Genomic DNA, 115343 nt, shown 5'->3' with positions numbered 1-115343 from the left:
AAGTATTCCTCACCTGTATCATCAGATTCAAAGAAGTCATCTATTTCTGTTGTTAACATTTCTAACTGTGCATAACACTGTCTTAACCATGACTTCTCGCGCCATGTAATTAACATTGCTGTAGCAATAGCCAATGCAGATGCCATAAAGGCTTCACTCACACCACCTAACAGTAATCCAAGACTATCTTGCACTTTTTCAGGATTACCTGCTGGATCAAAAGCTAATAATCCGCACAGTAAGCCTGCAAATGTAGCAATAATGCCGACACCCGTGATAATGCCTGGAAGATGTTTATAGAATTCAACTCTTAAAGGAGTATCAACAATAACCGATTGCGAGAAAAAAATATCACTCGATACAGTCGCACGAGATGCTCTTAAAACATCTGCACCATCGACAACTTCATAGCTATCATGGAATGAATGTTTATAATTCAACCATGCATGTTTTAATGGAATACTATTATCAAAAACATGATCTAAAGCATGTGTATTAACATTAGGTTGCTGTTCGACTTGCTTTAAAGCTTTTATGGCATCGCCCAATTGAGTATCAAGCTGTTTTGCTGGTTTAATATATTTTATGTAGAACCTATAGCTAATCACAGCGACAAATATACCCATAAGAACTGGGATAATAAAATAACTTTGCAAAAATGCTGCAATAGCTAAAAAATTCACAACCGCTCCCCTTCAACTATTATAAAGTTGATTTTTATTAAATAATTATGTGCAATATATCACAAAAGAAATTAAGGCTAAGGTTAGCATTTGAACTAACATGTTCCTAAATCACTTCAGCTCGTAGTTAGGCTACGAGCTAAAATGGTAATTTTATCAATTATTTAACTAAAATATAATCTTAATTTTTTCAAAATGTCTACCTTTGCCTTATCCAATAATTCAGGATTTGTTTTTACACTTAAGGTATTTCGATGCTTATTTCCTAAAAAATATGCAATTCGTTCTGCATTTGCACCTGATGGATGAGGTAAACCAAACAACACCTGATCATCTTGTAGTAAGCCATCTTTGATAAGTTGTTCAAAAACATTTCCTACTTTAGGACCGAGCGGAATATAAATCGCATTGGGAAGCTGTTTAACCTCCTCTTTCAAATATGCATCAATCATCTCAAGCATAAGAGGATGTTTAAGCATATTTGGAGCAGACCCACTATAATCTTTACCGCTAATAAAGACTGGATGTCTCAACACGGATGTTGTGTGTACAAGATGTGCATTTTTATTGAATAAAGTAGATGTACTATCAATTCCAAGTTTGTCATTTAAACCAATATGATCTAAAAGTTTAACTAAGTTGTTTCTCAACGTTCCACTGAAAGCCCCTTCATCTTTAGCTTTTTTAAGAACATCATCTTGATTCAAATTATGAGATAAAGAGTTTTGAACAGACAATAATGCATTAAATAATTGAGTTTTACCTGGCGTAATCCCGACCAATACCACTTTAGCTTGAGGTGAAATATAATCAAATGGTATGTAATAGCTTTCTACATTGCCTTGTTCAGAAATTTTCAAACTATCTAAGACTGAAAGATCTTTAGACCCATTAAGTTTTAAGCTTTTTAAAGTCGAAGCCATCTCTGAGTAAGATTTAGTACCCATATTTTCCTCTTTAAACCAGTAATTCACATACAACTTTCTTTTTTAATCTTAATGGAGATAGACGTTGATCATAATTATTCTGATTTAAACTTTTGTTTATTATCATTAGTAATATACTCTTTTTCGGTATTTGAAATATCCAATAAAAAACAACACCAATGTCCCCAATATCAAATAGCGATTCACTATTTTCCCACGAATTTTATCGTAAAGATTTAAAATGAATTGATCAAAAAATGGTGTAAGGTGTGACACACTTCGAGTCTCATAGTAATGACTTAAATTGTGATTGAGCCATGCTAAAAGACCAATACAAAATAGAAAAAAGATACAAGTTACATCCATACTTTCCGAGGACGCTCCAGCACCATTAGCAATGTATAGAACTCCCCCTCGTATCCAATTCAACATCTTAAATTTCCCTTATCTCATAACACCTTGTTGTAAGCTATATTTCCATGACATTCTAAAAGCCGTATCCTTTGAATAATGCTTATACATATCCATATCAATTTTCCTCTGACGAAGCATGATTTCATTCATAATCTTCTCAAAGGCTAAATCCTTGGTATGCGGATCAGGATTATTTAAATACTTACTTTCAAAATCAGCATGTTCCTTAATCTGTTTTAAAATATTCACAAACTTAACTTTTTGCTCTTCAGGTGTTGCAGCCCAACCACCGAACCAGCGTTCATTAAATGTTTTAATGATTTCATCTAATGGATCTTCTTCCGTTTCACCACCATGAGCACCACGTGGATTAGAGTTTGTCGGATCTAGAACTGTTTCTTCAGCATCTAATACAATCTGTTCATTTAGTTTTTTACGCTGCAATCCATATGAGTTTAAATCAACTGAATTTAGTAATTCATCTAATGCATCTGCTTCAGGATCTTCAATTTTGAGTTTCGGAATCAAGAATTTTAAGAACCAATACAGCTTTTCCCAAGCCGGAACTTCATAAGGTAAGATTGCAGCCATCTGACCATAAATCTTAACAAATTGCTTTGCTTTGATTTTAAAATCCGCTTTATCCTCAGCACTCAGTTCTAACTCTGCATCAAAACGTGCAACTGCTGTATCGATAATCGGACTGAGTTGTTCAGCATCTACTGAATCAAAGTACTTTGTGGCAAATTCCTCAACTTCCAATGATTCATATACCCCAACACCATCTAACTCATCTTTCAACTCATTGAGCACATTAATATCTGTAGCTTTCGATAATGTGGTAGATGTATAGAAACTATCAAAAGATTGTTTGATATCTTCTATTTCATTAAAGAAATCTAAAACAAATAAATCTTCGGTTCGCTTCCCTAGTTTAGGTGCAGAACGGTTTAAACGGGAAAGTGCTTGGACACACAGGACATCAGCCAGTTTCTTATCGACATACATCGTGCAAAGCTTAGGTTGATCAAAACCTGTTAAATATTTATTCGCAACAATCAATAATCGATACTGATTTTCATTCACACCCGCAGGTTTTTTGTCGCCGACATAGCCCCGATCAAACATATCTTTGGTGTCATTTTCGGAAAAACCATTGATAATTGCTTCCGTGTATTCAATACCATCAACTTTCTTCTCACCAGAGAATGCAATAATTGCTTTAAATGGATAACCAGCTTGTTCTAGTAGTCGATCAATTGCCTTGTAATAACGGATCGCAGACTCAATATTTTGAGTCACAATCATCCCTTTGGCTTTGCCTTTTAATTTCTTGGTATTTACAACATGCTGGATAAAATGATCAAGCATCACCTCTGCTTTGATATCAATCGTCTGCTGTGTTTTCTCTACATAACTTCTTAGCGTTTTTTGCGCTTTTTTGGTATCGAATAATGGGTTCTCTAGAATTGATTTCTCAATTTCATAAAAACTCTTATAGGTCGTATAGTTCGACAATACATCTAAGATAAACCCTTCCTCAATCGCTTGTTTCATCGAATAAAGATCAAAAGGTTTAAAAGAACCATCCGTTTGTTTTTCACCAAACTTTTCTAAAGTCGTGTTCTTTGGCGTTGCAGTAAAAGCAAAATATGAGGCATTTCCCTTCATCTTACGAGCTAACATAGCACTCAAGATTTTATCTTGAGCATCTATACCATCACTGTCCTCATTTCCTTTCCCCATGACCTCATTCATTTTGTCATGAGCAACGCCTGATTGAGAGCTATGTGCTTCATCAATGATCACAGCAAAACGTTTATCACTTAAATCTGCTATACCATCAATAATGAACGGGAATTTTTGGATCGTGGTAATGATGATTTTTTTGCCATTCTCTAAAGCAGATTTCAGCTCTGAAGACTTATGGGCATGCGCCATAATATTCTTGACCTCAGAGAACTCCTTAATATTTTCTTTTAGCTGTTTATCCAGAATACGACGATCTGTCACCACAATAACTGAATCAAATAATGGATGTTCAAGCCCTCGGCTTCCTATAACGTCCTTATTTGCTGGGTAGGCTTCTATCAATTGAAATGCCGCCCAAGTAATTGAATTAGACTTACCTGAACCTGCGGAGTGTTGAATGAGATAAGTCTGCCCTATACCATTCGTTGAAACATGATTAATAAGACGGCGCACCACACTGAGTTGTTGATAGCGTGGGAAATAGAGATTCCTTTTATCCAATAAAATTTTTTCATCACCATCAAGACGTACAAAGTGCTGAATAATATTCGCCAGACTATCTTTTGAAAGCAGTTCTTTCCATAGATATGCAGTTTTATGACCTTCTGCATTTGGTGGATTTCCTGCACCCGCATTATGCCCTTTGTTAAAGGGTAAGAAGAACGTATTCGCACCTGCAAGTTTAGTCGTCATATAAACTTCGTCGGTATCCACAGCCATATGCACGATACAACGTGCAAAGTTGAGTAGTGGCTGAGTGATATCTCGATCTTGTTTATATTGCTTCTGCCCATGATGGCGAGCATTCTGCCCTGTCCAATCATTTTTAAGCTCAAAGGTAATGATTGGAATACCATTTACAAATACCACCATATCAATTTCTTGCAGTGGATTTCCTTTTGAATAGCGTAATTGGCGAGTCACACTAAAAATGTTCTGCTTAAATCGATCTTTGATCTTTTGAGAACTGCTAGCCAACGGCGCTGGGTACATCAACTGAAAATGTGTTTGATCTACGGCGAGACCTTTTTTAAGTAGGTGAACAACCCCATGCTTACGGATCATTCGATCAAAACGTTCGTAGATTTTTCTTTGCCAATCGTGTGGATTAAATTTCTGAATTTTTGCTAGTTCATCTGCTTGAGTTTGTTCTAAAAAGTGCCAGAAATATTGAGTATCTAGTGCATAAAGCATGTCAAAATTTGAAGGTGAGCCTGATACAAAACCATGATGAGGTAGAGTAATGTCTGTTAAGCCTGCTTTGACATTCTCAAGACATGTCCCTGTCAATGCTTTTTCAATGGCCATTTCTAAAGCACGTTCATTGGTTAAACTGACCATTAGGCAACCTCTTCTCTTTCTGGATGTTTAATTTCATCTAATACTTGCTGTTGTGCTTTGATGATATTTTTAAACTCGTACATCTCTTCACTGGTTATTAGTCTAAAAAACTCACCATCTTCTAAATTTTTTTCAATGATTTCGTTGATAAATTCACCATTCTTAAACGTGATTCGAAGCTTATTTTTAACCCTTAAACTTGGCATTGTCTCTCTGTTAGAAACAGATAAATAATCAAGATCTGTTTTTTCTAAACCGTATTCTGGTGTCAGCAAGGTGAAATATAAAACATAGCTTCTTAATTCAGCGTGTTTCCCTCTAAGCACTGATGTTTTTAAAAGATAAATAAGATCATTACTTTCCTTTCTAATCAGAGCATATGAGCAATAGCTAAATATTCTGTCATCAAGAATAAAATATCTTCTCCAATCATAGATTTGAGCCAACTTTTGATTTCTAATCATTTCAAGTTTCGCAAAACTTACATCATCATCTAACAAATCAAATAATATTTTAAGTTGTGGTTCTTTATTTTCTTCAGACACTCTATTTTTATCAAATACAGCCCGCCAATTTTCAGCCCTATCACGATAAGAACTGTACGAATCTGAACAAAAGCTTAAATTTCTCCCGTATTTTACAAAATAGTTTCCTAGACTCAAAAAACACCGATGTAATCGATATTCCTTGTCTTTTATAAATTCTTCTGTAAATAAATGGGCCGCAATTTCAGCATAATAAGTAAACTTAGCCATACAAATGATGTCATCATCTGTCTTTGCATAATCAAGTAAAAAATCAACGCGACCATAGAAATAGTCATGCCCTTCATATTTACTTAATAGCTCTTTCCACGCTTGATCTTGAAGTATGAGTTTGGCTTTTTCAATTTCATGTTCAATATGTGATTTCTCAAAAGCAGTTTTACTACAAAGTTCTATGATGTTTTGATGTTGGTGCAAAGTACTTATTTTATCGAGAACATTTTCATGACCAATATACATTGCTAATTGTTCTAGCGCCTCGAGTACTGAGAGCATCAATTTTTCAGAGTTATAGTAACCCTTAGCATTTTTTACTAACCACCCACTGATTCTGTTCCAATCCTCAAATTGATCAATATTTTGAATATACTTAGTAAAATAATAAGTAGTTGCGAAGTTTGCTTGCTCTTCATAGGAAGGCTTATCTTTACTTAAGATTTCAAGAATATTGTTTTGGCTTTGTTGCTTTACAACAGCAAAATCTAAAAGCGCTGTTATTTGATCAATCGTATTACTCACTTCATTTGAGAATAAATCCATATATTCAGTTTGCGAAATAAATAAATTCAGCCTCAAACGACTCACTAAACTTTCGATGTCAGCTTCGTTAGTGCTATCAACACTTTTATTCTTCGATAAGTATTTTTGATGCTCGCATAGCAAACAAATTTTAAAGAAATGAATAAAACTCGCATCAAAAGATTTATTCCAGTTTTTACTAGCAGTCCAAATTAAATCGGTCCATTCCGTGTCAATACTTTGAAAAAAAGCATTTGCTTTGCTTGTATCAATTTTATTTTCAAGAAAACCTTGAAGCCATGCTTTAAAGTTTTCAAACTCAGTGAGTTGAACGCCTCTGGCATTCATTTTGATATACAGCTCATCTGTTAATGAAAATTCATTCATCGGCAACAAATAAAAATTCAATACCGAGAGACCAATCAACCTCTCCCATAATTGATTAATTTCATCCGTATGTTTAGACCCAAACAATGTCTCTAATTCATCTAACATCGTTAATATTGAAATAATGGTCGGATCTTTACACCATACTGCTAAAAACCACGCTTCGTTTTCAATCACTACGGATGGTTTACCACTCCATTCCATTTCGACTAACTTCTCAACCAATTGAGAAATGAACAGCTTAGAACTTGTACGCGTTTGATAACTGAATTTCTGTAATTGTTTTTTAATTAAATCAATTTCATTGATATTTGCCTTATTTTTATTCACAAGATAACAATGTAAAAGGAACAAAGTCGTTAGACGCTGTTGCCCATCTAACAATTCAAGAATTTTTTTACTTAAAGAGCCATAGACAAAATCAAGTTCAAGCTCTTGATTTTCAGTCAAACTTTGTACTAAGGCTTGCAAAAATGTTTTACGGATTTGTGCAATCTTTGGATCATTCTTTCGACCTTGTGCGTAATCACGCTGAATTGTAGGAATGACAATATGATAGTGTTCCAATGCTTTCCACAATGTCAATTTAGCCATTTTTAATTACCCCTCATTTTCATCGTGAAATTCAATACCATACTGTTTGAAGCAGTCTAATAATGCTTTTTTATAATTTTTCCTGTCCGCTGTATCCCACTTCAGCATATGGTTTACGTCGTCACTAAAATATTTAGAGAAGACCTGTTGTGATGCCAAAGGAATAAAGTTTGCAGAGTTGGTTTTACCTAATTCATACAGCTCTTTTTCTGCTTGTAAAACCTTCTTTCTCTTAATAAAAAATGGATCATTCCCTATAGAGCGATTATCACTTTCTGGTAAAAGGCATAAATTATCAAGCGTCTGAATATTTTCTGAGAAACTACCGATCAATGTCTCTAAAATTTCATTATATTGATTATACAAATGCTCTCTTTGCGTATGACCTGAAACTGTCTCATATTGAGTTAATATTTCTCTCAGCTTTTCTTTAGCAATACTGTCTGTGATTTCCCCTAACAATGCCTTTTGCTCAGATACCCAAACCTTGATTTGATCATGCTTGCTAGACAACTCCTCACTTTGCTGGGCATGGATATGTTCAATATCCCACTTTACTTGGTTATAACCTTTAAAAGAAAAACGTGTGTTGTGTCGCTCATATCTAAAAATATTAAACAATACGAGTATCGATTTAATTTTTGGTCGACATGAAGTGTCATCTACATCATAGAAGACATGATCAAAATTTAATTCTTTGGCATTCTTGTCTTTCTTAAAAAGATGACTTAATTCAAGTTGGATAAAGTTGATTAACTTAGCCTCAAATTCATTTCGTTTACAGTCCTGTGCAACTAACCAAATCTCTTGGATTGTTTTATATTTCTGACCGATCAAGTAGCCGATGAGATGGTATAAGCGATCATTTTCATACCACTCATTTAAATACTGAAATCCAGTGAGAACCTTTAGCCACTCTGTTTCAATTAAATCTTTCACATCTTGGGCTGATTTAAACTTATTGGCGTAATAGATAAAAGTTTGATGATCTACTTTCAGTTTTAAAGCTTTGTTATCAGTCGGTTTATCTGCAATAAGATCAAAAATAAGTTCGATCCGTGTGTGTTTATTGGTCTGTTGTGTTGGACTCAAGAATGCCCAAAACTCATCATTTTGTAAGGCCTGTTCAATCGCATCCCATTGATTCGACATTTCAGTTTGCTTCTGAACTGCAAGATTTTCATTCCCATAAGCTTGCGCAATTTTTTGTAAGAATAATGCCTTGATCAACTCTGCATCGGTGAGTGGAATCTTGCCCTGGTTTAATCGACTAAAGATTTCAATGGATTGCTTTTTAGAATCTTGATTTCGATCCACACGTACAGCGTACCAAATAACTTTTGTATGATTCAAAAGCTTATTTTTCCAATGCTGTTGGTTAAATCCAGTTCCCTTTTCCTCAAACCATTTTTTTACAGCTTGATAAGCCGTATAGAAGTAATGAGCATCAATCGTTGGTAGGTTATTTTCAGCAAGTCTAGTTAAGTTATTTAAATGCTCTGTACTAGATTCTCTAGTCTCATAACGAAGAGAGAAATATGGTTCATTGGTTAAATAAGTCAGAATAATAAAAATTGTGGTCATCCGTTGTTGACCGTCAATGAGTTCCCAATAGTATTGAGTGCCTTCTGTCTTTCTTTTGACAACTACAGGCTGCAAACAATAGAAATCGGTTTTCTGATTTGGTTGAAACTCATTAATATCATCTAGCAGTTCCCAAACTTGTTGTTCTTTCCATTTATAGCCTCGTTGGTAACTATCAACGAAAAAATTAGCATTCTGTAATTCACTGATGGATTTCAATTCCAATGAATTTTCTTTTTGCTCTAAATAAGAAATAAGTTTCTCTAATCGATCATCTGCAATTTCAGATAAATCCGGCTTATCCTCTAAAAGCTGGCTAATCTGTGCCAATAAGTTTGCTGTATTCACCCTATACCCCCAACTTTTTAGATCTATGCTTTCTTACTTAATTAATTGATACGCATCTTTCATATACGGCTTAAACACCTGCTCAAACTTTTGCACGTGTTCAAAATGCCATTGGATGTACTCAGGCCAGAGTGCTTTGTTATAACCCTCTAAGGCGTTAACAATAACAATCTTTGATAATTTTTGATCATCTGATCTACGCCAATCCAACTGTAGACCACAACTTTGCTCAATTTCTGCTTTACGTGCATAGAAGAAATCAAAGAGCTTTTTATTATGTTCAGTACTACTCGTTGCAAACTCAAGTTCTACACGGAGTTCTTTTTGGGCGAAAATCAAATTGTAGTTACACTGTGCAATTGTTGCACCTGCACTACGCCATCCTGCACCAACTGGATTGACGTTGCGGAACAGATCAAAGTTCCGATTTTGAAAATTATCTAGTAGCTGTGTCCAATAGGCTATTCTCAATTGTCCAAGTGAACTTTCTCTTTCTTTGAGGGCTTTTACTTCAGCATCCTTACGGCTTAAACGCACCATATATTCCGATGCTTCAGGCACAGGGATAATTTGCTGTATATCTACCAATAACTGACCATTCAATATATACGGCGACACCTTCACGCATTTAACGTCAATCTCGCGCTCAATCAACCAAAGCGCAGTATTGGTTACTTCTTTCCTAAATTCACCTGCAACGAGAATGATGCGTTGAGTTGCTTTAGGATTCAGCTTACTCATCCAATCAGTATCTGAACTTCCACCCAAAAATTTTTCAATTAAAGAGCTTGCTGTACTGTGTATATGTTCGGGCTCATAAGCATCGGTATCCAGATCAGGATCAATTGGTCGATACTTACTCAGGTAATTTGCATAAACACTAATAATATCTTTTGCGGTAAACGGCGCTACATAAGACGCATACTTGAGTGCCTGCCACACGGCGTCACGTCCACTGTCATCACGTTTGTTTTCAATCAGTACAAGTTGTCCTTTGGTATCTAGTGCCAAAAGGTCTAAGCGTTCACCTGTTCCATCAAAACCATCAAATTCTTTTTGGATAATTAACAGCTCTTCGCCTAATGCTTCAGGGTGACTCACCAACCATTCTTGTAAGTCATAACGCTCTGTCAGGTTGTGTTGTTTCAGTTGTGTGATGTCTAGTGGTTTCAATTTTTTATTGGCTGTGTCTACTGTATATAAGCTCATATTCCCCCCGAAATATTAAAAAACCTAGCCAACCAAAGTTCGCTAGGTTTAATTTTTTATGCCACTTTAATTTTGCCTGTCACAGCATCATTAATGAGTGTGGTTTTATATTCTTTTAACTTTTCAATTTGTTGATTCTTAATTTGAATCGCAAAATTTGTTTGTTGCTCAATTGCTTTAATTTGCTCAACAATTTTGAGTTGCTCATCTAAAGGAGGAACAACGGTCACTAATTGTTTAAAGCCATCCCAATATAAGCGTTTACGGAAATCTGTAATGCCTTTGGAGTAACGATCCATTTGTTGAATAAACTCAGGACAACGATACTGATATTCAAAAAATTCTGCATTTATCAGCTGATTTGGCTTTGCAACGATATATGCAGGGCTAACCATTCCATCTACTGAAACCGCACCAATACCACCTTGCCAAGCACGCATCATGTTAAAAGCGATATCACCTTTTTTCACGAGGATATATTTAGATTTATCCTCAATTTTTACACGACCACGTACATTGTCTTCTTCGGAAATTTCTTCATTCGAAACACCTGAATGAATTGAAACAGATAAAAGTGGCAAGCCCTCTTTACCCTGCTCATTGCGTTCTTTGAACATGGTTCTATTTGCTCTAATTTCCCAATGCTCAGGAATTTGACCAATCCATTCCACACCCGAATCTTTCATCGGTACATTTAGATCTAAACCTTGAGTCACAGCTTTTTGAATCACAATTTGCTTACGTTCATTGAGTAACGCAATTTGCTGTTCTTTAATAACAATCGCTTGGTCAATTTCTGAGCTTTTTTGATTCAGAAAACTTACTATAGCTTCTTGTTCAGGCAAACTAGGCAATGCAAACTTTTCATTTAAATAAGAATTTGTATCTAAATTCTGTATACCTGTTGTCTGTTTAATAGATTGGTAATTAACATTATTTGCATACAAGCTTGCAAAGATATAATTTAAAAAACAACTATTTACATTACTTTTTGGTGTCATTTTGGCAACAAAATTAGATGTAAGTGCCTTGTAGTCCTCATTAAAAAGAACCACGCAACCAACTAATGTTTTGTCACCACCGCCTGATTTTTCAATTAACAAATCACCTTTTTTCAAAAGTCGATTACCAATTTCTGATTTTTTGATATTACGAAATGTTAGTTTTGAATTATCAATGACTAATTTATTTCTATTAAAATCAGCAACCCGTAGAACAACAATATCATCATGATTTGATTTTGGATCACTACCCCAAAGACCATTGAAACAACCCTCAATTGATCTTTTTAATGAAATCATCTCCCAATCACTAGGTATCCTACCCAACCACTCCACACCCGAATCTTTATAAGCATCATATTTTTTAAACATCATGCTTCCCCTTAAAGACCCAAAATCTGTGCAATCAAACCATCCGCTTGCTTTTCAAAACTTAGAATATCCTGAGCCACATCTTCTAAAGAACGTAACGGCTTATGCTGGTAGAAATACTTATTAAAGCTAATCTCATAACCAATCTTCACAGAATCTAGATTAATCCACGCTTCAGCCACATGCGGTTTCACTTCATCTAAGAAATACTGATGAATCTGCTGTTTTAACGGTACAGATTCACTATCACGTAAATCGGTATTGCTTTCATAAGTGGTGAACTCGCCTTTTTTCGCTGTTGCATAGTAGCCAAAGTCAGCCAAATCCGCTTCTGTACATCCCAAATGTGTAACTAAGTCAGCAAGCTCAGCGTCATTGAACTTCACGACTTTTTTCACCACTTTTTCTGCGTTTTCGTCATACCAACTCACCGCATTTAAAATGTTGTTCTTTTCAGAATTCGACAGCTTAATTTTTATGGCTTTAATGGCTTCATCGACTTTCTTTTTAAACAAGTTAAAGTCTGAAAACTCATCTGTACCCACCTGTTGCATAATGCTTAAGGCATTGTCCAACGCTGTTTTTAAAGTGCTCCAATGCTTCACATCAAAGAGCTTAGCTTGGGCTTTGTTGTTGAGGCTAATCTCTTGATCTTCACACCATGCCAAGACTTCTTTTTTCACAGCATCAAGCTTTGCTTCGCTATAAATATCATCGCCATAAGTGCGATACATATATTCCATCGGCTCAGACAAAGACTTATCAAAACGCAAACCTTGCAAACGCTCTGCACTAAACTGCGCTCTACGGCGGTCTGGACGCTCAATATTGACTTTGTAATAACCAAAATCTTGGTTATCAAAGACCTTGCTTGCAATACCAATAGGATCATTTTGAGCATCAAGCTGACGTTCAACGTCTTGACCTGCAAGATAAGTCTGCATAATTTCCGCAATGTGCTCAGGGGCAAATTCACAGTTTTTATTCCCTAAGTTTTTACGCAACTTGCGGAACATCAAACTTGCATCAATCAGTTGTACTTTGCCTTTACGCTGTTGTGGCTTGTTATTCGACAACAACCAAATATAAGTAGTAATACCAGTGTTATAGAACAAGTTGTTTGGCAACTGCACAATCGCATTCAGTAAGTCATTTTCAATGATATAGCGACGAATATTACTTTCACCGCCACCTGCATCACCTGTAAATAAGCTTGAACCATTATGAACTGAGGCAATACGACCACCAATACCGTTATGCTCAGGCGATTTCATCTTATTGACCATTTCCATCAGGAACAGTAGCTGACCATCACTTGAGCGTGGTGTTGCATCGCAACTTTCTTCATTGCCCCAATAGTCTTTTAACTTCACGATAAAGCGTGGATCAACCACATCTGAGCCATCTTTAATGTACTTTTGCTCAGACGCCCAGCTCTTACCATATGGAGGGTTTGACAGCATAAAGTCGAACTTCGTGCCGACAAATTCATCTGTGGTCAGTGTTGAACCGACACGAATATTTTCAGGGTTATTGCCCTTGATCATCATGTCTGACTTACAGATTGCATAAGTCTCGTCATTGATCTCTTTACCGTATAGAATCACGTCCCGGTTGCCCTGTTCAACACTGTAACGCTCTTCAATAAAGTTTTGTGCTTCGGTCAGCATCCCACCCGAACCGCATGCTGGATCGTATACCGTGATGGTTAAAGGCAATTTTTCTTGGATTGGATCAAAGACAAAATGCGTCATTAACTCAATCACCTCACGTGGGGTAAAGTGCTCACCTGCCTCTTCGTTATTTTCTTCGTTAAATTTACGAATTAATTCTTCAAAGACATAACCCATGCCTAAGTTGGTCAATGCAGGCAAACGATAGCCGTCTGGGTCTACGGCATCTTCAGGGGTTAAGTTGATGTATTGTGATAAGAACTTCTCAACCACATCTAACAGCACATTTTTATGTGACATGTGACGAATTTGAGTATAAAGGTTAAAGCATTGAATAATTTCTTTAACGTTGTCGCTAAAGCCTTCTAAATACTCTTCAAAGTTCGCCAATAAAATTTCAGGGTTATTCGAGGCTGCGGTATACAGCGAACGTAATGTCCATTTAGAGGTGTTATAGAACACATAGCCTGATGCTTCTTTCAGTGGCTCATCATCAAACTCGGTGAGCTCCATTTCGACTTGTTGGTAGCGCACTTCTTCGAGTACGGCATCTTTGCTCAGCTCTAATAAAGTGTCCAAACGGCGTAATACCACCATCGGCAAAATCACATCACGATATTTACCACGTACATAGACATCTCGAAGACAGTCATCAGCAATCGACCAGATAAATGAAACCAATTTGTTATGTACTGAATGATCCATAAGAACCCAAATAAAGCATTAAATTTTAATGTCCGTATTTAACACTATTTTAAAGTCTTGTGGCAGTGTATATATGGGTAACTTAAGGATAATACGCTAAAGCTTGTCGCTTCACTTACTTCTTAATGTAAAGGTATTTCATGGATTTAACACAATTTAATGTATCAGTGCTTAAAAAATTTGATCGAACACTTGAGAACAATATTGAACAACTGGTTAATAAAGCACATCAAATAGAAGAAGACATTTCAACTGTTGAATTAAAAGGTATGCTCTGTGAAGCATTAGGGTTGAATGTATTAGATACTTACACCAATCAAATTGCAGATCAGGGTGAAGATATCCAAATCACATTCGCTTATATTTTGAAATGCCTATCGCTCTACCCTTTGCAAAATGAGATTTATCAAAATTGGAATAAACATGTTGCGCTATTCGACCAAGCTGAATTGATGGGTTTTTCAGAGCAAAGTATCGCTGAGTTGCATCGCTTTATTCAAAGCATTGTGGTCACAGGACATAAACATATCTATCTATCATTTGAAAAGATGAAACAACCTACTCATCTCATTATGTTGCTCTTAGTCCATCTTGATACGATCATTACTTTAGACAGCAAAATGGAACCACTATGCTTTAATCAGTTATTTAAATTTCAATTTAAAAACAATAAAAAGCGTTATAGCCCATCGAATATTTTTTCAGAATTTCTCGTCTATTTAGTGACTTCAATTTCAGTAAAAAAGCCTTTAGACGAAGTACCATCAATAAGCTCATTAGATAGTTATCCCATCAATAGACTGTTTGAAGAGCAATATGAAATAGATGAAAATGAAGACCATCCAAATATAAAAAAAATACGTCAACTGATTAAAAAAATGAGAGCTGAAGATCGATTTTGCTATTTAACAGATATCGACCTATTTTTTAAGTTACCTTGTGATGTTAGTGAACTCTTTAGCGATGAAAACTATGAAAAAGTTGCAGAATCGAATGCTCGCTTTTTACTTTCACGAACCATCAACGATGATGATTTCGTTGTCTTCAATGATATGAATGCACTGTGGCTCATTTACTACTTCCAATTCCTTGTCTACGAAGCTCAGAAAATAAATCCTCCTGAAGTTTTACAAGAACTCAGCTCTACCCGTGAGTTTATGGATTTATGGAAGATGTTCTATGTACCAAATGGGCTAAAGGCCACCTTTCAGTGGCCTGCCAAGTTTAATGAGGTTGCTAAAGCAACTTAGATATTATTGTAACGACCTGAACCGGAGGGGTTGCCTGTTTTGCTTGGCCATCCTGCTTCACCGATTTCTTCCAAGAAAAAATGAAAGATATTTATATAGTCTTCATCTGACAAAAAGGAAAAACATTTTTCTGGCTTAGCAGCTGAAAAATGTTTTTTCTTATACAAATTATATAGAACTCTGATCGGACTCTCATGCAAATTAATGATGAAACACACTGGATCCGCAACCCTCTCCTCAACATCTACGTGCATATCTAATTGTTGAACCGTTCTGAATACATTGATGAGTCCACCTAAACCAAGTTCAGGACGTGGATGCTTTAATAGAACAACTTTTTTCCCTAGTATAGCTTCCAATTCCGCAATACTGCTTACATGACGGTTTCGTGGATGATTAATAACGGTAGAATGATTCACATATATTCTGATTTCCATTTCTACTTCTACCCTTGTGGCAACTTGTTATATCGACCGCTACCTGAAGGATTCCCTGTGGTACTCGGCCAACCACCTCCGAAGCGAATCTCCTCAAAGAAATCTACTACATCTTCATAATCAATCTTCGACCACAAAGGATAGTCCACATGAGACTTTCTAATCTGTCGCCAAGCATTATCTTCAAAGGCACGACCAGAACTTGGGTTGAATTTATGCTCAGGACGAATGATAAAACTCCAATCATCCGTTTCTGTACCAATCTCAAGTCCGATATTTAAAACTTGAGCAGTTCTAAATACATTGATCACGCAACCAAGTCCCAGTGAATAAATTGGCTCTTTTAAAAGAACAACTAATGCTCCTAAGATATGTTCAACTTCAGCAACAGTTTTAGGCTCATACAAATATTTGCCATTTACTTCAGAGACCAATAATTTAATTTTCATATCGATCTCTCACTTCTTCGGTGGATTATTATCACGACCACCGCCTGAAGGATTCCCTGTGGTACTTGGCCAGCCTGCTTTACTCATTATGCTCTCCTTCATTAATGTAGATTCAGCTCCGTATCGAGCTGATACTTCAATTATGGAGAAGTTGTTTTTTCGATTTTGCCGGAAGTTAAGCAAATTGGATTAAAAATTAAACACATGTCATTATTCCATCATTTTTTAATCCGTTTCAAGCAAGACGATACCAATCACATTCTGCAGCCTGATTTGAATTACACGCTTTCTTTTTGGCTTTGCAATAAATAGGAAGCCCTTCGGTATAGTTGTAATTGTCACCGCTGTACTTACACAAAAAACAGCTTTTTACTGGAACTTTTTTCTCAACAGCCAGTTTTAGCTGAGAGATAAACATCTCTCCATGTGCATACCCCATAAGCACATTTGAATTTTCAAACTCCATATCAGTTTCAATAATATTGCTATATTCAATTTTCTCCTGATACCTCGCTAACTTAGCTTTGATATCTGACAGATATTCCAACCCTAACCAAGCCTTGCCAGAATCCCAAACAAGAAATAAGAAATAACGTTTGTGCATACATTTGCAGTCAGCATCCACAATAGGGGCACTTTCCTGATTGAACCCGATAAAGAGAGCATCGCTTTGTTGTAAATCTGCCTTATAGATTTTTTCGACATCCTCTTCGCAATCCAATGGTATTTCAATAATCCGTTTACCTGAACTTTCCTTTTTTTCACTCAGAAAATGAGTCACCGCAATTTCAATATAGATGCAGTCTTCAGCATTCGTTTGGCGAGTCAACAATAGATCTGGAATAAACTGGTCATGCCTCTTTTCGACGTGTATTTGTGAAAAATAGCTCGTTAGATCAAATCGTTTCTCGGTATAACCAAGATCACAGTGCTTGCGAATGGTTCTTTTAAATTTTTGGCACCTCTTAGGCACATGGAAAGTAATGTAAAACGGTTCATTTTCAGCTAAACATTTTTGATAAGTTTCAAAAAAAGTACGTTTACCCAAACGGTGTAAGTAAGTTTCACCATTACACTCTAGTACGGTTTTATGGGCAAAATGCGGTTTCTTGATCTTGCCATTCACCTTAGCAATTAAAGGATTGTCGCAGCCAAGGCAAATGTACTCAGATTTTTCTTCTTGTCCGACTAAATCAACTGCTTTGACGATTTCCCCATGCTCATTTTTTGCGTATTGATAACGTGCCATTCCCCCTCCAATTAACCTAACCCATCCACATTAAATAGTTATTTTCTTTCCCTTGCCTATAAGCCCACTCTGCTACCTTATGCGAGCGCTCTTTATCAGTCAAAAAACCAAGTACTGATATCCGATCTACGATAATTAAATCCTGTTCTTCGTTACGCTCCTGCCATTTATGCAAAAACTCTTCTGCCGCCAAAAAATTACTCTTCTTAGAATTGCATTTCGAATCAGCTAGTACAAAGTTATGTCCCGTATCAGATGGGTACATTGACCAAGGAATAAAATGATCGACTGCATAATTGCCTTTCCGCATCGGCTTATCGCAATAGAAGCATTTGCATTCTTGTAGTTCTACCAATACATTTGCCACTGCATTCAATTGATTCCGACTTGGCTCGAACATAAAGTGTTCAAGGTTTGGCAATTGATTCAAAATCGGGACATTACTGCTATTCCTACGAATATAGTCAATCCAACGTTTCTGACATAGTTCTTCAATGATCTCACTAAATTGTCGTAAGCAATACATCACTTGAGGTAAAAGGCTGAGTTGCTTTCCACACTGATCAAACTGATATAAAAACTCGAAGTTTTGACCATTCATATTTTGCAGGTAACGTACTGGCATATCTTTTACAGTACGTGCAACATCTTTGAGCAACTTCAACCAGACAAAAGAGTCTCGTCTCAATAACCCCAGAGATGAATAACTCTGTCTAAGTTCAATAATTCGATTAACAATAGCTGCTTGCTTACCATTATTTTGATTTAAGATGAGTTGCCCTTCATAATTGAAGACATATGGCACAGCCTGCTTCCAATACAGTTCAATAAACTTTTCAGCGATATCTGTATATTCAAGTGGTAGATTCTCACCTGTGTCAGCACCCTTCTCGATAGCTAATCGGCTCAGACTAATCAGTAATGCAAATTTATAGGTACTACTAAAACTACCTGACTGTAAAATCAGCTGAATATTTTTCAGAAATTTGAGTTGTTCTTGTGCTGTAGGAATAAATTCAGGCATGTTTTTTCCAAAGCAGATTAAGCCATTTTTCTTGTCGATCAGGTCGCTTATCTACAGTAATCCAGTGTTTTAATACCGTAACCGCATGCAACTGATCTAATAATGCCTTGGCTTGTTGTTCATCTAAATCAGTAAATACCCTTCCATTTTTTTCTCGATCTGTTACACCGTATTTAAAAGACATATAGCAGATACCGCCACGGCGTAATGCAGCTTTAATACGCTTTAAAACATCAGGGAGTCGGTTTCGATCACAATGCAATAAAGATGCACATGCCCATACTCCATCATAAATATCTTGTATATCGATATCATAAAAACTTTGCTTCTGAACAGCGATACCAGTTAGTTGAGTCGCCTTTTCGACCAATACTTCAGAATAGTCGATGGCATCAACTTGATAGCCTTTATTTTTAAAAGCCAAAGTGTCACGCCCTGAGCCACAGCCTAAATCCAAGATCCGTGCAGATTCTGGTAACTCAGCTACAAATGGCTGATACAGTGTTTCCATATCCACATGTAACGTGGCTTGTGCAAACTCATCCGCAAATTGATTGTAATAATCTATTGTTTTCATTCGTAATACTTAGGCTTAAACTAAGCTTAGTCTACTAAAAAACAAAAAAATAAGGGAGCAAATGCTCCCTAGATTTTTAGTCAAATAAATCAGCCCTTACTTCATCCAAATCACGATCTGACTTGAAACGATTACATATAGGATGAATAATTGCTCCATTTTCTAGAATGCCGTAGCCACCTTCTGCTTTCGATTCTCGATGATCTACTTCAGTCGATTCAAGGTATAGAGCGCTATCACATACTTCGCAATAGCTCCATGTTTTCTTTTCCTCACGTTGATACACATTTCTTTTGGTAGCGAGTGAAAAATTTATAGGTTTTTTCTTCTTTGATGGTCTTACTGATTTCACAAAGCTCACAACATCATCAACAATGCTCTCATCATAATCGCCACCAAAACGTTCAAGGTAAAAATCGTTAAAATTAATATAATCAAATGATTGACTCATCGAAAGAATGACGGTGTTCAAACAAACTTCATCTTCAAAATCTAAATCCATATTTAGTCCAATACAGATAAAGGCTTGATACACGTTCTTCAATCGCTCATGTGATCTGATCCCGCTACCAAACTTACCTACAGTTTCTTTGATCGCCACAGGAATTTTTTCAATTAAACTTTCAACACCACGGCGTGCTCGGGTAAAACCAATAAAATCTAACTTCTTATTCTGTATTTCAAAACAATCTTCTTCAATTTCAAAGACTATAGAGAACCAAGCCAAAAAGGATGTAACTTGAAAACGATTATCTTTATAAAAATATAGTTTTGGGTGTAAGCCCAAACTTGGAATCCGAATACTAATTGCTGGTTTAGCGATACGACACAGCACAACTCTAAGTTTTAGCATTAAATTTTCTACACGTTGACCTTGGTCTATACTCACAGTATTCTGACAAGTATCACCAAACATGATATTCAGGAGCTCATTGACCAAGCCTATTTTTTTACCGTGTGCTAAATCCGGCTCTAAAAGTATTATCTTAAAGAGATGATCGTGAATTTGCTCACCCAAAGTGATCACTTCATTTATCCGCTCGTAATTCAGTTCAGCCAAGTTGGATTTATTATCGTTTATATAACAACACGCATAAATCACATAAAAAGCATCACTCCCCCTATTCTGTAAATGAGACTCCTCATCTGGATCTAATCGTTTCGTATCCGAATTGATTGAACAAAAGGCTTTTCGAGCTTCCTCAGGTGTCCCAATTACTTGAATAAAATTAATTTTGGTTGATTTTAATTTTTGCTGAAACTCAGAATCACTCGATAATTTTTGAAAATCAGCTAATCCACCTAATCGATTACGAATCTGACGAATATCTCGTTTTTGTGATGCCGTAAATTTCGGAGCTCCTACTACCTGCTCATCAATAAAGAATCTTTTGATCCAAGCATAAATAATTGAAATCCTGTGCCCACCATCGATGATATAAATATTGCCAGCGGCATCCTTCCAATAGCGAATGCATAAATTAACATTACGATCATTCAAACAATCTAGAATAAACTCCTCAATTTCATCAGGGCTCCAACATTCTGTGGAACGTTGATTGTCTGCCTTATATAATTTTTCTAGGATCTCATGCTGTGCGAAATCATAAAGCGATATTTCAAAGTTATGGTGCAAATTTGAGTGTGACATTTCTTCAAGCAACATCATTTTTCTTTGAATAATATTGGTTAATAGCTTAGTACGGGCCATTTTATTTTCTCTAGGCAATACTTCTCTAGATCTCGTAAGATTACGAAATTTATAAAAGTAAAATTATTTAGATATGACTAAAATTTATTTCAAAAATTTTATTCTTTAAGAACAGAAGAAATGGCTTGGAGAAAATAAGGGATATTATAGAAAGTGTTCATGTTTAGTTCCTGTAGTAATTTATTACAAACAAGCTTCCAACTTTTCCACGAGATGGAGGCAAGCCAAACAGGGGTGGAAATACCGTACTACAGAAGACGGCCAGTCAAAGACTGCCCTGCTTGGCCTACCATTACGATAGACTAAACATAGTAAACGCAAAAAACCGCTAAAGCGGTTAACTGCTTCTGTAGTAAATTCAGGTTTCCACGCCTGGTTACAGATTTTGCTGTAACGTGTATTTATATTATGTGCATAAAATCAATTGGTCAAATTTTATGATCAATAAACAATCAATTGATTTTAAATAAACGATTTAATTCTGATAAAACTGTTGCTCCAATCAGATATGGGCTTTATTTATAAAATTAAATCTAATTACCTAACCAAGTTGTAAGGCTCATTATTCACATGTATTTGAATAGACTGACATCCTGCAGTTTCAATATTTCTTAATGCATTTTGAATTGCAAAATCAAGACTTTCCGCTTTTCTTACAAACTCTAAATATAAGTCATTATTGATTGAACATAATAAAGCATCATCACAACCTGCTTCAAATAACCGATCCTCAACACAATGATGTGACGCTTTTAAATCCTTGATATAAATTGTAAATTCAAAATTCTTTATTGTACTATTCATCATTTATTCCTCTTTTAGAACAAAAGTCATTTATGACTATTGCAATAGGCTCAAGCAAGCATTTTATTTAGATCTTTACCTATTTAAAACAAAATCAGCTCATGTTATCTTTCTGATAAGGTTTAGGAGGCCATTTGAAACTACAAATCTTGTCTGACACACATAATTCAGAATATCAATTATCAAAAGAGGTAGATCTTATCATTCATGCCGGGGATTTTTCGAATCGCCTAAGTGGTGCTATTGAATTTGCAGAAAAATGTAAAAACCTGAATAAGAACTTTATTTTTGTTTTAGGTAATCATGATTATTACTGCTCAAACTACGATTTAGTCGTGGATTTCTTAAAAGAAAACTATCCTCAAAATGCCTTGCTTGATGACAACTATATCAAGATACAGGATAAAATATTTGTTGGCGGTACATTGTTTACGAACTTTCGTTCCAACTCTCCCCTTACATCTCCTAACGTACTTTTACAATCCAAAAAAGATGCTGAACAATCTATTTATGATTTTAATCAAATCATGATTGGCAATGATAATCGAACTATAACTGCTGATGACTACATAGCATTATTTAAACGATATCATCAAAATATTATGCAATTTAAGGGGCAAGATAACGTGATTGTCATAACTCATTTCCCTCCTCATTTAGCCTGTCTTGATCCGTATTGGGGTAATCATCCCATTGCATCAGCTCTCAACCCCTATTTTATCAATGACCTAGATGTTAAAGGCTTTAAACTATGGATTTCAGGACATACACATACATCAGTGGATACTATAGTCGATGGATGTAGATTAGTGATCAATCCTTTAGGGTACCCACAAGAGCAAGGAAAAAATGGGTTTAGAGAAAATTTGATCATCGATATTTGAATAGACATATTTTTCTTAAACCTTTTAAAGCATCAGATCAATCAATTTTCGAATTTTCTGCAATACTCATAATTAAGCATCAGCTCTATCAAAACCCGAAAAAATTGATGTCCTATAGTGTCTGTGATACCTAATAGTACAGTTAGGACTTTTAAACACCAATTAAGGTATTTAAGGCATTTCTGACAGGTTGCTTTAAATTTTAAGAAAAAAATCATCAATGATGCATAAAAGTTCTCTACGATGGAATATCAGAACGAGAACCTTATATTTTATGTGGCAACAGGTGGCCATGCAGACATACTACAAAGCTTTTCTAAACTTTAGTTCGTAGGCTCTAGTTAGTATAAAATTGCATAACACCAGTAAAATTTTATGGAAAAAAATGAGAAGACTAATAGATTTTCAAAATGCAGAACAAAGATCACGCCCAATTATTGAGGTTATACCTATGGTATTTGACAACAACCAAGCGATGCAACGTATTGTATCACATCATTTAAAACGTATAATTCATCAACATAGAGATGAACTACAAAAGCTTGCATATAAGTAAAGCTCATTATCCACCTTTAAATATTCATACCTACATTTAGCCACTTTTCTCCACCACATCAATTTATTTCAAATTTTCTGTGATACTGATAATGAAACTTCTACCACATCTAAACCAGGAGAAAATGATGTCCATTCATTTAGACTTAGATAATGAAAGAAGGAATCAACTTGCAAATGAAATGCTTAGTGATCTAATCGAGATTGCCAAACTTAAAGGTATGGCTATTAAAAAAATGAAAGCAGATCAAAATGGTGTTTTTTATGTAGAACAGGAAATATCAATTGACGACTTACTCAAGCAATTTTGAACTCTGCTCATTGAAACAACATAAAGTGCTTGAATTTTATATTTAAAAGCTTAACCAAATTGTATCACCTGTAGATGCGTACATAGCTTCAGCAGTTTCTTTTAACACATCACTATCATCCGTTTCCATTGATAGTTCATCACATGCAGGATACCTACTGTCGCTTGTGGAAAATAAGCTAGATTGAACAGTAGCACCATGCTGCATAAGTCTAGTTCTATCTTGCCTTAAAAGCTGTACACCACGGTAGCTAGCACGCATTTGATTTAGAGCTTGAAGACGCCTTTCATTTGTAGTCATTATTATTTTTCTCGACACCATTCATCTCCTTAATTTTTATCTATAATTAAGACTAACAAATTCCAACATAAATAGAAATTGGTAATAATCTAATTACCCCGAAGAATCACAGGGATCAAATAAAATTCACGCAATGTTTTAAAAAAATCAATCCTCTAAAAACTCCATCATATCTTGATCAGTTCTGACGATTTTCATAGGAAGTTGATTAGTTGCATTTAGTATCAACCTGAGATAATTATCTTTTATTATTTCATCTTGCTGCTTTTTTACTGCGGATTCAGCGGTTATGTTTGCACTCTCTTTAGAAACAATCCGATCTACCATAATATTTACCTTACTTTACAGATTGCTCAATCTTCAACACTCTGATACGAAGACGAACTATTCATAAAAACATGCCCTCTTCTGAATGCTAATTCTTGAGTAATTTCTTGATCAGCCATACTGGTCTCGCCGTGATTTTTTATGTACTCAAATCTTTTCTGCATAAATGCTCGCTCTCGCTCTTGAACGTTGGAATTCACCTCCGTATTTTCCACTTGACGAGTAGCTATATAATTATAAGTAATGACTCCGCAAAATACGATGAGAAAAAAACTGAGTTGCCTCTTTACACCTCTACTCACAAATAATCCTTTCATATCCAGTTAATACTGAAGTTATCATCTACTCGTGCTGATGAATTTAAAAACTATAACGGATGACACACTATAAAAGTTCATTACTCATCCCTAGGGTTAAAATCTTTAAATTCATCAGCATTGCTAGCAAATTCAGCAAAAAAGTTATGCCATGCAAATAATGACTCTAATTCCTGTTTATTTTGAATCGGTTTAGGCAACTCATATCCAATGATCCAGTATGGTGCTTTACAGCAAACATGCTCAGGTATAAGGACTTGCTGTAAGGCTGTTTCAGCACTTAAAAAATATAAATTATCGTTTAAGTGGACAATATTCCCTTGTAAAGCTTCTTGAATACAATGATCTACATCTATATACGTAAGCTTCATTTAGTCCACCTCTATTTTTAGTAATTGAATTTCCGAACCTGTTAAATTATTTAACGCTGTCATCATTATTTCAATTGCATTACACCATTTGACAACTCTTATATACTACCTAAAAAAATTCAAACAATTGATTGATTCAAAATTTCAAAACACAAACTATGTGAAGGTGAGTGGAAACGTAAGAAACATCAACCTGAATATCGACGTCAATGGCGCAAGCTCCACATTGGAATAGATGCTAAAACTCTGCAAATACGGACTGTACAGCTCACAACGAATAATATCAGTGACTCACAAGCCCTTGGTGGTTTGCTAAATCAAATTCCATCTGATGAGCAAATTGAATCCATCTATACCGATAGATACTATGATACGAAATACTGCAGACAGGTGATTGTAGATCGTCAGGCACATGCTTTTATTCCGCCAAGAAAAAATGTAAAACCATGGAAAGACAAGAAATTGAGATCTTTAGAGAGGAATGAATTATTAAAAACAGTCAAACCTCTAGGAAGAACGTTTTGGAAAAAGTGGTCAGGTTATCATCGAAAAATTTTGATAAAAACTAAGATGGGTTGCATCAAATTATTGGATGAGTTGTATCTCGAATTTATATTTTTAGAATAATTCCATCTTTCTAATCTTTATGCAACCACACCACTTAGGTTTTTAATAATATCCTATTGAATGAATTAAAAACCAGAATTATCATTTTTAAAAAATCAAATAAAAGCATTAATAAATTAAAATTAACTCTTTAATCAGCTTTCTACAACCATTAAAAACTTCTTTATTAAAGATTAATATTCAATTTAATTAATCATTTTTATACCAATAAAACATATTATTCAAATAAATAATAATTCTAGATAATTTTAACGTAGATTTAATATGACAGCACTTATCAAGAAGATTTCTATTTCTACCTAAAATCACTCAAAAAAAGCTAAAAATGGGGGTGGGATTTTCACCCTTAATTACCCCATTTTTGAGCGATAAAAACTCAGTTTTCTGCAAATACAGGCTAGGAAAAACAAAGTTGTAAAATCAAAAAAAATATCCATCTGTTTTCAATGTATTTTTTTTGATAAATTTCCGTTCATATGCTCAACATCTGATAGAGCCCTTGAGCAATCTTTTTTTATACTCTCGGCACTCTTTCATCTTGTAAAAGATACTTTGCAACAGCATCTTTTGAATAAAATGATTATCTTTGGGTATTTTCTTATTACGGATTACATATTTTTTTATTTTCACTTCTCCGATTTTAATAGTATCAAATTCATTCCAATCAGGTTGATCCCACTCTAAATTGGATGAATATTCTGGATAAACTTTCTTAATAAATTCTATGAATTTTTGATAATCAATCAAGTCATTTTTAGATGATGCCTTAAAGTTTAAAATAGGACGATCTTTTTCAAGTGAAATTTTATTTTCTAAACAATCAAAGAAATTTTTAAGGTCTTTCCGGATTATATTTTTATTTAATTTAAAAGGTTGATCAATCTGATAAAGAGTAGACCATGTCACCATTTTCTTCCAAGTAAGACCGATAAGATTCTCATGATTAGCATCATTTTTTACCTGACTTGTATAGAGAGAAAATGGCTCACTGATCGATTGAATGAACTTCAATATTTCAGGATCAATCGTTGCTTGTTCTTTTTTTTCCGACCACTTCTGGTATTCATCTAAAAACGTTTCACGGTATAAAAACACTTCCTGCTGTTGAAGCAGCTTCTGCTTTTTCTTATTCTTTAATAAATCAGTTTGAGGATTATTTTCTTTGAGCTGATAAAATTTCTTCATCGCTTTTAAAATGTCTCTTTCATTCGACTGAAATTCAATTTTGAAGCCGCGACGCATCAGCTGACTATCGGATAATAATGCCTTAATCAATTGAGGTGAATATTCACGGTTTGCTTGATAAAACATGTCAGCAATCAAGATATTCAGATGATGCAGATAATGTCTTGCAGTTATCCGAATGTCTTCATGCCCCATCAGATGCGCGAGTCGAGACCAGGCCTGAGCACTACACAATGAAGCATCCTTAATATTGGGTAAAATGTGCTTTTTAAGCTCACGCCCAAACTCAGAATCATAGTCAGTAAAACAACGTACCAGTGCTATGCTGCCTTTTAAAAGAATAGCCAAATGTGAAGCGGCACTATGCCTGAAAGCATGAAAGGTATATTGATGATCGTTTGTCCCCAATACGGCATTAAATAGCTGCTGGGTAATTTTTGATAAATTTGTACTAGATAAAGGTTGTTCACCCAGCATAAAGAGTTGTTTGGTTTTTCTTTTGCAGACTGCTGCAGCCGCTTTAGAGCTAGGTAACAGGTTTTGATAAAAACGACAGAATCCTGTGAACTCGTCCGATGCTAAAAAATAAGCCAAATCAAACTGACGGGTGGCATTGTCACTTTTCAGACCACGCTCAGAATTCAGACGAATCCTGAGGGTTAGATCATCGATATCACCTGTTGTTTTTGTCATTTTCTGGTCAGATCGATCGTCTTTATGCTGATCTAAAGCGGCTTCAAATACATAATAAAGCTGCAGATTGTCAGGATGTTTTCTTAGCTTTGGAGATACAAAATCATCGATACAAATTCCGACAGCCTCATCAATACGCAAGCCCAGTCTAAATGCTAGTATATAGACCCATTTTAGACATGTTGCATCCTGCTCAGTCAAACCCAAAGCTTCTGGGTATTCTCTAAGAATCCGTATCATCAATTGAAACATCTGCGGACTAATGAGCCTGGTTTTTAAAAACAAACCGTCACTTTGACGTTCATATAAATATTGCACGATCGGTGCACGATGTTTCTTGACTAAGTATTGGTGGAAAGCTTTCAGCCGATCAAAGGCATAACCCGAGGTATTGTGTTTTTTATGGTTGTTGGTTTTAGCAGTCGTTTTATGTTTTTTCTGATCATTCAGTAGTTTTTCTTCAACAATCGTGCAGTACATTTCCTCAAACTGTTCTTCAGTAGTTGTATCTAAATTGATCTGTTGTTCTAGAACATAACAAAGTAAGTCAAGCACGAAACTACTATAGTAACGCTTGATCGTGGAGACTTTAATAGCTGCTTTCCCCTGATAAGCAAATTCGTTTTTTAACCACTGACACACACGTAAATGTGCAATAGCCACTACATAATCTAGGTACTCGCCATTTCCAGCCTCATACGCAGATTTATAGTCCTCAGATTTTTGGATGCTTTCTTGGAGTTGATCCGCAAGCTGTTTGGGTTTGATATCCTGATGAAAAGATAAAAGCCAGGATTTCAGCTCATGACGTTGACCGGTTCGTCGATCATGAAATGTTTTGACTGTAACTGTAGGCATCTCCAATTCTAAAAATTGGTTATTCTTGCCAAGATTTCTAATTCTGGTCTGAATGGTTTTCCAGTTATCGGGTTGATCATAGAGCTGTGTATGTTGTCCATAGATTAAAGGGGAAGTGATGATTTGATTAGTCAGCACACTAGTACTTAACACATCCAGATCAGGAATCTCTTGCCATAAAACATAATCCATATGTTTAAAAACAGTAAAACCAGTTTTTTCCAGACCTTTTAAAAATAGTTGAACATGATGATCAAATTGTACTTCCTCAGGCAATTTTTTAGAGGCTTTCTCCTCCCCCGTATCCTTCTTCTTCAGATTCAGTACACTGTCGAAATGCGTCTTGAGTTTTTCTAACAATAGGTCTTCGCGCTGAATCGGAACTTCAGTTTCACTGCATTCCCAGCACTGTAATGGTGACGTGTTTTGTAATATATACGCTTGTGGTCCATTGAGTAGTTGCTGGATCCGTCTATAGCATAGCATCACAAAGGCATTGAAATAGATATGCTGAGTTTGCCATAACTCCGTCTCTTCTTCGCCATGCTGACGATAGATGTTGCCATACTTTGTCGAGGGCAAAGTGTAAGAAAAAACATAAGCATTCTGGTAATTTGAATAGATAGGGAGCAAGCCACTATCGAGGTTCATTTTAAAAATCGCATCATGAATGGCCAACAGCCGTTCAGATTGAATGCATCCTTGATCAAAAATTAATGAAATACACATACATTCAAACAAGGTATTCACTAATTTTTGTTGCTCTTTAACTGTAGATTCTAAAAGGATGCCTTGGATTTGTTGTGTGAGATAATCCGCCCAATTCACATAAAATTTTTCTTTTACCTTGGCGAGCATAGTGCCCTGTTGTAATTTGTAACCAGAAAAAATATTGTCCAGACGTTTAGGTGTGTAGACTATCCAATCGGGCGACTTAATCTGATAGCTCTCGGCATAGCAAGGGTAATCCTCTTGCCACTGCTGGTTTTTCTCCTTACAAATTTGTTTCACTTGTTTAAAACAGAATTGAAGGTATTCTACAGCCTTGTCCTTAAATTTGGGTGTTTGGCAGAGTTGCTCTAAAACTGCTCTATAGATATTAAACTTGTCCAGAATTTGTTGATCGAGCAGCTCAAAATCAATTTGAGCAAGGTCAGAATTTACATCTATATATGTAGCAGTAATCAACTGAGAAATTTCCTTAAAAATGTCGGTGATCCCACTTTTAATGGCATTTTCTAATTGAACTTCGATTTGTTTATCAAGCACGGTATGATCCTTTAAATTACTTCAAGCTTTGCGATTTCTAGTTCGTTGAGCAAGCTTTCAACTTGTTGCTGAATGTCGTGTTTGTAGAGATAAGGGCTTAATCCAGAAATGTGACTGAATCCCATTGTCTGTTTGTCATGGGCATACAGCGTATTGTGAATGTCACCACTGAGATCAAGATGATTTTTAGTGAAATGCCTTGGCCAGTTTTTATAAATCTGCACAGTCTCTTTGAGGTAATGCGTGACAAAATCAGCAGACATCGGCTGTAGCTCCAAATGCTCCACGACTTCCGCAAGATTCACTGGACCTTTCTTAGACTTGATACGAGGATATGAGATGACATAGAGTATAAAACCATCGCTTTCTAGTTGCGCTTGCAAACTTTTTATCCCAAGTGATTCGATGGTTTGCGTCAGATATTTTCGATACGCATTGAAATGATCCTGCCAGTAGCCTGTAACAGGAACAGGACGTCCTACTTTTCGTGAATCAGTTTTTTTATCATGCACGTAAAGTAGTTGTGCCTTAGGATCGTAATGTTTCAGTAACCCCGGCATGCCGACTATTGGACGCACCGTCAGGCAAATTAAGGAAAGATGCCACATCCAAATGCTGTAAGCATTCAGCTTCTCGATCCGATTCGCTTGAGCATTCGCTAATGTGTTTTTGACAAAACGATAAAGCTTATTAAAAAATTCACTCGCGGCTTCTATAGTCCAGCAGCGCTGACTGCCGATACGTTCTTTTCCACGATGAAAAATATGACCAGGGTGTTCATTCTCAACCCATGGATCACCTTTTCTACGATCTAATAGAACATTGATATAGCCTTGAAAATTCTGGTCGATTTGATCGATCTGACGCCCTTCATAGTTCCATTGCACGATATGACGGGTATCCCGATTGGCCAGCAAATGTGCGATCAGGTTATCACCAGTCTCCATATCCAGATGGAAATAGATTTGCCGCTCTAACATCCCGCAAGTGATTTCACCAATCTGATGCTCTTTAAAGACTTCCCGCAAAAAATTATTGTATTTAATCGCACAAAATTCACGTCGCTCTAAGTTCTCTAGAGTCTTTAAACTAGTAATCCAAGGTTCTGGTATACGCCATTCCAAGGTTAAGGCCTGGTTGTAACGCTGGGTTTTCTCCCGCATGGCACCTGAATGATTGGCATTGAGCTTGGGATCGATCACCCAGTAATAATGGATGACTTTGTTAATTGATTTTTCTTTGATTCTGCCACTCTCAATCAAATCCTCAATCTTTTGAAAGACCGTTGGATTCAGACCCGTCAAAAGACACATCAGACCACACACAGCTAAAGATGATTGATATGGATCAATGCTGATCTTTTCTTGATAACATTCCTGCAATAGCTGATAGGCCTGATGCAGTAAGCTGGGTTTCAGATAAAGTGGATTCGTTTTATAGGGTAAGTCACGTCGCTGAATGCGCTTTTCCTGTTTTTCAAGCTGTTCCTGATTTTTCTGCTGGTCATCAGAGAAAATCCCCTTCTCCCGTTTAGCTATCTCATCCTGTTCAGGATCAACAACATTGGCCTCTGTATCCTGTCCATTATCATCATTCTCCAAATCAAACGATGATGTGCCTGAATCAGATTTATAGGTCATGCCCTTTTTAATATCGTTAATTAAAGCCTGAACATTGATTGCTGTTGAATTTAATTTACTATTGATGAGCTCATTACACACAATAATGAATTGTTGAATATAGCGGCCGAGATTAAGCTGTTCAAAATCATTTTTTATTGTTTTGCGCTCTAAAAGAGTTTTTAAATCATTGGCATTAAATTCATCCGTAGCTTGGAGTTTTCGTGTGACTTTTTTATACAGCAGTTTATTTTTATTTTTCTCAGTGTTCGAAAATTGCTTTTGCAAAAGAAGTTTTAAATTATAAGATACTGTATTGATTTTATTTTTGTTTTTACACTTATGTAAAATAACCCGTCTTTCATCCTTTTCAGTCTGAGACTCTAACCAGATTATTTCCTTCAGTATTTCACACAAGACTGCAGTACAAAGATAGGAATAGATGAATACTTCTTTTTGTTGGTCGCTTAGTTCTCCTATAGATGCACTTATAGACCATTGAGTTAAGCCTGCCAATAATTTCTGTTGTGTCACCATCCGATTATTTTTAATCACCACACGGATATCGTGAGCAGCACAATACAACTGCTGGGCCTGCTGATCTTGTACCAAGAGATGATTCAAAATTTGTTTTTTTTCGCTCAGAGACTGATTGACCCAGAATTCTAATAGTTGAATCTGTTTGTCTAGATCTGAAAATTCATTCGTTTCATTCATAAAATCACCATAATTTTTCAGGGTAAAAATTGAAATTTAGGTTTTGCTCTAACTTGAGGTTCAAGGCTTTATGCAACTTGAAGTATTTTTTATAGGTGCTGGCACTCAATTGAACACAACGCTGTGGATGTCTATCTATCCTCATATGTTGAGATAACTGCAGAACCAAGGCATCGGACAATTGAGTAAAAAAACAGCTAAAAAGCACGGCGTGTATCTGTTTATGTTTGTGCTTTGGGATCTGCTTAATATCTAGAGAAATGTTTTGGATTAACCATTTCAGGATCTCAAATTCATTATTCACTTGATTGGCTCTAGCATCCTTTTTCAAGGTTTTTTTGATATAAACATCCAGCTTGTTTTTTAAATTCAATATAAATACATGAATAAAATCTGGTAAATCTAATATCAAAACTGCTCTGAGTTTCGTCAGGACTTCAAATGATTTTTTTTGCATGTTCAATATTTTTCTATCTTCACAATCTCACCTAATACTGACCTTGCAGGCTCTTATATATTCTCAAAATATTGAGTTTTCAAAGGTGAAAAATAGTTAGAATTAAGCTTTAAAGCCGTCTCATACATTCCGAATGAACTCTCAGTTAGCCTTTAGATTTACCTAACTCGGTAAGCAGTCTAGTGAATAGATATGAGCAATTAGCCCATACCATCTTCAAAATCAGTCTTCTTTTAAGCAAGCAAATTTGTAGACTTCCGCCTTACTCCAACGAAGAGTACGTCCATGTCTAATAGGATTAATTGGGCCATTTTCATATAAAGCCCACTTACGTAAAGTCTGTTCTGCATACCCTAAAAGCCTAGCTGTCTCTCTAGTGGTCAATAAAAGCCGATCATCTGTAATCGGCTTATGTTTATGCTTAAACGTCATTTTTTTCTCTTTAGGATGATTTATAGTTATAAAAACATATTCCGAAGGGGATAGAAAAGAAGTATAATTTTAAAATAAATTTACCCCAACTTTAGTATGGAGTAGCAAAATTTGGGACGCAGAGCTCGTGGTATTTTGGAATATGCCAAAACAATTACTTGGTATGATTATTTATTCAATGAAGCTAAAAAATTGAAGGATTTAAAAATAACAAATGAATATCAGTTTTATAAATTCATGTATTCAAATTCTAGATATTCACCTGAAGATAAATTATTTAAAAAATATAAATTTGGTTTATCTACACCTCAAAAATCATGGAAAGAGAGCTCTGAGAAAAATATACCTAGTGCAACCGATATTATTGAACATCCCATTTGGAATATTGAAAACACAGAATACAATTCAGATAAAATTATAAGCGAAATGCAAAATTTAACTTTAGGTATTCGCAAACATGTAATATGCGAAGGAGTATATACTCCACAACCAATATCATATTCAATATTAAAAAAAATCGCTTCCTTCCATGATCTTGATGCTATTTATGCTATTTATCTTTTATATCAATGGGGATTAATTATTAATAATTATCAATTATGTAACTATTGTGCTGAAGCTCTTGAAAAAAACTTAGAAACTTTCTTATTAAATATTAGCTATCTGTATAGATCTCACATTTTTTTGTTCGACATAATTTTCGATAAAATCAGAAAAATATCTTATCAAGGCCTGACTAAAGCTGAAGTCACAAATATAAATTGGCGCCTGCTAAGAGCTAAAACTTGGATCAGTGATATTCGAATGAACTCATATGTATCCGAATATAATTTGAGTAAAAATTCTGTTATATCTAAAAAATTAGAAAATAAAGAAATTTATATTTCTTCTACTGATTTTTTTATATTGAATTCGACATTTGCTACTGTAGCAAATAATACAATATCACTTAGCTATAACGAATTTTTTTCTTCTCGTATCATATTGTATTCTCCCCCTAAGTAAAACGGACACTCACAATTAACACCTAAACATAAAACTAGAGTGAAGGAGTGTCTAATATCTCTACCCAACGTCGCAAACGTTATACAGGTCAAGAAAAAGTACAGTTTTTTCTATGACTATGCAATCTGGATCAAATGCTAGTCATTGGAAAATTAAGCGAATGAAATTTACAGAGAGAAATAAATTATTGAAAATGCTAAATCGTCTACGGAGAAGCATTTGGACAAAATTGTCTAAGGTATCAACGGCGTAACTTGGTTGAAACAAAGATGCATTGCAGCAAATTATTAGGCGATAAACTCAGTGCTAGGGATTTTGACAGTCAAGTCAAAGAGATTCATACACGTGTGACAGTTTTAAATAAATTTACGATATTAGGCCGCCCCATACCCACATTGTCACTTGAATTAGAGTACCTACAGAAAACTCTATCTTTAAATCCTTTGTTTATCAAAACCAATTGAAAATAATGTTGATTCATTTCGCTTACCATTTGCTTACCAGAATCTAAAAACAAAAAAACCACTTACGATTAGTACACGTAAGTGGTTGATTTATATGGTGGGCCCAGACAGACTTGAACTGTCGACCAACGGATTATGAGTCCGCTGCTCTAACCAACTGAGCTATAGGCCCTTATAAGCTGAATTTGTTATATATCAACAAGTTCAAGCGAGGCAATACTAACGAAGATTTTTTCAAAAAACAAGCATTTTTGCTGTTACTTGCACAGTAACACAACAATTCCTAGGCATATTTTAAAGAGCGATTATTTTTCCCCTAAACTCAGTTCCACACTTCTGCGCGCAAATTGTAAATTTTATAGCTAAAGGCCTTTATAGCAAGTGTTTGGAACAATCAAACGAGCTATGGCAATCCCCATATTTCTCCCTAATAAATTATGAAAAATGAACAATATTTGAGAAAATATAAAACTTTAAAAAGAGAATAATCAAGCTGCCAGTTTACACAGGCAACCTTTTAAATGAATCACGATTGAATCTTAATTTTTTTGAAATTTACATCATGTGAAAAGATGAATATTTTATACTTAAAAAGTATTACTTTAATTTTTATTTAGATTGCGAAAAAGTATTTTTAAAATCTCAATAATAAAGTTTTTTAAGCTTCGACTGCAGATCAAGGCTAAAAACTGCTTTCTTTTTGCTCTTCAATGCGAATTTCGATTAAAGACCATACAACAACGAGCAAAAACAAACAAAACGCTAATAGAAAAGTCAAAACATACATCATTCTTTTCAATCCTCATTAAACATATGCCACTTCGAGCCATGTGTTTAAACAACTTTATCTTCGACAAAAGTCTAATAGGTATTTTCTCATATGAACAGCCATTACTTAGTCTTAATTTGTATGACTTGATATTTTTTATGTCTTTAATTTTAAGGTTTAATATATAAAAACAATTAATACACATATTTTTATCAACTATATCAAGCGTATTTATTTGGTTGTTTTTAATTCATTAGTACTTGACTATAAATACAAACAGGCAGAAATTAGCCCACTTTCGTATTGCCAAATATCCCCACATCCATGTTAAAAAAATTTATTGGTGAATCCGCATTTAAGCTTGCAGGATGGAAATATCATGTTGAACCAGATGTACTTGAAAATAAGCAGGTTATTGTCGGATTTGAACATACTTCCATGATGGATGCCGTGCTTTCACTCGCGCTATTCCAGATTTATGATATTAAAATTCATACCCTGATTAAAAAAGAATTGTTTAAAGGCCCTATGAAACCTTTATTAGAGGCTATCGGCGGAATTGCTGTCGATCGAAAAGCAAATAAAGATATTGTTTCGGTTATGGTCGAGCATTTTCAGCAGAATGAAAAATTCAATCTGGTAATTGCACCTGAAGCGACCCGCGCAGAACGCGGTGAAGCGCGCAAACCGATTCGTACAGGCTTTTGGCATATCGCCAAAGCAGCCGGCGTACCTATTGTTTTAATGTATGCAAACTCTAGAACCAAGCAAGGCGGAATTTTCGGCAAGATCTATCCAACCGAGCTGGATCATGACTTGGCATTGATGAAAAAACTGTATAAAGAAAATGTCGGTTTGGATATTGTCATTCCAGAACCTAAAAACATTTCCGAAGATAAAAACTAAATAGCATTTGTTTAAAAACTCAAAACTGAGCCCTTTCTTAGAAAAAAGGGCTTATGGTAGAATTTGCACAATCTGATAGGCATAAGGCCAATCTACAAGGAGCATATTTCGCATGGCGGGTCATTCCAAGTGGGCTAATACTAAGCATCGTAAAGCAAAACAAGATGCGAGCCGCGCTAAAGTATTTACAAAATTCATTCGTGAAATTGTTACAGCTGCCCGTTTAGGCGGTGGTGATGTTGCATCTAACCCACGTTTACGTGCTGTCGTTGAAAAAGCATTAGTCGCAAATATGACACGTGATACCATCAACCGTGCTATTCAACGCGGTGTTGGTGGTGAAGAAAATGCTGACTTAAAAGAAGTCACTTATGAAGGTTATGGCGTAGGCGGTGTTGCTGTTATTGTTGAAACAATGACGGATAACTTAAACCGTACTGTGCCTGATGTTCGTCACTGTTTCTCTAAAACTGATGGTAACTTAGGTACTGCTGGCTCAGTTGCTTATATGTTTACTAAACGCGGCGAGATTACTTTTGAAGATGTTTCTTTAGAAGACAAAATCATGGACATCGCTTTAGAAGCGGGCGCAGAAGACATCGAAGTTGATGAAGATGAAATTCTGGTCATCACTACTCCTGAAACATTTGGTGAAGTTCAAGATGCATTAACAGCAGCAGGCTTAAAATCTGATAATGCTGAAGTTGTGATGAACCCTTCAACTAAAGCGTTAATTTCAGATGTTGATCAAGCGAAAAAAATCATAAAAATGATTGATATGTTTGAAGATCTTGATGACGTTCAAAACGTTTATACCAACGTTGAATTCACAGAAGAAGTATTGGCTCAATTAGATGATTAATTCTTTTTCTGCATAAAAAAACGCACCTGATGGTGCGTTTTTTTATGCTTTATATATCTTGCATCTCAGCCATTTATTCAGCACTCTGAATCTAAAACTTTGACTTAAACTAAATATCATCTTAAATCTAGAAAATCATTCACAGAAAATGCAGCCTCAGGCTTTGCTGAGCAACCCTGTACAGTTAAAGACATTATATTCTTTAATTACGAAACTCGAATGCAACGCCACCACATGCTCAATTTTACCAATGCGTTTTAACAACACATCACTGTAGTTTTCCATGTCTTTAGCAACCACTTCAACAATAAAATCGGCAGATTGCCCGGTCACCAAAAAGGCATTAATGACTTCCGGAATACTTTCCAGCTCTTCCAAAAATTTGGCAAAGGTATCGGTATCATGCTTGCTTAATGACACTTGTAACAGCACATGCAGGCTAAAACCCAGCTTTTGATAATTCAGTTCCCGTTTTAGTCCCGAAATAATCCCGGCATCAATTAAATGTTTAATTCTGCGATGAACGGAACTCACGGAAAGATTAATACGTTCTGACAATTCATTCAGGTTCAAATCTTCATGTGTTAAAATTTCAAGTATCTGCTTATCAAAACGGTCAAGCTCCATCTTTCCCCCTCCATTTCAGTTTTATCATTTCAATCTGGTCAAAATCACCCGTGTCTATACACGTCAAGCCATGATGCTCACCGACGCTGAATCCTGCAAATTGGTATGCAACAAGGAGTGGTCTATAGTGTACTCTCAGCTTTGTTTGATTATTTTCCTGAAACTCTAAAAAAGAAAGTGCTTTTGAAATTTATTTTCATATTTTTAAAATTTTCTAGAATTATTTTCACACCCAGCTCATGATCCGCGCTTTTATCTCACCACTTGGCAATATTCAGAAAAATAATTATAAAGAATATCCTCCCTGAGTTTGCTGAATTAATTTCAGCAATCATCAAGAATACACATCCTATAAATCAAATTTTTATGAATAAAATTTAAACACCACGCCAATCCACCCGCGCATTACGTTCCGTTTGATATATGCGCAGCACATATTGTCCCAACGGTAATGTCATTAAATGCTCTTTATATTGCCGAAATTCTTCAGATAAGGTTTCACCATGCTCTTTTTCCCAAGGTGTACCCGGTATTTCCAGAATTGGTGCCAGCATCGAACATACGGCGATATCAGCAAGACCAAGACGTTCGCCGACAAAATAACGCCCATGATTTTCAATCAATCTTTTATTTAAATTCTGAATGATACCGTCCATTTGCAGTTTAGACTCGGCCACCTTATCTACATTCAGTTGGTAGCCTTTGGAAAGCAAGGCTTTGATAATCGGTTTGGAATATTTTTCAAACTGGCGTAAATAACCCTTTTCACCAATTAAAATATCTAAAGACTCTTCACTTTCTGACAAGGTATGGGCAAGCCCCCAACGGCGCACATGTCTACCTAGCTCGGTAGCAAGATCGTTGATTTCCAAAGCCAATTGACGTTGTTGTGGATCAGCACGCAATAAAGAATGTTCTGGATATACTTTATCCAGATATAAGGCAATTTCAGTCGAATCCGCAATCCAGTATTCTTGGTCACGTAAAATAGGTAAACGGTTTTGTCCGGTTTTTAATTGGGCAAATGCACGATGCACTCCTGGAATCAGATTATGGGCAACATAATCCAACTCTTTATGATCGAGCAACCAGCGCGCTTTCTCACAAAAATGAGATAAAGGAAACTGGTATAAAATTCGCATAAAAACTCCGCGTTTATTGTTTTAGTTCTGCCAAATCAAAACCATCTAATTCAGTCGGATACTTTAGTCATCCTATCCCGGAATTACAATGCACTTTTTATTCAAAATATCGTCTTACATTTGTCAGTCTTCTACTTTTAATTTTATACATTTTTTTGTCTTGATTATCTTTAAAGCAGATATAAACACATCAACGTCAAAAAACAAACATTAAAAAAATTCAAATCATGTTGTTTTCTAGACACTTAATATATTCAAAATAAATAAAAATCTAGCAGTTTTTATCTTAAACAGGATTTTTCATAAGCTTTGCAAAAGCAATTGCTTAATTTTGAATTCAATTACTTGTAGCGTTTTGATATCGATTTAAGGTGTCATTATGTCTCGTTTAATTTCCGAAAATGTTCATGTAATTGAAAACGATCTTGAAGCTATTCATGCTGCGTATCATGTCGCAGATTTTGCTTTGGAAGGTCGCAATGAACGTGATCAACAGCGCTTATTGCCTTTTGCTGAAATTGATCTGTTCAGCCAGAAAGGCTTAGGTGGTATTCGTATTCCAAAGCAATTTGGTGGTGCTTTCGTTTCCAATAAAACATTGGCGCATGTATTCCGCATTCTGAATAAGGCCGATTCCAGTGTAGGACAAATCCCACAAAATCAGATTGCGCTGTTGAATATGATCCAGATGATGGGTACAGAGCAGCAAAAACAATTTATTTATAATGAAATTTTACAAGGTAAACGCCTGGCCAATGGTGGACCGGAACGCCATACCAAAGATACCAAAACCCTGGCGACTACATTAACGTTTGAAAATGGACATTATTTTGTCGACGGCGAAAAATTCTATTCAACGGGCAGCAGTTTTGCCCACTGGCTCGCGATTAAAGCCATTCATCCAGAAGGTCATGTAGTACTGACTATCGTCAATGCTCAAGCCAAAGGCGTGAATGTGATTGATAACTGGAATGGTTTTGGACAGCGTACCACTTCAAGTGGCACAGTTAGACTCGACCATGTTGAAGTTGATCCGCTACTGATTTTTGATGAACGCCTGCTTTCCAGCCAGCCGAATTACCGCGGCGCGTATTCACAATTATTACAGGTTGCCATTGATGTCGGCATTGCTGAAGCAGCCTTTGCCGATACCGTGACAGCCGTGCATAAAGCACGCCCGATTGTCGATGTACAAGTGGAAAAAGCCAGTTTTGAACACTATACCTTGCAAGAAGTTGGCAAGTCTACGGTGCTATTGGATGCTGCCATTTTGCTGCTTGATGAAGCAGCTGAATATCTGGATGAACTGGATCAGCTGCAATCTGTGACTGAAGAACAGGCGGCCAAAGCCTCTATTTTAGTCGCTGAAGCCAAGATTTATGCCAATGATGCTGCACTGCACATTTCTGAAAAATTACTGGAACTTGGCGGTAGCCGCTCCAGCCTGAGTCAGCACAACCTGGACCAGCACTGGCGCAATGCCCGTGTACATACCCTGCATGATCCGGTGCGATGGAAATTACATGCACTTGGGGATTATTACCTCAATCATACACTCCCTGCCCGCCACGCCTGGATTTAAGGATACTGCTCATGACTTCATATCAAAATATTATTTCATTTCATCCCGAACAGTTCGCGCATGCACATATTATTCAATCCGATGCAGAAGCGCTGGAAATTGCACGCAATCTAGCGGAACAGTTCAAAGCTGGAGCCATTCAGCGCGATGCCGAGCGCATTCTGCCTTTTGAAGAAATCGAAGCCTATAGCCAGTCTGGACTCTGGGCCATTACCGTCCCAAAACAGTATGGTGGTGCAGAGGTCTCTAGCTATACCGTAGCGCAAGTGATTGCACTGATGAGTGGTGTAGATGGTTCCATTGGACAGATTCCGCAAAACCATTTTTATGGATTGGAGATCCTGCGTAATAGTGGCACCGAACAGCAAAAACAGAAACTCTATGCTGAAGTGTTAAAAGGTGCCCGTTTTGGCAATGCCCTGGCCGAGTTTAAAACCAAAACTGCTGCACAGCGTCAAACTGCGATACGCAAAACTGATCAGGGCTATGTGATTAATGGCGAAAAGTTTTATTGCACCGGCAGTTTATTTGCCCATCGCATTCCAACACTGGTGGTCGATGAACAAGATCAGCAGTTCCTGGCTTTTGTTCCGCGTAATAGCGAAGGTCTGACTTTAATCGATGACTGGAGTGGTTTCGGGCAACGAACCACAGGCAGCGGCACAGTGAAATTCAATAATGTGCAGGTGCTGGCTGAAGATGTGGTGCCATTTGATATTGCCTATTCAGAGCCAACCATCTCGGGTCCTTTTGCCCAATTGCTGCATGCCTCTATTGAAACCGGAATTGCCCGTGCCGCCTTTGAAGAAACCTTGAATCGTGTGCGTCAGGCCCGTCCGTGGATTGATTCTGGCGTCGATCAAGCCACCGATGACCCGCTGACAAAGTTCGAACTGGGACGGATTATCGCCGATGTACGTGCCTCTGAAGTGTTACTGAAACAGGCCGCCCGTTCAATTGACGCCGCCAGACCTGCACCGACAGCAGAAAATGTCGCCAAAGCATCGTTAGATGTGGCCAAAGTACGTGCACACAGTACCGAAACTGCACTCAAAGCCTCCTCAAAACTGATTGAACTGGCCGGTAGCCGTGGTAGCCAGTGCGAAGATGGTCTGGACCGCTTCTGGCGCAATGCACGCGTGCACACGCTGCATGATGCTTCGCGCTGGAAATATTATTTCATCGCCAATCATATTTTAAATGGCGTATTGCCACCGCGTCGGGGGACATTGTAATGACAATAGCATCACAATCTGTACCCAAGAAAATCTTGCTAAATGCTTTTGATATGAACTGTGTCGGCCATATCAATCACGGATTATGGACCCATCCGCGTGATGAGTCGCAGCGTTTTAATGAGCTGAGTTACTGGACAGATTTAGCCCAAACCCTGGAACAGGGCCTGTTTGATGGCCTGTTCATTGCCGACATTACCGGAGTGTATGATGTCTATCAAAACAATATCGACCTGACTTTAAAAGAATCGATTCAGTTGCCGAGTCATGACCCCAGTACTCTGGTTTCTGCCATGGCAGCGGTGACGAAAAACCTTGGATTCGGTATTACCGTCAATTTAAGTTATGAGTCGCCTTATCAGTTTGCGCGACGTTTTTCCAGTCTGGATCATCTGACCCAGGGCCGTATTGGCTGGAATATTGTCACCGGTTATCTGGATAGCGCACAGCGATTAATTGGCGAAAAAGGTCTTAAAGACCATGACCTTCGCTATGAGCAAGCCGAAGAGTTTGTACAACTTTGCTATAAATTCTGGGAAGGTTCCTGGGAAGATGATGCCGTTGTAAAAGACAAGAAAAACCGGATATTTACCGATCCTGCCAAAGTACATCAGGTCAATCATCAGGGACAGTTTTACCAAAGCCAGGGCGTGTTTCAAGTTTCCCCTTCCATTCAGCGCACACCGGTGTTATTTCAGGCCGGTGCTTCACCGCGTGGAATGGCCTTTGCCACCCAGCATGTGGAAGGCATGTTTATTGGTGGTGATCAGCCTGCAAAAATCAAAAAGCAGGTCGATCAGATTCGTCAGCAAGCTACCGATCAAGGACGTCATCCTGAAGATATTAAAATCTTTGTCGGCATTACCGTGGTCACCGCGGAAACTGATGAACTGGCACAGCAAAAGCTGGATGAATATCGCTCTTATGCCAGTCCTGAAGCAGGTTTGGCGCACTTCTCCAGTTCTATCGGCATTGACCTGTCCAAATTTGCCGATGATGAAGCTATCCCTTACCAGAAGACCAACAGCATTGCATCAGTCAACAATAAATTTAAAGAACAGCGCATCAGCAAAAATGATTTAAAAGCTCAGCATGTGCTGGGTGGCCGTTATCCCCTGATTGTCGGGAGTGGCGCAACTGTAGCTGAAAAACTGATTCAGCTGATCGATGAAACCGGTATTGATGGCTTTAACCTGACCCGCACCGTTGCCCCTGAGTCACACCATGACTTTATCCGTCTGGTGATTCCTGAATTACAGCAGCGCGGCCGTTATAAAACAGCCTACGAACAAGGCAGTTTAAGACACAAACTGTTTAATCAGGGAGACCACCTGTCGACCTCACACCCAGTTCAGCAATTTCGATGTCCAAGCTCCGCCTCAACTTCGAATTCCAACTTAAAGCAAAAACAATCCGCATAAATTTTGAGGTGCAACATGGCACAAACAGCGAAAACCAAATTCACCATTATTGGGGTGATTATTGCCGCAGTCATTATTGGGCTGGTGGTCTGGAATCAACAAAAAAAAGCCACTTCGGATGAACTGGTGATTGGCATTAGCCCTTCATTTGCCAAGCCTTTACAGGTGGCAGCAGTTGAAGCCAAACAGCAAGGCCTGAATGTCAAATTAGTGGAATTTTCCGACTGGAATACGCCCAATATTACCCTTAATCATGGTGATATTGATGCCAACTTCTTCCAGCATCAACCCTTTTTAGACAATGCCAAAAAAGAAACCGACTTTAAAATCAAAGCCTTTGCCAAAGGTGCAGCAACGCATGTAGGCTTATATTCCAAAAAAATCAAAAGCTTTGATGAGTTAAAAGATGGTGCGAAAGTTGTAGTTCCAAACGACCCTGTAAACCAAGGCCGTGCGCTGCTGCTTTTACAACAGGCAAAACTAATTACCCTGAAATATCCTAAAAACCATCTGTCTAACCTAAAAGACATCGCAACCAATCCGAAAAAATTGCAGTTTGTCGAAGTGGAAGGCCCTCAAACCGCACGTGCCATTGATGACGTCGATCTAGCTTTTGGCTATCCGCATTACTTACGTTTAGCCAAAACAGCTGATCCTGAACAGGCGCTGTTATTTGACTCTAACAAGGACAACCGTTATGCCATCCTGTTTGCCGTGCGTGAGGATTACCAAGATAAAAATGACAAGCTGAAAAAATTTGTCGATATTTATCAGAACTCGCCAAAAGTGAAACAGGCTTTGGATGCAGATTTCGGTGCCAAACTCTGGTTCCCGGGCTGGAAATAAGGATTTAAATCATGTCTCAAGTTTCCAAACTGAATCTTAAAAAACTGCTGATTGGCCTGACTGTCGTTGTCATTATTGCAGGATTAATAACCTATCGTTATGTGCAAAACCAGCAACAGGATAATGTCCTGACGATTGGTATTAGCCCACCTTATGCGGAACTATTACAGACAGTTGCAAAAGAAGTAGAGAAAGATGGCATTCATGTCAAACTAGTGGAGTTTTCAGACTGGCAGGCTCCCAATGTTGCGGTACAAAATGGCGATATTGATGCCAACTTTTTCCAGCAAAGCGTGTTTTTAAAGAATGCGGTTCAACAAACCCATTATGACCTGCATGCTTTTGGCATAGGCAGTGGCAGCCATGTCGGTTTGTATTCCAAGCAATATAAATCCTTAGATGCCTTGCCCAAAAATGCACGTGTGGTGATTCCCAGTGATCCTGTAAACTCGGCTCGTGCATTGATTTTGCTGCATCGTGCTGGTCTGATTCAAATCAAAGATATCCATAATGAGCTATCAACCCTGCAAGATATTGTGGCCAATCCAAAACAGCTTAAATTTTTAGAAGTAGAAGGTCCGCAAACGGCTCTTGCCTATGACGATGCAGATTTGATTTTTGGTTTTCCGCATTATTTAAATATGGCGAAAAAAGCCGATCCTCACAGTGCCTTGTTTTTAGATCCGGTGGATAAGAAATACGCCATTCTTTTTGTCACCCGAAAAGATTATGTCGATCACGATAAAAAACTCGAAACCTTTGTCAAAGCTTTCCAGAACTCTGCAAAAGTAAAAACAATTTTAGACCGGGATTTTGGTACGGGCATGTGGTTTGAAGGCTGGAAATAAGGAGAATAAAATGGTGAGTTTTGGTTCACAGGTGGACTTCTCTGTTCCCCATATCAAGATCAGAAACCTGAATAAATATTATGAAGTACAAGGACAATCTGTACATGCCTTGAAGAACATCAACCTGGATATTCCGGAAGGCAAAATTTTTGGCATTATCGGCAAAAGTGGCGCAGGTAAATCTTCATTGTTGCGTACTTTAAATGGTCTGGAGCAGATCAGTGAAGGACATATCCATATTCACCAGCAAGATCTGGCGGAACTGAAACATGCTGAACTGATCCGGTTGCGTCAGCGTATTGGCATGATCTTCCAGCACTTTAATTTAATGTCGGCCAAGACCGTATGGGAAAATGTTGCCCTGCCGCTGAAAGTCGCCAATTATAACAAAGGCGAGATTGAAGCGCGGGTCAATGAAGTCCTGCAACTGGTCGGTTTGAGTGAAAAAGCACACAACTATCCGTCCCAGTTATCCGGCGGACAAAAGCAGCGTGTCGGGATTGCCCGGGCGCTGGTTCACCATCCAGAAATTTTGCTCTGTGACGAAGCCACCTCTGCCCTGGACCCGGAAAGCACTTCTGTGGTGCTGTCTCTGCTCAAGGAAATCAATCAGAAGCTCGGCATCACCATTGTGCTGATTACTCATGAAATGCAGGTCATTCGTGAAATTTGTGATCAGGTGGTGGTAATTGAACATGGTGAAATTGTCGAAGCAGGTGAAGTGTGGTCGGTCTTTTCCAATCCGCAACAGCAGATTACTCAGGAATTGCTGAATCTGGAACAGCTGGAATTGCCATTTGCGATCAGTCCGCAAGTCACTGCTGACACCACGCATAGCATTATCAAACTACGTTATGCCTCCAGTGTTCAACATTCACCAGATTTGAAAGTAATTTTCGAGCAATTCGATCATCCGGTTCATCTCTATCAGAGTCATATCGATAGCATCCAGAACCATCTGGTTGGCAGTTTTATTGTGGCAATCCCTGATCTACATGTAGATACCACACTACTCCAGCAGAAATTAAAACAGTACATTGCACAGATTGAGGTCATTGGCTATGCACGACCAGCTCATTGATTTATTACTTACAGGCACAATTGACACTTTATTGATGGTGGGGGTATCTGCGCTTGTTGCCTTTATCATTGGCTTGCCCATCGCGGTCATTTTGGTCAGCACTTCCGAACATGGCATCTATCCGTCCAAAAGCATCAATCAGGCTTTGGGCTGGGTGGTTAACATTACCCGTTCAGTACCATTTTTAATTTTAATGGTAGCGCTCATTCCACTCACCCGCTGGATTGTCGGTACCAGTTATGGGGTCTGGGCCGCGGTAGTGCCTTTAACCTTGGCAGCCACACCTTTCTTTGCCCGCATTGCAGAAGTCAGTTTACGCGAGGTCGATCAGGGGCTGATTGAAGCCGCTCAAGCGATTGGCTGTAACCGCAAGCAGATTATCTGGCATGTGCTGCTACCGGAAGCCCTGCCCGGGATTGTGGCAGGCTTTACCGTGACCTTGGTGACCATGATCAACTCATCGGCGATTGCTGGTGCCATTGGCGCAGGCGGCTTGGGTGATATTGCTTACCGATATGGTTATCAGCGTTTTGACATGCAGATTATGCTGGCCGTGATTGTCGTACTAGTCATTTTGGTCATGCTGGTTCAGGCCACAGGCGATTCCATCTCCAGCCAGCTGGATAAACGCAAAATTTAAACCCTACCAATTTTATGAGTTTTCAATAAACCACCTAGCCATGACCTGACTTTGTCATGGCTTTCATGTAAAATCGTCTGCAATTTTTATATATAACACTGTGTGAGTTATTTCATGGGTTTTAATTGCGGTATTGTCGGCTTGCCGAACGTTGGTAAATCTACACTTTTCAATGCATTGACTAAAGCTGCTATTGCTGCAGAAAATTTCCCGTTCTGTACCATCGAACCAAACACCGGTATCGTTCCTGTACCTGACCTACGCATGGATAAACTTGCGGAAATCGTTAAACCACAACGCGTGCTTCCGACCACGATGGAATTTGTGGATATTGCCGGTCTGGTTGCCGGTGCCTCTAAAGGTGAAGGTTTGGGTAACCAGTTCCTGGCAAATATCCGTGAAACCGATGCGATTGCACACGTGGTCCGTTGTTTTGAAGATGAAAATGTCATTCATGTGAACGGCAAAATTGATCCGCTTGATGACATCGCGACGATTAATACAGAACTTGCATTGGCTGACCTGGAAACTGTGACCAAAGCGGTTACGCGTTTGGCTAAATCTGCAAAAGGTGGCGACAAAGATGCTGTTGCCACTAAAGCCGTTTTGGACAAAATCTTGCCTTTACTGGATGAAGGTAAGCCTGCACGTGCAGCCGATCTTGATGATGATGAACGCAAACTGGTACGTGGTTTTGGTTTAATGACTTTAAAACCGACTATGTATATTGCCAACGTTGCTGAAGATGGTTTTGAAAACAACCCGCATCTGGAAGCCGTTAAAAAATTGGCAGCAGAAGAAAATGCGATTGTGGTTCCACTGTGCAACCAGATTGAAGCTGAAATTTCATTGCTTGAAGATGAAGACCGCGCTGAATTCCTTGAAGCGATGGGCATGGAAGAACCAGGTCTGAATATCGTGATTCGTGCCGGTTACAGCCTGCTTGGCTTACAGACTTACTTCACTGCAGGTGTACAGGAAGTTCGCGCCTGGACAGTCAAAGTCGGGGCAACGGCACCTCAAGCAGCGGGTGTAATTCACACTGACTTCGAAAAAGGCTTTATTCGTGCCGAATGTATTGCTTATGATGATTTCGTTCAATACAATGGCGAAGCTGGCGCGAAAGAAGCCGGTAAATGGCGTTTGGAAGGTAAGACTTACGTGGTTCAGGACGGTGACGTGCTGCACTTCCGTTTTAACGTTTAAGTCATTCTGACGTTTCAAAACAGCTTAAAAAGCCAGCATGATGCTGGCTTTTTTATTTCGAGCTTTTTTCAGTTCAGATTCACGGTCTTGGCATCCATTACAGCGCGTTGCTTACGAGCTTCTGCCAGCATGCGTTGCTCCAGCTCTTTTCGAAACCCGAACATAAACACCATTTCAGCCAGGACAAATAAAGGGCCTATTGCCAGACCAATCACATCATCCATAAAAGCCGGTTTTTTCTTTTCATAAAAATGACCCACAAACTGGAATACCCATCCTACCACAAAAATGCCAATACTCATGCTTAACCAGACCGTCATATCCAGCTGCGCAATCCTGTAAGCAGATGGATAAGCAAGCGCATAGATGAGCAACATGATCAGGCCAAAGATGCGATCCAGGCTGAGATAATACACTGTACTTGCCAATAGTAATCCTAAAGCCAAAGTCAGCTCGACACCTGAAATGACCACACCGGCACGTGCAGTCAGGCACATAATTGAAAATACAATCAGTGGAATACCCACAAAATGGGTATAAATATTTTTCTGATCCAGATGGTATGCAGCATACTGGCTCAGTAATTGTTCTAATTTGGTCATGACCGTCTTCCTTGTTAGACTTATATTTTCATTTCACTATATAAAAAAATATCAGGACAAGTTGTCAGCTAGCCGACAACTGAGCTTAAAAAAGGAATTAAAGTGCTCGAACCCATTTATATTGAACATTTACAGCAAAATGCATGGTTTGCACAATTGCCTGCTCTGTTTAAAGACTTTCTTGTGAGTCGTGCTGTGCAGCAGCATTTTGACAAGGAACAAGCCATTTTCCATGCCGGTGATTCATTCAATGGCATCTATGCTGTTTTAGAGGGTGCCGTTCGCCTGGGTTATATTGATATTCATGGCAAGGAATCGGTGGCTGCAATTGTTGAACCAATTATGTGGTTTGGCGAAATCTCGCTGGTGGATGCCCAGCCCCGTTCCCACGATGCGATTACAACTCAAAAAAGTCTGATCCTGCATATACCGAGTACAGCCCTGCAATCACTGCTACAACAACATCCGGTTTTTTGGTATCACATTGCGCAATTGACCAGTCAAAAGTTACGCTTTGCTTTTTTGGAACTGATTTCAATTCAAACTCAAAACATCAGCCAGCGTTTGGCACAACGTTTGATGTTTATTTTAAATGGCTATGGCAATCATTTAAGGATTGAAAACAATGTCATCCATTTATCTCAGGAACAACTGGCACAAATGCTGACCTGCTCCCGACAGACAATCAATCAGGAACTACAAGCGTTGGAACAGCAAAATATTTTGTGCGTATCTTTTAGGAAAATTGAAATTTTGGATGTAGCGGAACTGCATCGCATCGCGCATGCTTTTCCCAATATTTAAATCGGAAGATGAATCAAATATTGAAAAAGACCAAGATGATTCAGAGATATATACCGTTGCAGTATAAGCCGTTCCACTGCCAAGCATGACAGGTGAATGACTTGCCTGATGATTCATCTATTTTATACATTGTGCTTATGAACGTAATTGACAGACATTGACATCATCAAAACCATTGGTGCATGGTGCAACTTCATATTCATTATCCGATGATGACTGAATGGCCTGTAACGGCTCTGCTGCTGTTGTGACACTACTCAAAGCACTCAAAAATACAGCCATACTTATTGATAAAAACACTTTATTAAACATCTTGCTTACTCCTAATGATTTTTAAAGTTGCATATATTTAGAATTAAATCAAAATATCTATGTAATATTTGCAATTTATTATAAATATTTTATCACTTAGTGATAATTTTATATATTTATTAGGTTATCGTTTTATTCTCTTACTCATTCTTTAAAACTATAAATAAAAGGAAATACCATAAAATTTAAGGCATAAAAAAACGAGGCCATTGCCTCGTCTGCTTTGCATTTAAACACCGACTTTTTTCGGATCTGTATTGCCCAGCTGCGGATGCTCGATCGCACCTTTACATTGCTGTTTATCACGTTCGTAATCGGCCTGTTTCTGCGCTACTGAACCGGAGTTCTCCATGGTTTCACGTGCCCAAATTTCCAGACTGGTCAATGCCTTACGGCATAAGGCATATTTACCTTCAGTCACGGAATCGGTCATTTTGACATTAATGCGCCAGTCGGTACTAAGCTTGCGCGCAGGTTTACGGACCTGTTCTTCCAATACATCCAGTTTTTTGGCATAGACCAGACCATCCACCTGATTAATGAATTTCCAGGCTTCGTTGGCATAGGTCGTTGCATCATTGGTTAGTTTAGGTGCGGGTTTAATTTCAGCTTTTTCGCCATCATTTCCACAAGCCTGCAGCAAAACACTACTGCATAATAAAGAAACAATCAGCATTCCACGTGTCTTTAACATCAACATATCAGGCTCACCCAGATAAACAATTCGGCACTATGCTAGTGAATTCGAGTACAATACTCAATCATCATTTGACCCGTTGTTCAACTCTCCCGCAAAGGTGTGTCGTGTCTGAACACAAAACTCCTCCAGTTCAAGCTGCTGGCTTTTGGCAAGGTGCTAAAGACAGTCAAGCCATTATTTTTACTTATCTTCCCGTTTCATTTGCTTTCGGTGTTTCGGCCAGCCAGTTCGGCTTTAGCTCTTGGGAAGCGCTGTTTTTATCCTGCTCCATGTATGCCGGTGCCAGTCAGTTTCTGGTTGTCGCTTTACTGGGCAGTGGCACCTCCATCTGGATGACTGCCCTCACCGTGATTGCTTTAGATATTCGACATGTGCTTTACGGCCCAGCCCTACAAAACCTGATTCAGGACAAGCTGAATTTAAAGAAAACCGCCGTCTGGGCCTGGGGTTTAACCGATGAAGTGTTTGCCTCAGGGATGATTAAACTGTCACAACGGCGCCAAGAGTGGTCTGAGTCCTGGATGCTGGGTTTGAGCCTATTTAGCTGGCTGTCTTGGGCCTTAGGTTCATTTTTGGGCGGCTTGTTTGCTGATCAGGTCAGTGCCTTACCGCAATTTTTACAAGCCGCACTGGATTTCTTGCTGCCGGCTTTATTCCTCAGCTTCCTGCTCGCTGCCTTTGAAAAGAAACATACTTTTATTGTCACGGTCTGTTTAATTGTTTCAGCGATTGCCTGCTATTTCATTAATTTGTCTGCGGCCATTTTTATTGGGATTTTATCGGGTATTTTAGCTGGCCTGTTTAAGCATTATGTTTTAAAACAGCATGATGACGAATTTGGAGAAGCACATGAATCTTGAAATTATTCTGGTGGGCATCATCGTCGGGATTGCCAATTTCGCCTCTCGTTTTGGCCCTTTCTATATCATTCAAAAAAGCCAGCAACATTCACAAAAGCGCGGTGCAGTGTGGATCAAAATTGCTTTAGGCAGTATCGGCATTGCTGCGATCAGTTCTATGCTGGTGGTAGCCACCTTGCCTCCGCTGATGGAAAGCCCCAATAAAAGCTTTGCCATGCTAATCGGTTTTCTTACCCTGACCGGACTGTATTTCAAGTTTAAGAAAATTGTCCCGGCGACTTTAACAGCCGCTTTGACCTATGGTTTGATTTACACCTATTTGCCTGTTTCCTTCTAAGTTTCTTAAAAATCTCCTCTTTTTAAAGGGGGAGATTTAGAGAGGGATTAAAATTAAAGATACCAAACACCTTATAAATAAAATTGTTGGACAATATCATTATTTTATGTGAAACCGCTCTTAACACCCCGAACAGTTCTGCTATGCTAAAAGCCCACTTTAGCAAGGACGATTCACATGAGCGTGACCATTGGTACTCCCCTTCAATCTTCTGCTTTTAAAGTTTTATTGTTAGGTTCGGGAGAATTAGGCAAAGAAGTGGTGATTTCTTTACAACGCCTAGGTGTAGAAGTTCACGCTGCTGACCGTTATGATCATGCTCCTGCGATGCACGTTGCCCATTATTCTTATACGTTAAACATGGCAGATGCCGAAGAACTCAAACAACTCATCCAACAAATCAAACCCAACCTGATTGTGCCTGAAATTGAAGCCATTGCGACTCAGGTTTTAGTAGAAATAGAACAACAAAATATTGCCACCGTGATTCCTTCAGCCAAAGCAGTCAATCTGACTATGAACCGAGAAGGCATTCGCCGTCTGGCTGCAGAAGAACTGGGCTTGCCGACCTCAGCTTACCGTTTTGCCGACTCGATTGAATCATTCCGTGCAGCCTGTGATGATATTGGCTATCCCAACTTTGTTAAACCGGTAATGTCTTCTTCCGGTAAGGGACAATCACGGGTTAAGAACTTTGATGAAGTTGATGCCGCATGGGAATACGCGCAGACCGGTGGACGCGTCAATCAGGGTAAAGTGATTGTGGAATCGCAAATTGATTTTGACTTTGAAATCACCTTACTGACCGTTCGGGCCAAAAATGCGGAAACTGGTGAAATTGAAACCCAGTACTGCGACCCGATCGGACATCGCCAAGATTCGGGTGATTATGTGGAAAGCTGGCAACCTCAGGCCATGACGGCTGCGGCATTAGAAGAATCAAAACGTATTGCCCATAAAGTTACAGCGGCTTTGGGTGGCTGCGGTATATTCGGTGTGGAACTGTTTGTCAAAGGTGACAAAGTATGGTTTAGTGAAGTATCTCCACGTCCGCATGACACAGGACTTGTCACCCTCGCATCACAATTCCAGAGTGAATTTGAACTGCATGCACGTGCCATTTTAGGCCTGCCGGTGAATACTTCTCGCCATAGTGTTGCAGCCAGTGCCGTCATTTATGCAGGTGTTGATGATACCAATTTGTCTTTTTCTGGCTTAAATCTTGCTTTATCAAATCCAAACACCGATTTACGCCTTTTTGGTAAACCCGAAGGTTTTAAACGTCGCCGCATGGGGGTCGCAACTGCACGTGCTGAAACCACAGATCAGGCGCGTGAACTTGCACTAGAGACAGCGTCTCAAGTCAGTGTTCAACAAAACTAAACTTGCCACTTTATTAACGGACCACTGTTCATGATCAATACTTCTCCTCTGCTGAATTACGTTAAAAGTAACCATGACATTCAGGCGATCAATCAATGGCGCGCCGATGTTGAAAATCAGCTTCAGGAAGGTTTTGAAAATGGACAGTCGATGCGTGAAGTCATTTTGGCCCGATCCAATTTGATTGATGAAGCACTACAGTTCCTATGGAAACATGCTGAACTTGATCAGACCGATCTGGGTTTATTTGCGGTGGGTGGTTATGGCCGTCGGGAAATGCTGCCTTATTCCGATGTCGATATCATGATTTTATCGGAAGATGAAATTTCCCCCGATCAGGAAAAACTGATTTCCACTTTTATTTCCTCGCTTTGGGATGTTGGTAATTTCAAACCTGGTATTAGCGTACGTACCATTTCCGAATGTGTTGAACAGGCCACCAATGATTTAACCGTCGCGACCGCGCTGATTGAATCACGTTTAATTAGTGGCAACCCGCATTTAGCCAAATGGCCACGCCGTATTGTTTCGCAAACCTGGACTGATAAAACCTTTTTTGATGCCAAAATGGATGAACAGGCCAAACGCTATGCTCAGCACAACAATACCGAAAGCAACCTGGAACCGGATATTAAAAATGCACCGGGCGGTATTCGCGACATCAATCAGATCGGCTGGATTGCCAAACGCCATTTCCGGGTCAACCGTATTTATGACCTGGTGCATTTAGGCTTTATTTCAGAGTTCGAACTGGGTGTTCTAGAAGAAGCTGAAAGTTTTCTGTGGGAAATTCGCCATCATTTGCACCGTCTGACCAAGCGCGATGAAAACCGGTTGTTGTTCGATTATCAACGAGATATTGCAGCTTTATTTGGCTATACCCGTGAAGAAGGTAAATCACCCAATTATCCTATTGAACAGTTTATGAAGCGTTATTATCGTAGCGCGCAGCAGGTATCGACATTAAATGAAATGCTGCTTGCTTACTTTAATGAATCTGTGATTACTCCACGTTTGCCTAACTACGAACGCAAAATTGAAGAAATTAACGAAAACTTCAAACTGGTGGATGGCAAACTGGCGGTACAGCATCATAAAATTTTCTCGGAACGTCCCAGTGCAATCCTGGAAATCTTCTATTTATTAGCCAACCGTCCTGAAATTGAAGGCATCCGTGCCCGTACCTTACGCCTGCTCACCCTGGCAGCCAAGCGCATTAATCAAGCTTATCGCGATAACCCCGAACATCAGGCCCTGTTCATGGCAATTATCCGTTCTCCGCATCGCCTGTATGACACACTGGTGGCGATGAAGCGTTATGGTGTGCTAGGCAATTATATTCCGGCATTCGGTCAAATTATGGGGCTAATGCAATATGACCTGTTCCACATCTATACCGTAGATGCCCATACCCTATTATTGCTGCGTAATTTAAATCGCTTTAAAGAGCCTGAATTTGCCAAAGATTTTCCGGTGGTCAGTTCGGTGTTCCAGCGTCTTCGCCGTCGCGACATTGTTTATCTTGCTGCCTTGTTCCATGACATTGCCAAAGGTCGTGGCGGTGACCATAGTGAACTGGGTGCAGAAGATGCAATCAAGTTCTGTCGTAAACATGGCTTTACTGAACGTGAATGCAATCTGGTGGCCTGGCTGATTCAAAGTCATTTACTTATGTCTATGACTGCACAGAAAAAAGATATTTCCGATCCAGACGTGGTGCAAGATTTTGCAGAAAAACTCGGTGATATGGAACATCTGGATTATTTGTATACCTTAACCGTTGCAGATATTAACGCGACCAATCCCAAACTGTGGAATACATGGCGTGCCTCCCTGATGCGTCAGCTTTATACCCATGCACGTGATGTCATTCGTACCGGTCTTGGACATCCGGTCGATTATCAAATGCTGATTGAAGACACCAAATTTGCTGCCAGTGAAATGTTGGTCAATGACTTCTCTCTGGCCGATGTGGAAAAAGTCTGGCAAGAACTGGGCGATGAATACTTTATTAAAGAATCCGCCGATGAAATTGCTTGGCATACCCGTGCCATCTTGCAACATGGCAACAACACTGAGCCTCTGGTCTTGATGCGTGCCCATCGTCAGTCGGCACAAGATGCAGTACAGATCTTTATTTATACTCAGGATCAACCGAATTTATTTGCCACCACCGTTGCCATTTTGGACCGGATGAATCTGGACGTTCAGGATGCTCGGATTATCACCGCATCAACTGCCTTTAGTCTGGACACCTATGTGGTGCTGGATCGTTTTGGTACCTTGCTGACAGACCCTGAGCGTGAACAAACGGTTATTGAGGCATTGGTGGAAGCGCTAAGCCACTCAGATAAATATCCTGGTTTAATGCAGCGTCGTATTCCACGCCAGTTACGCCATTTTGATATTGAAAATACCGTCGATATCACCCTGAATGCTGCGTTACAGCAAAACATGGTGGAAATTGCAACGCTCGACCATCCAGGTTTACTTGCTAAAGTAGGTGGTTTATTTATGATGCAGGGTTTAGATATCCATTCTGCTAGAATTGCCACCCTGGGTGAGCGTGCAGAAGATATTTTCTTTGTCACCAAAAAAGATGGCAGCCCAATGTCCGATTCAGAAGCTGAAACTTTTGCAGCCCAATTGAAGTCAGCTCTGGATGAAGCCTCAAGTCTAGTCTCTGGCCAACATTAACTTAAATTTACGCGGTATCGATTTCATGAACTCTAGTTTGTCATTATTGCATCCTTATCCTTTTGAAAAGTTAAATAAACTTTTTCAGGGGATTCAACCCGCAGATTTACCACTCATTCCATTATCGATTGGTGAACCAAAGCATCCGGCACCCGAGTTTGTGAAACAGGCCATTATTGATAACTTCCAGCATTTATCAACTTACCCAAACAGCAAAGGTCTGCCTGAGCTACGTCAAAGCATTGCCAACTGGTTAACACGTCGCTTCAAGCTCAATAGCATCAGTGCAGAGAGCAATGTATTGCCAGTTTCTGGAACTCGTGAAGCCATTTTTTCTTTTGTTCAGGCTTTAGTGAACCGTGAAGATGCGCCTTATGTGGTGATGCCGAATCCTTTCTATCAAATTTATGAAGGTGCAACCTTGCTTGCGGGTGCCAAACCTTACTTCATTAATTGCACAGAAGAAAATAACTATCTGGGTGATTTTGATGCGGTTCCTGCAGAAGTCTGGGAAAAAACTGCACTGCTATTTGTCTGTACCCCAGGCAATCCGACGGGTGCAGTATTGTCAAAAGAGCAATTTAAAAAACTGATTGCGCTTTCAGACCAATATAATTTTGTCATTGCCTCAGATGAGTGCTATTCAGAACTCTGGTTTGATGAAGCACCAGTAGGTCTACTTGAAGTCTGTGCGGAAATCGGCCGTGACGACTACAAAAACTGTGTCGTATTCCATTCCCTTTCCAAGCGTTCAAACTTGCCGGGTATGCGTTCAGGTTTTGTTGCAGGTGATGCAGACTTACTTAAGCCTTATTTGCAATACCGTACTTATCACGGGGCTGCCATGCCGGTTCAGCACCAGCTGGCGTCAATTGCGGCATGGGATGATGAAGCACATGTAGAAGAAAACCGTAAACTTTATCGCGCCAAATTTGAATTATTCCAAAATGAGCTAGGTCAGTTATTGCCACTGAAAAAACCGGATGCTGGTTTTTATTACTGGCTTAAAGTCGATAATGATGAAGCCTTTGCCAAAATGCTGATGGAAAAAGCCCATATTAAAGTCCTGCCAGGCCGTTATCTGTCACGTGATACTGCACAAGGCAATCCGGGTGAAAATCATGTCCGTATGGCATTGGTGGCCGATATTGCCCAATGTGAACAAGCCATTCAGCGTCTGAAAGCTATTCTTTAATGGGTTAAATAAGCATTAAGCTCAACAATCATCCACTGTTTTTACAGTGGATGATTGCGTTGTAGCCTATCAATTAAATGATCCGTCCTATTTCAATCTATTGATGAAAGTGAAATAGATTTCCCAGCGTATAAAATGATAAAGGGCGATTCATGAATCGCCCTTTATATGTTTTTATTATTAAAATTACTTGGCTAAAGCCGCTTCAATTTCACTTTCCAGCTCTTCCGGTTTAGTCGTTGGTGCAAAACGATTCAGTACTTTGCCATCTTTTCCAATCAAGAATTTGGTAAAATTCCATTTAATGCCATTGCCTAAAATTCCCTTGCTGTTATTAGTCAAATAGCGAAATAAAATGTGCGCTTCAGGCCCTTTAACATCCACTTTGGCAAACATGGGGAAATTCACGCCATAATTTTTTTGGCAGAATGCACCAATCTGTTCATTGGAGCCCGGATCTTGCCCACCAAACTGGTTGCAGGGAAAGCCCAATACTTCAAACCCCTGATCCTTGTATTTTTCATACAATTTTTCAAGACCTGCAAACTGGGGAGTAAAACCGCATTTACTTGCAGTATTTACAATCAATAAAACTTTACCTTCATAATCGGTAAATGATTTATTTTTTCCATCTAACAACTCAGCTTCAAACTGATAAATGTTGGTCATGGATATGTTTCCTCATCATTTTTTTCTTGTGTTTTTAATTCTAAAGAAGCTGAATTTACGCAATAGCGCAATCCTGTAGGTTGTGGACCGTCCTCAAAAACATGGCCTAAATGTGCGCCACAATGATGGCAAACAATTTCAGTTCTGACCATACCATGCGTCGAATCCTGATGTTCTTCAATGACCGAACTATTTACAGGGCGATAAAAACTTGGCCAGCCACTACCACTGTCATATTTAGTTTCGGAAGAGAATAATTCTGTCCCACAGCAACGGCAAAGATAAGTCCCTTCCTGCTTGGTATTCCAGTATTTACCGGTAAATGCTGGCTCCGTCCCCTTTTGTCGCGTAATGCGAAACTCTTCTGGTGATAACTCTCTTTGCCATTCTCTTTCTGTTTTATTGAGTTTTCCCATGATGACGTCCCTTTATATCGTGCTATTTAAAATAGGATAATCGTATATTTACGTCATTCAATCTTAAATTTCTAGTCTTTATTCAACAATTTACAAAATCAATATAATGACTCAAAAAGCAAAAAGTAAGCAAATATAAAATCATGGTAAGCAATTCTGAAAATTAAATGCTTTTTTGTAAGCAAATTTAGTGTTAGGCTTAGTCCTACTCTTGCTCAGGATTAAAAAATGTCGCAGAAAAAGAGCGTAATTTTTAAAAATCTGCTGCCTGTGATTAAACAATATCAACAGACAGGTTTTACGCATGAAAAAATTGTTGCTTTACTCAGAGATGAACATCATCTCGATCTGGTAACAACCGAGACATTTAAAAGCTATTTATACCGTTATGCAAAAGTGACCTCCACTCTTTCCGAGAACATAAAAATGCCGAACACTTTCCACACCCCACGCGAAATTAAGAAATCGTCTAAGCTCGAGCACGTATGCTACGACATTCGCGGGCCAGTGTTGCGAGCGGCCAACGAAATGGAAGAGGCCGGGCATAAGATTATTAAACTGAATATCGGTAACCCCGCCCCATTTGGTTTCGAAGCGCCGCAAGAAATTATTAATGATGTCGCTTTAAACTTGCCCAATGCGGTAGGTTATACCGATTCAAAAGGGATTTTCCCTGCGCGTAAAGCGATTTGTCAGTATTACCAGCAAAAAGGCATCCTGAACATGCACGTGAATGACGTGTATATCGGTAATGGCGTATCTGAACTGATCGTGATGGCGATGCAAGGCTTGCTCGATGATGGCGATGAAATGCTGGTTCCAATGCCAGATTATCCATTATGGACAGCTGCTGTAAACTTATCTGGTGGTACCGCGATTCACTATAAATGTGATGAAGAAAACTTCTGGTATCCAGACATCGCTGATATGGAAAGTAAAATCACGCCAAATACTCGTGGTATTGTGATTATCAATCCAAACAATCCGACCGGTGCGGTCTACCCACGTCATGTATTGCAACAAATCGTTGATCTGGCAAAAAAATATGACCTGATTTTGTTTGCAGACGAAATTTACGACAAAATTATTTATGACGGCATTGAACATGTCGCTGTAGCTGCGCTTGCGGGTGATCAACTTTGTATCTCGTTTAATGGTTTGTCTAAAGCCTATCGTATTGCCGGCTTCCGTTCAGGCTGGATGGCCATTACCGGTGATAAATCACGTGCAATGGACTACATTGAAGGTTTAGACATGTTGGCATCTATGCGTCTCTGTGCCAACCATCAAGCGCAATACGCGATTCAAACAGCATTGGGTGGTTATCAGTCGATTAATGACCTGATTCGTCCGGGTGGTCGTTTATACGAACAACGCAATATTGCCTGGGAAATGTTGAATGAAATTCCAGGTGTATCTTGCGTAAAACCAGAAGGTGCCATGTACTGCTTCCCTAAACTGGATCCGGAAGTTTATCCAATTCAGGATGATGAAAAATTCATGCTCGACTTATTGCGTGCAGAAAAAGTATTACTGGTTCAGGGAACCGGTTTCAACTGGCCGACTCCAGATCATTTCCGTGTGGTGTTCTTGCCTGCCGAAAATGAATTACGTGAAGCCATTAGCCGTTTAGGCCGTTTCCTGTCAAAAATGCGTTAATTTCCTAATTTCTAAAATAGCTAAAAAAAACCGCGTTATAAAACGCGGTTTTTTATGCCTGCTGTTAGCCTGTGCTAGTCTTTGAGCGGATTGCCATATTGTTTTAAATATTCAATGCCTAACTGTCTAGAACCCTGATCATTAATATGATTGCTGTCTTTATTTCGATATAAAGGCACATTATTAATCATAATTTTACATACCTGCTGATTACAGATGACCTTGGTCGGATCAATGATTTTTAAGTTAGGGTATTTCAGTTTTGCTTCTGCAACAATTCGATTAAATTTTATAAGTTGTGCCTCATAATTCCGTCTAGAAATCGTACATTGCGCATGCGTATTTAAAATTTCATTGCGAAGATTACAATCTGCCGGTACTCCGTCTTGATCTAAGCGCGGTACATCATTAAGCAGAATGACTTGATCACTGGACTGATAGGCAATCTTTAGAGCTGTCATAAAACTGGTTTTAAATATTTCCTCATTTGAATGATGAACACCATCTTCCAGTTTCACTTCATCACTAAAATACGGCACATATGAACCTGCCAAAATAATGGTTGGATAATGGGTTCTGGCAAGATGTGCAGTAATCGCCTGATTTCTGAATGCAAACTTGTCGAGTTTAGTCCACCGATTAAAATTCGCCTCTGAACGCTGTACCCCCGGTAAATAGAAAGTTGAACTTTGCGTGATGTCATAACCGCGTAAATTCGCATCTTTAGCCCATACATCCAGCATCGCTGTATAACCGTTTGCATGAGAATCACCGAGCAATAAAAAATCGATGCTGGCTTTCGTTTTGCCCAACACACAATCATCCTGATCGGGTAAGGCTTTGGGGTCCTCAATATCCATACATTTATTTCGGATGATATGCGCAAATGAATTGAGCGCTTCTTGTTTGAGATAAACAGAATGTGAAAACCGGTCTGGAAAACCTTCATTGATATTGACGATCTTGGCGATGCCAATAAAACTTATGGCTGGCAGCAGAAAACCGATGATAATCATCTTGTAATTTGCTGCCATCACAAAACGTTTGCTTGGTTTTTCAATCAGCTGATAGGTTAAAAATGCCAGCATGATGGATAATAATACAATCACCACCTGATTTTCTGCATTTAATGGCCGCATATAGATGCCGAATAACACGATAATAGGCCAATGCCATAAATACAAAGGATAGGAAATTTTCCCGATCCAGGTACTCAAACGATTACTCAGTAATACATTACTTGAGGGTGAACATTGGCCTAGATAAATAATCAGCGCTGTCGCCAAACATGGGATAAGAGCCATTGCTCCAGGAAAAGGTGTCTGTTTATCAAAATACACTGCGGCCGCAAACAATACGATTAAACTACCCCAAACCAGAGTTTGCACTATTTTTTTTGGCAACTTGAGCTGTGGCAGAAAGCCAATCAATGCACCGATGAGCAATTCAAAGGCACGTACCGGCATACTGTAATAGGCCTTCTCTACATTTTGAGTCAACTTGTGCTGGGCATAAAACAGTAAGGTCACAATTAATGTCGTGACTATAGCCCAGGTATATTTACGCGGCACCTTTCCAACAAACAGCAATAACAATAAAGGCCAGAAAATATAGAACTGTTCTTCCACCCCCAGCGACCATAGATGCAATAAAGGTATACCTTCAGCACCTTGACTAAAATAATCTCCCACCTCATTGCGCATATAGATATTCGCCATGAGCAAGGTCGCATACATGACGCTGTCAAAATATTGGGTCAACTCACCAGGTAGCATCACTTGCCATGCAATGACACTCACAACGCTGAGCACGGTAAAATAAGCTGGTGCTAGACGTACCACACGCTTCTTGTAAAACCGTGCGATAGAAAACCGTTTGGACTGAATATCATGGGTTAAAATGAGGGTAATTAAATAACCTGAAATCACAAAAAAGACATCAACACCTATATATCCTCCAGAAAAGAAAGATATTCCGATGTGGTTAAAAATCACCAATAAAACCGCGATCGCCCTTAAGCCATCAATATCAGCGCGATAGGAGAAATTCATAATTTCAAAAAAGTACAATAAAGTAGCGGCATTGTATGCCTTTATTGAAAAAATTCAATTTTCAAAATAAAGAGTTACATGTCACCCAATTTTATAAGACTCGTATTAAATATTGCTTAATAACTCGAACATCGATTTTTTATAAGGTTTGTAAGTTCTGATCCTATTTATTGTTCGGTACTCATGCTATTTATATGATTGATGAATAATAAATATTGTGAGCACAAGGATGTCCTCAAACAATCTTAAACTGAGTATTTTTTTATGCTTAAGCATGTGTCTAGGGATTGGAATTTTACGTTTTTCTTATACCGCATTGTTACCTAGCACACGTGAAGCCTTTGTCTGGACCACAGGATTCGCCAGTCTTTTAGGTAGTGCTAACTTGCTAGGTTATTTAATCGGTGCTTTTACCGCCATGCGTTTGCCTCAAGACAGGAGTATGGCCCTGTATATTCAAATGGCCGCCATTGCAGGCATGTTCAGTTTAATGTGCTGTGCTTTTGCAAATTTCCCTCAGGCATGGTATCTCTTCTGGCGTGTGATTTCGGGAATCAGTGGTGGACTACTGATGATTCTATCCCCGAGTGTGGTGGCCCAATGTTGTGACGTTCAGGATCGTTTTAAAATCAATTTTATTGGTTTTAGCGGAATTGGTCTTGGGGTTTTATTGGCTACGCTTTTCTTGCCTTATCTGGATCAAATTTCGATACAGACTGCTTGGCTGATTCTGTGTGGTTTTGCATTGCTGATTTGTATCTGCCTGAGGTTTTTATTGCAGCAATTTAAACAGCATTTAGCTGCTCAACCCACCCCAAATCAAGCCAAAGTTACCCTAAACACCCTGTTTTATAGCCTGCTAATCGTGTATGCATGTAGCGCATTTGCCTATATTCCACACTCCCTGTTCTGGATTGACTATCTCAACCATGAGTTGAAACTGAATCTGTTCTGGATCAACTTGAACTGGATTCTTTATGGCTTAGGCAGTGCTTTGGGGGCTTTTGCCGCTTACTCACTGGCGAGAAAATTTGGCAATTTTTTCACCCTGAAAATTCTTTACAGTTTGTATATTGTGGCCATTTTTATTGCAACCTTAAACACCAGTCCGCTTCTGACTTTTGCCTCTTCCTTTTTTACTGGAATGCTCAATCCGGCAGTGGTTTTTTTGACGTCCTATACCATTTTACAGCTTTATGGGCTGGCTTATAAAAAGCTCTGGAGCATTGCAACGCTGTGTTTTGCATCCGTGCAACTGATTGGTGGATTAAGCTTTAGCACCCTGCAACATTTTGGTGTGATTTATCATCAACAGTTTATCTTGGCTGCGGTGGTTCTATTATTTGGAACTTTACAATTGGCCTGGAACACACGCCCGAATAAATTCAAAACCAGTGAACAAACATAATCATTGTATATTTAGGAAGCCGGCACTAAATACGGATAAGGATTAATAGCACCTTGCCCATTCACATAAACTCCATAGTGCAAATGTGGCGGGGTATTTTCAGCATTTCCAGTATTGCCCACATAACCAATGATCTCACCTGCTTCTACCCAATCGCCTGCCTGAATTTGGGCTGCATAACCATCTAAATGGGCATAATAATGACGGCTTAAATCTGGCCCCAAAATCCACACGACTTTTCCACCCAAATTGTTGCTACCCACTTGCAGAACAAGTCCTTGGGTAGTGCTTTGTACCGCCGTGCCTCTCTTGGCAAAAATATCAATCCCCTCATGCTTACGCCCTTCGCTACGCGCAGCTCCCCAAGTATCTTGTATTTGCCGGGGCTGTATATCTTTGATCGGCATTGCAAGCTGTGCAGGCAAGTCCATTTGTTGTAATTGCATATATAAAATAGGATAACGCATGCCTGCTGCTTCACCCGATGCTGGTGGCTGACAGCCTGAAAGCAACATGAATACAATGATTAAACTCAGGCAGGAAATCTTATTGAACATTTTTCGATGCTGATGCATTAATTTCAAGAATGAAAATATGTAATCCATCTCATCTTAAGTTTTTAATTCTATTGAATGAAAGAGCATTTCTGTAAATATAAAAAACCCGCAACAAGTGGCGGGTTTTTCTAACACAAGGTTTAAGTTTTGGACTTATTCCATGTTGTTAATCACGGCTTGACCAAACTCAGAACAACGCAACAAAGTCGCGTCCGGCATTAAGCGTTCAAAGTCATACGTCACTGTTTTATTCGCAATCGCACCGGAAATACCTTTGATGATCAAGTCAGCAGCCTCATTCCAGCCCATGTCACGCAACATCATTTCAGCAGAAAGGATGATTGAACCCGGGTTGACCTTGTCTTGGCCCGCATATTTAGGTGCAGTCCCGTGAGTCGCCTCATACATTTGAATTGCTCCCCCAATGTTGGCACCAGGCGCAATACCGATCCCCCCTACTTCTGCCGCAAGCGCGTCAGAAATATAGTCACCGTTTAGGTTCAGGGTGGCAATCACTGAGTAATCCGATGGGCGCATCAGGATTTGTTGCAAGAATGCATCTGCAATGACATCTTTAATGATGATGTCTTTACCGTTTTTAGGATTTTTGATTTTAACCCATGGACCGCCATCCAGAAGTTCACCGCCAAAACGCTCCAGAGCAACTTCATAGCCCCATTCCTTGAATGCACCTTCGGTGTACTTCATGATGTTGCCTTTATGGACCAGCGTCACACTAGGCTTGTCATTATCAATCGCGAATTGAATGGCTTTACGAACCAGACGTTGAGTACCCTCTTTAGATACCGGTTTAATCCCAATTCCGCAGTTCTCTTCGAAACGGATTTTAGTCACACCCATTTCTTCTTTCAGGAATTTAATTATTTTTTTAGCTTCTGGCGAATCCGCTTTCCACTCAATTCCCGCATAGATATCTTCAGAATTTTCTCGGAAAATTACCATGTCCGTCAGTTCAGGATGTTGAACCGGAGAAGGTACACCTTCAAACCAGCGAACTGGACGTACACATACGTAAAGGTCTAATTCCTGGCGTAATGCAACGTTTAGAGAGCGGATACCACCACCGACAGGAGTAGTTAATGGACCTTTAATAGAAACCACAAACTCACGAAGTGCTTCGAAAGTTTCTTCTGGCATGTAAGTACCATAGATTTTGTCTGCTTTTTCGCCGCAGTAGACTTCCATCCATTCGATCGAACGTTTGCCACCGTAAGCTTTCAAAACTGCAGCATCAACCACTGCTTTCATTGCAGGTGTAATATCTACACCAATACCGTCGCCTTCAATAAAAGGAATAATAGGATTGTTTGGGACATTGAGTGACAAGTCTGCGTTTACGGTAATTTTGCTACCATCCGCAGGAACAACGATCTTCTGATAACCCATTGTATAGGTTCTCCCTTTGTATCTAGCGATATCTAAAAATAATTGCCGATTGGGCAATACTTTCATCCTTTCTTAACGCATAATAGTTTAATTGAATTCCATTGTGTTTAAGATTTATACGGGAAATAACAACATTTCCCCATTGAATAAAACTTAACCTTTTTTAGTATTATGTAATTAAAGAAGTCATTTCCTATGAAAATCGTCATTCTCAACAAACCTTATGACGTCCTCTCCCAATTCCGTAAAGACGAAGCACACATGACGATGTCTGACTTCGTGGACGATCCAACATTGCGTTTGGCTGGTCGTCTTGATATGGACTCTGAAGGTTTAGTATTTTTAACCGATCACGGTGGTTTAAACCAATACATTACTAACCCTGCCAACAAAAAGTTTAAGACTTATCTGGTCCAGGTTGACGGTGATGTGACTGAAGAAGCACTTGAACAGCTCCGTAAAGGTGTTGAACTGAAAGATGGTATGACTCTTCCCGCCAAAGCCATCAAGGTTCAACAACCCGAATGGTTATGGGAACGTGATCCACCGGTTCGCTTCCGCGCGTCTGTTCCTACATCTTGGGTTGAAATTTCAATCTGTGAGGGTCGTAACCGCCAGGTTCGTCGTATGACTGCTGCTGTAGGCTTTCCAACTTTACGTTTGATTCGTACTAAAATCGGTTCAATCGATCTTGTTCAGTTGGGTTTACAACCGGGTGAAACCAAAGAAATCGAACCTTTGTTATATCCAGACTTTAAAGATGTACCTGCCGAAGAACCATATCGTTCACGTTCTTATGTGAAAAAACCGGGTGGTACAGGCGGTAAGCCAATGGTTCGCAAGAACAAAGATGGCTCTGTAAAAAAATCAGGGACTAAACGTATCTGGCAAATGGATGAAAGCGAGAAACCACGTCGTAAAACTAACGGTACAACGCGTCCGAATACCAAAGCGCCGCGTGGTCGTGGGCGTGGTCGCGGTTAATCACTGAGATTACAATAAGGGTGCATAAGCACCCTTTTTTAATACACAATCCAAATATATTGTTTTTTTATATTATGTAGACTAATTTTAAGTTGAAATTGAAGTCGGCCTATTATGAAAAATATTATCCTTGCCGTTTTAGTCGCAGTTTTTTCGACTTTGAGTTTTGCTCAAAATCCTTTAAGTGTTCATGTATTGAATCTGGATACAGGTTTAGCTGCTTCAAATGTTGCTGTGGTATTAGAAGCCCAACAAGGTGATAAATGGACCAAGCTCCATGAAGCTAAAACCAATAGTGAAGGCCGGGTTACGGACTTATATCCCAAAGATACAACTCTTCAGAAAGGCATTTATAAAGTGACCTTTAAAACCGGTGACTGGTTTAAGGCAAAAAACCAGCGTTCATTCTTTCCAGAAGTGCCTGTAGTGTTCGTGATTGATGGTAATTTAGAGCATTACCATATTCCACTGTTATTAAGTCCTTATGGTTATTCAACGTATCGGGGGAATTAAAAAATTAACAAACTTAATTAAAAAATAATTTTAGATTAATGATCCTTATTTTCACTAGTAATTAGATCATAAGTATTATCTATGCCCTCTAGAACTGATACAAAAGCTGTTCCCATATCATTTTCTTTTCTGCCGATATATAAAGTAAAGATTTCCTTAAATTGATTACCGAATTTATCTTTAAACTCAATTTCTATCAATTTTCGATATAGCAATCCCTCAAAATATTGATCAAAGCTAGAAATATAAAGAGAGAAACTAACTAAAATTGATGAGTCTATCCCTAATTTAGAAACTTCAAATAAACTATATGAATAGTCTGATTTATTATTTACTGTAATATCAAATGCTTCCCCAGTCCCATGATTCAAAAGTTGTAAACTTAAATTAAATATATCCTCATCTTCATTTTCTTCATACTCTTTTATGCAAACTCCTTCATTAAATAAAAATTTAGGTTTTACACTCATTTTTTTATCAAGATTTTGTTTTTCTTGAAGAGCCACTATTTTTCTAAATTCTTCAATTTGAAGATTTAAAGCCTCTGCTTGTAGTTTTATTGCACGAGAATTCTGTTCTAACTGCTTCCCCTGCTGGACATAACCCAAAATCAGCCAAAGAAAAGCTACAGGTGCAAAAATACCTGCTAGAAAATCACCCAATTCATTTAACGATGATGGCGATGTTAATCCTCCAAAAATCCAAAAGACTATAATCACAGCTAGCCAAACTGCTGTTATCCCCATTCCCCAGTACAATTTTTTTTGGTTCATCTTCTAATCATAAAAACAAATATTTAACCAATTGTTTAACATAACCGTAGTTTTTATGAAATCATCAAACAATACTTAGGCTATTTAGAATGAAATTTATCCTTAAAAAAATCGTACCCAAGCTTAATGCTGACCACAGCAACAATTGTAAAAGCACAGGCGAACAAAAGCGCTGCATCAAATGAATACTTCCCATCCAGAAAGTAGATATTGACCGGGTGAGCCAACACCATAGGCAATATTAACACCCAGATCGGGATATCGAAATTATTGCTCTTTTTCATTTTTATACTTTTTAAAATGAGACTTAAATAAAGCATAGAACAAAAAAAGAGGATGTAAACATCCTCTTTTATACAAAGTATTTAAAGATGGATTAAATTGCCTTTAACCACTTCTCAGCTTTGGCCTGATCTTCAACTTTCAGCTCAACCTCACTCAGTTCAGAACCACCTGCCTGAACATCAAAAGTCATCAGTTCATCACGACGGAAAGCATGAACGGTGTATATACCTTCCTGCTTCGCATACTTTTCTACCAGTTTGCTAGTCGCTTTCAAGCCATCAATCGCGATAATAACATCTTGCGCAGAAAGACCTGCTTTCACCCCTGCACCCTCTCGACGTGCAGTTTGAATCACCACGCCTTCAGGTTTATCGGCAAGCTTTAAGCCAAATGGCAAAGACTTGTCATTTTTAACGTCAAAACTTAAACCAAACTCAGGAAGCAACTGATCTAGCGGTAATTCATCGGTGGTATTGATCAAATGATTGATCTGTTCAAGCCAGTTATCGCCTGTCAACTCATTACACAATTCGAAGATGGTACGCTCATTAACTTGAACACCATTTTGCGCATTTTTATACAATTTACGCATTAAGGCATCTAGGCTTGAACCGCGTAAACGCAAGCCCAAGTCCAGACACAGCGCTACTAAACAACCCTTGTTGTAGTAGCTGGTGCCGGCGTTATTGGAGTTTTCATCTTGACGGTAGAATTTCACCCATGCATCAAAACTTGAATCTGCAACGGTTTGAATCGCACGTCCCGGATTTTGTAAATAACGGTCAATCTGTGTTTTTAATAGCTTAAGGTATGACTCTTGAGAAATCACACCACTACGCAGCAAAATCAGGTCGTCATAATAAGAAGTGAAACCTTCAAAAATCCAAAGCAGCGAAGTGTAGCCTTCTTTGTTTAAATCATAATTGACGAAATTTTCAGGACGAATAAATTTCACTAGCCAAGAGTGGAAATATTCATGACTGCATAAACCCAAGAAACGCTGATAATCTGCAGAAGGTTCAACAGGTTCATCTGCTTTAGGCAAGTCATCACGCGGGGTAATTAAACTGGTACTGTTCGGATGCTCTAAGCCGCCATAGCTATTCCCTGTCGCCATGGTCATAAAGGTATAGTCGGTAAATGGTGCAGAGCCAAACATTGAAATTTCAGTGCTACAAATTTTTTCAATGTCTTGCTGCATGCGCGCGGCATTCATGGCATGTTTGCCGGACACTACAAATTCATGCGGAATCCCATTGGCTTCAAAGCTAAAACGTGTTTGTTCTGCCAGCTCAAATGGTGAATCAATCAACTGGGCATAATTCTCTGCCTTTAAAGTATAACGCCCTTTAACCAGACTTTTAGCCATTAAACCGGTTGCCAGCTGGAAATGTTTCAGTTCATCCGGAAGGAACACTTCAACTTCAACTGCTTTATCTTCCTGCCCTTCTAGTCCCAAGCACGCACAGGCGGGATTCACATAGAGGCGGGTTTGGTCTACATAGGCGCCACGTACAGATAAATCATAAGCATAGACATCATATTCCACCGTAATCAGTTCATGATCGGTATTAAATAAACGCCATTTATTCTTCTCAAATTTCTGAATTTGTAAAATGCGCCCATCTTCATCATAAGCTCGAACTGACTCAATATGCTTTGAAAATTCGCGAATCAGATAGCTACCTGGAATCCAGGTCGGTAAAGAAAGAACTTGAGTCGGATCAGCTAAAAAGCGAAGTGTCACGTGAATAAGATGCTGACGATAATCGTCAAATTCGATTTGATAATGCAACATAATGGGCAATATAAAATATAAAAAAGTTAACTTAACAATTAGCTTAGCATTTTTTTGTCCGGCAATGCTGAACTGTCGCAATTGTCTACAATTCCGACTAGCCATTCATTAAAAAAAGGCATAGCATTCCTCATATTTTTTGCATTTCTACCACCAATGGATTGGTAAATAAGGAAGATCATTGAAAGCTGTCATCTACCTCCTCGCATCCGTAAGTTTATTGTGCTCCACGATAGTCAATGCTGCATTACTCAACCTTGTTCCTGAAAGTGTTGAAGCTCAAGCATGGACCATTCTAGATACCCAATCTGGACAAGTCATTGCAGAGCATAATAGTCATGAGCAACGCGCACCGGCATCTATGACCAAAATGATGGTTGCCTATATCGCACTCAAAGAAATTGAAGCGGGTCATTTGAAAAAGGATGAAATCATCACGGCTACACCGGTGGTAAAAATGGTGCAGTGGGATGAATCGCAAATGTATCTTAAAGAAGGTGATCAGATCACTGTAGATCAGCTTCTGGCAGGTTTGATCGTGATGTCAGCCAATGATGCGGCAGTGACTTTAGCAGAACGTATTTCAGGGACAGTACCGGCTTTCATCGAACGCATGAACCTTGAGGCCAAAGCGTTGGGAATGAATGATACGCATTTTGCCAATGCGCCAGGTGTGACCATGCCGGATCATTTCTCATCTGCATACGACATGGCGCTGCTTGGTCAGGCGCTTACTATTGAGACACCTGAATACTTGCGCTATTCAGTGATGCCAAGTTTCAGTTATAACCAGCGCTTTCACCGTGCAACTAATCTGGCGCTCAAATTTGACCCAAGCGTGGATGGTTTAAAGACAGGTTTCACAAAAGCAGCAGGTTATAACCTTGCACTGACTGCACACCGTCCTACCGGTAATCCTGCACTGCCTGAACGTCGCCTGATTGTGGTGGTGATGGGTACAAAAAATGCCTTAAAACGTGCTGAAGTTGCCCACACCCTGCTGGAAATGGCTTATACCTATACCCGTAATGAAGTGGCGATTAAAGATAAACAGCTGATTGCTGAATTGCCGGTGGTTAAATCTACTTTAAAAATGTTCAAGCTGGAAACCAGCCAACCGCAAATTGTGACCACGTCTTTATATGACCAGCCTTATGCGATTGATCTGCAAACTTACGATACGGTCAATCAACGCATTATGTTGAATACCGGCAATGGTACGATTCAGGCAATCGCCCCCTTACAGGAAACTAAAACTCACTTGAATGTTGAAATCAAGGAAAAATACCTGACTGCGCCTTTAGCCAAAGTCATGCAGCTGGCAACCGTGCAGGTTTATCAAAATAATCAGTTGATTCGCACCATTGCCATTGAAAATGATGTGCAAATTGAGGAAGCCAATTTCTTCCAGAAAATTGCCATCTGGTTTAAACAGCTTTTTAGTTTTTTCTCCAGTGAGGAAATTGAAGTCAAAATTTATCCTCTAGGCTAATTGCTTAATATTTATTTAAATTATGTAAGCTGTATAACAATCTAAACAAAAGCAATGAATTGAAGATGGCATATGGATGCCATCTTTTTTTTCGTCTTTTAAATAGCCCAGAATTCAAAAATGAGTCATTGATATAAAGTTGTTATTGTAGATAGATGCTATCTGCCATTTAGTGCTTGCAACGCAGCTGGTCGATGCCATGAAAGCTCGCGTTCAAGGCAAACCAAAACCGATGTTTAAATTTTCCGACAAAGGTTGACTGGTGTCATTAAGCCACAATAAAGCCGTGGGAGAATTACTCGGACAAGTGAATGTACAAGGTTTTCTGGCGAAATCGATGTATGTTTCTTTATATCGACTGCATCAAACCGCTATTCATGGCTATACCCATGCCGGTCTTTTAACCGCCAAGGATTTTGTCACAAGAAAAACTGGTCCAAAGATAAAATTGCATTGAAATTTAAAAAACCGTCCCAACTATTAAAAAACGCCATGAAAGTGGGAAAAATGCAGATTTTTGCTAAATCTAGTCTACAAAACCCACTTTTCACTTTATGATGTACCCTTAAAAAATTGAATGGATCAATAACATGACTGCTATTGCAAATGACCTCGTGGTTTCTTTCCACTACACGTTGACTAACGCAGAGGGCGAAACTCTCGACCAATCACAAGGTGAGCCACTTGCATATTTGCACGGTGCGGGTAACATCATCCCTGGTTTAGAAAACGCTTTGGTAGGCAAAACTGTTGGTGAAAAATTCACTGTAAACGTTCCTGCTGCTGAAGGTTATGGCGAATACAACCCTGACCTAGTACAAGAAGTTCCAGCTCAAATGTTCCAAGGTGTGGACAACATCCAGCCTGGTATGCAATTCCAAGCTCAAACTGATGACGGCGTTCAAATCGTGACTGTTAAAGCAGTTGAAGGCGACAACGTTGTTGTAGATGCTAACTTCCCGCTTGCTGGCCAAGATTTAACTTTTGAAGTTGAAATCGTTGAAATTCGTACAGCTTCTGCTGAAGAATTAGAACACGGTCACGTACACGGTGCAGGTGGTCATCACCACTAAGATCGGTACAGATCATAAAGGGCAAAGTTTTTACTTTGCCTTTTTTATTGCCTTAAATTTTTTATACCCCATTCAATCACCCGAGAGATTTTCAGTTAGCCGAGTAACTTTTTAGCCATATCTCTAGAACTGACTGATTTGTTTTAAGCGCTGCATATCGATAATCCTAATCTGGCTATAATTCCAGTCTACAATGCGCTCTTGGATAAAGTATTGTAGTTGCTTATTTAAGGTTTGTCGGGACACATGCAATAATTCGGCAAACTCTTGCTGGCTCATTTTAAATTGAATCGTTGAATGCATCTGACCTGCTGATCTTGCCTGCTGCCCCAAAATCATTAAATGACGTGCAATTTTTTGATTCATACTTGCAGTTTGCAGATAACGGTTTTTCTCCATCAAGCCATACATCCGTTCACTCAGCAATTGAATGATCTGCCACATGGCTTGGGGTTGCTGTTGTAATTGTTGCAGGAAAACCTGACCTGAAATCACGGCCACTTCGACTTGCTCTACGGCATAAAAATCAAAATTCAGCGGTTTTTGCTGTAAAAATGGCACCAGATTAAACACCGAATACATTTTCACATAATCACTGACTTTAAACTCGCCATCACTGAGCAGCCAGCCTATCTGCATCCGTCCAGACAACAGCACATAGATATCATCCATTTTTTGTTGATAATGCAAAATCTGTTGCTGCGGCAAAAAACGCAGGTATTTTGCATGCTGCATTAAAGTGTGATGCGACTGTGCATTGAATGCAGAAAACACTGCATCCTGCCCAAAAATTTGCTGTAATTTTTCTACGCGACTGAGCATACGAAATTGATGATCTCATTCAAAATTAAAAAACCTAGTACATGGATACTAGGTTTTTTATATTCGTAGACCAACCAATTTTTAGCGCTATGTATATCTCGAATTCAGATCACTACGATTCTAAATAGCGTAAATCAGTTCACTGAGTTATCAAGATGCTTTTTCTAAAATTTGACCATTTTCGAATGTAAAATTAGAAATGTCCTGTTTCACCACTTTCTTCAAGTTCACACTTGGACGACCATCTACTCCAAACGGAATATCCCCTTCAATGGTGACACGGCGCACGACACGCAGCTCGTCGCCATAATCGTTGATTGCACGGTGCTGGGTGGCACGGTTATCCCAAATGGCAACATCACCGACACTCCAGCGCCAGCGCACGATGTTTTCTAAATTCACGGCATAGTCTTGGAATAAATCAAACAGGCGACGTGAATCCTGGCTGTTATAACCGACAAAGCGTTTGAAGAAGTGCCCCAATAATAATGTCTTCTCACCGCTTTCAGGATGCACCCGAACCAACGGATGCTCTGTTTCATATTCTGTTGAATTGAATAACGCACGATATTTTTCTGCATCGATACGTGGGCTTGTTGTGACTTTAGAGGCATAGTCATAATCATTGCTATGCACTGCACGTAAACGATCTGCCAATGCTTTCAATTCTTCTGGTAAATCGTTATAAGCCGCTGTGGTATTTGCCCAAACGGTATCACCGCCAGCTGCCGGTGCAACAATGCTGCGTAAAATGGAAGCCTTTGGATAATCTTCAATAAAGCTGATGTCGGTATGCCAGGTATCCGCACGTCCGCCACGTGAATCGAGCTCTAATACATGTGCTGTCCCACTTTTCACTGGAACCGTCGGGTGGTTCAAAGGCGTACCTAATAAAGCGGCAAAGCCTTCCTGTTCATCATCGCTTAGGTGTTGCTGGTTTTTAAAGAAGATGGCTTTGTATTTTATTAAAGCATGGTTAATTTCATAGACCGTGTTTTGCTCTAGAGTTGAAGAGAGTTTTACTCCTTCAATTTCCGCACCAATACGACCGGTAATCGGTTTCACTTGAATATGTTGATACTGGTAGTCTGGATCATATTGTGCGGTTTGAGTCTGGCTCATGGCGATTCCTTATATTTCAATTTTTATTGCAACGTTGTGTTGTTGAAATACAGTCTGCCCTGAATAGGCTATAAACACTGTCAAAGCTTTGACAGTGATCAGCACAATACTTGCTGAAGTTTTGAACTTTCCTGATTTAGAATTTTGAAATGAGATTTATCAACCCTGAAATTATTCAGCCCCTAAATACAACCTATTAAAAAACATAAAAAAATATCGAATTTTTAAATTGAATTATTTATGATCAAGTCAAAAGATTAAAATGCCAGCAGAGGAATGAATGGAACGCTTCTTTCACAATACCATGTATGCAGCACGCTGGATTTTAGCCCCAGTCTATTTTGGGCTGTCATTTGCCCTGCTACTGCTGGCGCTTAAATTCTTTCAGGAAGTCTGGCATGTCTTGCCGCATATTTTTGAATATTCTGAAGCAGACTTGATTCTGGTGATTTTGTCTTTGGTAGATATGACCCTGGTGGGTGGTCTGATTGTGATGGTGATGTTTTCAGGTTATGAAAACTTTGTTTCTCAACTGAAAATTAAAAACGAAGATACCCGTCTTAACTGGCTAGGTACCATGGATGCCAACTCACTGAAATTAAAGGTGGCTGCGTCCATCGTCGCGATTTCATCTATTCATTTGCTGCGCATTTTTATGGATGCTAAAAACATTCCCAATGACAAAATCATGTGGTACATCATCATGCACCTGACCTTTGTCGTTTCCGCATTTATGATGGGATATCTGGATAAAATCAGTAAGCATTAACTCTTTTTATTTGCACATTAAAAAGCCCCTAAATTGGGGCTATTATTCAAAAAAATTATAGAAAATTGCCTTCACGTTCTGGCTGATACAAGACTTTTTCAATTTTCACTTTCATTAAATGACCATCTGGCTGCGGCCATTCAATTTCCTGACCTTCAGCCAGGCCTAAAATTGCTGCCCCTACTGGCGCAAGTACATTCACCTGCCCTTTCTCACCAAGAAAATCATGCGGGTAAACCAGGGTAATCGTAGTCGGTTCATTCGCCGGTGCAATGGTAATCGATACCCGTGCATTCATCGTCACCACGTTTGCTGGCATATCCTGCGGGGCAACCACTTCGGCACGTGCAAGTTCATCTTCCAGATGTTGCATGGTTGGAGTCAGTTTAGATTGATGCTCAAGCATCGTTTCTAAACGCTCAAGATCTTGTTGTGAAATAACAATAATAGGTCTTTGCATATTCAACATCCTCTTTTTTAAAATTTTTTTCTCATTCATCAACAGTAATGCTGTCTACACAGTTGATTTAAAATTAATTTCAAGTATACATATGTATATAAATAATTACTGTACAAGAATAATACGATGGCCCTTCCTGAACTTGACTCAGCAGCTGAAATTGGCACTCACAATTTTATGCAGCATATTCGCAGCAGATTTCAAATGCCGGCATACCAACATGAATTTTATATTGCTTCCGCACTTAAAACCGTAAATTTTGATGGTACATTTGCCAGTTTTGAACGCCTTGATCAGCTGTTTAGCGCATTTAAAAAACAAATAGGTACACAAGCTACGGATTTTGTTCAGGATCCCCTAAAATTAAATACCGTCTACCTGATCTCCAGCTATATAGGGCAATTTATCAGTCAAAAATTGGGTGTTGATGAAAAATGGCAAAGTTTTGAAGAACTGCGAGCTAATTTTATAAAATTCCGCGATCGTCCCAATAACTTTGTACATAGCTATGCGCTCAATTGCAATAATCAAATTATTTTGCCACTGCACTATGTGGCAAAACATTTTTGTGAAGATGATTTACCACTCAGCATCAGCCAGGAAATTGAATCAATTATCCTGAATTATCAAATTACGTTTGCCGATGAACGCCTTAAATTTACCGAACAGATGCACGATTTACAAAGCATGTATTTCAAGGATTATCCGCTATTTTGTGGCTCTTCTTTTCAGAATTTGATCCAGATTTCCAATCTTGACCATAGCATGGCGAGTCTGGATCGTTTAGATGATCTCATGCGTGAAATTCGCCAGAACTATATGGTTTCAATTGATAAATTTTTAGAAGACGACGCACATTTTTTCTTTATCCTGTTTTTATCCGCTTATGTTGGACAGGTCATTGCCGAGCAAGCTGGAACTTCGCTACGCTGGTTCCGCCCGGAACAAGTCAGCCAGATGCTCGGGCAGCAAATCCCGGATGCTTTGACCACCTGCCGGATTGCCCAGATTAATGCTTCCATCTTTTTTGTGACCCAGCATATTTGCCAGTTTTTATTTGAACGTGTTATTCCCGAATCAAGCAAACAATATGTTTTGAATGCCCTGCAAACCATTAAAGCCACCAGAAATCCTATTTATTTGGCCGAAGATACGCAAAAGACCAATAGCAATTTACAGCAATCCCCATTTTATGAAGCCTTATATCATGCAGGTCAATTATGTCATTTTTTATTGCTGCATATTCATGGTGTGGTTCCCCGTACCTCTTCCGAGCAAAGCCTGACACCCACCAGTTTTCCACCGGGCAATACCTTTTTTAGCCACATGGATGGACCGGATGGACCATTAAGACAACTGGATATTAATGCTGAACAATACCCCCATAATGTGCTGGGTTATGAAATGTATGCCTGTCTCCCTCATCTGCGAACCGATGCCATTTCCCTCCATGTCCGTAATTACGGCGAACAGCATATGAATATCCATTTAGTCATCCCTTTTTTCCAAGTATTTGACTATCGTGGTTTTTGTATTTTGCAGCCTTATTTTCTCAGTAGCGATGCAATTACCAACAAAAATTTACCCGAGATTTATCAGGCAATGGGCGCATTTTTTAAAGGCATTCAAGACAGTGAACGAAACCGTCCAGCCGCTTCACATATTTGGGCTGACTATTACAAGCCGAGCAAGCTGCCTTATCCAAAGGCAATGCAACACAACATTCCACAGCTGATGTCATAAAAAATGTTAAAAAAAAAGCCTCCGTACAGGAAGCTTTTTTTTAAGTTAGAAAATTATTTTGCGTAAACAGGGAATTTAGCGCAAACAACTTCAACTTTTGCTTTAACAGCAGCAATCACAGCTTCATCACCTTTGGCATCAAGGATGTCAGCGATCCAACTAGCAAGATCACGTACTTCAGCTTCACCGAAACCACGAGTTGTTACAGCAGGAGTACCGATACGGATACCAGAAGTAACGAACGGAGAACGTGGGTCGTTTGGTACAGAGTTCTTGTTCACAGTGATGTGAGCAGCACCTAACCAAGCATCAGCTTCTTTACCAGTGATATCTTGTTTGATTAGAGATAACAAGAATAAATGGTTTTTAGTACCGCCAGATACAACGTCATAACCACGAGCGATTAGAACTTCAGCCATAGCTTGAGCATTCTTAACCACTTGTTGTTGGTAAGTTTTGTATTCAGGAGCCATTGCTTCTTTAAAGCAGATTGCTTTAGCAGCTACAGCGTGAACCAATGGACCACCTTGGTTGCCTGGGAATACAGCTGATTGTAATTTTTTCTCAATTTCTTCGTTTGCTTTTGCAAGGATTAAACCTGAACGTGGACCACGAAGTGTTTTATGAGTAGTCGTTGTCGTTACGTCAGCAATTTGCACTGGGCTTGGGTAAACACCAGCAGCAACCAGACCCGCAACGTGAGCCATATCTACAAACAGATAAGCGCCAACTTTGTCCGCGATGTCACGGAAACGCTGCCAGTCTACAACTTGGCTATAAGCAGAGAAACCAGCCACGATCATGCGTGGTTTGTGCTCTTCAGCTAAACGTTCAACTTCTTCGTAATCGATTTCGCCAGTTTCTGGGTTTAAACCGTATTGAATCGCGTTATAAGTTTTACCAGAGAAGCTTACTTTTGCACCGTGAGTCAAGTGACCACCGTGAGCCAAGCTCATACCCAAAACTGTGTCGCCTGGGTTAAGAAGGGCTAGGTAAACAGCAGAGTTAGCTTGAGAACCAGCATGCGGTTGAACGTTAGCGTAATCAGCACCAAAAAGTTCTTTAGCACGGTCAATTGCCAATTGTTCAATAACATCTACATATTCACAACCGCCATAGTAGCGTTTGCCTGGGTAGCCTTCTGCATATTTGTTAGTGAGTTTTGATCCTTGAGCTTCCATTACTGCTGGTGAGCAATAGTTTTCAGAAGCAATCAACTCGATGTGCGCTTCTTGGCGAGCATCTTCATTAGCGATTGCTTGAGCGATTTCTGGATCAAATTCAGCAATAGAGATATTGGCAAACATTAGCGAGGTCCTATTAAATTAGGGCTTTTAAGCCGTGCTAAGATTGGCGCGTATTGTAGCATGAAGTTTATAAATGTTGAGAATGAACTTTACTCAGTTTTAAATAAAAAAATGCTCATGTTCAAAAAAACATGAGCATTTTATTGAAACCAAGTTATTGAATTGGCATTAGAGATTTTACATCTGCAACAATATTAGGAATATTCGCAGTATATGCAGTTGTATGATCCCATGCTGGGTCTTCTTCCAAAACTATAGTATTCGTCATTCCTAGATTCTTCGCATTGGTAATAAGGTCAGCTGTCGCATTTGCTGGAACAGTCCTATCAGACCCACCTTGGTATATCTTCACTGGCGTCGTAACTTTCACCGATAAGGGCTGAGAAGTGCTACTTAAAAATGTTGAAATTGCAGGTACTTGCATAAAATCACTTTGTGTTAAATAACCTGACAATGAATTAGTTGTGTTGGCGGCAGTTGCCATTTTAATACCAAAATCCAGCCCCAATGGTTCTGAACAGATTGTTTCAGCTTGAGTGGCTATTGTTGCTGCATTTGTTTCAAAGACTTGAATATAGGTAGGTGGTGATGATTGACCTTGCATTCCCGCATTAATCAGTGCGGCATAAGTATTTAAAGAAGCTAAGGTAGAAACTTGATCTTTAGCTGGTAAATTCGCTACAAGCAGTTTTCCTGTATCAAAAATCGTTTTTAAATTAGACGCAGGTGCAACTGCAACAGTTCCTTTATAGTCAAGATTTGCACGCGAAGCATATTGAGCTGCCCCTAATGCTGCGTGTCCGCCTTGAGAGTGCCCTACTGCCATCCATTGATTAGATACTTTTGCTCCCAGATAATTACGTGCAGCGACAACCGCATCAGTAATTGAATAAGCCTCGCTTTTTAAATTTAGGAAAGGATGAAACTCATGACCACTTGGCTCGCCCAAGCCTTCATAATCAGGTGCCACCACCACATAACCTGCACTTAAAAGTTGAGTAATCATCCCTTCAATCTCTACCCTCAGTTTGCTTCGACTAGGTGCACACTGATCTGCCACGCCAGTGGTACCATGCGCCCAAACCACAATTGGCCAACCTGTTACAGGTGCCGCTGTTTTCGGTGTAATGACCAATGACGTCGCTTGAACTTCCTGACCATTCACCCCCAACATTTTATAAGTCATCACCAAGCTTTCACCTGCCACGCTGGTCATATTTGTTTCGTTATAGACTGCGGTTTTTACCACAGGATCAGCAATATTATTTAGAGGAATAGATGTGTCAGGCTGAACAATGACGCTGCCATTATCTCCATTCCCGGATCCATTCCCCGATCCAGATTCATTCTCATCTCCACCGCCCCCGCCACCGCAGGCGGTAAGTAAAAAGGCACTGCTGATTAACACTGTTAATAATGTTTTTTTCATTTTGCATTTCCTTATATATTTTTTTATTTTGATGATTTTTAAGTAATCATGAATACAAACTATTACCTTTATTTAATATTTGAACAATGTGATTTAACATCAAATTAAAAATACAAAAATAGACTGGATTACCATTAATTCAAATTATTGATTTTTATAAATTTTATTTTTATATTTTTACAAATATTAAACACTATTAATTTAACAAAATATGTCTGCTTTTATTTGTCTGATTCCAGGCTTGCTGTGGGATTTGGCTGTAGAAGTCTAAAAAGAAAAATAGTCAACAAAGTGGTCCCTTTTTATGCGGTACCGATGACCAATCAACAAAAATAACCTCTTAAAAGTCAGCATCAAACGGATGGCGACCGTATTCGTAAATACAAACAATTAAACAGAAATCAAAGGATATTTTTACAATTTCTCAAATAAACCTTGATTCAGACAATGGGCCGCCCTGATATCCATTATAGCGCTTACATTTCGCGTGATACTTTCAAAGCAGCGCATTTAAACAGCAGCCCGGTATAGAAATCATCCTGAATGAGGAAAAGAGCGTATTTTCAGTTTGTATCGGTATATTTGAAAATGTTAAATTTAGCCAAACGATCGCAACGGTTATGGACCTGTCATGCAAGCAATTATTCTCGATACCGAAACCCATACTTTAAATGGACAGCCGATTGAGATTGCTTATGCGCCGGTCCAAATCCATGACAGCAAACTTTCCTTAGATAAGAGTGAAATTTTCGACCAGCTCTATAGTGTCGATGAACCCATCTCTTTTGCCGCCATGGCAGTACACCATATTCTGGAATCCGAGCTGGTGGGTCAGCCTCACTACACGACTTTTAGCCTTCCACAGGAAACCACTTATATTATTGGTCATAATATTGATTATGATATTCGTGCCATTGAGAAATGCGGTGTAGATACCAGCAAGATCAAAGCCATTTGTACCCTTGCCCTTGCCCGTTTAGTCTGGCCAGATGCCGAAGCTCATAATATTTCTGCCCTTATTTATATGATCAGCAAAGGCAGTGAAAAAGCCCGTGAAATGATTAAAAAAGCGCATCGTGCCGATATGGATATCATCTTGACTGCTAATATTTTGATGCATGAAATCCACCATTTAAACATTCAAAATATTGAACAGCTTTATCTGGCATCGGAAGATGCACGTATTCCTCGTACCATTAATTTCGGTAAACATCGGGGTAAAGCAATAGCGGATTTACCTGCAGACTATATACAATGGCTGCTTCGTCAGGAAGATCTGGACCCTTATTTGCGCAAGGCGCTCGAAAAAGTCAGCATTTTCACTTCATAATATTTTGATTTGTAATATTATTTAAATAATATTGTCATTATTCCTATCTACAATCGGCCTTAATTTAGCGGGGAGTAAATTAAGGCATGAATCAATATCATAAAACTGATTTAGGCATTGAAATTTTAAAACAACGCTCACTCAATCTGAATGCCCGTCAACGTAGACTGCTACTACTGATTGGTACGGATGATTTTGACCTGCTTCCTGAACAATTTAAGCGCCGTATCGCATCACCCGAATTAATTGAACAGTTGCTGGAAATGGGACTTATTAGTCGTCCAGCTAGCCAGCCCGTTCAAGCACCAATAACATCCAATACCCTAGATACAGAAATTGAAGTCAGCCTTCCTCTGCAAAATACCAAACTTAAAGATCATGCTAGCGAAGCGATTTGTGCTCCTAACATTTCCCAATCTTCAATTACGGATGAAAATACTGAGCAGGTATCCTGTCAAAATGAAATACAGATGACCATAGAAGTCCTGGATTTTGAACAGGTCAAACAATTCATGGCTCAACTGCTGCAACGACATTGCGGTTTAATGGCAAAACAGCTGATTAATCGTATTCTGTCTGCGAATGATTTACGCAGTTTAAAACAGTGTCAGATGCAATGGATTACAACATTACAGGAAAGTCGCATAGCTCCACAGGAATTAAACCAATACCTCAACCAGATCAACTGTTCGCTACAAAAGCTTCCGAGCTGATCAAGCTTAAGAGCTTTTTTATGTTTCGTTATTTATTTAAGGTCTTAACCATTTAAGAGATATTCGTTTTTATACTTATAAAACAATAAGATTATACTTAATTTACCACAGCCAGATTAAACTGGAACCCATAGCTTGATGCTAGATACGACCTTAGCTGAATGGCAAATATTTGCTAAAACCCCCATATAGTAAATATTTCAGGGGATTTCATGATGACGACCTTACATTATTTAGAATTTCATCCAGCTGACAATCCCATGTACTTAAAAAAAGTTGGCAACTGGGTACTGACATTTTTAAGTCCTAGAGATGATCTGACTCATATTCAACTTGCCATTACCAGTGTATTGCCGCGCCAGCTCAGTGAAAACTTACAACCCCTTCGGGTCATTATTGATCAGACAGAAATTGAAAATCGCTGGTTAATCCAGCAAATTATTTGTTATGACAGCACACAAGGCAAGGATGAAATATTGAGTTGTGATGATGCCATGGGAATTAAAGTGATTAAAAACATCATGCAGGAATTTAATAAATATGATGTAGAGCTAAATTTAATTTAAGCAGTGGCCTTTTCTTCACTTCGATAAGCTTTCTTTAATAGTATTTATTTTTTAAAATTTTATTTAGAGTAGTTTTACTGCATTAAAAAAACTCACCTTTAACAGTGAGTTTTTATTTTTTATCGATTATTAATACTAAACTTTTATAATAGATATCTTTCATAAATCAAAAAATGTTCAATATTAGATTTTTTTAAATCAGCACTGCCGCATTTGATTGTTGTGATTTTGATACCTTTGCGTAGGCAATATCTCGACTTTTGAAAGGTCAAAAGTCGACAAAAACCTTTTGGTTCCCATACACAACATCCTTGTCGTGATGGGAAACGTGTGGCATCCATGCCACACTCATGAATCTAATACAGGTTAAAATCTATTTTTTCTTTTAACTTTACGAACAGTTTATAGTCATTGAAAAATGATATATGAAAGAACGCTAATATTTTCATTATTCAATAACGCGATAAATACTGTCAGAAGTACGGCTTTCAAAAAGCAACTCAATACTTGGACGAATAATTTCACCATTTACCACTATATGTTCAATCTTTTGAAATAATGAGAGTTCATGCAATGCTGAATTTTCCGGAATTGGCCGTAATAATGCTTGTACTGAATGAATATTGCTAAATTGGTCTTGAACCTTCACCTCGATCAGTTGAGTCATCTCATTCTCCGCTCTCTTTATCTAACCAGTCTTTTTATAACATACGTTTTATTTATCCATAATTTAGAGATGTTAAACTTCTTGGCAATGTAATTTTTTATAAAAAAATAGATGATATTTCTCTTAAATATGTTATTTAGAAAAGGCCTAACTTTTAGAATAAACCATGTCAATCCATCTGAATCATCTAAAATGAATACTGCTATCACTAGGCTATCTACAAACCGTTTTGCTTATTAAAATAAGAAAGCCCGCATTGCTGCGGGCTTTTATGTTGGAAGGCTAGTGCTGATTTTTTGTTTCAACCCGAAGGTTGCAAACTCAACAAGCTGTCATTGATCCGTCCAACCACTTTATAGCGTCTCTCGACCTACTGTATTTTTAATATAAAACTCGAAAATGAAATAGGCAACCCTGCTCAACATTTATACACATCAATTCAATGAAACTATTATTGTATATTTTATAAATTCGTGAAAAATAGACGCTGGTTTAACAGCAGCACATTAGATTTAGATAAACTTTGAATAGGGCTAATGTTTAATGATTTATCTCTGCTATTTCCAAACCAATGATGACAAATATTTTTATAATTAAAATCAATAATATATAATTATTCTTATCTTTTTTAATAACAACTTACAACATTATGACGTTCAGGTTTGCAAGCTTTTATCGTAGATAAGATAACTGGTCATACAATCCATTTTGAATTTTTTATTTCAATGAATCAGGTGAAAGGCTGTTTTATATATTCCCCAGAAAATTTTGAGCTAAAAATACGGATCAATTGATCCGTATTTTCCATGGCTCAGGCTTAAATACCCATACACATATATTTAATTTCCAGGTAGTCTTCAATACCGTATTTGGAACCTTCACGTCCTGTGCCAGACTCCTTGATTCCGCCAAAGGGTGCAACTTCTGTAGAAATCAGGCCTTCGTTAATGCCGACCATCCCATATTCTAGTTCCTCACCGACTTTCCAGGCACGACTTAAGCTTTCAGTATAGATATAAGACGCCAAACCAAACTCGGTGTCGTTTGCCATCTGGATTGCTTCTTCATCTGTACTGAATTTGAATACCGGTGCAAGTGGTGCGAAGGTTTCATTTCCAGCCACCAGCATGTCTGGTGTCACACCTGACAATACCGTCGGCTCAAAGAAGGTTTGACCTAATTCATGGCGTTTCCCCCCTACCATGACTTTCGCACCTTTACTTACAGCATCGGCAATATGTTCTTCAATCTTCTCAACGGCCTGTTCATTAATCAACGGACCTTGTTCCGCACCGGCTTCAAAGGCAGGTGCAACTTTTAACTTTTGCACGGCAGCTGCCAATTTTTCAAGAAACTGATCATGAATATTGGCATGTACCAAAATACGGTTACTACATACGCAGGTCTGACCACTGTTACGGAATTTCGAAGCCATTGCCCCTTTCACAGCCCTGTCTAAATCAGCATCTTCAAACACGATAAAGGGTGCATTCCCCCCCAATTCCATGCTGATTTTTTTCATGGTGGAAGCACACTGTTCCATCAACAGCTTACCTACTTGAGTTGAACCCGTGAACGATAATTTTTTCACGACTGGGTGCGTAGTAAGAACACCACCAATTTCACGCGAACTGCCTGTAACCACATTCAGCACACCCTTAGGAATACCGGCCTGTTCCGCTAGTGCAACCAAGGCAAGTGCAGACAAAGGGGTTTCTGAAGCTGGCTTGATCACCACAGTACAACCTGCTGCAAGTGCTGGACCCACCTTACGGGTAATCATGGCATTCGGGAAGTTCCACGGTGTAATCGCTGCGACTACACCTACAGGTTGCTTGATTACAACCAAGCGACGACCTTGTTTATCATGTGGAATCACATCACCATAGGTACGTTTTGCTTCTTCGGCAAACCATTCAATAAAGCTGGCACCATACAGGATTTCACCACGACTTTCTGTTAAGGGTTTCCCCTGTTCAGTACTTAAAATGACTGCAAGATCCTCCTGATTGGCCACAATCAGGTCAAACCATTTACGCAGTAATACCGAGCGTTCTTTCGCAGTCGTATTTTTCCAGGAATGAAGTGCAGCCTCGGCAGCCAGTACAGCTTGTTCCACTTGTGCAGTTGAGACACTTGGCACTTGTGCAATGGTTTCACCCGTTGCAGGATTGGTCACAGCAAAGCTTTTGCTATTTGCTGTATCCATCCAAAGACCATCAATAAATACTTGTTGTTTCAGTAAGTCTGGATTTTTAAGTTGCATCTATATTCTCCTTAATAGACGCCTGGCACGGCGCTTTGAGCTGGTGCTACGCCATTTTTAAATTTAGACAGCGATTGTGTCATCGATTTCATCTGTAAGATGGGGATCTACACCAACAGCAACGAATTCTGTACCCAAAGCTAAATATTGCTTTGCAAAATTTTCATCTGCTGAAAGGATACCTGCTGCTTTAGCTGCAACACGGTTTTTTGAATACTTAAGACTTTCACTTCCTGTACTTCAATAGATCCCGAATTGCCTGGATGTCCAGGTGCTGCAGCATGATCTGCAAGATCAATGAATATAACATCCACAGCCTTTCCATTGTTTATTAAAGATGAGAAGTACTGCTTGGCAAGGTTTAGATTCAACTATGGCAACCCAAGACAACAGCTTAAAACGCTGTTAAATTAGACTGGAATTTAATCTTATCTACTACAACCCCAATACTAATTCTATTTAAATACGAATTTATATAATGAATAGAATAAAGATTAAAAAATTAAATAAAGCTAATAAAAGATGATAAATACACATTTTCTACTTTTGAAAAAGGTAAATACCAGGTCAAAGCCAAGCAGGTTCATACACTAAAGCAATAAGCCGCTAAGCAAATGTAAAAAGTTTCTTTAATAGATATTCCATATTTTGAATTCTGTTTGTCCATTTACTTTTTCTTTCATTACATATAATTGAAGTATCTGCAGTTTTACAGATACTTCTTGCTTTAAAATTAATAGTTAATGGTATAACTTAAACCAAAAGTCCGACCTTCTGCGGGAATCGCTAACAAGGAATTGGCATTGGTCACAACAGCCTGTTGAGCAAATACTGTTTTGTACTGATTGTCCCATAGATTATAAATACCAAAATCTACCCGGCCTTTAGCCAGAGGGAAATGAGCCAATACATCCATGGTGCTATAACCTTTAATATCTGCAGCGCTATTACTATCACTCATACCTGCTGCTTTTAGTTTCTGGTCATCCTGATATGCTCTATCTGTTCCTTTGACCGCTTGTATTTGTGCACGGACACCATAGCCCTCATCGTTATTCCACTCAGCAAATAGCGTTCCCTTCATCGGCGAGACTGTAAAAGCATTGAGTTCATGCCAATTATCTGCGGCATCTTTATATTGTCCCCGTGTATAAGCTAAGGTACCACCAACCTTATAATTTTCCATAAATGGATAGCTAATATTGGCTTCTGCTCCATAAACCCTTTGATCGGTATCTACTACATTTACCGAGCGATCTGAGTTGAACTGTACTACCTTATCAGACGCATTATAAAAACCTGTTAAACCTAAATTTAGACCGGTGTCCTGATTTAAACGCCAGCCTAATTCATAGCTGTTTACAGTCATCGGTGCAATACCAGAAGTGGTTAAGGTATATGCTGCTACATCACGCAGTACACGTTGTACATCTGGATAGCTATAACCTTGAGAGAAGTTGGCATAAATTTGCTGTGCGTCTGTTAAATCATAGACTGCCCCTAAATTGAATAGGAACTTATCAGAATCTGTCGAATCAGCAGCCATTAAAGTAATCGGTTTACGTGCAGTTAAGTAACTATCGGTATCGGCTTGAACATATTGATAACGTACACCGGCCTGGATATTCAAACGATCCGTTAATGCATAATCCCCTTGTACAAATGTCCCTATATTCTGGATTTCTGTATCTGGTCCGGAACCTTGTTTTTCACCTGTAGGGGTATATACCAGACCATTATTACTTGGCTTATAAAAATCAGCCCACTGATGGTCTTTTTCCCAGTCGTAGTCCAAGCCATAAGTCAGCTTTAAATCCCGATCAGCGACTTGCAGATCGGATTGAACTGTAGATCGAATCCCTGCATAGTCTACATCGGACTGACTTTGTTTGACATCAACGCCATCAGCAGAATATCCATAAGGTACAAAACGGGCTTTTTCATTACGATAATACGCTTCCACATTCAAAACCTGCCCAAGGAAATCCTGGTTTTGGTACTGCGTATTTAAAGCATAGCGTTCTGTAAAAGGCTGATTATCTAAGCTCCAACCTTTAATGGCTTTATAAGAAGGTTCAGTTTTAGTTTGTAAATAAGAATAGTCAGGACCATATTCGGTATCCTGTTCATCTTTATAATATTGTGCGCCGAAACTTAAGCTTTGATTGTCGGTTAAATTAAAGTTTAAACGGCCATTTACATCAACGGTATCGGTATCCATGGTGCTGCCCTGCCAAGGGCTTAACGAGATACGGTCGTCTTTACCATCAAACTGTGAACCTCGGCTGGTATAATCTACTCCTAAAAAACCGTCCATTTTGTCATTATTAAATGAAGCGGTTTGCCCCACTTGATAGGCTAAACTATCACTACGGAAATTATCAGCTGAGGTTACCCCTAACTTTGTTTGAAAGCTGGCTGGTTTAGATTTATCTGCGCGTTTAGTAATAATATTAATAATACCGCCAGTCGCACCTGAGCCATAGATACTGGTTGCTCCAGAAACCACCTCAATATGATCAATCATATTTGGACTGATACTATTGAGCTGACGCGCCACGTCACGGGAACCTGTCTGTGAAACTCCGTCAATCATGACCAGTACATTACGTCCACGCATGGTTTGACCATAATTACTCGTCGTCCCAGTACTTGGTGCCAATGAAGGTACAAGTTGCGCTAAAACATCTGCGACTTTGCGACCAGCTCCTGCCTGTTGAGCAATTTCTTCACCTTTGATGGTTTGAACAGTTCCCGCAATCTCACTAATAGTTTTAGGTGTCCGGGTTGCAGTTACCACAATAGGAGCAAGTTTGATAGTTGTATCTGAGCTATCCAGTTGCGTTGATGGAGGACTTACCTCTTCTGCATAAAGATGTGTAGAAATAGCCACAGCAAGAAGACACAGACTAAATTGAGATAGTCGCATTTTCATTCCTTTGATAATCAATATTATTAAGAATGAAAATGATAATAATTATTACTAAATATGTAAAAGTATTATTTAAATTTTATGTAATTTTTTAATCAGTAAGTAAAGCTAGAGAGCCGCAAGGTAATTTGCAAGTCTGCCTGAGTGAAGTATCAGTTTATTCTTGAATACAGCCATCAATTTAAGATTAAAACGATGTGTCGGGTTCTCAAGATTGCGCGTGCTGGCTATTACGCCTGGTTGCATGAACCTGAATCAGGCAGGACCATTGAAGACAAGCGGTTATTACAACTTATTCGCTCTTCTTATGAGACCAGTTATGGCATCTATGGTTATCGTCGCATCACTCTGGATCTTAAAGAGTTAGGTGAAAGCTGCGGGCCTAATCGTGTGCTGAAGATCATGAAGAACAATGGCATTGCCGCTGTTCGAGGATATAAAAAGCATAAGAGTTGTGGCTGTGGTCGTCCTCAGATTGTGCTGTTTAAAATTCAGCATAAAAAATTATCCATGATTAGTTTTCTGTGCCATCCATTGGCACAGAAAGATTCTTATAAAAATAATTAGCGTTGTTTTAGTTTAAATTGATTGCTACTTGAGTATTTTCCTTTTTCAAATGCTTGATTAAAATCAAGGAAACAGCAGCACAGAAAGCAGGTATTGCTAGCAAACTCATGATTTCAAAACTCGAAAGGTTTAATGACATTAACCAGCCACCAACAAGCGACCCCACTACAGAACCTGATCGACCAACTGCATTTGCCCAACTCACACCTGTTGCTCTACAGTGCGTTGGATAAAAACCAGAAGCAAAAGCATTTACACCCACTTGTGAACCGCTGATCCCAATTCCGACACCAAACATGCCAAGCATCAGTATCAGCGTATTGGCGTGTTCAATCCCGAAACCAAGGCAAACCAAGAAAATAGCGCCTAAGACATAGGCAATGCTGAGGGTTTTAGTGGCATCCGATTTATCCATAAGAATCCCTAATGCAATGGCACCAATAGTTCCACCAATCTGAAAAATTGAGGTTAACCAAGAAGCATTGGATAAATTAAATCCTTCATTGGTTAATAAGGTCGGCATCCAGCTTGAAATCATGTAGATAATCAAGAGGCTCATGAAAAATGTACACCAAATTAAAATCGTACCTAAGGCATAACCTTTGACAAATAAATCTTTAAAGCTTGATTTTTCAACCTCATTCACCGTTGGAATCAAATTCGGCTGGACTGTAATATGCGGTGCAATACGTTGGACGATCTTTTCTATTTTTTCTCGGCTTTTATTTTTCAAAACCAAGAAACGTAATGATTCTGGCAATAAAAAATATAGAATAGGTACTGTAATTAAAGGCAGAACACCGCCTATCAATAAAATACCGTGCCACCCTATTTGCGGCAGCAATTGAGCCGATAAGATTCCCCCTAACGCTGAACCAATGGTAAAACCGCAAAACATCATGGTTACCAGGTTTGAGCGACGTGAACTGGGTGCATATTCTGAAGTTAATGTAATCGCATTAGGTAAAGCCCCGCCTAATCCCAATCCAGTAATAAAGCGCCAAATAATCAGTGAATGTAAATCCGGTGAGAAAGATGCAAAAACACTGGCTATACCAAAAACAACCACTGAGCCAATCAAAATTGGTTTACGCCCTAATCGATCTGATAAAGGCCCAAAAATCAGGGCTCCAGCCATCAAACCAAATAGGCCTGCACTAAATAACGGTGCTAAATCAGTTGCTTGTAAAGCCCATTCCGTCTTTAGTGCAGGTGCTATAAAACCTACTGCAGCGGTATCAAAGCCATCAATGGCGACAATCAAAAAGCACAGCCACATAATCAGCTTTTGTGTTACTGAGAGTTTATTGTTATCAATAAAGCTTTGAACATCAATATTTTTGCTATTTTGAGACATAATAATATCCTTACACCATCTGATATGGTGTTCATGCAATCCTTAGCACAAGGCGCTCACTCTTGCTTATTTTTATGATTCAGAGTTGAGCGCCTGTTTGGTTAAATCAGTCTATTGACTTATTTCACATTGACAGTGATGCCGGTTAAGCCTGCAACATCTGCACGCATTACATCACCTTTCACCACAGCACCAACCCCCTCCGGTGTCCCTGTGAAAATCAAGTCACCGGCTTTCAATTCAAACAAAGTCGATAAATTGGCAATGGTTTCAGCCACATTCCAAATCAGGTGGCTCACATCACTGCGCTGCTCAGTTTGTCCATTAACAGTTAGATGAATATCTGCACTGTTAATTTCACCAGTTTCACTGATTGGATGAATTGGACCAACTGGAGCTGAAAAATCAAATGCTTTACCTACTTCCCATGGACGGCCTTTTTCGCGCATTGCCATTTGAAGATCACGTCGGGTCATGTCTAAGCCTACGGCATACCCATAAATATAATCAGCAGCATCTTCTACAGAAATGTCTTTACCATCTTTGCCAATCGCTACAACTAACTCGATTTCATAATGATAGTTATTGGTTTGTGATGGATAAGGAATATCTACTGCATCCTGATTCACTGGAATAATCGATTCCAAATCATTCGGCTTACAAAAGAAAAAAGGCGGTTCACGATCTGGATCAAAGCCCATTTCACGCGCATGGGCAGCATAGTTGCGACCAACACAGTACACACGGCGGACTGGAAATTTGTACTCAGAGCCATTAATAAATAGGCTCGCAGTAGTCATTGGTTCAAAAATAAAAGACATGGTCGATTTCCTTTTCATATTACTTTGATCTGTTAATCAAGTTGCATCAGCTTGCTGTTCAGGTGCCGCCTTTTGGAACGCCTCAAGCGTCATGCAATGTTGATAAATTTCATTGATGTTTGGATAAGCCGATAAGTCGACTTTAAAGCGCTCAGCCGAGACCACTTGTGGAATCAAATAAGCATCAGCAATAGTCGGTTGTTTGCCGTAGCAAAACTTTTCACGTGCCGGATCTTGCTGCAAAAGTTGCTCTAATGCTGCAAAACCATCCTGAATCCACTTGGCACACCATGCATTAATTTGTGTCTCATCAAGGCCCAAGTTCTGGCGTAAATGTTCCAACACTCGCTTATTGTTTAAAGGATGAATATCGCAGCCAATTAAAGCAGCCAAGGCACGTACCTTCTCACGACCCAACGCATCTTTAGGCAGCAATGCTGGCTCTGGATATTGCTCTTCCAGCCATTCAATAATGGCTGGGCTTTGAGTCAAGTTGCCGTACTCAGTTTCCAGCACCGGCACCAATCCTTGCGGATTCAACTTGATAAAGTCTGCTTGATGATGCTGATTTTTGGCCAGTGAAACTGCAACTTGCTCATAACTCAATTGCTTTAAATTCAAAGCAATTCTCAAACGGTGCGATGTTCCGCTACGGAAAAATCCATAAAGCTTCATGCTGCACTTCCTTGGGAATTTTTTGCTGCATCTAAGCAATTTCCCACATTCCATCCATACAGCCACTCCATCGCGTCATAGAAACGCTCTGCAGAACGTCCGCGCCATAAATCATTGCGGACTAAGCGCTTAATGCCAGATGCATGGTAAATTTTACCCATTTCGCGTGAGGACAGAACAATACGCGCCGTGCGTGAAACCCGAGCCTTTTGATACATATCAAAAGCTTTTGCAATATCATTATTATTGACGCGCAACGCCTCACCCAAAGTCACCGCATCCTCCATCGCCATACATGCACCCTGAGCCATATATTGTGTTGTTGGATGCGCTGCATCACCCAGCAAGGTTACACGGCCAAAAGTCCAGGTATCAATCGGTTCACGGTCTGCTGTTGCCCAGCGACGCCAGCTTTTCGGTAATTCAATTAACTGGCGAGCTTTTGGACAAATGCCTTGAAAGTAAGACAGGACTTCTTCTTTAGAACCGTCTGTTACGCCCCACTCCTCTTGTTCACGGCTATGGAATGTAACCACGACGTTATATTCCTTACCGCCACGAAGCGGATAATGTACTAGATGGCAATTAGGGCCAACCCAAATACTGGCTGCATTCCATTTCAAATCTTCTGGAAATTCACTTTCTGGCACAACTGCACGATATACAACATGCCCTGTAACCAATGCTGGATCGCCAACAAAAGTTTCACGTACAACTGATTTCACACCATCTGCACCAATCAGAGCCTGTCCGCGGTATTGTTTACCATCCTGATCAGTAATCGTTACCCCTGCATCATCCTGCTCGACTTTCTTAATCTGGCAGTTGGTAATAATTTCCAGATTACCGTATTTTTTTGCCCCTTCAACCAGCGAACCATGAATATCGGCGCGGTGAATCACTGCATATGGATTGCCAAAACGTTCACGGAATTTTTCATCAGTTGGGATTTTCCCTATCAGATATTCATCAATCGCATCGTGCATGACCATGTAATCGGTATATACCGCCTTACTGCGGGCAATTTCACCAATGCCTAAAGCATCAAAAGCATGAAAGGCATTTGGGCCTAATTGAATACCGGCCCCAATCTCACCTATTTCTGGCGCCTGTTCAAAAACTTGTACTTTAAAGCCTTGCTTCGCCATTGCCAGTGCAGCTGCAAAGCCGCCGATACCGCCACCAGCGATTAGAATAGGTTGTTGTGTATTTGACATGACTTATATCCTTATAAAATATGCTGATCAGTGACGTTCACGAACTGAATACAATCCCAATTTACGTTGCAATGGCGCTTCATCTGCTATAAACAAATAGCAAGGTAGATCAGATGTATTTATTAAATCAATATGTGAAAAACAAGGTGCGCACGCGGTATCTGCTTTGACCAGGTTAAAATTTTTCTGATCGATTTTGACCTGTAGCTGGCCATCAATGACATGGAAAATCTGTGCTGTCGAACGTGGTTGCAATTGTAAAGTTTCATTTGGACGCAGCATTAATGCTGAGTAACCGATAATATTTTGACAGTCCCTTCCAGTTTCAGGATTGATATAAGTTACCTGCACTGGCGCTTGATGATGCTCATCTTCAGCAAGTGCATGGAGAACTTTTTTAGTCTCTTTCCAAGAGTAACGCATGATCGGATAGGAAGGATTTTCACGCGTAAAATGTGCTGTTGGTACTACACCGACACCATAGCGATGTGCATTCCCAGTACTTGTAACTTTTTGAATTTCGCCTGGCTGTACATAAGACGCTTCCATGTAATACACCAATGGCAGATCCAGCACATCTAGCCAAATCACCGGCTCATTTCCATCGTGACCATGCTCATGCCAAAGCCCTGATGGTGTCAGGATTAGATCACCATGTTCCATCATGCACTTTTGACCTTCAACAGTCGTATAGGCACCTTCACCTTCTACAATTAAACGTACTGCATTTGGTGTATGTCGATGTGATGGTGCCCACTCTTTGGGTAATAAAAGCTGCATACCAAGGTACATGACCGAACTAGCTTTCATATTTTCTAGGCCATGTCCTGGGTTGGCTAAAACCAATACACGACGTTCAGCTTTTTCTATCGGTGTTAACTCACCAGCTTCAAGTAGTAAAGGCTTAATATTTTGAAAATACCATGCGGTTGCAATTGTTTGTGGCATTGGTTTATGTGGTGGTAACACATTACGTAAGCTTGGCCATAAAGGCACTAAATTTGATTCTTCAAGTTCACCGAGATAACGTTTTGGCAAGTCATCCAATGTTGCTAACTGTTCCATTGCAGATCCTCTTTTATGGCGCATTCGTACATCCATCATCTGTACTTTTAGGGCCTATCATTCCTTGATCATCAATGTAGCAATGGAAAATTGTTGAATCTATGCACAAAAAACAATAGGCTGTATTGAAAATATCAATACAAGGATTGTAGGATGTTGAATTTAGATACTCGGCTTTTACAAATTTTTCTTGAAATATATAAACATAACAGTGTGTCTAAGGCTGCCGAGCAGTTAGAAATTGGACAGCCTACCCTTAGCATTGCCTTAAATAAAATGCGGGCACATTTTAATGATCAACTCTTTGTACGGATTGAGAATAAAATGCAGCCTACGGAATTATCGAAACAAATATATCCATTCGTCGTAGAAATTCTTAATAGGTTGAAACTCGTTCAAAATTACAATCTTGCTTTTGCCCCTAAAACATCAAATTATCAATTTAAAATAAGCATGACGGATATTAGTCATTTAGTATTATTGCCAAGACTATTGAATTACTTAAGAGAGAATGCTCCTAATATTCGCCTAGAAATCGTACCGATTGATACCAGTACCCCTCTTATGATGTCAAATGGGGACATTGATTTAGCAATTGGCTTTTTACCCCAATTAGAAGCTGGATTTTATCAACAAACATTATTCCAGCAGAGGTATATTTGCATAGCGAGTAAAGACCATCCTAGACTCTCGGGAACTACTCTTTCTGATCAAGAGTTCCGCCAAGAATTACATGTCGATATTTTCGCTACAGGCGGTCATTACATACTCGAACACGAGCTTCAAAAACTTGGAGTTAATCGCAATATTCTTGTCCGTTTACCAAGCTATTTAGGGGTGGGGCTTGTCGTCCAAGATACCGATGCTATAGCCACTATTCCGCATTATTTAGCTCAGCTTATTTTAGCTAGAGGCGGATTAAAAGTATTAGAGCCACCCTATACTTTCCCAACGTATAGCGTAAAACAACATTGGCATGCTCGTGTCCATCAATCACCAAGCAATCAATGGTTACGAAAAGCCTGTCATGAGCTTTTTTCTGACTAAATACGGCTTTTTTGCATAAACATTTAGAAGTTAAAATTACTCTAAATCAGTCAAAATTAAGTGACAATCCGAGTATGAGGTCTGTCTAATTCAGCGCATCTATTTATCATGGCTATACTCGCATGAATTTCATGGACCTGACTCTCAAAGTGCCTTGCACTCAGCTTGATTGGTCTCAAAATGAATTTCAAGAACGTTGGATTCAAGCTAATCTTGAAGGGTTTTACGGACACTTAGACGGATTAGTTCAAATCTTCAAAGAATGTATAATCACTCCCAAACTAAAAATAAGGGAATCGAAGTTTCCCGCTTATTCTCGACTAACTAACTTATTTTCAATCCACTGATTGATTTCCTAAGCTGACCAACCGACACCACGATTCTGCGTAATCTTCACCTTATTTGAGAAACTAGGAACATGATAAGGTTAATTTTCATCCATAATTTCATAAATAATTGAACAACCAACACCAGTGAATTGAATGATTTTTTTAATGTTAATCAGTTGGTTAATTTGGAAAGTTTGACCTAAAAATACATTCATGATGCGTACTCCGATCTCATGGTGACTAGCAACTCGCTCATTAGATACGGGATTTCTGTAAGGTTTTACCCAATTCAATTCAGTTCAAAATTGTTACTGATCCTTGCAATCCTTGCTTGATATTAAACACTTTGTTCCCCCTCTGTTGGCTGACACCTATCCTGTTCTTTATACAATTCCTCGACGACATTCATGCCATTCTCGATATCCACCTCAAACTACGAATTACCATAGACCTGTAAGACCATAACCCTAAGGCAATTGTATAATGGAAAACCTGCAAATCTTTGCTACGCATACGTCGAGCAGAGTCAGTTTTACCTTGTTTTTCATAAAGTCTACAAGCATCTAAAATTTGTGCTGCAGTAATTTCACTGATTGGATACTTTCCAATCGATAAATAAAGTTTCTCCCAAACAAAAGCATTTCGTTTTTGCGTGCTTGATTCAAGTTCTTCAGTTTTTCTGAACTCTTCAGCAATAAATTTAAAGGTATTATCGGCAGCAAATAAGGCTTGTTCCTTTTCCTTAATTTTTATTTCACTAGGGTCAATATTTTGCGAAATTAATTTCCTAAACTCTGCTCGCTTCACTCTTGCATCTGCAAGAGTGACTTCAGGATAAACTCCCAAGGCTATCGTTGATCTTTTTTTAGAAATTGGACGTACATAATCAAATCGCCAATATGTACCACCTTTTTTATCCAATAAAAGATAAAGACCATCTCCATCAGAAACTTTAATGCTCTTTTCCAATACCTTTTTTTTGTTGTGATATTACTGATTTTATCTTCGTATCAGTAAGCGGTAGAATAGTTTTAGCCATTTTTAACGGTATATTTTTAGAGTGAATTAACATGTACCGCAAAAAGCACCGTTAAAATTATGGTGGATTTAGGATACCATTGGACATCATAGAACAATATTAAATTTAAAAATATTTTATTATCAATGATTTAGGATGATTTTGGATTTCAAAGGAAGGGAAAATGGTGCGCTCAGCGCGCATAAGAATGAATAAGTATATTATTGATTTTTAATAATAAAAAATCATTCAAAAACAGTAGATACCGTAATAAATACCGTATAAATACTATTCACTTTTTTCAAATTGCTAATTTGAAATTTATTGACCCAATTTTGACCCAGATCAGATTTAGTGCATTGAATCACTTTAAAATCTTGTTCCAATCCGAATTCAGAATTTGAAATGGCGTACGGCATTATAGCAGAACATTATACTTAACCCGAATCCTGCTTAAGCCGATGATTCCATAATTTGAATTGTTGGCTTATTTCGATGGATTAATTGATATGCACATAACGAAGCATAAATTCCGCTGAGAAATCCATGAGTACTAGGTGCTTTACTCGTTACCAAATGATATTGACCTTTCAATAAGCTGAATAATGTTTCTATTTTATTGCGTTGCCTTAGGTGATATTCATCTGATGTACAGAGCTGTATAGTCTATACCGAGCGAACCCATACGAAAAACCTCGGCAGGATGCCAGGGTTTTTTATTATCTAAACTTCTTAAATTAAAGTTGGATGAGCATCTAGAATACGAATTAAAGTCGCTGCAGGACCAGTCGGATAGCGACGGCCTTGTTCCCAGTTTTGCAGGGTTCTCGCGCTGATATGCAAACGTGCAGCAAATTCAGCCTGGGTTAAGCCTGTTTTCTCTCGTACTTCTTTAATATCTGGCAATTCAAGCTCTGTGACTCGACTGGCCTTTATCTCATTACGTTTGATGGCACCAGCTTCTTTAATTGAAGCAACCAGGTCATCAAATAAGTTGTTATCCATGAAATTGCTCCTTCACTAATTGACGCAGGATCGAGGTTTCTTTGTCTGTCAGATTATCTTTCACAGACTTTGGATAAGCCACCAGGAAAAAATCTGATCATCTTCTGTGACCCAATAATAGATCACACGGATACCGCCACTTTTCCCCTTATTGCCCTGAGCACAACGTACTTTACGAATTCCACCACCATTTTTACCAAGTCCCCCTTATCAGGCTGTACCAAGAGATCTTGCTGGAGCTGACGATATTCTTCATCAGTTACAAGATCTTTGATTTGCTTAGTAAAAATACTAGTTTCAATAAATAGCATGAATTAATATACGTCATTGGCGTATAAAAAAGTATAACATTCCAAAATTTAAAAAACGACAGATTTAAATTTTTAAATTATAAAAGTGCCTACTTCTCTCTAACTTTTAATTAATCCGAATCGCGGATAAGGTTTTTTTCTTTAAAATCAAAATAACTATAATTTTATGATTAATTTGAATCAGTTTTTAGTGTTATCAGATCAAATCATAGGCTTTTTTATGCTCAAACTGATGGATAAGTCTCAAGATGTTTGATAAATCAAACTTTCTACAGGGATATTGAGAAAAATAGGATTCTATCGACTCAAAATTAAAGTTTGCCATAAACGTCCCATACACGCATTGCTATCAGCAAATGGGTGAATAAACTCATAATGAAATACTGAACTCTGAATTAATGGGTGCTCATTGCCTTCAGCCAACCACTGCAATAATTCTCCCATTAAACGGTGGACTTGATTTGCAGGTGGAGCCATATGTACAACTCGATCCCCTGACATTACACCACCCTGACGATATTGCACCACCGCATCAATAACTGTGAGCTAACTCATCGCTATTTCTTTTAAAATAAACCTATGCATTCTCGTTAAAATACCTAGGTTTCTTCACTACAGGACAGCATTATGCTTATTCATGCCGACTTCTCACAACCCGTCATCATCAAACCAGAGGATTACCATTGGGTGAAATCTCCAGGAGGTGAAGTCGATAGAATGATGCTTGATCGTATTGGCGATGAAAAAGCACGTGCAACGAGTCTGGTGAAATACGCACCAGAATCTGCCTTTCCTGAACATCAACATCCTTTGGGTGAAGAAGTCCTCATCTTGTCAGGCATTTTTACCGAGAATACTGAAGATGATTATCCGGCAGGCTGGTATTTACGTAACCCGCATCATTCAACTCATCGGGTTTCCAGCAAAGCAGGTTGTTTAATCTTTGTGAAACTGATGCAAATGACTGAACATGAGAGAGAACCCACCCGGATTAATACCAATGATCCAGCGAATTGGAAGCTTAGCGAACATCGGATGATATGCCCGTTATTTCAATCGGAACATGAGCAGACCTATTTAGAAAAGCTAAAACCTGATCAAATTTTCGTAGAGAAATTAGAACAAGGGATTGAATTGCTCATTATCAACGGTCAATTATTTTGCGGCACTGAAATATATCCAGCAGGTTCGTGGGTCCGTCTTCCCATCCATAGTGCTGCTAAATTTCAGGCAGGTCCATCAGGCGTAACGCTTTATGTCAAAACTGGTCATCTACAACATGCAATCGATGTATGGGTGAAATAAACCATAATGTGTCTTCAAAATGGCTGCCTCATGTCTAGAATACTTGGAGCGGCCCACTTAGCGCTTTTTAAAATCAATATAAAATGCAATGATATATCATTACATTTATGGTGTTTCTTTTTTCATGTATGATCGACTAAGACAAATTCAGGGATAAGGTAATGTTTGAAACTATTGATGATTTAAAGAACAAATTAGATCAGCATCGCCCTCTTTCTCCGTCAATCGTCAAAAATTTACAAGAAGACCTTATTGTCCGCTGGACCTATCACTCGAATGCGATTGAAGGTAATACACTTACATTGCTAGAAACAAAAGTCGTGTTAGAAGGTATAACTGTTGGTGGCAAAGCATTACGAGAACATTTCGAAGCGATCAACCATAGAAATGCTATCTATTATGTTGAAGACATTATTCGCAAAGAAGAGCCTTTTTCTGAATGGCAGATTCGAAATATCCATCAACTCATTCTAAAAAATATTGATGATGACAATGCAGGACGTTATCGCCAGCAAAACGTATTGATTTCAGGTGCTACGACTACTCCTCCTGACTATACATTGTTGAATGACAAGATGGCTCAGCTCGTTGATTGGTACAAATCGGAAGCACATAAGCTTCATCCAATTGAACGTGCTGCTAAAGTACATGCGGATTTTGTAGGTATTCATCCGTTTATTGATGGCAATGGTCGTACATCACGTCTTTTAATGAATTTAGAATTACTTAAAGCGGGTTATCCACCCTGTGTTATTACAGTTGAAAATCGATTGGCTTATTATGAGGCCTTGGATCAATGGATGGCTTATGGAAAAACTGAAGCTTTTATCCAGTTGGTTGCTGAAGCTATACTAGAGGGATTTAAACCGTATCAAGTTGTATTAGGAATTTAGAAGACTAACTTGAGCAGTATCTTGATCGCTAGCACTAGATTGCCACAATTGCATCTAGAATTATTGGTAGAACAAACTCAATAAATTCAAAAAAATTACTCGACTTTTTATAGTCACTGACTTGATATATTATGTTGTTTTTAAAGCATCTATTTAAAAGTGGGTATGTATGCAGATACAAAGCTTTCGTCTTAAAAATATTGGGCAATTCCAAGACCTGAGCGTGTCTTTAGCACCTACTCAACAAGTATCATCAAATATCACTGTATTCATCGGTAATAATGGTAGTGGTAAAACTTCACTTTTAAAATCTGCCACTACTGCATTGACTTGGTTTGTTGCACGTTTAAAAAGTGACAAATCAAATGGTACTCCTATTCCTGAGCACGTTATTTCAAATGGTGCTAACTCCGCAAGTATTGAAATTTGTGTGCAAAACACGAATCCACAGCACCAATTACAATTTTATAATTGGCGTATTGTGAGAAGTCGTTCCGCTAGAAAAACAGATTTAACATCTAATTTGACTGAATTAACTCAATTAACAAATCGCTACAAACAATCTTTAACTGACGATGAAAAAAGTAACTTACCTCTCATCGCTTTTTATCCAGTTGAACGTAGTGTCATCGAAATTCCATTAAAGATTCGAGAAAAGCACCAATTTTTACAAATTGATGGCTATGATAATGCTTTGAATAATGCTGTCGACTTTCGAAGATTCTTTGAATGGTTTCGAGAAAGAGAAGATGTTGAGAATGAGTTTATAAGCAATCAAGCTTCTAATATTAATAAAATTTTAGCCCAAGAATTAGAAGTTCTGGAGTCATTAACTAAACGAGAATTTACTAAAAATAAATCTGAAACAATTAGTTTACAGAATAAATTAACCTCATTAATAAACTCTATAAAATTCAAAGACAATAAAGCAGAATTAGCTACTGATGCTCAGCTCCAAGCTGTACGCAATGCTATCTATGCTTTTATTCCTGAGTTTAGTAATTTGCGTGTTAAACGTAAACCACGTCTACATATGTCTGTAGATAAAAATGGTAAGCCGTTAAACGTTACCCAATTGTCACAAGGTGAAAAATCATTGATGGCCTTGGTTGGCGATATTGCTCGACGCCTTGCCATGATGAATCCAAATCTCGAAAATCCATTACATGGCAAAGGTATAATCCTAATCGATGAAATTGACATGCACTTGCATCCTCAATGGCAACGCACAATTATTCATCGATTACAAACTACCTTTCCTAATTGCCAATTTATTCTAACAACTCATTCACCTTTAGTGATCTCCGATGTTCAAGATATTCTAGTTTACGATCTAGAAGATCAAAAGATTACTGCACTACCATCACTGTATGGACAAGATGCAAATACCGTTTTGTTGCAATACATGGATACAAGTTATCGTAATTCTGTTGTTACTGAACAGATTACCCAAGCAATGGATGCAATTCAGAATAACAATCTTGATAAAGCCCAACAATTGATAAATGATTTAAAGTCAACTGTTGGCGAAAATCAGCTAGACGTTATGCGTCTCATTGCAATGCTCAAAAAAAGATCTCTCGTGATTAAGCAGGGTCTATAAATTGCAACACATTATCAAAACAACAGAACCCGAAAAACTCCGCGAGTATAAAAGGCATCACCCAACTCATCGTTATGATGACCTGAAGGATGATCCGAAACAGATACGCCTAGCTATTCGACAACATTGCTTGGAAGAACAGTCCTATTTATGTGCTTATTGCTGTCGTGCTATTGGTGAAAAAGATCACGACTGTATGAATGAGCACGTAAAACCACGTCAAAAACATCCACAATACAGCTTGGATATGAATAATATTGTCGCAAGTTGCACCACCAATGGATGTTGTGATGATGCGAAGGATAACGATGAAATAGCCATCACACCATTATCTGAACGCTGTGAAAATGAATTTAAATTCAATCTAAGTGGAACAATTAATGCTGTCACACCTGATGCTATACAAACTGTAAAGGTACTCAAATTAGGAGATTCTTTACAGCAGAATCAGAAATTAGTAGATATGCGCAGACAAGCGATTGCAGGTTTTCTTTTTACTCAAAGTATCGATCCTGATGATCCAGTTGATATTGAAGATGATGAACTTTTAAAGTTACTGATTGAAGAGCTTAAGGATGCCCCTAATGGCAGACTAACTCCTTTTGCTCCTGTCATTATTAATGCTTTGAAAACATGGGTTGATGGAAACAAGCTCTGACTTCTCTTTTGAAGAGGAGTGTAAGACTAGATTGAAATTAATATATGAATGTATGAGTAAGGGAATACCCCTTACTCATACTCAAGTTAATTATGCAATTCACAACAGAGTCTAAAGCCTATTTTCATTCCTTTATATTTACCAGATGAATGTAAAGGAGGCTGACTACGCAAAACATAGTTATCACCATAAAAACTTGTCAGTGTGTCTGATCTAATACAAGTCTTTTCTAATAACCACTCTCCAAAAACAGTTGATTTCATGAATTTTAAGTTATGCTTTACAGTGTATTCTATGGACTCGTATTTCAGTAATAACTCCTGAAAATTCCGTTCTTCCATGTAAGGTGGATGACCTACAATTTTTTCTCCACCCTTATCATAGAAAGCAAGATTGTAAGTATAAACTGGTTCCTCTTTAGCATATCTTCTTGAAAAACCGCCATCCGAATTAATTTTAATTAATGGTCCTGTTATTGAGTCCTTTGTCCAACCTGCATATATATCTACTGCTTGTTTAAATGGTGAGATTTCCAAGTACTCATCCAAGGCCACTAACCGAGTTTCAACTTTATGTTTTCTATTAAACCAACTGATAAATGCCATAACATCATACCAAGTTAATGAAACTGGCAAATTAACATCGTTATCTTCATTCACACTATCCAAGTTATCTAACATTCCCTGTGGCTTTGTTAAATCAACTCTCCCTTTAACATATTGAGGATTTTCCTCTAAGAAATCACGAAAATCTGAAATAGTTATAAGATCGGATATCAATAAATTTTTACCATTTTTTAGTTCAACTCGATGGAATCCATTTAATTCAATAGAAGTTCTCAAATCAGTTAATGTGTTGTTGTATTCTCTATACAATGATTTCTTGAGTAGTTCATCGATACCAGGATAATTTCCAATTGTTCCACCAGACAAATAATGTTGAGTTTCTACCAAGTGACATTGTAGTTTTCTATTCCCCTTAAACTCAAAGTAGAACCAGCGTTTAAAATGATACTCATCATCAAATTTAGGTATATCAGCTCTTTTCAAATATGGTAAATAAAGTTGATGCTTAAACTCTTGGTCACGTTGATCTTTAAAAATAAAATCATATGCCCCATTTTCACTCTTTAAAAATACAAGATTATTATTAAATGGAATGACTTCTACCCAACCAATATTCAGCTCATTAATACGCTTAACGAATAACTCCATTTTTTTATTATAGTGAAATAACTCTTTCTCTTTTAAACTCATATCCGAATAATACAATTCGAAGACAGAATCTGCTTTTCTTGGTTTTACTAATTGATCACCAAGTAAATTAAATCCTGCACAAATGCAGATTACCTCACTACCAATTACAACATCTATCAACTTTCTAGTCGTGTTTTCACCATTATTAATAACAACATCCAGATCAGGATCAATTAAAGCACGATCTACGTTACTAGAATCTTGTATTTCATAGAGATTTTTTAATCCATACTTTTCACAATCTATATCAAGAGATAAGGTCAGGATTCCGTCAAAAAAGTATTGATCATAATCAAAATTGTATCCAGTAAAAATTTTTTCTGGAATTAAATGATCACTATAAAAAATTCTTTCTGAAATATCTTGTCTTTTATGTTTAAAATTATTTGTAGCCCCAAACCCAGGCAATCTTGGGGTTATTAAATCTTGATATTTAAATAATTGATGTTCATTCATGAATGGTAGTAATTCATTTTCATAAGCATCTAAATAACCTGAAAAACCTCTTTTAAAACCTAGTTTATTTGCTAAAGCATTTAAAACTGTGCTTCGTTTAATATCTTCACGATCCGCTGCAATTTTTTTTGCTGACAATTTGATTAGATCCGGCTCTACCCCAAAGATAGGTACAATGTGAAAATTGTCCAATGGCATAAATGCAAGAGGTTTAAGTTTTGATAAATTTCTAGATTGTTTTTGTGACACGACAAATCATCCGTTAAATTTTAAGTAATATGAACCTAACAACTGAATATAAATTCAGAAGCATACTGACTCGATAACGGATGTAGTCTTTGCTAGAACAGCAGAGAGAAGGTTTCTTTGTTTAAGATAGTATGAAATCTTAACCGCAGGCTGAAACTATGCCTAGCAAAAGCATATGAAAAATATATTATTTTGTCAATAATGTTTGAATGATTATTTGAGGTGGTGGAAGTTGAACTAGCAATTGAAACTATTGTAACTATTAAAGAACATCCATGTTCTTTAACCCAGATTTACCCAAGCTCGATCAAATTATCTTGTGAATGCTCTTCAGCATCATCAACTCTTTCGAATTCTTCTTTTGCCATAACAACGTCCTCTTTAATAAGTGACATTAAAACTTCATGATTGATGAATTTCATAGCAGAAATAATTGCTACTAAGATTCCAACTATTAAGATAGCAAATTGAGAAAAAATATATGTATTTTCATCGACAAAAAACAAGTTCCATCCTAAATATTTAAACAACAAAGTTAAGAGAGTATTTGATATAAAAATTGGTACTGATGATACGTATAAAAGGAAATAAATTATTGGTTTAAATTTTAATGCCTGAGATCTATCGATTGAAACGAATACATCTTCCTGCCCAAATTTTTTAACTTTTATCTTGTGTCTAATTTTTTTTATCTTATTGACCATTGAAAAAAAGTTATTAGGGGATTTTAGCTTAAGAATATTCACTTCCTTAAAGCCTAGTTTTTCAGTGGCAACCATTGCCTGTGCAAAGGCACTCTTTTCATAATCAGTGATATCAGCTCGCTTAATTTCTTCTTCATATTTTTTAACAGATACCGCCCTATCTGCATAAAATTTTGCACTATGGGTAAAGCGTTTTCTGCTATCTAACCAAGATAAAATTGGGTAAATAAAAATGATAAGAGGTAAATATTTTAAGATTACATCCAATGATTACTACTCCAAATGGCTAGTTAAACCTGTGGGATGAAATAGCACCCCACTCTATTCACTACTTCGAATTTGACCACTAATTAATGTTACTTACAATTTCCAATGCTTTAGCTTGGATCAAATAATGTTGATCTGTTTCATCTGGATCATACTGAACTCTAATAATTAAAGGGTTAGATTCAGCAGTACTTTTATCTTCTATTAACCCTTCTTGATTTTCGATCTTATATTCAATAATGCCATGCTCTGCAGCAAACTTTATGAGCTCTTTTACTTCATCGCTTAAGTTTAAAAAATCATTTTTACCTGCGATATATGTCTGAATATAAGACTCTGTATTCATATCAACCATATGAGAAATAACTTTGTGAGCTGAATCGAACTGCTCATCTATTTCTAACTTTTCTACACAAATATGAATTCGTTTTAAAGTTTTCGAATTGATGATCTTTTCTGCTGAAATTACTTCAGGGACTGTACTAACTATGATTCGTCCAAATTTGTCCTGCAATTTGTCCGTTATAATTAGCTTCTTTAAAAATTTTTCAAGCAATCCGATTTGGATCTCATTTTCAGGGTCTTTCACTTCACAAACCAATTTTTGATGTAAAGGAAAAAATATAAATTTAAAGAATCTTGGGTTTGCTTTTAAATTAGATGGAATATAGTTTTCCTCTACATTTTTATGACGATTCCTTTCATTTTTTTCTTCGTCATACCAATCACTTGTAATTCCATTACTTTTAAAAACTTCACCACTAAAACCATTAAGTAAGTTTTCTTCATTCAATGGTTTAATGAAACGAAATTTTAAATAGTTATTGCGTTCCAAAGGAATCTGTCTAGGGTTCTTTCGAAGCTCTTCAAAAAGCTCAACATAAGTTTCAACCGTTGTACCTTCCCGAAGTAACTTAATATCTACAACAGCATAGTTTACAGTACGATTACGCGCCATTATTACACTCTCTAATCTAAAAATTTAATAGGATACTCAATGGCTTCGAAAAGCCATTGAGCATTATTTACTTGTCTATTTTTCTTTGCGAACACCTTTAAAGGGAGTTTTATCCGATGTCTTAACATCCATAAAACGCCCAGTATCAGTATCACGTTTAACCCAATGACCACTTGGGGTTTGTGTTTGAGAACGGTCGCGAACCATTCCATTACGATGTCCATCACCTGATGGAGGATTTGTCGCCATAGCTAATTTCCTTTTTCTGTTTAAATTAACCTGTTTAATCTGATTGCTTCAAAAAGGGCATTTTGCCCTTTAGAGTACTATAGCCCAATAAATCTGATTAAGTCAAGCAGTTTAATCAGATTTATTTAATCTTTAATAGGTCTATAAACAAACTCATAACCACCAGAAGCAGCTGTTTCTTTTTCACCTAGAATATAGCCTTGATTAAACAACTTCTTTAGCTTCATACTTGCATTGGGAATAGAAACATCGAAGTGATTAGCAATCATAGAAGTTGTAACTCTTGATTGTTCATAAATGAAATCTAGCAACTCTTGTGTTGCTGAATTAATTTTTGGACCTATCCATAGCTGCTTATCTTCATGTCTGATTAACAAAGGTTGCTCTTTCGCCTCTGCACCATATTGCCAATTATCTATCAAATCCTTATTTTTAAAATTTGTTAAATAAAAAGCTTTTTCCCCACGAAAATTTTTTGCTAGCGATACGATGCTTTCCCTTGGGAAAGAAGCGTCTGTGGCATCAATACCTCGTAAAGATACCTCGAAAATAGAGTACTCAGGGTGTTCATCAATATATATTGATATAGCTTGATAAACTTCTCTCCCTTCTTGATTGCCAAAAGCAACAGATGAGTTAACAAGTTTTCTAAGCTCTATAAAATTTTTTTTAGTCATCTGTTAAATTTAACCCGTTTAAACAGCCTCAGTCAATTATAAAATCAAAACAGATATGTGTACCATGTATATAAGTTAAATTTTTGTGAATATCTTCACTGATCAACTTACCTTTTCGATAGATCAATTGAATACTAAAATCATTCAATCTAATACTTAGATTTGCATCAAACCGACTTGCATTATCGGTAGTACTTTTAAAGCCTAATCCTCTACCACTACTTTTACCAAACCTAGTAATTTGCCCTTTTGAAAAAACTTCCAATGCCAAGCCTATATCTGCTTCTTCCTGATCCTCAGGATATTTTTTATATAGATCTGGATAGTTATGTTTAAGAGTTGTCCTTAATGTGGCCACCACACCTCTACCACTATCAGAAATTACAGCTTGTATGTGTTTCTTTGAATTCGGTGGACTATATAGCTGTAATCCAGCAAATCCCTTCAATTTAGACTCACTATGATCACTGACATTCCCAATAAACTCAGCAAAAAATAGAGTTGCAACATTCGCATATTCTGATGATGTCTGAGTAATAAAACTTGTCCTCAAGTCATTTTTTAATTGCTTATTTTCACTCTTTGGACAAATTTCACCAAACTCAACTAAAGAACGACAATTCCCTTTAAACTGCTGCGCAGTTGAGTGACTAGGTCGCTTAGGCAAGATGATAATACCTGTATTTGTGAGTTCAAAAAAACCTGCTCTATTTAAATAGCCGTGTGAAGCAGTACAATTTTCAAGATCTATAACAACCTTAATTCCATAATCATTAAGCTGATTTATCAATGAAATAAATCTAGCTATAACTTCCATTAGTAATTTAGTATTTTTTTTAAAGATGAAAGATACTCTGCCTTTGTTTATGAAAAAATCATGTCCTGCTAGAACTTCATTCTCATATGTGTTTGCATCTACCCACCCAGAGGGGAAATCAATTTTAATTTCCTTTACATTTAATGGATCTTTGTTGCTCCAAGTAAAATTAGCATCATCTCTTATATAAACATCTATATTCTGTGCTAGAAATGAGTTTATTTCTTTTTTATGCCAACCAAGAATTGCTGCTATTTCAGAACCTTTTAAATTAGGTTTTACATCCAAAACATTTGCTATCGATTCTCTCACCCATCCCCCCCTCAAATATTTTTAAATAAATTAGGCTAAATAGAAGTCACCATTGATGACGACTTCTGTAAGTAAAACTAAACCTCTTCCATCTCAATCAAGTTTTCCAAGGTCTGACTAAACGTATCTTGGAATGCTGAGTCCTTACGGTAAAGGTTATACAAATCCACCATATTTTTACGCTGTACCACCATAATTTCATCAAGCATCTTTTTAAATACCAATGCTCTGTTCTGTGGGTCTTGCGTCTGCTTATACTTCTTCATAAAGTTTTGATGCTGCTGAATACGCTTCACCAAATCAATGATAATCACCCGTTGATCTTGTGGTGTTGCACTCCAATCCTGAAACCACTTTTCATTAAACTTCGAAATAATCGTATCTAAAGTCTCATCATCATTTTCTTCGCTTGGATTACGAGGATTTGGATTTTGTGGATCTAAAACTGTCTCTTCTGCATCAAGCGTAATGGTTTTGTTGATATGCTCACGCTTTAAAGCATAGGTACTTAAGTCGACGGATTCCAATAGATCATCAATACCATTCAATCGTCCATCTTGTACATTCAGTTTTGGAATAAGGAATTTTAAGAACCAATAGAGCTGTTCCCATTCCTTGTTATTAAACTGCATGATTGAGGAGACTTGAGCATAAATTTTAACGAATTGTTTAGCCTTTACTTTAAAATCAACCCGTTGCTCATGCTCCCAAGAGCCTTTTCTCTCTTCATCGAAACGTGCTGCCACTGTATCAATAATTGGGCTTAGATCACTGCCTGATGCATTACTAAAGAACAGTTCATTAAACTTCACCACTTCATGTAATTCATAAATGCCTGTGTCATCCAATGCAGTTTTGATGTCATTCAACACATTGACATCAGTCGCATTGGACAATGAAGTCGAGGTATAGAAATCATCAAAGGCTTTTTTGATATCATCAACGTCGTTATAAAAATCTAAGATAAATAAGTCTTCGGTGCGTTTATTATATTTTGGCGCAGCACGGTTTAAACGTGACAATGCCTGCACACATAGTACGCCTGTCAATTTTTTATCGATATACATCGTGGTCAGTTTCGGTTGATCGAAACCTGTGAGATATTTGTTTGCCACCACCAAAATACGGTTTTCATCTAAATCAAACTTTTCTTTTGTTTTAGCATCATTAAATCCATTCAGTGATTCTTCAGTATAGGTTGCACCATCAACTTCTTTCTCACCTGAGAACGCAATCATGATATTAAATGGGTTATTTTTTTGATCTAGCAATTTTTTGAGTGATAAGTAATAGCGGATTGCAGCTTCAATGCTTTGTGTCACCACCATGCCCTTTGCGACGCCTTTGAGCTTTTTCTTATTGACCACGTTATCAATGAAGTGCTCAAGCATAATGCTGGCTTTGGCATCAATGGATTGTTGTGATGCTTCCACATAGGCTCTTAAAATACGTTGTGCTTTTTTCGATTCAAACATTGGATTATCTTCAATCGACTTTTGAATCTCATAAAAGCTCTTATAGGTCGTATAGTTTGCCAACACATCTAAAATAAAGCCTTCTTCAATGGCTTGTTTCATACTGTATAGATGGAATGGTACATATTTGCCTGTCGCAACATCTAGTTGACCAAACTTTTCTAAAGTGGTGTTTTTAGGCGTTGCAGTAAAAGCAAAGTACGATACATTTTCACGCTTTTTACGTGTGGTCATCATTGCCACAAGCATGTCCTGAACATCATCAGCAGTTTTTAACGCTTCATTGCCCATCGCTCGGTTCATGCTGTTATGTGCTTCGCCTGACTGTGAACTATGTGCTTCATCAATAATGATGGCAAAGTTTTTATCACTTAAATCAGTCACACTATCCCAAATGATGCGGAACTTTTGAATGGTGGTAATAATAATCTTTTTACCTGTTTCTAAAGCACTTTTTAATTCAGCACTGTTCATTGCAGGGGCAATAATGTTTTTGATTTCCGAAAAATCTTTAATATTATCCCGCAGTTGTTTATCCAAAATTTTACGGTCTGTCACCACAATTACCGAATCAAACAACGGTTGATGTAACGCTCGTTTGCCTGCTGCAAGTGCATTATTTGGATAGGCTTCAATGAGCTGAAAAGCTGCCCAAGTAATTGAGTTTGATTTTCCCGAACCTGCGGAGTGTTGAATCAAATACGGCTTGCCTACGCCATGCTGTGACACATCACGAATGATTTTACGTACCACATCAAGCTGATGATAACGTGGGAAAAATAAGGTGCGTTTGCTGAGTTGATCTGAATCTTTACCGTCTAAACGGACAAAGTGTTGAACAATATTGACCAAGCTTTCTTTGGCAAAGATTTCTTCCCACAGGTATGCTGTTTTATAACCGTTTGGATTAACAGGATTACCTTGTCCACCTGAAGCTGTACCTTTGTTAAATGGCAAAAAGTAAGTCTTTTTACCTTCTAGTTTGGTGGTCATATAGACTTCATCAGTATCCACAGCAAAATGCACCAAGCAACGTGCAGGTGTCAGTAATGGCTGTGTTGGATCACGATCTTCACGATATTGTTTTTGACCGTGATAACGTGCTGTTTGATTCGTCCATGCGTTTTTAAGTTCCATCGTCACTAATGGCAAGCCATTGAGGAAGATGACCATATCAATTTCTTCACGACGGTTTTTTAGTGAATACTGTACTTGTCGTGTCACGCTAAAGATATTAGACGCGAAATTTTGTTTAACCGATTGGCTACTGCTTGCCAATGGGCATGGATACATAAAATGAAAATGTTGCTCATCGAGTGCCATGCCTTTTTTAAGCATATAGGCAATGCCATGTTTTTTAATCAGCTTGTCAAAACGCCCTAGAATTTTTTGTTTCCAGTCGTTTTTGTTATAGGCTTTGTAGGCATCTAAGCTATCTTTTTGAGTGCTTTCTAAAAATTGAAAAAATAGTTTTTCATCAATGGCATAGTCTGTATTAAAGTCAGACACTTGCCCGATGACATAGCCCAAACCCGTATGGGCTTGAGCGATGCCTTGAGCAAGGTCTTCTTTACAGATACCGACCAATGCACGTTCGATATTTTTTTCTAAAGCCAATTCGTTTAAATTTTTGTTCACAGTTACCCCCTCTTGCATGCATTGGTAATTTATATTTTTTAAAAGCTAGATAAATAATTAAGCCACTTTAATTTTGCCTGTCACCGCATCATTAATGAGCGTGGTTTTATATTCTTTTAGCTTTTCGATTTGCTCAGAGTAATTTTTCACAGCTTCATCAAACCTAAAAGATTGTTCTTCAATATGCTTTAGAATAGCCATTTGTTCGTCTTTAGGAGGTATACCAATTTTTAAATCGAAAAGTTCCGTCGTATAAAGGCGAATTAGACCTTCTACAATACCACTTGATCTCAAAATAAACTGTTTGATATACAAAGGATTTCTAAACAACAATTCTAAGAATTTAGTATTTTCAATATAATTTACACAGTCGTAAACAGCATAGTCGGGACTTACACACCCTGCAAAATCATGAACACTAGAAAAAAAGACACCTAAATGAGCTTTAAGTTTATTAAAAACAAGGTCATTTTTATAAACAAGCTTATTACCAACCGTAGTAGCTGCTACTTCAGTTTTTTCGCTATATTCAGATCTAACGACTAGCCCATGTACTTGGCTCATCATTAATAAAGGTTCTAAACCATCTTTTGAACGCTCTGATCTTTCTTTTAAAACATACTTAAGTTTTTTGACAATCCAATGCTGAGGAATTTGACCAATCCATTCCACACCCGAATCTTTCATCGGTACATTTGGATTTAAACCTTGCGTCACTGCTTTTTGAATGACAATTTGCTTACGTTCATTCAGTAAAGCAATTTGCTGTTCTTTAATCGCAATTGCTTGGTCTATTTCAGAAGTTTTTTGATCTAAGAACTTTGATATCTCGTGTTGTGTCGATAAATCAGGGAAAGGCAACCGCAAATTTTTGATAGTTTCTTGGCTAATATTAGGCTGACCACCACCATAAGCCATTCTAATAATGTCTGCTTTAAAACCTTGAAGCATATAAAAATAATATTTTATATCAACTCCAAAATTTGCTCCCAAGACGCAACATGCCTGATTCGTTGCTGTATCAATATTTAATATACCTACTTTACCAATCGTTGCTCCATACATAGCAACTACTAAACTACCTTTTGAGTATTGTTTAAGTGTTGAGTAGTGCCTTAAAGCTTTTTCAGTAATTTTTTTTGAAGTCTCATCGATATAACCATCATTAAGATCGCCCGTCTGAAGCCAATTAATAGAACCATTTTTATAATAAATATCAGAACCTGATAGTGGTGTAGTCCCACTACCAATATTTCTGAATACATGGCTAATTTTTTTCAACGACCATTCTGCTGGAATATTTCCAATCCACTCCACACTTGAATCTTTGTAAGCATCATATTTTTTAAACATTCCACTTCCCCTTAAAGACCCAAAATCTGTGCAATTAAACCATCAGCTTGCTTCTCAAGATTTAAAATATCCTGAGCTACATCTTCAAGCGAACGTAACGGCTTATGTTGGTAGAAATACTTATTAAAACTGATCTCATAACCAATTTTCACAGAGTCTAAATTAATCCATGCTTCATCCACATGCGGTTTTACTTCATCTAAGAAATATTGCTGAATACGCTGATTTAACGGCACAGACTCACTGTCACGAATATCGGCATTGCTTTCATAAGTGATGAACTCGCCTTTTTTGCCTGTTGCAAAATAACCAAAATCGGCCAGGTCAGATTCTTCACAGCCTAAATGTTCAAGTAGCTCCGCTAACTTATCGCCATTCAACTTCACGACTTTCTTCAGCACTTTTTCAGCCGTTTCGTCATACCAGCTCACGGCATTTAAAATAGCGTTCTTCTCAGATGCAGACAGCTTTAAATCAAGGGCTTTAATCGCTTTATCTACGTTATCTTTAAACACATTAAAGTCATTAGATTCAGCCTCACCCACTTGCGCCATAATCGCTTGAGCATGTTCAAACAACGTCTTGAGTGATGTCCAATGCTTGATATCAAATAGCTTCGCTTTCGCCTTGGTATTTAAGCTGATCTCTTGCTTCTCACACCAATCTAAAACGTCTTTTTCTACGTCTTTGAGCTTGCCTGCTTGGTACAGCGCATCGCCATATTCAGCAAACATATATTCCATTGGCTCAAGCAATGACTTATCAAAACGTAATGGCTGTAAACGCTCTAAACTAAACTGCGCTTTACGACGGTCAGGACGTTCGATATTGACTTTGTAATAGCCAAAATCACTGTTGTTAAAGACCTTAGAGGCTAATCCAATTGGGTCGTTGTTGTCATCTAAACCACGTTCAACATCTTGTCCATTCAGGTATACATTTACAATTTCTTCAAGATGCTCAGGCGCAAACTCACAGTTCTTTTGCCCTAAGTTTTTACGCAACTTACGGTAAAGTAAACTTGCATCAATCAGTTGTACTTTGCCTTTACGTGACTCAGGCTTGTTATTGGATAACAACCAAATATAAGTGGTAATACCCGTGTTATAGAACAAGTTGTTTGGCAATTGAATAATGGCATTCAACAAATCATTCTCGATGACATAACGACGAATGTTCGACTCACCACCACCTGCATCACCTGTAAATAAACTCGAACCATTATGGACAGAGGCAATACGGCTACCAATACCATTTTGCTCAGGCGAGTTCATCTTGCTGACCATTTCCATCAGGAACAGAAGCTGACCATCGCTGGAACGTGGTGTTGCATCTTCTTCTTTTAGCTCGCCCCAATAATTTTTAAGTTCGACTCTAAAACGTGGGTCGATGATTTTTTTATCTTCGACAATGTATTTTTGATCTGATGCCCAGCTTTTACCATACGGAGGATTTGACAACATAAAGTCAAAACGTTTTGAGGCAAACTCATCACTTGCCAAGGTCGAACCCACACGTATGTTTTCAGGGTTGTTGCCCTTAATCATCATGTCTGATTTACAGATCGCATAGGTTTCATCGTTAATTTCTTTACCGTAGAGGAAGATGTCACGATCTTCATCGCTATAACGCTCTTCAATAAAGTTTTGCGCTTCGGTGAGCATGCCGCCACTACCGCACGCTGGGTCATACACAGACAAGGCATACGGAATACGGTCTTTGATTGGGTCAAAGACTAAGTGCGTCATCAGGTCAATTACTTCACGTGGGGTAAAGTGTTCACCTGCCTCTTCGTTATTTTCTTCGTTAAATTTACGAATCAGCTCTTCAAAGACATAACCCATACCAAGGTTAGACAAACCACCGAGCTTATAGCCGTTCGGATCTTGCGTTTCAAATGGGCTAAGGTTGATGTATGGCGATACAAATTTTTCTAATACGTCCAGCAAAACATCTTTGTTTGCCATGTGGCGGATTTGAGCAAATAAATTAAAGCAGTCGATGATCTCTTTAACGTTATCACTAAAGCCACGTAAGTAGTCTTCAAAGTTTGCCAATAAAATTTGCTGATTATTAGTCGCTGTTTCAAATAGGCTTTTAAGCGTCCATTGCGAGGTATTATAAAATACATAGCCTGAAATATGGCGCAGTGGTAAATCATCTAGTTCAAAAAAGTCAGACTCGGCTTTTTGGTCATCTACTTCTTTTAAAATCTCAGCTTTGGTTGGTTCAAGCAAAGTGTCTAAACGACGTAACACCACCATCGGTAAAATGATGTCACGGTACTTACCACGTACATATACGTCACGTAGGCAGTCGTCTGCAATTGACCAGATAAAAGAAACTAATTTGTTATGTACTGAGTGATCCATGTATTAACCTAAAAATATATATTTTGTAATAACTTGCATTTAACTAGCTCTATTCTACATTTGAATAATCGCTAGCAAATGCCTATCTTTATGCTTAGCGACATTTATTGTCGCTAAGCAATAATTCGGATGTCCTGTGTTCGAGACTTTTGAACTGCACCTTAATACGCCATCTTTCGGCTATCGTAATCATAGGTCGTGAGCAAAGCTTCTCCATCTGCGACCACAACTACACCACCTTTATCTCTAAGTCGCTTGGCAACTTTCAATTGTGCTTCAAGTTCATGAATTGTCTCATTCAATAACTTACGATTCAGGAACCATCGATCGCCTTGGATGACACCATGATCTAAAGTAAAGTTGATCATGTCTTTGGTAATGCCACGCTGTTGTGCTCGTTTCTGAACATGCTTGGTATCGTACATGACATCTCTCCCTTAAATTTGGCTCAGCAACTGAGTGAGCTTTGCTTGAGTGATTGAATATTCATTTTGCAAAGCACTCAATGCTTTCAATTCCTCATCCAAATTAAGTTCTGCTAGCTTTAATTCATGCTCAAAATACTCGGAACAGTGCAAGCTATACTTCTTAGATCGAACCTCTTGAATCGAAACGTCTTTCACCAAATTCGACTCGGTATCACATCCATTAATTAAATTGACGATGTGTTGAGTTTCTTCATCAGTGAGTACAAGTTTGCCTCGTTTTTTTACACCTAAATTTCGACCATCAACCAAGCGAATGTCATGTGAGTCTTTCGCCTTATTCAGAACTAATAAGCTCATTTCTACCGCTGAATTTAAAAGCGTACCAGCAGGTAAAAGCGTTACAGATTCAACCAAATTTTTTTCAACTAGCTTTTCACGTAGTTCAGCATCATACCCCCCTCGGAATAACCAACCCGGGATAATAAGTAAATATGCTTTTCCTTGATCATTGAGCTGATAAAGTGCTTGTTGAATCCACAGGCTTTCAGATGCACTTGATGGAATTTTTGCCTGAATGAATTGCTCTTTTAGGTATTCATTACCTGACACTAATTGCGATTGTACTCGTACACCAATAGGTGGATTACTTACAACAAGATCAACACTATGTGAGGCTTCATTCTCAACCAATGAATCAGACCGTTTAATATCAACCTCTATACCAGCCAAATCAGCTAAGATAGAAGCGATACCAATAGTTGTAGCATTAATATCTCGTAAAATCGTTTTCTCAGCCTGTAATGCTATTGGTGTAATCGCAAGTCCACAAGC

The 115343-nt window shown here is 38.4% G+C and carries 98 protein-coding genes, 1 tRNA gene and 9 pseudogenes (2 of these 108 cut by a window edge); 41 read left to right on the top strand and 67 right to left on the bottom strand.

The genetic code is table 11. The features are described from left to right. From zorA to ACE01R_RS03330, 8 genes are all read right to left on the bottom strand, one after another. Window positions 1-626, bottom strand: partial view of an anti-phage ZorAB system protein ZorA gene (gene zorA, locus ACE01R_RS03365; RefSeq protein ID WP_395546204.1) — the beginning only. Its footprint begins 1384 nt before the window's first position; the window shows 626 of its 2010 coding nt (coding positions 1-626); it begins with the start codon at window positions 624-626; the stop codon falls past the left edge of the window. Between the two features lie 221 nt (window positions 627-847). Further along, window positions 848-1630, bottom strand: coding sequence for a hypothetical protein (locus ACE01R_RS03360; protein WP_395546123.1), 783 nt, complete (start codon window positions 1628-1630; stop codon window positions 848-850). Between the two features lie 423 nt (window positions 1631-2053). Beyond that, window positions 2054-5116 carry a type I restriction endonuclease subunit R gene (locus tag ACE01R_RS03355; RefSeq protein ID WP_395546119.1) on the bottom strand — a complete coding sequence of 1021 codons (3063 nt, stop codon included), beginning with the start codon at window positions 5114-5116 and terminating at the stop codon, window positions 2054-2056. Then, entirely contained in the window at window positions 5116-7380 is a 2265-nt protein-coding gene (locus tag ACE01R_RS03350; RefSeq protein WP_395546118.1) for a DUF262 domain-containing protein, read from the bottom strand. The genes ACE01R_RS03355 and ACE01R_RS03350 overlap by 1 nt, the downstream gene beginning before the upstream one ends. 6 nt (window positions 7381-7386) lie before the next feature. Continuing rightward, complete coding sequence (locus ACE01R_RS03345) at window positions 7387-9312, bottom strand: DUF262 domain-containing protein (protein WP_395546116.1); 1926 nt, start codon at window positions 9310-9312, stop codon at window positions 7387-7389. A 33-nt stretch (window positions 9313-9345) separates the two neighbouring features. Then, window positions 9346-10521, bottom strand: a complete 1176-nt coding sequence (locus ACE01R_RS03340) for a DUF4268 domain-containing protein (protein ID WP_395546115.1) — start codon at window positions 10519-10521, stop codon at window positions 9346-9348. Window positions 10522-10577: 56 nt separating this feature from the next. Further along, window positions 10578-11897 carry a restriction endonuclease subunit S gene (locus ACE01R_RS03335; protein WP_395546103.1) on the bottom strand — a complete coding sequence of 440 codons (1320 nt, stop codon included), beginning with the start codon at window positions 11895-11897 and terminating at the stop codon, window positions 10578-10580. An 8-nt stretch (window positions 11898-11905) separates the two neighbouring features. Further along, window positions 11906-14272, bottom strand: a complete 2367-nt coding sequence (locus ACE01R_RS03330; RefSeq protein ID WP_395546086.1) for an N-6 DNA methylase — start codon at window positions 14270-14272, stop codon at window positions 11906-11908. Window positions 14273-14412: 140 nt separating this feature from the next. Here ACE01R_RS03330 and ACE01R_RS03325 point away from each other — a divergent pair, with 140 nt between their 5' ends. Next, window positions 14413-15522 (top strand): hypothetical protein, encoded by a 1110-nt coding sequence (locus ACE01R_RS03325; RefSeq protein WP_395546081.1) that lies wholly within the window; start codon window positions 14413-14415, stop codon window positions 15520-15522. On the opposite strand, the gene ACE01R_RS03320 is transcribed toward ACE01R_RS03325, so the two are convergent. The 7 genes from ACE01R_RS03320 to ACE01R_RS03290 all read right to left on the bottom strand — a co-directional run bounded on the left by ACE01R_RS03320 (window position 15519) and on the right by ACE01R_RS03290 (window position 21776). Next, the gene (locus ACE01R_RS03320; protein ID WP_395546080.1) at window positions 15519-15959 is read right to left on the bottom strand and encodes a hypothetical protein; all 441 of its coding nucleotides are present in this window, start codon (window positions 15957-15959) and stop codon (window positions 15519-15521) included. The genes ACE01R_RS03325 and ACE01R_RS03320 overlap by 4 nt on opposite strands. An 8-nt stretch (window positions 15960-15967) precedes the next feature. Continuing rightward, entirely contained in the window at window positions 15968-16408 is a 441-nt protein-coding gene (locus ACE01R_RS03315) for a hypothetical protein (protein WP_395546079.1), read from the bottom strand. A gap of 235 nt (window positions 16409-16643) precedes the next feature. Then, the gene (locus ACE01R_RS03310; protein ID WP_395546077.1) at window positions 16644-17657 is read right to left on the bottom strand and encodes a competence protein CoiA family protein; all 1014 of its coding nucleotides are present in this window, start codon (window positions 17655-17657) and stop codon (window positions 16644-16646) included. 16 nt (window positions 17658-17673) lie between these two features. Continuing rightward, window positions 17674-18681: an HNH endonuclease domain-containing protein gene (locus ACE01R_RS03305; protein WP_395546076.1), complete on the bottom strand. Its 1008-nt coding sequence runs from the start codon at window positions 18679-18681 to the stop codon at window positions 17674-17676. Then, the gene (locus ACE01R_RS03300) at window positions 18674-19258 is read right to left on the bottom strand and encodes a class I SAM-dependent methyltransferase (protein WP_395546074.1); all 585 of its coding nucleotides are present in this window, start codon (window positions 19256-19258) and stop codon (window positions 18674-18676) included. The genes ACE01R_RS03305 and ACE01R_RS03300 overlap by 8 nt, the downstream gene beginning before the upstream one ends. A 76-nt stretch (window positions 19259-19334) precedes the next feature. Further along, the gene (locus ACE01R_RS03295; protein ID WP_395546072.1) at window positions 19335-20969 is read right to left on the bottom strand and encodes an HNH endonuclease; all 1635 of its coding nucleotides are present in this window, start codon (window positions 20967-20969) and stop codon (window positions 19335-19337) included. Window positions 20970-21506: 537 nt separating this feature from the next. Next, window positions 21507-21776, bottom strand: a complete 270-nt coding sequence (locus ACE01R_RS03290) for a hypothetical protein (protein WP_395546071.1) — start codon at window positions 21774-21776, stop codon at window positions 21507-21509. A 131-nt stretch (window positions 21777-21907) separates the two neighbouring features. On the opposite strand from ACE01R_RS03290, the gene ACE01R_RS03285 reads away from it, so the two are divergent. Both ACE01R_RS03285 and ACE01R_RS03280 read left to right on the top strand, forming a co-directional pair. After that, a complete protein-coding gene (locus ACE01R_RS03285) occupies window positions 21908-22657 on the top strand; it encodes a metallophosphoesterase (protein ID WP_395546070.1) in 750 nt (249 codons plus the stop codon). 683 nt (window positions 22658-23340) lie between these two features. Then, window positions 23341-23523, top strand: a complete 183-nt coding sequence (locus ACE01R_RS03280; protein WP_395546069.1) for a hypothetical protein — start codon at window positions 23341-23343, stop codon at window positions 23521-23523. Window positions 23524-23565: 42 nt separating this feature from the next. Here the strand turns inward: ACE01R_RS03280 and ACE01R_RS03275 are convergent, their stop codons facing one another. The 3 genes from ACE01R_RS03275 to ACE01R_RS03265 all read right to left on the bottom strand — a co-directional run bounded on the left by ACE01R_RS03275 (window position 23566) and on the right by ACE01R_RS03265 (window position 24838). Next, a complete protein-coding gene (locus ACE01R_RS03275; protein WP_395546068.1) occupies window positions 23566-23844 on the bottom strand; it encodes a hypothetical protein in 279 nt (92 codons plus the stop codon). A 126-nt stretch (window positions 23845-23970) separates the two neighbouring features. Continuing rightward, window positions 23971-24150 carry a hypothetical protein gene (locus ACE01R_RS03270; protein WP_395546067.1) on the bottom strand — a complete coding sequence of 60 codons (180 nt, stop codon included), beginning with the start codon at window positions 24148-24150 and terminating at the stop codon, window positions 23971-23973. 397 nt (window positions 24151-24547) lie between these two features. Further along, window positions 24548-24838: a hypothetical protein gene (locus ACE01R_RS03265; protein ID WP_395546066.1), complete on the bottom strand. Its 291-nt coding sequence runs from the start codon at window positions 24836-24838 to the stop codon at window positions 24548-24550. A gap of 156 nt (window positions 24839-24994) precedes the next feature. Here ACE01R_RS03265 and ACE01R_RS03260 point away from each other — a divergent pair. After that, window positions 24995-25435 (top strand): annotated as a pseudogene (locus ACE01R_RS03260) (IS5 family transposase); the annotation flags it as partial. Window positions 25436-25945: 510 nt separating this feature from the next. On the opposite strand, the gene ACE01R_RS03255 reads toward ACE01R_RS03260, so the two are convergent. From ACE01R_RS03255 to ACE01R_RS03240, 4 genes are all read right to left on the bottom strand, one after another. After that, window positions 25946-29470 (bottom strand): hypothetical protein, encoded by a 3525-nt coding sequence (locus tag ACE01R_RS03255; RefSeq protein WP_395546065.1) that lies wholly within the window; start codon window positions 29468-29470, stop codon window positions 25946-25948. A gap of 11 nt (window positions 29471-29481) precedes the next feature. Beyond that, complete coding sequence (locus ACE01R_RS03250) at window positions 29482-31647, bottom strand: hypothetical protein (RefSeq protein ID WP_395546064.1); 2166 nt, start codon at window positions 31645-31647, stop codon at window positions 29482-29484. Window positions 31648-31810: 163 nt separating this feature from the next. After that, window positions 31811-32263 carry a transporter gene (locus tag ACE01R_RS03245; protein ID WP_395546063.1) on the bottom strand — a complete coding sequence of 151 codons (453 nt, stop codon included), beginning with the start codon at window positions 32261-32263 and terminating at the stop codon, window positions 31811-31813. Window positions 32264-32485: 222 nt separating this feature from the next. Beyond that, window positions 32486-32695 carry a helix-turn-helix domain-containing protein gene (locus ACE01R_RS03240; RefSeq protein ID WP_395546062.1) on the bottom strand — a complete coding sequence of 70 codons (210 nt, stop codon included), beginning with the start codon at window positions 32693-32695 and terminating at the stop codon, window positions 32486-32488. Window positions 32696-32806: 111 nt separating this feature from the next. Between ACE01R_RS03240 and ACE01R_RS03235 the strand changes: the two genes are divergently transcribed. Then, window positions 32807-33700 (top strand): hypothetical protein, encoded by an 894-nt coding sequence (locus ACE01R_RS03235; protein ID WP_395546061.1) that lies wholly within the window; start codon window positions 32807-32809, stop codon window positions 33698-33700. Between the two features lie 133 nt (window positions 33701-33833). Then, a pseudogene (locus tag ACE01R_RS03230) lies at window positions 33834-34086 on the top strand (IS5/IS1182 family transposase); the annotation flags it as partial. A gap of 173 nt (window positions 34087-34259) precedes the next feature. Here ACE01R_RS03230 and ACE01R_RS03225 read toward each other — a convergent pair. Continuing rightward, window positions 34260-34336 (bottom strand) — tRNA-Ile (locus ACE01R_RS03225). Between the two features lie 921 nt (window positions 34337-35257). Here ACE01R_RS03225 and ACE01R_RS03220 point away from each other — a divergent pair. Together ACE01R_RS03220 and ACE01R_RS03215 are read left to right on the top strand one after the other, a co-directional pair. Next, complete coding sequence (locus ACE01R_RS03220) at window positions 35258-35839, top strand: 1-acyl-sn-glycerol-3-phosphate acyltransferase (protein ID WP_395546060.1); 582 nt, start codon at window positions 35258-35260, stop codon at window positions 35837-35839. Between the two features lie 112 nt (window positions 35840-35951). Continuing rightward, window positions 35952-36701 (top strand): YebC/PmpR family DNA-binding transcriptional regulator, encoded by a 750-nt coding sequence (locus ACE01R_RS03215; RefSeq protein ID WP_395546059.1) that lies wholly within the window; start codon window positions 35952-35954, stop codon window positions 36699-36701. Between the two features lie 156 nt (window positions 36702-36857). Here ACE01R_RS03215 and ACE01R_RS03210 read toward each other — a convergent pair whose 3' ends face one another. Continuing rightward, entirely contained in the window at window positions 36858-37328 is a 471-nt protein-coding gene (locus ACE01R_RS03210) for an Lrp/AsnC family transcriptional regulator (protein ID WP_174559282.1), read from the bottom strand. A gap of 377 nt (window positions 37329-37705) precedes the next feature. Then, complete coding sequence (locus ACE01R_RS03205) at window positions 37706-38470, bottom strand: glutathione S-transferase family protein (RefSeq protein ID WP_395546058.1); 765 nt, start codon at window positions 38468-38470, stop codon at window positions 37706-37708. 379 nt (window positions 38471-38849) lie between these two features. Between ACE01R_RS03205 and ACE01R_RS03200 the strand changes: the two genes are divergently transcribed. From ACE01R_RS03200 to ychF, 8 genes are all read left to right on the top strand, one after another. Continuing rightward, window positions 38850-40052 carry an SfnB family sulfur acquisition oxidoreductase gene (locus ACE01R_RS03200; RefSeq protein ID WP_395546057.1) on the top strand — a complete coding sequence of 401 codons (1203 nt, stop codon included), beginning with the start codon at window positions 38850-38852 and terminating at the stop codon, window positions 40050-40052. A gap of 11 nt (window positions 40053-40063) precedes the next feature. After that, a complete protein-coding gene (locus ACE01R_RS03195) occupies window positions 40064-41287 on the top strand; it encodes an SfnB family sulfur acquisition oxidoreductase (RefSeq protein WP_395546056.1) in 1224 nt (407 codons plus the stop codon). Beyond that, the gene (locus ACE01R_RS03190) at window positions 41287-42708 is read left to right on the top strand and encodes an LLM class flavin-dependent oxidoreductase (protein ID WP_395546055.1); all 1422 of its coding nucleotides are present in this window, start codon (window positions 41287-41289) and stop codon (window positions 42706-42708) included. Before ACE01R_RS03195 ends, ACE01R_RS03190 begins: the two co-directional genes overlap by 1 nt. A gap of 15 nt (window positions 42709-42723) precedes the next feature. Beyond that, window positions 42724-43554 (top strand): MetQ/NlpA family ABC transporter substrate-binding protein, encoded by an 831-nt coding sequence (locus ACE01R_RS03185; RefSeq protein WP_395546054.1) that lies wholly within the window; start codon window positions 42724-42726, stop codon window positions 43552-43554. An 11-nt stretch (window positions 43555-43565) separates the two neighbouring features. Beyond that, a complete protein-coding gene (locus tag ACE01R_RS03180; protein ID WP_349929400.1) occupies window positions 43566-44402 on the top strand; it encodes a MetQ/NlpA family ABC transporter substrate-binding protein in 837 nt (278 codons plus the stop codon). Between the two features lie 10 nt (window positions 44403-44412). Beyond that, on the top strand, window positions 44413-45483 hold the full coding sequence (locus tag ACE01R_RS03175; RefSeq protein WP_395546053.1) for a methionine ABC transporter ATP-binding protein: 1071 nt from the start codon (window positions 44413-44415) through the stop codon (window positions 45481-45483). Next, window positions 45464-46123: a methionine ABC transporter permease gene (locus ACE01R_RS03170; RefSeq protein WP_395546052.1), complete on the top strand. Its 660-nt coding sequence runs from the start codon at window positions 45464-45466 to the stop codon at window positions 46121-46123. The genes ACE01R_RS03175 and ACE01R_RS03170 overlap by 20 nt, the downstream gene beginning before the upstream one ends. A 114-nt stretch (window positions 46124-46237) precedes the next feature. Continuing rightward, window positions 46238-47329, top strand: a complete 1092-nt coding sequence (gene ychF, locus ACE01R_RS03165) for a redox-regulated ATPase YchF (protein WP_349929394.1) — start codon at window positions 46238-46240, stop codon at window positions 47327-47329. Between the two features lie 68 nt (window positions 47330-47397). Here ychF and ACE01R_RS03160 read toward each other — a convergent pair whose 3' ends face one another. After that, complete coding sequence (locus tag ACE01R_RS03160) at window positions 47398-47931, bottom strand: DUF962 domain-containing protein (RefSeq protein WP_395546051.1); 534 nt, start codon at window positions 47929-47931, stop codon at window positions 47398-47400. A 102-nt stretch (window positions 47932-48033) separates the two neighbouring features. On the opposite strand from ACE01R_RS03160, the gene ACE01R_RS03155 reads away from it, so the two are divergent. Further along, a complete protein-coding gene (locus tag ACE01R_RS03155) occupies window positions 48034-48735 on the top strand; it encodes a Crp/Fnr family transcriptional regulator (protein ID WP_395546050.1) in 702 nt (233 codons plus the stop codon). A gap of 135 nt (window positions 48736-48870) precedes the next feature. Here ACE01R_RS03155 and ACE01R_RS03150 read toward each other — a convergent pair whose 3' ends face one another. Beyond that, window positions 48871-49047 carry a hypothetical protein gene (locus tag ACE01R_RS03150; RefSeq protein WP_395546049.1) on the bottom strand — a complete coding sequence of 59 codons (177 nt, stop codon included), beginning with the start codon at window positions 49045-49047 and terminating at the stop codon, window positions 48871-48873. A 229-nt stretch (window positions 49048-49276) separates the two neighbouring features. Further along, entirely contained in the window at window positions 49277-49747 is a 471-nt protein-coding gene (locus ACE01R_RS03145) for a hypothetical protein (RefSeq protein ID WP_395546048.1), read from the bottom strand. 104 nt (window positions 49748-49851) lie between these two features. Between ACE01R_RS03145 and ACE01R_RS03140 the strand changes: the two genes are divergently transcribed. The 5 genes from ACE01R_RS03140 (at window position 49852) to dapC (ending at window position 56219) form a co-directional block, all read left to right on the top strand. Further along, window positions 49852-50607, top strand: coding sequence for an AzlC family ABC transporter permease (locus ACE01R_RS03140; RefSeq protein WP_395546047.1), 756 nt, complete (start codon window positions 49852-49854; stop codon window positions 50605-50607). Further along, on the top strand, window positions 50597-50944 hold the full coding sequence (ygaH, locus tag ACE01R_RS03135; protein ID WP_395546046.1) for an L-valine transporter subunit YgaH: 348 nt from the start codon (window positions 50597-50599) through the stop codon (window positions 50942-50944). The genes ACE01R_RS03140 and ygaH overlap by 11 nt, the downstream gene beginning before the upstream one ends. Before the next feature lie 177 nt (window positions 50945-51121). Continuing rightward, window positions 51122-52327: a formate-dependent phosphoribosylglycinamide formyltransferase gene (purT, locus tag ACE01R_RS03130; protein WP_395546045.1), complete on the top strand. Its 1206-nt coding sequence runs from the start codon at window positions 51122-51124 to the stop codon at window positions 52325-52327. 30 nt (window positions 52328-52357) lie between these two features. Next, window positions 52358-55024: a [protein-PII] uridylyltransferase gene (glnD, locus tag ACE01R_RS03125; protein ID WP_395546044.1), complete on the top strand. Its 2667-nt coding sequence runs from the start codon at window positions 52358-52360 to the stop codon at window positions 55022-55024. Between the two features lie 25 nt (window positions 55025-55049). Continuing rightward, entirely contained in the window at window positions 55050-56219 is a 1170-nt protein-coding gene (gene dapC, locus ACE01R_RS03120) for a succinyldiaminopimelate transaminase (protein WP_395546043.1), read from the top strand. Window positions 56220-56405: 186 nt separating this feature from the next. Here dapC and ACE01R_RS03115 read toward each other — a convergent pair whose 3' ends face one another. Further along, window positions 56406-56888: a glutathione peroxidase gene (locus ACE01R_RS03115; protein ID WP_395546042.1), complete on the bottom strand. Its 483-nt coding sequence runs from the start codon at window positions 56886-56888 to the stop codon at window positions 56406-56408. After that, window positions 56885-57304, bottom strand: coding sequence for a peptide-methionine (R)-S-oxide reductase MsrB (msrB, locus tag ACE01R_RS03110; protein ID WP_395546041.1), 420 nt, complete (start codon window positions 57302-57304; stop codon window positions 56885-56887). The genes ACE01R_RS03115 and msrB overlap by 4 nt, the downstream gene beginning before the upstream one ends. A 228-nt stretch (window positions 57305-57532) precedes the next feature. On the opposite strand from msrB, the gene ACE01R_RS03105 reads away from it, so the two are divergent. Then, on the top strand, window positions 57533-58963 hold the full coding sequence (locus tag ACE01R_RS03105; protein ID WP_395546040.1) for a pyridoxal phosphate-dependent aminotransferase: 1431 nt from the start codon (window positions 57533-57535) through the stop codon (window positions 58961-58963). Window positions 58964-59037: 74 nt separating this feature from the next. Here ACE01R_RS03105 and ACE01R_RS03100 read toward each other — a convergent pair whose 3' ends face one another. After that, the gene (locus tag ACE01R_RS03100; RefSeq protein ID WP_395546039.1) at window positions 59038-61014 is read right to left on the bottom strand and encodes an acyltransferase family protein; all 1977 of its coding nucleotides are present in this window, start codon (window positions 61012-61014) and stop codon (window positions 59038-59040) included. Window positions 61015-61243: 229 nt separating this feature from the next. Between ACE01R_RS03100 and ACE01R_RS03095 the strand changes: the two genes are divergently transcribed. After that, window positions 61244-62422: a YbfB/YjiJ family MFS transporter gene (locus tag ACE01R_RS03095; RefSeq protein ID WP_395546038.1), complete on the top strand. Its 1179-nt coding sequence runs from the start codon at window positions 61244-61246 to the stop codon at window positions 62420-62422. Between the two features lie 11 nt (window positions 62423-62433). Here the strand turns inward: ACE01R_RS03095 and ACE01R_RS03090 are convergent, their stop codons facing one another. Both ACE01R_RS03090 and icd read right to left on the bottom strand, forming a co-directional pair. Further along, the gene (locus ACE01R_RS03090; protein ID WP_395546037.1) at window positions 62434-62979 is read right to left on the bottom strand and encodes a M23 family metallopeptidase; all 546 of its coding nucleotides are present in this window, start codon (window positions 62977-62979) and stop codon (window positions 62434-62436) included. Window positions 62980-63132: 153 nt separating this feature from the next. Then, window positions 63133-64386 (bottom strand): NADP-dependent isocitrate dehydrogenase, encoded by a 1254-nt coding sequence (gene icd, locus ACE01R_RS03085; protein WP_395546036.1) that lies wholly within the window; start codon window positions 64384-64386, stop codon window positions 63133-63135. A gap of 195 nt (window positions 64387-64581) precedes the next feature. Here icd and ACE01R_RS03080 point away from each other — a divergent pair, with 195 nt between their 5' ends. Together ACE01R_RS03080 and uraH are read left to right on the top strand one after the other, a co-directional pair. Next, the gene (locus ACE01R_RS03080; RefSeq protein WP_395546035.1) at window positions 64582-65370 is read left to right on the top strand and encodes an rRNA large subunit pseudouridine synthase E; all 789 of its coding nucleotides are present in this window, start codon (window positions 64582-64584) and stop codon (window positions 65368-65370) included. Window positions 65371-65484: 114 nt separating this feature from the next. Further along, window positions 65485-65883: a hydroxyisourate hydrolase gene (uraH, locus tag ACE01R_RS03075; RefSeq protein WP_395546034.1), complete on the top strand. Its 399-nt coding sequence runs from the start codon at window positions 65485-65487 to the stop codon at window positions 65881-65883. 35 nt (window positions 65884-65918) lie between these two features. Here the strand turns inward: uraH and ACE01R_RS03070 are convergent, their stop codons facing one another. Both ACE01R_RS03070 and ACE01R_RS03065 read right to left on the bottom strand, forming a co-directional pair. Beyond that, window positions 65919-66656, bottom strand: coding sequence for a hypothetical protein (locus ACE01R_RS03070; protein ID WP_395546033.1), 738 nt, complete (start codon window positions 66654-66656; stop codon window positions 65919-65921). A gap of 376 nt (window positions 66657-67032) precedes the next feature. Then, on the bottom strand, window positions 67033-68739 hold the full coding sequence (locus ACE01R_RS03065; RefSeq protein ID WP_395546032.1) for a M61 family metallopeptidase: 1707 nt from the start codon (window positions 68737-68739) through the stop codon (window positions 67033-67035). Between the two features lie 181 nt (window positions 68740-68920). On the opposite strand from ACE01R_RS03065, the gene ACE01R_RS03060 reads away from it, so the two are divergent. From ACE01R_RS03060 to slyD, 3 genes and pseudogenes are all read left to right on the top strand, one after another. Continuing rightward, window positions 68921-70231: a D-alanyl-D-alanine carboxypeptidase PBP6B gene (locus ACE01R_RS03060; RefSeq protein WP_395546031.1), complete on the top strand. Its 1311-nt coding sequence runs from the start codon at window positions 68921-68923 to the stop codon at window positions 70229-70231. Window positions 70232-70409: 178 nt separating this feature from the next. Then, window positions 70410-70688: pseudogene (locus ACE01R_RS03055) on the top strand (NAD(P)/FAD-dependent oxidoreductase); the annotation flags it as partial. A 133-nt stretch (window positions 70689-70821) separates the two neighbouring features. Continuing rightward, window positions 70822-71304: a peptidylprolyl isomerase gene (slyD, locus tag ACE01R_RS03050; protein ID WP_395546030.1), complete on the top strand. Its 483-nt coding sequence runs from the start codon at window positions 70822-70824 to the stop codon at window positions 71302-71304. Window positions 71305-71427: 123 nt separating this feature from the next. Here slyD and ACE01R_RS03045 read toward each other — a convergent pair whose 3' ends face one another. After that, window positions 71428-72126: a Crp/Fnr family transcriptional regulator gene (locus ACE01R_RS03045; RefSeq protein WP_395546029.1), complete on the bottom strand. Its 699-nt coding sequence runs from the start codon at window positions 72124-72126 to the stop codon at window positions 71428-71430. 150 nt (window positions 72127-72276) lie between these two features. Next, window positions 72277-73248, bottom strand: coding sequence for a TauD/TfdA dioxygenase family protein (locus tag ACE01R_RS03040; protein WP_395546028.1), 972 nt, complete (start codon window positions 73246-73248; stop codon window positions 72277-72279). 280 nt (window positions 73249-73528) lie between these two features. Between ACE01R_RS03040 and ACE01R_RS03035 the strand changes: the two genes are divergently transcribed. Beyond that, the gene (locus ACE01R_RS03035) at window positions 73529-74017 is read left to right on the top strand and encodes a TIGR00645 family protein (protein ID WP_395546027.1); all 489 of its coding nucleotides are present in this window, start codon (window positions 73529-73531) and stop codon (window positions 74015-74017) included. Window positions 74018-74072: 55 nt separating this feature from the next. Here the strand turns inward: ACE01R_RS03035 and rnk are convergent, their stop codons facing one another. Beyond that, window positions 74073-74477 carry a nucleoside diphosphate kinase regulator gene (rnk, locus tag ACE01R_RS03030; protein WP_395546026.1) on the bottom strand — a complete coding sequence of 135 codons (405 nt, stop codon included), beginning with the start codon at window positions 74475-74477 and terminating at the stop codon, window positions 74073-74075. A gap of 204 nt (window positions 74478-74681) precedes the next feature. Between rnk and ACE01R_RS03025 the strand changes: the two genes are divergently transcribed. Beyond that, window positions 74682-76220 (top strand): hypothetical protein, encoded by a 1539-nt coding sequence (locus ACE01R_RS03025; protein ID WP_395546025.1) that lies wholly within the window; start codon window positions 74682-74684, stop codon window positions 76218-76220. A gap of 53 nt (window positions 76221-76273) precedes the next feature. On the opposite strand, the gene glyA is transcribed toward ACE01R_RS03025, so the two are convergent. Beyond that, window positions 76274-77527, bottom strand: a complete 1254-nt coding sequence (glyA, locus tag ACE01R_RS03020; protein WP_395546024.1) for a serine hydroxymethyltransferase — start codon at window positions 77525-77527, stop codon at window positions 76274-76276. 154 nt (window positions 77528-77681) lie between these two features. Next, window positions 77682-78956, bottom strand: coding sequence for an alpha/beta fold hydrolase (locus ACE01R_RS03015; RefSeq protein WP_395546023.1), 1275 nt, complete (start codon window positions 78954-78956; stop codon window positions 77682-77684). A 631-nt stretch (window positions 78957-79587) separates the two neighbouring features. On the opposite strand from ACE01R_RS03015, the gene ACE01R_RS03010 reads away from it, so the two are divergent. From ACE01R_RS03010 to ACE01R_RS03000, 3 genes are all read left to right on the top strand, one after another. Beyond that, window positions 79588-80286: a putative quorum-sensing-regulated virulence factor gene (locus ACE01R_RS03010; RefSeq protein WP_395546022.1), complete on the top strand. Its 699-nt coding sequence runs from the start codon at window positions 79588-79590 to the stop codon at window positions 80284-80286. 86 nt (window positions 80287-80372) lie between these two features. Then, window positions 80373-80999, top strand: coding sequence for a hypothetical protein (locus ACE01R_RS03005; protein ID WP_395546021.1), 627 nt, complete (start codon window positions 80373-80375; stop codon window positions 80997-80999). A 215-nt stretch (window positions 81000-81214) separates the two neighbouring features. Then, entirely contained in the window at window positions 81215-81565 is a 351-nt protein-coding gene (locus ACE01R_RS03000; protein WP_395546203.1) for a hypothetical protein, read from the top strand. 448 nt (window positions 81566-82013) lie between these two features. Here ACE01R_RS03000 and ACE01R_RS02995 read toward each other — a convergent pair whose 3' ends face one another. The 3 genes from ACE01R_RS02995 to ACE01R_RS02985 all read right to left on the bottom strand — a co-directional run bounded on the left by ACE01R_RS02995 (window position 82014) and on the right by ACE01R_RS02985 (window position 84812). Next, window positions 82014-82232: a hypothetical protein gene (locus ACE01R_RS02995; protein WP_395546020.1), complete on the bottom strand. Its 219-nt coding sequence runs from the start codon at window positions 82230-82232 to the stop codon at window positions 82014-82016. A gap of 817 nt (window positions 82233-83049) precedes the next feature. Next, window positions 83050-84498, bottom strand: a complete 1449-nt coding sequence (locus tag ACE01R_RS02990; RefSeq protein WP_395546019.1) for an NAD-dependent succinate-semialdehyde dehydrogenase — start codon at window positions 84496-84498, stop codon at window positions 83050-83052. Between the two features lie 140 nt (window positions 84499-84638). Continuing rightward, on the bottom strand, window positions 84639-84812 hold the full coding sequence (locus ACE01R_RS02985; RefSeq protein WP_395546018.1) for a hypothetical protein: 174 nt from the start codon (window positions 84810-84812) through the stop codon (window positions 84639-84641). Here ACE01R_RS02985 and ACE01R_RS02980 point away from each other — a divergent pair. Then, a pseudogene (locus tag ACE01R_RS02980) lies at window positions 84802-84912 on the top strand (IS1595 family transposase); the annotation flags it as partial. The gene ACE01R_RS02985 and the pseudogene ACE01R_RS02980 overlap by 11 nt on opposite strands. 319 nt (window positions 84913-85231) lie before the next feature. On the opposite strand, the gene ACE01R_RS02975 reads toward ACE01R_RS02980, so the two are convergent. Continuing rightward, window positions 85232-87427, bottom strand: coding sequence for a TonB-dependent receptor (locus ACE01R_RS02975; protein ID WP_395546017.1), 2196 nt, complete (start codon window positions 87425-87427; stop codon window positions 85232-85234). A 147-nt stretch (window positions 87428-87574) separates the two neighbouring features. On the opposite strand from ACE01R_RS02975, the gene ACE01R_RS02970 reads away from it, so the two are divergent. Beyond that, a complete protein-coding gene (locus ACE01R_RS02970) occupies window positions 87575-87997 on the top strand; it encodes an IS3 family transposase (protein ID WP_395546016.1) in 423 nt (140 codons plus the stop codon). 7 nt (window positions 87998-88004) lie between these two features. Here the strand turns inward: ACE01R_RS02970 and ACE01R_RS02965 are convergent, their stop codons facing one another. The 5 genes from ACE01R_RS02965 to ACE01R_RS02945 all read right to left on the bottom strand — a co-directional run bounded on the left by ACE01R_RS02965 (window position 88005) and on the right by ACE01R_RS02945 (window position 93132). Then, window positions 88005-89354, bottom strand: a complete 1350-nt coding sequence (locus ACE01R_RS02965) for an MFS transporter (protein WP_395546015.1) — start codon at window positions 89352-89354, stop codon at window positions 88005-88007. A gap of 119 nt (window positions 89355-89473) precedes the next feature. After that, window positions 89474-90175, bottom strand: a complete 702-nt coding sequence (locus ACE01R_RS02960) for a fumarylacetoacetate hydrolase family protein (RefSeq protein WP_395546014.1) — start codon at window positions 90173-90175, stop codon at window positions 89474-89476. 36 nt (window positions 90176-90211) lie between these two features. Then, entirely contained in the window at window positions 90212-90850 is a 639-nt protein-coding gene (maiA, locus tag ACE01R_RS02955) for a maleylacetoacetate isomerase (protein ID WP_395546013.1), read from the bottom strand. Then, window positions 90847-92067, bottom strand: coding sequence for a 3-hydroxybenzoate 6-monooxygenase (locus ACE01R_RS02950; protein ID WP_395546012.1), 1221 nt, complete (start codon window positions 92065-92067; stop codon window positions 90847-90849). The genes maiA and ACE01R_RS02950 overlap by 4 nt, the downstream gene beginning before the upstream one ends. Window positions 92068-92094: 27 nt before the next feature. Next, complete coding sequence (locus ACE01R_RS02945; RefSeq protein WP_395546202.1) at window positions 92095-93132, bottom strand: cupin domain-containing protein; 1038 nt, start codon at window positions 93130-93132, stop codon at window positions 92095-92097. Between the two features lie 153 nt (window positions 93133-93285). Here ACE01R_RS02945 and ACE01R_RS02940 point away from each other — a divergent pair, with 153 nt between their 5' ends. Beyond that, entirely contained in the window at window positions 93286-94179 is an 894-nt protein-coding gene (locus tag ACE01R_RS02940; protein WP_395546011.1) for a LysR substrate-binding domain-containing protein, read from the top strand. A gap of 56 nt (window positions 94180-94235) precedes the next feature. Here ACE01R_RS02940 and ACE01R_RS02935 read toward each other — a convergent pair. The 7 genes and pseudogenes from ACE01R_RS02935 to ACE01R_RS02905 form a co-directional block, all read right to left on the bottom strand. Further along, window positions 94236-94346: pseudogene (locus ACE01R_RS02935) on the bottom strand (IS5/IS1182 family transposase); the annotation flags it as partial. 188 nt (window positions 94347-94534) lie between these two features. Beyond that, window positions 94535-94723 (bottom strand): annotated as a pseudogene (locus ACE01R_RS02930) (AlpA family transcriptional regulator). A 190-nt stretch (window positions 94724-94913) separates the two neighbouring features. After that, window positions 94914-95477: an integrase arm-type DNA-binding domain-containing protein gene (locus ACE01R_RS02925; RefSeq protein WP_395546010.1), complete on the bottom strand. Its 564-nt coding sequence runs from the start codon at window positions 95475-95477 to the stop codon at window positions 94914-94916. Between the two features lie 502 nt (window positions 95478-95979). Next, window positions 95980-96189: pseudogene (locus ACE01R_RS02920) on the bottom strand (IS982 family transposase); the annotation flags it as partial. A gap of 69 nt (window positions 96190-96258) precedes the next feature. Further along, on the bottom strand, window positions 96259-96531 hold the full coding sequence (gene nadS / locus ACE01R_RS02915; RefSeq protein ID WP_004641921.1) for a NadS family protein: 273 nt from the start codon (window positions 96529-96531) through the stop codon (window positions 96259-96261). Further along, a pseudogene (locus tag ACE01R_RS02910) lies at window positions 96524-96842 on the bottom strand (type II toxin-antitoxin system RelE/ParE family toxin). Before ACE01R_RS02910 ends, nadS begins: the two are co-directional and overlap by 8 nt. A 300-nt stretch (window positions 96843-97142) precedes the next feature. Further along, window positions 97143-97382 (bottom strand): annotated as a pseudogene (locus ACE01R_RS02905) (Fic family protein); the annotation flags it as partial. A gap of 87 nt (window positions 97383-97469) precedes the next feature. On the opposite strand from ACE01R_RS02905, the gene ACE01R_RS02900 reads away from it, so the two are divergent. The 4 genes from ACE01R_RS02900 to ACE01R_RS02885 all read left to right on the top strand — a co-directional run bounded on the left by ACE01R_RS02900 (window position 97470) and on the right by ACE01R_RS02885 (window position 101301). Next, window positions 97470-98147, top strand: a complete 678-nt coding sequence (locus tag ACE01R_RS02900) for a cupin domain-containing protein (RefSeq protein ID WP_395546009.1) — start codon at window positions 97470-97472, stop codon at window positions 98145-98147. 161 nt (window positions 98148-98308) lie between these two features. Next, on the top strand, window positions 98309-99040 hold the full coding sequence (locus tag ACE01R_RS02895; RefSeq protein WP_395546008.1) for a Fic family protein: 732 nt from the start codon (window positions 98309-98311) through the stop codon (window positions 99038-99040). Window positions 99041-99209: 169 nt separating this feature from the next. Next, a complete protein-coding gene (locus ACE01R_RS02890; RefSeq protein WP_395546007.1) occupies window positions 99210-100643 on the top strand; it encodes an AAA family ATPase in 1434 nt (477 codons plus the stop codon). A gap of 1 nt (window position 100644) precedes the next feature. Continuing rightward, the gene (locus ACE01R_RS02885) at window positions 100645-101301 is read left to right on the top strand and encodes a hypothetical protein (protein WP_395546006.1); all 657 of its coding nucleotides are present in this window, start codon (window positions 100645-100647) and stop codon (window positions 101299-101301) included. Between the two features lie 86 nt (window positions 101302-101387). Here the strand turns inward: ACE01R_RS02885 and ACE01R_RS02880 are convergent, their stop codons facing one another. The 11 genes from ACE01R_RS02880 to ACE01R_RS02830 form a co-directional block, all read right to left on the bottom strand. Beyond that, on the bottom strand, window positions 101388-103262 hold the full coding sequence (locus tag ACE01R_RS02880) for a hypothetical protein (protein ID WP_395546005.1): 1875 nt from the start codon (window positions 103260-103262) through the stop codon (window positions 101388-101390). A gap of 293 nt (window positions 103263-103555) precedes the next feature. After that, window positions 103556-104233 carry a hypothetical protein gene (locus ACE01R_RS02875; RefSeq protein WP_395546004.1) on the bottom strand — a complete coding sequence of 226 codons (678 nt, stop codon included), beginning with the start codon at window positions 104231-104233 and terminating at the stop codon, window positions 103556-103558. A 79-nt stretch (window positions 104234-104312) separates the two neighbouring features. After that, a complete protein-coding gene (locus ACE01R_RS02870) occupies window positions 104313-105191 on the bottom strand; it encodes a DUF4747 family protein (RefSeq protein ID WP_183175989.1) in 879 nt (292 codons plus the stop codon). A gap of 75 nt (window positions 105192-105266) precedes the next feature. Beyond that, window positions 105267-105440, bottom strand: a complete 174-nt coding sequence (locus ACE01R_RS02865) for a hypothetical protein (protein ID WP_171260619.1) — start codon at window positions 105438-105440, stop codon at window positions 105267-105269. 125 nt (window positions 105441-105565) lie between these two features. Then, entirely contained in the window at window positions 105566-106117 is a 552-nt protein-coding gene (locus ACE01R_RS02860) for a DNA-binding protein (RefSeq protein WP_218955495.1), read from the bottom strand. A gap of 28 nt (window positions 106118-106145) precedes the next feature. Continuing rightward, window positions 106146-107246, bottom strand: a complete 1101-nt coding sequence (locus ACE01R_RS02855; RefSeq protein ID WP_180183893.1) for an ATP-binding protein — start codon at window positions 107244-107246, stop codon at window positions 106146-106148. Between the two features lie 77 nt (window positions 107247-107323). After that, window positions 107324-110359: a type I restriction endonuclease subunit R gene (locus ACE01R_RS02850; RefSeq protein ID WP_395546003.1), complete on the bottom strand. Its 3036-nt coding sequence runs from the start codon at window positions 110357-110359 to the stop codon at window positions 107324-107326. A 57-nt stretch (window positions 110360-110416) separates the two neighbouring features. Next, a complete protein-coding gene (locus tag ACE01R_RS02845; RefSeq protein WP_395546002.1) occupies window positions 110417-111712 on the bottom strand; it encodes a restriction endonuclease subunit S in 1296 nt (431 codons plus the stop codon). A gap of 11 nt (window positions 111713-111723) precedes the next feature. Next, window positions 111724-114084: an N-6 DNA methylase gene (locus tag ACE01R_RS02840; protein WP_395546001.1), complete on the bottom strand. Its 2361-nt coding sequence runs from the start codon at window positions 114082-114084 to the stop codon at window positions 111724-111726. Window positions 114085-114245: 161 nt separating this feature from the next. Further along, window positions 114246-114509: a DUF4258 domain-containing protein gene (locus ACE01R_RS02835; RefSeq protein WP_154320573.1), complete on the bottom strand. Its 264-nt coding sequence runs from the start codon at window positions 114507-114509 to the stop codon at window positions 114246-114248. 12 nt (window positions 114510-114521) lie between these two features. Further along, on the bottom strand, window positions 114522-115343 hold the 3' portion of the coding sequence (locus tag ACE01R_RS02830; RefSeq protein ID WP_395546000.1) for an N-6 DNA methylase. It continues 426 nt past the right edge of the window; the window shows 822 of its 1248 coding nt (coding positions 427-1248); the start codon falls outside the window, past its right edge; its stop codon occupies window positions 114522-114524.

Source organism: Acinetobacter sp. BSP-28 (assembly GCF_044130285.1).
GTDB lineage: Bacteria > Pseudomonadota > Gammaproteobacteria > Pseudomonadales > Moraxellaceae > Acinetobacter.
Note: the sequence above shows the minus strand (reverse complement) of the source record. Positions and strands in the feature narration are given on the sequence as shown.

Bases quoted from the DNA above. Each gene is read 5' to 3' on its own strand.
- maiA (WP_395546013.1), bottom strand. From the start codon at position 90,850: ATGAAGCTTTATGGATTTTTCCGTAGCGGAACATCGCACCGTTTGAGA.
- uraH (WP_395546034.1), top strand. From the start codon at position 65,485: ATGAAAAATATTATCCTTGCCGTTTTAGTCGCAGTTTTTTCGACTTTG.
- ACE01R_RS02950 (WP_395546012.1), bottom strand. From the start codon at position 92,067: ATGTCAAATACACAACAACCTATTCTAATCGCTGGTGGCGGTATCGGC.
- ACE01R_RS03200 (WP_395546057.1), top strand. From the start codon at position 38,850: ATGTCTCGTTTAATTTCCGAAAATGTTCATGTAATTGAAAACGATCTT.
- ACE01R_RS03245 (WP_395546063.1), bottom strand. From the start codon at position 32,263: ATGCAAAAAAAATCATTTGAAGTCCTGACGAAACTCAGAGCAGTTTTG.
- ACE01R_RS03320 (WP_395546080.1), bottom strand. From the start codon at position 15,959: ATGGAAATCAGAATATATGTGAATCATTCTACCGTTATTAATCATCCA.
- ACE01R_RS03145 (WP_395546048.1), bottom strand. From the start codon at position 49,747: ATGTTGATGTTAAAGACACGTGGAATGCTGATTGTTTCTTTATTATGC.
- ACE01R_RS03065 (WP_395546032.1), bottom strand. From the start codon at position 68,739: ATGTTGCATTATCAAATCGAATTTGACGATTATCGTCAGCATCTTATT.
- icd (WP_395546036.1), bottom strand. From the start codon at position 64,386: ATGGGTTATCAGAAGATCGTTGTTCCTGCGGATGGTAGCAAAATTACC.
- ACE01R_RS03040 (WP_395546028.1), bottom strand. From the start codon at position 73,248: ATGAGCCAGACTCAAACCGCACAATATGATCCAGACTACCAGTATCAA.
- ACE01R_RS03115 (WP_395546042.1), bottom strand. From the start codon at position 56,888: ATGACCAACATTTATCAGTTTGAAGCTGAGTTGTTAGATGGAAAAAAT.
- ACE01R_RS02940 (WP_395546011.1), top strand. From the start codon at position 93,286: ATGTTGAATTTAGATACTCGGCTTTTACAAATTTTTCTTGAAATATAT.
- ACE01R_RS03220 (WP_395546060.1), top strand. From the start codon at position 35,258: ATGTTAAAAAAATTTATTGGTGAATCCGCATTTAAGCTTGCAGGATGG.
- ACE01R_RS03215 (WP_395546059.1), top strand. From the start codon at position 35,952: ATGGCGGGTCATTCCAAGTGGGCTAATACTAAGCATCGTAAAGCAAAA.
- ACE01R_RS03170 (WP_395546052.1), top strand. From the start codon at position 45,464: ATGCACGACCAGCTCATTGATTTATTACTTACAGGCACAATTGACACT.
- ACE01R_RS03360 (WP_395546123.1), bottom strand. From the start codon at position 1,630: ATGGGTACTAAATCTTACTCAGAGATGGCTTCGACTTTAAAAAGCTTA.
- rnk (WP_395546026.1), bottom strand. From the start codon at position 74,477: ATGCAAAGACCTATTATTGTTATTTCACAACAAGATCTTGAGCGTTTA.
- ACE01R_RS03105 (WP_395546040.1), top strand. From the start codon at position 57,533: ATGTCGCAGAAAAAGAGCGTAATTTTTAAAAATCTGCTGCCTGTGATT.
- nadS (WP_004641921.1), bottom strand. From the start codon at position 96,531: ATGGATAACAACTTATTTGATGACCTGGTTGCTTCAATTAAAGAAGCT.
- ACE01R_RS03160 (WP_395546051.1), bottom strand. From the start codon at position 47,931: ATGACCAAATTAGAACAATTACTGAGCCAGTATGCTGCATACCATCTG.
- ACE01R_RS03205 (WP_395546058.1), bottom strand. From the start codon at position 38,470: ATGCGAATTTTATACCAGTTTCCTTTATCTCATTTTTGTGAGAAAGCG.
- ACE01R_RS03340 (WP_395546115.1), bottom strand. From the start codon at position 10,521: ATGAGCTTATATACAGTAGACACAGCCAATAAAAAATTGAAACCACTA.
- ACE01R_RS02870 (WP_183175989.1), bottom strand. From the start codon at position 105,191: ATGGCGCGTAATCGTACTGTAAACTATGCTGTTGTAGATATTAAGTTA.
- ACE01R_RS02865 (WP_171260619.1), bottom strand. From the start codon at position 105,440: ATGGCGACAAATCCTCCATCAGGTGATGGACATCGTAATGGAATGGTT.
- ACE01R_RS02945 (WP_395546202.1), bottom strand. From the start codon at position 93,132: ATGGAACAGTTAGCAACATTGGATGACTTGCCAAAACGTTATCTCGGT.
- glyA (WP_395546024.1), bottom strand. From the start codon at position 77,527: ATGTTTGCCAATATCTCTATTGCTGAATTTGATCCAGAAATCGCTCAA.
- ACE01R_RS02965 (WP_395546015.1), bottom strand. From the start codon at position 89,354: ATGTCTCAAAATAGCAAAAATATTGATGTTCAAAGCTTTATTGATAAC.
- ychF (WP_349929394.1), top strand. From the start codon at position 46,238: ATGGGTTTTAATTGCGGTATTGTCGGCTTGCCGAACGTTGGTAAATCT.
- ACE01R_RS03150 (WP_395546049.1), bottom strand. From the start codon at position 49,047: ATGTTTAATAAAGTGTTTTTATCAATAAGTATGGCTGTATTTTTGAGT.
- ACE01R_RS03070 (WP_395546033.1), bottom strand. From the start codon at position 66,656: ATGAACCAAAAAAAATTGTACTGGGGAATGGGGATAACAGCAGTTTGG.
- ACE01R_RS03335 (WP_395546103.1), bottom strand. From the start codon at position 11,897: ATGATGTTTAAAAAATATGATGCTTATAAAGATTCGGGTGTGGAGTGG.
- ACE01R_RS02990 (WP_395546019.1), bottom strand. From the start codon at position 84,498: ATGCAACTTAAAAATCCAGACTTACTGAAACAACAAGTATTTATTGAT.
- ACE01R_RS03045 (WP_395546029.1), bottom strand. From the start codon at position 72,126: ATGCTCAGTCGCGTAGAAAAATTACAGCAAATTTTTGGGCAGGATGCA.
- ACE01R_RS03000 (WP_395546203.1), top strand. From the start codon at position 81,215: ATGACGACCTTACATTATTTAGAATTTCATCCAGCTGACAATCCCATG.
- ACE01R_RS02835 (WP_154320573.1), bottom strand. From the start codon at position 114,509: ATGTACGATACCAAGCATGTTCAGAAACGAGCACAACAGCGTGGCATT.
- ACE01R_RS03275 (WP_395546068.1), bottom strand. From the start codon at position 23,844: ATGGTGTCGAGAAAAATAATAATGACTACAAATGAAAGGCGTCTTCAA.
- ACE01R_RS02975 (WP_395546017.1), bottom strand. From the start codon at position 87,427: ATGCGACTATCTCAATTTAGTCTGTGTCTTCTTGCTGTGGCTATTTCT.
- ACE01R_RS03175 (WP_395546053.1), top strand. From the start codon at position 44,413: ATGGTGAGTTTTGGTTCACAGGTGGACTTCTCTGTTCCCCATATCAAG.
- ACE01R_RS03330 (WP_395546086.1), bottom strand. From the start codon at position 14,272: ATGGATCATTCAGTACATAACAAATTGGTTTCATTTATCTGGTCGATT.
- ACE01R_RS02995 (WP_395546020.1), bottom strand. From the start codon at position 82,232: ATGACTCAACTGATCGAGGTGAAGGTTCAAGACCAATTTAGCAATATT.
- ACE01R_RS03035 (WP_395546027.1), top strand. From the start codon at position 73,529: ATGGAACGCTTCTTTCACAATACCATGTATGCAGCACGCTGGATTTTA.
- ACE01R_RS02845 (WP_395546002.1), bottom strand. From the start codon at position 111,712: ATGTTTAAAAAATATGATGCTTACAAAGATTCAAGTGTGGAGTGGATT.
- ACE01R_RS02860 (WP_218955495.1), bottom strand. From the start codon at position 106,117: ATGACTAAAAAAAATTTTATAGAGCTTAGAAAACTTGTTAACTCATCT.
- msrB (WP_395546041.1), bottom strand. From the start codon at position 57,304: ATGGGAAAACTCAATAAAACAGAAAGAGAATGGCAAAGAGAGTTATCA.
- ACE01R_RS03240 (WP_395546062.1), bottom strand. From the start codon at position 32,695: ATGACGTTTAAGCATAAACATAAGCCGATTACAGATGATCGGCTTTTA.
- ACE01R_RS03290 (WP_395546071.1), bottom strand. From the start codon at position 21,776: ATGATGAATAGTACAATAAAGAATTTTGAATTTACAATTTATATCAAG.
- ygaH (WP_395546046.1), top strand. From the start codon at position 50,597: ATGAATCTTGAAATTATTCTGGTGGGCATCATCGTCGGGATTGCCAAT.
- ACE01R_RS03080 (WP_395546035.1), top strand. From the start codon at position 64,582: ATGAAAATCGTCATTCTCAACAAACCTTATGACGTCCTCTCCCAATTC.
- ACE01R_RS03265 (WP_395546066.1), bottom strand. From the start codon at position 24,838: ATGAAGCTTACGTATATAGATGTAGATCATTGTATTCAAGAAGCTTTA.
- ACE01R_RS03280 (WP_395546069.1), top strand. From the start codon at position 23,341: ATGTCCATTCATTTAGACTTAGATAATGAAAGAAGGAATCAACTTGCA.
- ACE01R_RS03180 (WP_349929400.1), top strand. From the start codon at position 43,566: ATGTCTCAAGTTTCCAAACTGAATCTTAAAAAACTGCTGATTGGCCTG.
- ACE01R_RS03270 (WP_395546067.1), bottom strand. From the start codon at position 24,150: ATGGTAGATCGGATTGTTTCTAAAGAGAGTGCAAACATAACCGCTGAA.
- ACE01R_RS02895 (WP_395546008.1), top strand. From the start codon at position 98,309: ATGTTTGAAACTATTGATGATTTAAAGAACAAATTAGATCAGCATCGC.
- ACE01R_RS03090 (WP_395546037.1), bottom strand. From the start codon at position 62,979: ATGTTCAATAAGATTTCCTGCCTGAGTTTAATCATTGTATTCATGTTG.
- ACE01R_RS02890 (WP_395546007.1), top strand. From the start codon at position 99,210: ATGCAGATACAAAGCTTTCGTCTTAAAAATATTGGGCAATTCCAAGAC.
- ACE01R_RS03100 (WP_395546039.1), bottom strand. From the start codon at position 61,014: ATGAATTTCTCCTATCGCGCTGATATTGATGGCTTAAGGGCGATCGCG.
- dapC (WP_395546043.1), top strand. From the start codon at position 55,050: ATGAACTCTAGTTTGTCATTATTGCATCCTTATCCTTTTGAAAAGTTA.
- ACE01R_RS03315 (WP_395546079.1), bottom strand. From the start codon at position 16,408: ATGAAAATTAAATTATTGGTCTCTGAAGTAAATGGCAAATATTTGTAT.
- ACE01R_RS03305 (WP_395546076.1), bottom strand. From the start codon at position 18,681: ATGCCTGAATTTATTCCTACAGCACAAGAACAACTCAAATTTCTGAAA.
- ACE01R_RS03005 (WP_395546021.1), top strand. From the start codon at position 80,373: ATGAATCAATATCATAAAACTGATTTAGGCATTGAAATTTTAAAACAA.
- ACE01R_RS03300 (WP_395546074.1), bottom strand. From the start codon at position 19,258: ATGAAAACAATAGATTATTACAATCAATTTGCGGATGAGTTTGCACAA.
- ACE01R_RS03185 (WP_395546054.1), top strand. From the start codon at position 42,724: ATGGCACAAACAGCGAAAACCAAATTCACCATTATTGGGGTGATTATT.
- ACE01R_RS03210 (WP_174559282.1), bottom strand. From the start codon at position 37,328: ATGGAGCTTGACCGTTTTGATAAGCAGATACTTGAAATTTTAACACAT.
- ACE01R_RS03010 (WP_395546022.1), top strand. From the start codon at position 79,588: ATGCAAGCAATTATTCTCGATACCGAAACCCATACTTTAAATGGACAG.
- glnD (WP_395546044.1), top strand. From the start codon at position 52,358: ATGATCAATACTTCTCCTCTGCTGAATTACGTTAAAAGTAACCATGAC.
- ACE01R_RS03350 (WP_395546118.1), bottom strand. From the start codon at position 7,380: ATGGCTAAATTGACATTGTGGAAAGCATTGGAACACTATCATATTGTC.
- ACE01R_RS03015 (WP_395546023.1), bottom strand. From the start codon at position 78,956: ATGAAAAAAACATTATTAACAGTGTTAATCAGCAGTGCCTTTTTACTT.
- ACE01R_RS02900 (WP_395546009.1), top strand. From the start codon at position 97,470: ATGCTTATTCATGCCGACTTCTCACAACCCGTCATCATCAAACCAGAG.
- slyD (WP_395546030.1), top strand. From the start codon at position 70,822: ATGACTGCTATTGCAAATGACCTCGTGGTTTCTTTCCACTACACGTTG.
- ACE01R_RS03190 (WP_395546055.1), top strand. From the start codon at position 41,287: ATGACAATAGCATCACAATCTGTACCCAAGAAAATCTTGCTAAATGCT.
- ACE01R_RS03025 (WP_395546025.1), top strand. From the start codon at position 74,682: ATGCCGGCATACCAACATGAATTTTATATTGCTTCCGCACTTAAAACC.
- ACE01R_RS02960 (WP_395546014.1), bottom strand. From the start codon at position 90,175: ATGTCTTTTATTTTTGAACCAATGACTACTGCGAGCCTATTTATTAAT.
- ACE01R_RS03195 (WP_395546056.1), top strand. From the start codon at position 40,064: ATGACTTCATATCAAAATATTATTTCATTTCATCCCGAACAGTTCGCG.
- ACE01R_RS02840 (WP_395546001.1), bottom strand. From the start codon at position 114,084: ATGGATCACTCAGTACATAACAAATTAGTTTCTTTTATCTGGTCAATT.
- ACE01R_RS03325 (WP_395546081.1), top strand. From the start codon at position 14,413: ATGGATTTAACACAATTTAATGTATCAGTGCTTAAAAAATTTGATCGA.
- ACE01R_RS03310 (WP_395546077.1), bottom strand. From the start codon at position 17,657: ATGGCACGTTATCAATACGCAAAAAATGAGCATGGGGAAATCGTCAAA.
- ACE01R_RS03295 (WP_395546072.1), bottom strand. From the start codon at position 20,969: ATGGCCCGTACTAAGCTATTAACCAATATTATTCAAAGAAAAATGATG.
- ACE01R_RS03095 (WP_395546038.1), top strand. From the start codon at position 61,244: ATGTCCTCAAACAATCTTAAACTGAGTATTTTTTTATGCTTAAGCATG.
- purT (WP_395546045.1), top strand. From the start codon at position 51,122: ATGAGCGTGACCATTGGTACTCCCCTTCAATCTTCTGCTTTTAAAGTT.
- ACE01R_RS03355 (WP_395546119.1), bottom strand. From the start codon at position 5,116: ATGGTCAGTTTAACCAATGAACGTGCTTTAGAAATGGCCATTGAAAAA.